The organism is Shinella zoogloeoides (genome assembly GCF_020883495.1).
Lineage (GTDB): Bacteria > Pseudomonadota > Alphaproteobacteria > Rhizobiales > Rhizobiaceae > Shinella > Shinella zoogloeoides.
Genome location: NZ_CP086611.1, coordinates 226,918 through 342,260, shown reverse-complemented (window position 1 = coordinate 342,260; position 115,343 = coordinate 226,918). Strand labels below are relative to the sequence as shown.

Here is a 115,343-nt window from a genome sequence, read left to right as displayed (position 1 = left end):
CCGGTCGGCTCCTCGCATCAGCGCAACGTCATGCTGACCGCCGTCACATCGGACATCGTGGTCTTCTTCGACGACGACTTCCTGCCGGCCGCCGACTACCTAGCGCAAGTCGAAGCCCTCTTTGCAAACGACCCCACGATCATGATCGCCACAGGCCGCGTCATCGCGGATGGCGCGCGCGGACCGGGATTCGACTTCGAGGAAGGACTCAAGCTGCTGGACGCAGATGTCCCCGGCGGCACGCCTTCTATCGAGCCGACCTTCAACGGCTATGGCTGCAACATGGCGATCCGCATGGCGCCGGTGCGCGCCCGCACCGTTCGCTTCGACGAGAACCTGCCCTTCTATGCCTGGCTGGAGGACGCGGACTTCTCACGCCAGTTGGCGAATGACGGCAGGATCGTCTGGGCGGGGCAAATGCGCGGCGTGCATCTCGGCACCAAGAAGGCGGGGCGTAGCCCGGGCAAGCGGCTCGGCTATTCGCAGGTCGCCAATCGCATCTATATCCACCGCAAGGGCCATATGCCGCTTGGTCAGGTCCTCAGCGGCATTCTCCGCAATGTCGCATCCAATCTCGTCGGAAGCCTGAAACCCGAACCTTGGGTCGATCGTTCCGGCCGCCTGCACGGCAACATGCTCGCGCTGCGCGATCTTCTCACGGGCCGCATCGACCCGAGAAACATCATCGATATGTGAGCACGGCCGGATGTATCCGGCCCTTCCAGTAAGCGGCAGGCCAAAGGCCGGGCCTATCGGCGAACGAAACGGGCAAGCATGCCGGCAAGACTGGCCTCCACACCTGCGGGCCGGCGCGCAGCCACCCAGAGAAGATAGATGGAAGCCGCATAGGTCAGGCAATACATGGCCCCGGTCAGCACGAAGCTGGAATAGAGATTGTCGTCGAAGTTCAGATATATCTCGCACAGATCCAGAACCAGCGCCGCAGGTATGACGGCCAGGAGCGGGCGCACGACCACGGAAAGCTGATCGATGATGCGGACGCCGGCAAGATCGCGGGTCAGGTAGAAGGATGAGATGCACGCTGCAAGGGTGCCGCCGAGTTTTGCCACGATAGCCCCGGGGATACCGAAGAAGATCACACCGGCGAGAGAGAGGGGAACGCGAACGCAAAGCTCCGCCAGAGACCGGACCGCAAGCGCTCTCGACCGCCCTACCAGCATGGCAAGCGAAGGCATGGGGATCGACGGCAGGGCGATCAGGGCGATCAGGGCGAACCAGGTCAGGATCGGTGCAGCTTCCCCCCATTTCGCTCCGAGCAGGACCCGGATCACCGGACCGGAAAGAAGCGCCATGAAGCACAGGATCGGCAAGAGGAGGAGAACGAGGCCCCCGCTGCTCTTGAGATAGGTTTCCCTGAGCGTCCCCTTCTCGCGCGCGTTGACGAAGGCTGCCATCAACGGCCCTGCGGCCGGCGCCGCGACAGCCTGGAATGGCAGCGAGGCAAGATCGTTGGCCGCCGTGAACCGGCCAAAGGACGCAGTATCGATGTAACGGGGCAAAAGCAGGCGGTCGATCTGCCAGTTGATGGCAGCGAGTATCTGCGAGGCGAAATTCCAGCCGACCACATCGGCGAACAAAGGCCAGTCCACCAGCGTCAGCCGCGGCAGCATCGGCGCCATGATATAGGAAACGATCATCATCACTGTCGGCGCGGTGATGGTGCTGGCGGCAATGGCCCAGTAGCTTCCCGTGGCCACGGCGATCGTGATGGCGACCGCAGCGGCAGTTGCCTTGCCGAGGAACTCGACGATACCCCGTCGGCGAAAATCCATCGTCTTTTCGAACTGCACCATGCGCGGGCTTGCCAAACCGCGCATGGCGGGCGCGAGGGCAAGGGCGCAGATCAACGGCACCAGCCGTTCGTCGCCATAGAAGCGGGCGAGCGGATAGGACAAGGCCGCCATGACGGCGGCGACCGCCATGCCACGCAGAAACCCGAGGGTGAAGGCCGTATCATAGGCACGCCGGCTGATTTCCGGCAGGCGGATCAGGGCGGAAGTGAGGGGCAATTCAAGGATCGCCTCGACGATGAAGATGATCGTCATCGCCGTCGCCACGAGACCGAAATCCGCCGGCCCGAGAAAGCGCGCCAGCACGAGCAGGGCAACCAGATCGATGACCCGGGAGGACAGGCGGGCGCCGACCGTCCAGAGGCCGGCACGGACGGTTCGCTGCGACAGAGGCACATCGGCGGAGGAGGACATTCAGGCAGGCCTTTCATGGCGGATGGCGCGGCCGGCCGTGGGTCGCGCGGGGGCGGGAGCCGGCGCGGTCCAGGCAACCGAGGCCGCCATCGCATAGATACATGCATTCATGATGCCGAAATCGGCGGAGGTCCCGGCAAGGACACCCGTGATGAAGACCGGCGGCATATAGAAGCGAACGGCGTTCAGCATGGCCGCGTCCACCGGCGCGCCAGGCCGCGCCCGACGCAGGAACGTCTGCAGCATGAAGCCATAGTAGAACAGGCCGCCGGCGATACCGCTGTTGCTGAAGACCGCAACGACGCCGTTGGAGGCGCGGGTCGCCCCCACACCGACCCCAAGGCCCCAGGTATCCCAGAGCGCCTGCAGGGACACGGCTGTCCACATGCTACGCTCCTCGAAGGAATCCGACGCGGTCTTCTTGAAGATGATCGTGTCGATCAGCTTGAGGAACGGATCGAAGACAGCAGGATAGACGAGCATCAGGACATAGATGGCGGCGAAGGCAAGAACGATTGCCCATAATTCCGCCGCCAGCCCTTCCCGCGCCCGGCTGCCCTTACCCACCATCAACAACCGCCAGAACCATTCGGCCGCCGCCACGCAGGCAAAGACGCCAAGGCCCGCATAAGCCGCGGAGGACGTGGAAAGGAGCGAGAACAGGGAAAGCAGTACGATGAGGCAGGGCGCGCCGTAGAGCCGCAGCCATGGCGAGACGATCGCACGGCGGAAGAAGTAGATCGCGGAGAGGAAGGCCACGGCCGTGGAACCATAGGCGGAGGCCTCCGGCATGAGGCCGACGATACGTTTGACGTCCGCGATCTCGACATCCGTCAGATAGCCGTACTGCGCGGTCCGGAACATGTCGAGATAGGGACCGAGGCCCACGAGATCGAGGACACCCGTCAGGATGATGACGGCCCCGCCGACACACAGGGCCGCCAGCAGATGCTGGCGCGTGGCAGCGGTGCGGAAGGCGAGGGCGCAGGCGAACACCGTCACGATCGAGATCGTCAGGTACATGAGCTGCGAGATGTTCTGCATCGTCGGGTAGAGGGGGTCGCCCGAAGTCGAACCCTCCAGCTTCATCGGAATGATCGTGACGGCCCCCGCGAAAATCCGGGGCATGAAGAGGGTAACCCAGATGGCGACGACCCAGAACAGGAACAGCAGCAGGCACTGGGACGGCCGCAGGGCGATATCCAGCATTCGCGACAGGCCGTTCGCACCGCCGGCATAGATGAGGATGATGGCGAGCGCGATGATAGGGGGCGGTGTGAAGCTCAGGCCCTGCGTGAGCTCAGGCGGGATGACAGCGAAGGAGCCGAAAGCCATGGAACCGAACAGCAGGTAGAAGATGAACGGTCCCCGGCTGAACATTCCGACAAGCAGAAGTCCCCAGAACACGATGACCGGTATCAAATCCATTTCGCTCTCTTTGCAGGCGAGGCGCGCCCGGTCCTTGCATTCTAAGCCTATCCGGAACGACCAAACCACAGCGACATGAATCTTTGCTTAAGCGGCAGCCCTATCCGGCCTTCTCCCCGCACACAGGCGGCCGGCACGTCCCAAAGTGCGACACCCGCCTGGAAAATGTGTGCCGGACCGCGGGAATCGCCAGCAATCGATAAGATTTTAACGGTTTCTTCAATCGCATCGTCATCCTTGTTTTCTATGCTGCGGACAACCTAAGGCAGAGGGAGCGGAAGCTTGGTTTTGAAACTACTCGTTGCCGGTGCCGTCGCCATGGCGGCGCGACGTGCATCCTCGGACAATTCTCCGGCGCAGGAGCGCGTGACGACCGTCTGCAAGCGGGCGCACGACCTGGAGATGCGGGATGCTCCCATCGAGCCTGACTGGATCCTCGAAGGAAACCCGGTGGCGCGCGCCGCCGAGCACGTCCGCAGCGCGGACGATTCCTCGTTCTCCGCCCTTTGGGATTGTACCGCCGGAACCTTCCGCTGGCATTTCAACTGGGACGAAACGGTCATCATCCTCGAGGGCGAAGTCCATATCACCGACGAAGACGGCAACGCCTACACGCTACGCGCCGGAGATATGGGTTATTTCGCTGCACGAAGCTGGGCGACATGGCGCATCGACAACTATGTCAAGAAAGCCGCCTTCATCCGCCGGCCGTTCCCGTCACCCATCGCCGCCCTCTACCGCCTGAGGAACGCCTTGCGCCAGCAGCAACCGACTTTCTAGCCAGAGCAGGGAGCAGCCAATGCAGGGGGGAACGCGTTCCGGTGAGGTGGACAGCCTGCGATGCTTCGCAATGCTGGCCGTTGTCGCCCAGCATTGCGGTATCCTGCCGTTCGGATGGACCGGCGTCTGGCTGTTCTATGTGATCTCCGGTTTCGTCGTCACCCTGTCCCTGATGCGCCATGGCAACGACGACAAGAGGCAATTGCTGGCCTCGTTCTATGCAAGGCGCTCCGCAAGGATCATTCCCGTCTATGCCTTCTATCTGCTGCTGGGCGTGACCGTTCTATGGGCGCTGGGCAAGACCGCCGAACCGGGCGCCCTGATATCGCTGCTGCTTTTCTACAACAACTTCGCGATGATCTTCGGGTTCGGCGAGATGCAGAGCTGGCCAGTCGGGCATCTCTGGACGATCTCCGTCGAGATGCAGTTCTACGCCCTTTACGGCTTCCTTTTCGCCTATCTGAGCGGGAAGCGGCTATTGCAGGCTCTGATGGCGATGCTGATCCTCAGCCCGGTAGCACGTGGGGTGGCCGGCATGCTGGCTCCGGAGATTCTGGGAAGCGATCTGGCCGTCGCCTACGGCATCTATGCGACCTCCTTCCTGCACTTCGATTCCTTCGCCATTGGCGCCTTGCTCGCCCTGAACTGGTCGTTCGTTCGCGACAGGGGCGGCGAGCGCCTGCTTTTTTCGATCGGAACGGCGGCCCTCGGTCTCTATGTGCTGGTCTATGCAGGCGTGAATCACTTCCTGCTCGGCCGCACCGGCGTCGATATCGTCCGCGATATCCTGTCCGGCATCATGTACGGCAACGGCAGGGAGATCTGGCTCTACTCGGCTGTCGCGCTCTTCGCCTGCGGCGTTCTTGCCTGGACAGCCGCCGGGACCGCACCCTGGCGCACCCTGACAGGCGTTCGGCTCTTTCAGCGTATCGGCGAAGTATCCTATGGAGCGTATATCTTCCACGCGCTCGCAATCACGCTCGTGTTCAACCTGGTGGGGGGCGACAGTGAGTCCTCCCCGGTCGGCCTGCGCATCGCGGTGTTCGTCGCCGCGTCGCTAATAGCGACAGGCGCGGCAATGCTGTCCTTCCGCTACATCGAGAAACCGCTGATCGGGAAGATGAACCGTGCGCTCACCAGTGCGCACGCCTGACATCCAGCGCTGGTGCGCACTGGCGCAGGATTGCAGGAGAATGCGCGCCGTCAACCACCCTGGAACGGATCGGTCGGCCCCTTCGCCGGCTCGGTGAACCAGCGCGGGCCATCCTCGGCCATGTAGATGTGATCCTCGAGGCGGATGCCGAATTTTCCGGGGAAGACGAGCATCGGCTCGTTGGAGAAACACATGCCGGCCGCAAGCGGCGTCGCATTGCCACGCACGATATAGGGTTCCTCGTGGATCTGCAGGCCGAGGCCGTGGCCGGCGCGGTGGGGCAGGCCGGGCAGGGCATAATCCGGGCCGAGGCCGTATCCGGCGAGCACCGCGCGCGCCGCGTCGTCCAGGCTGGAGCAGGGCGCGCCGAGCCGCGCCGCATCGAACACCGCCTGCTGGGCCTCGCGCTCGATCGCCCAGGCATCCTCGAAGGCGCTGTCGCCCGGTGTCAACTTGTAGGTGCGCGTCAGGTCGGAATGGTAGCCGTCGATGCGGCAGCCCGTATCCACCAGAATGACGTCGTCCTCACCCAGCACCTGATCGCCATCTGCGCCATGCGGCAGCGAGGTCGCCGCGCCGAAGGAGACGATGGCGAAGGTCGAGCCGTCATCGGCTCCAAGCTCGCGGTGCCGCCGGTCGATGAACTTGACGACCTCCGAAGCGCGCATGCCGGGCTCGATCATTGCATGGACCTCCTTGTGGAGGCCGAGCGTCAGGCTCATCGCATACTGGATCAGCGCGATCTCCGCCGGCGATTTGATGCGACGAAGCCCGTTGAGAACCGGCCCGCCATCCGCCAGCCGTTCCACGCCCAGCCGCGCGGCGAGGGCGTGGTAGAAATAGAGCGGCATGGCGTCGTCGACGGCCAGAACGCCGCCCGCTTCGAGCATGCCCGCCACCAGCCCGGCGCTGCTTTCCTCTTCCTGCCATTCGAGAATATCGGCCGCCAGATGCGGCAGGGTCTCGACGCGGCTCCGCTCGAAGCCCGGCACGATGTAGAAGAGGCCGGTCGGCGTGACCAGCGCCCCGAGGAAGCGTTCGCTTGCATGCCAGACGAGGCCGGTGAAATAGCGCAGGCTCTCGCTCGGCCCGAGCAGCATGCCCGCAAGGCCGCGGGCTTCCAGCGCCGCACGCAATCGCGCAAGGCGCGCCTGTCTCTCCTCATCGGCAATCGGGGGAACAGGGTGCTGCCACGACATTCTCGACTCTCCTCGCGTTCTGCCCGGCGAAACGCCGGACCTGACGGCGATTCCTAGCGATATTCGCCCCATCGTGTCGACAACAAAAATGCAAGACTTGCCATTGCGGGAGCCGTTACTGCGCAAGCCGCCGCTTGAGGCCCGTCACGATGCGCTCCGCAAGGGCCTCGTAATCGCCGTCGAAGTGATGCCCGCCGTCGATGGAGATGGATTCCACGCCGGAAGCCTTCAGCGTAGGGCAGGGGTCGTCGTCCTCGTCCGAGCCGTAGATGCATTGCACCCGGCCCGGCTCGATCTTCGCAATATCGTTGACCGGATCGCCCCCGGCCCCCGCGCCGGCAACGCCGAGCCAACCGCTGACGGAAATCTCGTAGTCGACCTGATGGGAGAGCGCCATCAGCGTGACCTGCGGCACGCGCGCCCTGTCGGCGGCGGCAAGGCGATTGTAGGTCGCCGGCAGAATGTCCGCACCGAAGGAATAGCCGACGAGCAGCACATGCCTGACATTCCACTCCTTGCGGAAAGCCTCGATGATACGCGCAAGGTCATCGGCCGTTTCCTGCGGCTTGCGCTCGGACCAGAAGTAACGCAGCGAATCCACGCCGACGACGGGAATGCCGCGCTCCTGCAGCGCCCCCGCCACCTGCTTGTCGATATCGCGCCAGCCACCGTCGCCGGAATAGACCACCGCCATCGTATCGAGCGCGGGCTTTGCCTTGAGAACGGTGAGCGGCAGGCCGAGGGGCGTATCGGTATCGCCGGCCGCGTCCACCCGGTCGGCGAGCGCCTGCGACAGGGCATCGGCCGCCGGCGCGGCAACGTCCCGCACGTCGATATCGCCATGCACCTGTTTGAGCGCCACCGCATGGTCGCGCCCCGCCTGCGGCGCCTTGTCGGTCAGCAGCACCGTCACGGCAGCCGGCAGCGGGCCGTCGGTGAGGCCGTAGACCGTGCGGCCGGCCACGGTGGTTTTGGTGGCGGGCGTACACAGGACCTTATCGAGGGGAATGCCGGCCTCGGGATCGACGGCGATGGCTTCGCCGATCGTCGCCGCCGGGCTTTGCGCGATCATGGCCAGCGCCAGAGCGCCGCCTTCGCCGATACCGGCGACGATGGGCGGGCTGTAACGTGTCGCCCCCGTCGCGCGCTGCACCTGCTGGGCGACCGACTCGATATCCGAGATCATGTAGACGCATTCGCCGTCGTCCGCCTGCAGGGCCTTGAGATAGGCCGGAAAATCGATGCCGATCACCGCCGCCCCCTTGTCCACCAACTCGGCCGCCTGCCGGTCTTCCTGCGCGCCCCATCCGCCGGCGTCCGAGATCAGGAAGATGTTGGCCTCGGGCGTATCCTCCGGCAGCAGGACATGGCCGCCGGGGATCATGCCCATGTCGAAGCGCGGCGCTTTGGCGGCGGCAGAGAGCGGCAAAAGGCCGGCGAGCAGCCCGGCCACGGCCATGCGATGCAACATGTTCATTTGGAAATCACCCCTTTGACGCCGCCGCCGATGAGAAAGGTCACGTCCATCAGCGCGAGCGCCGCGCCCGTGCCATTGGAGACCGCGAGGTAACGCGGCTCCCAGCGCGGGTGGAACTTCGACTTGAAGGCACGCAGGCCCTTGAAATTGTAGAAGCGCTCGCCGTGCTCGAAGAGCGCGCCGCCGACGCGGTCCCAGACCGGGGCCGCCTCGCGCCGCGCCATGCCGGACAGCGGCGCCATGCCGAGGTTGAACTGCCGGTAGCCCTGGGCCTTCAGATAATCGAGAATGCCGACGAAGAGGAAATCCATCGTGCCCTTCGGCGCGTCCGAGGCGAAGCGCATCAGGTCCACCGTCGCCTCCGCTTTCGTGTCCGTCACCATCAGCGTGGCGAAAGCGACAATCCGCCCTTCGAGCCGCACGACGGCGACGGGCTGCGAGAGCACGTATCCCTCCTCGAACGCGCCCAGCGAGAACGTCTTTTCCTTTGCGTTGTGGTGGGCGAGCCAGCCATCGGATACGGCGCGCAGATCCGCAACGATCGGCCCCAGCTCCTCCGGCCGGGCGACGGAAAAGGCAAGGCCATCGCGAAGGCCGCGGCTGGCCGATTGCCGCAGGTTGGCGAAGCGGCTGCCCTTCATGTCGAAATGCACAAGGTCGATCAGCGCGATTTCGCCGAGCTTGAAGGCCCGGAGGCCGACATCCGCACAGGCGGCCAGCAGCGCGGGCGATATCTGGTAAAAGGCGGCCCGGCCGCCGCCGGTGCGGGCCGTGGCGGCGAACTGCCAGACAAGCTCCGCGAATTCCTCCTCGATGCCGACGGGATCGGCGAGCGCGATCCATGACCGGCCATGGATGCCGTACATGATGTAGGAACGGCCGGAGGGCGAGAACAGCAGCCGCTTGTCGCCCATCCGCACCAGATTGGCATCCGCGCCGTCCTGCGCCATCGTGACGGCGACCGCCTGTTCCAGCTCGGCCGCCGCGGGAGCGTCGGTGCGGAAATGCGCGGGCCGCAGCAGGCTGGAAAGCGCGAGCGCGGAGGCGGCGATGCAGAGGCCGAGCAGCGCGCGCAGGCCGCGCGGCGCTTCCTCGGAAAACTCGAACTGCCACCACAGCTCATGGGCATATTCCGTATCGCGGTAGACAAAGAGCAGGATGACGAAGGCGGTCGCCAGCACGACGGCGATGGCCGCAAGCCAGGATGGCCCGAGCGCCTGTTTGAAGAGCGAGCTATGCCGGTCGAAGGCCCGCGCATTCACCAGCAGCGCCACGATGAGGAGCGCGAGCAGGCCCGCCTCGAAGACGGCGATGGCCTTCAGGAACGCGAAGGCGAAGGCCACCGAGGCCCCCGCGAGCGCCACCCACCAGGCGCCGTCCAGCCGCTGGCCGAGACCGCGCGCCGCCACGATCAGCAGAAGCCCGAGCAGGCTGGACAGGAAATGCGCGCCCTCGACGATGGGCAGCGGCAGATAGGTGGAGAGGAAGTCGAGATCGGAATCGGGCGAGGGCACCACGCTCGAGAAAATCAGCATGACGCCCAGCACCAGCGCGAGCGTGGCGATCAGCGCCGGAGCCAGCTTGCCGGCAAGCTGCGCCGCATCGGCGACCTGGGGTTTCAGCACGAGCTGGCGCATTTCGGTGACGAGCAGCAGCACGGTCGCCAGCAGCAGCGGCAGGACATAGTAGATCAACCGGTAGAGCACGAGGCTGCCGAGAAGCTGGTCGATGCCGATGGCGTTGGAAAGACCCGCCATGACGACCGCCTCGAAGACGCCGAGGCCCGCCGGCACATGGCTCAGCACGCCGAAGCCGATGGCCACGGCGTAGACGGCGAGGAAGGTCGGCCAGCCGACATGGGTTTCCGGCAGGAGCACGTAGAGCACGGAGGCGGCTGCGGCGATATCGAAGGCCGAGACGAGGAACTGGCGCGATGCCGTGCGACTGTCCGGCAGGCGCAGGCTGAAACCGCCGATCCCGATGACCCGCCCGTTGCGCCCCATATAGAACAGGCCGGCCAGCACGAGAAGGACAAGGGCGGCGAGGGCGCGCAGCCACAGCGGGTCCACGCCGAGGATGCCCGCAACGCGCGGGGCGACGGCAAGCGTGGCGAGCGCGCTGACGGACAGAAGGCCAAGGCCGAAGGACAGCGTGACGAAGGCGATGACGCGCGCGATCTCGCCCGGCGAAAGGCCGAGGCGCGAATAGGCGCGAAAGCGGATCGCGCCGCCGCTGAGCGGCCCGAAGCCGACCGTATTGCCCACTGCATAAGCGATGAAGGCCGTTACCGCGACGGAGGGGAAGGGCAGGCGGCGGCCGATATGATCGAGCGCGTTGGAATCGTAGAGGATCAGGGCGACGAAGCTGAGGCCGGTGAACAGCGCGGCAAGGACCATGGCGCTCCAGGGCGTATCCGCAAGCGCAGCGAGCACCTCGTCGTAACGCACCTCATCGGTCAGCCGGTAGATGCCGAATGCAACGAGCGCGAAGACGAGAAGGCTCGCCGCACCGAGGATGTAGAGCCTGTAGGTCAGGAGCAACCGGACAACATGCGAGGCCCGATCTTCGACAACCGCACTCTTCTCATCCGACATGTTCCGACCCGCGCTGAGGCAATGGCCGCATCCTAGCCCGGGATGTGGCAAATCTCGGACGCTTTTCGCCTCAATTCAAAAAATTGCCGCGCGCGGTGAAAGCGCAGGATCAGCCCTCCAGACCGAGCGGATCGGCAACGCGCGGCCACAGGTCGAGCCGCGCCTTGCGATAGGCCGTGGTGGCCGGGTCCGTCGGATAGGAGGTCGGGGCCGCGACATAGACGATCTCGGAGGAGATGGGCTGGAAACCGGCATGGAAATGGTTGGTCGACTTCACCAGCAGGAAGGCCTTTTTCGTGAAGTCCACGCCCTGGTTGGAGAAGATATCCGGCTCATAGGTCTGGGTGCGGCTGGTGATCAGCACGATATCGATGGTCGTGCCGAGCGGACGCACCACGGCCGCCGCGCCGAGCGTCACGCGGCTGTTGCGGAAGCTCTGCCAGCCGGCGTCGAAGACCGCCTGAACCGTAACGCGCAGGTCCAGCGGCTCGCCGCCTTCCGGGCCGGACTTGCCGCCGAAGCGCAGGGCCAGTTCCGCGCCTTGCCCTGCCGCATGGCAGAAGGAAACGGCGATGGGGTCCCAGATGGTGGCGACCGCGACATCCTGCAAACCGCGCTCGATCATCCGGCGCAGGATGAAGGTGGCGTCGCCCGCGACACCGCCGCCGGGATTGTCCCAGACGTCGGCGATGACGACCGGCTTGTCCGGCCGCCCGGCGCGCACCGCCGCCGCCCGGTCGAGGCCGGATTCCGTGTCGAGCATCGGCATGGCGGTCTGCCTGCGCAGACCGTAGAGTTCATGGCCCAGCTTTTCGGCCAGCGCGTCGCCCTTCGCCTTGTCGCCATCCGTGACGACCACGATACGCGTGCCCATCTCCGGCACATCGCCAGCCATGAAACCGTGGATGACGGAGACGGAAAGAATGCCGTCGCGGCCTTCCATCGCCTTCAGGCGGTCGACATAGGAGCGCATCGGCTCGCGGCTCGTCGGGTAGATGGTGATCATGCGGCAGTCGAAGGTGGAAACGACCGGCTTGATCTCCCCCTTCAGGGTGCGCAACGCCAGTTCCACCACATGCTCGCCGCGTTCCTCGAAATCCGTGTGCGGAAATTCGAGGAAGGCCGCCATGATATCGAGATTGGCGACGCGCTTGGCGGTGAGGTGGCTATGCGGGTCGAACTCGACGGCGATCAGGACCTTGGGACCGACCATTTCGCGGATACGGGCGAGGAAATCGCCCTCCGGGTCGTCATAGCCCTGCGCCACCATCGCGCCGTGCAGGCCGAGGACCACCGCATCCACGGGCAGGGCCGCCTTGAGTTCGTCGAGGATCCGGTCGCGCAGGGTCTCGTAGGTCTGGCGCTGGATGAGGCCCGCCGGTTCCGCCCAGCAGGATGTGCCCTCGATGACGGTGAACCCTTCCGCCCGGCCGCGATGGCGCAGGATCGGCACCACCGAGGAGCAGAGCGTCGGCGTATCGGGATGCTCGCCCGGGCCGGCATAGAACGCCGCCTTGAAGGAATTCATATCCGTGGGAACGGGGGAAAAGGTGTTGGTCTCGGTCGCGAGGGAAGCCGTGAAGATGCGCATGTGTCCATTCCCTATCAGGGTGCGTGCCGTATGCCGCAGCCATGTAAACGATTTTCCTGAACATGCGACAATCGCCTGAAAAGTCAACATATCGGCCATGGTCCGCCATGCGCCAGGCCGGCCGTTTTTCAGGGGCGTTTTTCCGGCAGGATTTTCATCCGGCGCAGCCCCGAATGCCGGAGATCCGAGGGAGGCATGAAAATCGGCAACCGTGCAATGGTCGGAGTTTTCACAAGCCGCACCGAAACAGGCTGTTTTACAGCGCCGACGCGCGAAAATATTTTTGATCCGACGGGAGGTCAGCCGGAAAACAAGGCGAGGGAAGCCGCCTTGCCCACGCCTCTTGATGGCTTTCCCGTCCATGATATGAAAGCCATGGAGAAATTCATTTTCACGCATATGGCCCGCGTCAAGGGCGGAGGAACCCGATGGACCTGTTTCATGCGTTGTCGGACGAGGACGGCAGGCTGTCCGGCCTCGACAGGAAGCTTGCGCAGATCGCGCTCGACGACGTGGACTTCGTGACGAACGCCTCCATCGGCGCGCTTGCCACGCGCGCCGGCGTCTCGCCGCCCACCGTCACGCGGTTCTGCCGCCGGCTGGGCTGCAAGGGATTTCCGGATTTCAAGGTGCAGCTCGCCAAGCTTGCCTATGTGGGCCTGCGTTACGTCAAGCCGGATGTGGCGGCGGAAACACCGGGCGACGTCGCCCGCGACATCGTCGCCAAGGCGCAGAACGCCCTGTTCCAGATGCACGGCCAGCTCGACCTTGCCGCGCTGGAAACGGCGGCCCGGCTGCTGGGCGGGGCCAGCTTCATCCAGGCTTTCGGGGCGAGCGGCAATTCGGCCATGATCGTCAACGAGCTGCACAACCGGCTTTTTCGGCTGGGATGCCGCATCCACGCCTCGAACGACCACAATATGAACGCGATGCTGGCGGCCGCTGTGCAGCCGGGCACGGTGGTCTTCGGTTCCTCCTTCACCGGGCGCGACCCGGCCCTCGTCCATTGCCTGGAACTGGCGCGCCGGCACGGCGCGCCGACCATCGTCGTCACCCAGGGCGGATCGCCCGTCGCAGCGGCGGCGGATGTGGTTATCGCCGTGGACCTGCCGGAGGGCTCGAACATCTTCCGCCCCACCGCGACACGCTATGCCTGTCTCGCGATCATCGACATGCTGGCGAACCTCGTCGCCTATGCCGACCGGCCGAAATCGCTGAAGACGCTGCGCGCCATCAAGGAGGAACTGGTCAGCCGCCGCGACGGCGACGACCGGCAGCTTCTGGGCGACTGACCGTCAGCGCTGGAACGCCCAGGGCACCAGTCGCCGCTCGATCTGCCGGGCGACATATTCCAGCAGGATCGCGATCAGGGCGATGACGACGATGCCGGCGATCACGATATCCGTGACGAGGAACTGCGCCGCCGACTGGATCATGAAGCCGATGCCGCTTGTCGCCGCGACCAGTTCGGCCGCCACCAGCGTCGTCCAGCCCGCGCCGAGCGCAATGCGGATGCCCGTGAGGATGGACGGCACGGCGCTCGGCAGCACGACCTCCGTGAGGACCTGTCGCTTGCTCGCGCCGAGCGAACGCGCCGCATTGACGTGATCCTTCGACACGGAGCGCACGCCGGCCGAGGTCGACAGGATGATCGACGGCAGCATGGAAAGCGCGATGACGGTGATCTTCGAGGCTTCGCCGATACCCGCCCAGATGATGACGAGCGGCAGATAGGCAAGGGGCGGCAGCGGCCGCAGGAACTCCACGATGGGATCGAGAATGCCCCGGCCGATACGGCTGGTGCCGATGGCGATGCCCGCCGGAATGCCGATCGCGACGGAGGCGATCAACGCGCCGAAGATGCGGTAGAGGCTGGCGCCGACATGCTCGGCGAGCGTCGCATCCACGAAGCCTTTGACCGCGAGATTGTAGGCGGCGATCGCCACCTGCCGCGGGGAGGGCAAGAAAACCGGCGAGACCAGCGCATAGGCCGAGGCGAGGCCCCAGAGAGCGATGATCGCCGCGACCGTGATGGCCGAGATAACGGGGACGGGAAGGGGCGTGGGAGCGCGGGCGGCCGGCTCGGTCTCGATCCGCTGCGGCAGGGCTTCGATATCGGCGGAGAACGTCATGCGGCAAGCTCCTCTTCGGCGCCGGAATGGATGAGGCCGGTCAGCCCGGCATGCATACGCTTGAAGAGCGGCGTCTCCTTCACCGCGGCAATCGACGCACCGGCCAGAATTTCCGCGCTGAAACCGGCTTCGATCTCCGCCGTCAGCCGCCCCGGATTGGGCGAGAGCACCAGAATGCGCGTGCCGAGCAGCAGCGCCTCCTCGATGCTGTGGGTGATGAGAAGCGCGCCAGCGCGGCTTTCCGCCTTGATGCGCAGCAGGAAGTCCTGCATGCGCGTGCGCGTCAGCGCATCGAGCGCGCCGAGCGGCTCGTCCAGCAGCAGGAAGCGCGGCTCGGCCGCGAGCGCCCGGGCGATACCGACCCGCTGGCGCATGCCGCCGGAAAGCTCCCAGATGCGCCGGTCGCCGGCCCCGGCAAGCCCGACCCGCTCCAGAAGCGCATCGGCGCGCGCGCGGCGCGCGGCGATGGAAAGCCCCTTCAGCTTGAGGGGAAAGGCGATGTTGTCGCGCGCATCGAGCCAGGGATAGAGCGCATCGTCCTGGAAGACGACCGCGCGGTCCGCCGCAGGCCCCTGCACGGGCGCGCCATCCACGGTGATCGCGCCCGCCGTCGGCGCGATGAAACCGGCCGCCAGATTGAGCAGGCTCGTCTTGCCCGAACCGGAGCGCCCGATGATGGTGACAAGCTCGTCCGAGGCGACCTGCAGGTCGATGCCTTCGAGAACGCGCTTTTCACGCGCGGCGCTGCGCCCCGCACCCGGCGGATAGCGCAGCGAGACGTTGCGGAATGTAAGGATGCTCATGGGGCCTCCAGGCAAATCTTGTCGTCCGGTCCGGCGACGACCCGGCAGCGCTCGCGCGCCGCCGGGCCGCCTCCGCCGCGAGGGGCGAGGTCAGTAGGCGAGCTTGCTCGCGTCGCTGACCCAGCGAGTGGAAACGTAGGGCTTGTAGTCGGACAGCGCCGCCGGGATCTTGCCCTGCTCCAGCAGGAAGGCGGAGGTGTCGGCAACCGCCTTCACCGTACCGCCGCCGAGCAGCGCCTCGCCGGCCTGCTCTTCCAGTGTCGGGAAGATGTAGCCCTTGAGGAGCGCCGGCACCTCTTCCTGCCTGGCGCCGGTCAGGCGGGCGATCTTCTCGGCCTCGGGCGAGGTGGCGCTCCATGCCTCGGGGTCGGCGCGGTAGGCCGCCGTCGCCTCGCCGGTCACCTTCACGAAGGCCGTCACGACGTCCGGGTGCTCCTCGGCGAATTTCTTGCTGACGATCCAGGCGTCGAAGGTCGGGCCGCCCCAGTCGGCGACGTCGGCGGACGTCGCCAGCACCTTGCCGTCCTTCTTCAGTTCGGCCAGAACCGGATCCCAGACATAGGCGCCGTCGATATCGCCGCGCTGCCAGGCCGCCGCGATTTCCGGCGGGCGCAGGTTGAGGATTTCGACGGACTTGGGATCGACGTTCCAGTGCTTCAGCGCCGTCAGCAGGCTGTAATGCGCGGTGGAGACGAAGGGCGTGGCGATCTTCTTGCCGGCAAGGTCTTCCGGCTTCTCGACGGATTTCACCGCAAGCGCTTCCGCCTCGCTGATGAGGCCGACGACGAAGATCGTCTCGATGGGCAGCTCACGGCTGGCGGCAGCGGCCAGCGGCGAGGAGCCGACATAGCCGATATCGAGCGAACCGGATGCAATCGCGGCGATCACATCCGCGCCGCCGTCGAATTTCTGCCAGTTGATCTTGGCCCCCGTCACCTTCTCATAGGTGCCATCGGCCTGAGGCACGCGCGACGGCTCGACGATCGGCTGGTAGCCGATATTGAGCGTCACGTCGCCGGCATGGGCTGCGCCGAACGAGGCGGCCATGGCAAGGGCGGCGGTGGCGGCCAGCAGGGTTCTGCGGGTAATGGTCATTGTCGTCTCCTCAAGTTGCCGTCGCCCGGCGATCTGCGGCGGGCCGGACTTCAAGGCTATATATTCGGTAAATTTAGTAGAGAAATATTCGCCTCAATTCCGCAGGCCGGCAGCGATTGGTTTTGCGTTTTGCAGGAGGAGCGTGAAACGGGCCGCCCGGCAGGTTGCACGGCGCGGATTCGTCGCCTTGAGCGGCTACGAACGCAAATCCCGTGACAAAAATGCTGCCATCCGCAAGGAATACTTGCTTTTCGGCATGAAAAGACGACGAAAGCCGGCCAATTTCCTTGCAGTCGTAAGCTCAAAGTAATTATACTGTTTTTATATGTTTTTTCGCACTTCGTTGCCTCGAATCAATCGGCAGCGCCCGACAGGGCAAGCCGCCCGATCTTCCCGAAGACGATGGTGAGAATTGCCGGGCGCAACCGCGTCCATGCCGCCGCACACGCCTATGGAAAGCAGACCGGAATGCTGACGAAAAAGGGAAAATACGGACTGAAGGCCCTCGTGGACCTCGCGCGCCTCGCCCCGGGTGAAACGGCCTTCGTCAGCGAAATCGCGCTGCGCAACAATATTCCGAAGAAATTCCTCGACACGATCCTTCTCGAGCTGCGCAATGCCGGCATGCTGCGCTCGAAGAAGGGGCCGGGCGGCGGCTATTCGCTGTCGCATCCCGCCTCCGAGATCCGCATCGGCCACGCCATCCGCGTGCTCGACGGGCCGCTTGCGCCGATCCGCTGCGCAAGCCGCACGGCCTACGAGGCCTGCGAGGACTGCGCCGATCCGGAAGGCTGTCAGGTCCGCCGGGCGATGACCGAGGTGCGCGACGCCATCGCCTCGATCCTCGACACAATGACGCTCGAACAGTTCGTCGCCGTGCCCGGGGCATCCGCCATGATCGAGGACGAGGCGCTGGAACAGCGCGCCGGCTGAGGCGAATGACCTGCCGCGCGGCAGGCCAACCTCACACCTGCACGGGAATCGCCTTCTGCCCCTCGATGCCGAAGACGCGGCGATAGCGTTCGATTTCCGCCGGCGCGCCGGTCGCCTTCAGGGGATTATCCGAGAGCTTGACGGCCGGGCGGCCATTGGCGCTCGTCACCTTGCAGACCAGCGAGATCGGATCGAGGCGCGTCCCGCCATCCGGGTCGCAGCCGCGGAAATCGTTGGTAAGATTGGTGCCCCAGCCGAAGCTCATGCGCACGCGGCCATGGAAATGCCGGTAGGTCTCCTCGATCGTGTCGACATCCATGCCATCGGAAAAGATCAGCAGTTTTTCACGCGGATCGCGCCCCTTGCCGCGCCACCACGCGATGATCTGTTCGCCGCCGGCAATCGGCGGCGCGCTGTCCGGGCGAAAGCCGGTCCAGTCCGCCACCCAGTCCGGCGCTTGGGCGAGGAAAGCGGTGGTGCCGAAAGCATCGGGCAGGGCAATCAGCAGGTTGCCGTTATAGTGCTGCCGCCACTCCTCCAGCACCTGATAGGGCGCGCGCGCCAGCGCCTCGTCGCCGTCCGCGAGCGCAGCGGCGACCATTGGCAGTTCATGCGCATTAGTGCCGATCGCCTCGAGATCGGCATCCATGGCGAGCAGCACGTTGGAGGTGCCGATAAAGCGCTCTCCAAGCCCCTCCTTCAGCGCCTCCACGCACCAGCGCTGCCAGAGGAAGCCATGCCGCCGCCGCGTGCCGAAGTCGGAAATGACCAGATCGGGCAACTGCCGCAACCGCTCCACCTTCTCCCAGAGCCGCGCCTTGGCGCGGGCATAGAGCACATCGAGCGCAAAACGCCCCCGGTCGCGCATCGCCGCGCGCGACTTCATTTCGTTGATGATCGCAAGCGCCGGAATCTCCCACATGGACGTATGCGTCCACGGTCCGTCGAAATGCAGCTCATACTGCCCATCCACCTTGCGCAGGTCGTATTCCGGTAGCTGGAAGGCCGCGAGCCAGGCGATGAAATCCGGGCCGAACATGCGCGCGCGGCCATAGAAGCTGTTGCCGGCAAGCCAGATTAATTCCTTCTTGGTGAAACGCACGCTGCGGGCATGGTCGAGCTGCGCACGCAGCTCCCCCTCGTCGATGATATCGGCCAGCCGCACGCTCTTCGTGCGGTTGATCAGCGAAAAGGTAGCGTTCACATCGGGATGAAGCTGCCGGATCATCTGGAGCATCAGCAGCTTGTAGAAATCCGTGTCGAGCAGGCTGCGCACGATCGGGTCGAGCCGGAAATTGTGGTCGTAGGTACGGGTCGCGATATCGTTGACGGCCATGCCTGCTCCTGCTTCGATGCTGTCCTTCAGCCTTTCCCGCCCGCAAGCGGCCGGCAGGCCCGCAGCCTCGTTGATCGAAACGCCGATTGCAAGCCGAATGGGCCATCCATGCCCCCGACAGGATAGGTCGAACTTCCGGCAGGCGGTCAGCCATGATAGAAGCCCCGTGATTTTCGAAGAGCAGGGCCGCCATGAGCAGGCCGCAGAACTTTCACCGTCTCGCAATGCCACGGAGGACGCCTTGAACGACAACAATGTTCTGAAATTCGAGCCACGGAAGCCGAAGCAGGAAAACAAGCCTGCCGCGTCGGGTCCGAAAAAAAGGCTACTCTGGCTCGCCGTCGCCGCGGTGATCGTGCTCGCCTGGGCCTACTATCAGTTCATCGCACCGCAGACGTTGTAATGATAGGCGGCAGGAATGCCGCATGGCAAAGGTGATGCCGTATCGATGATTGTGTCACCAGGTCCAGTCCTTCCGGCGAACGGTTTATAGAAGCGTGTCACCGCTTATCGGGAAGCACTAGGAGATACTACGTCCACGCTAAGCGAGCGGCAACGGCACATCAACCGGGTCCTGGCGTTGAAAAGGACCTAATGCGCTTCACGCCACTTGGCAGCCGCAGGTTTCGCCTATCGTCAATTGGCCCTGCAGCGGTTCGTGCCGCCGGTCAGTCGAGCCGCAATCCTCTATGGCGTTGAAAACCTCGACCGCGAGCCGGCGCAGGGGAAGGGCGATGGTCGTTATGCGGGGTCTGCCCTGAAGCGCCTCGGCTATGCCGTCGAACCCAACCAGCGCGACATCGCCCGGGATGCTTTTACCTGCCTCGGCCGCTGCCCTGAGCACCGACAGAGCCTGTTCGTCGCTTGTCGAGAAAATCGCTCGCGGACAACGGTCGCCCATCATCAGGTCACGAATCTGCCTTGCCGCCTCCAATCGGGACGCGGCGACATAGTGTACGCGCCCCTTTGTCGACAGGCCGGCCTCGCTCATCGCCGCCTCCCAGCCGCGCCGGCGATGTCCGAACGGGCCGAAGTCGCTTGGCCCCGCCAGACAATGGATATCTTCGTAGCCATGAGCGATCAGATGCCGCGTGGCCGTAATCCCCCCGCCGAAATCGTCGAACAGCGCCGCGGTCAGCCGGCTCTTGGCCGGGGCAGAATGAACGTAGATGATCGGGCAACCATCGACCACGAATTCGTGCTCGTTCACGCTGGCTACGAAAACGGCCCGGACCCGCCAGTCCGCAAGGGCGCGCACATAATCCAGCTCGATCGAGGCGTCATGCGATGTGTTGCCCAGCATCGTCAGATAACCCCGAGCACGCCCTTCTCTTTCAAATTCACCGGCAAGTTCGGCAAAGAAAGGGTTGGACTGGTCCGGCACCAGAAGCCCGACGAGGTTCGAACGCCCCGCCGTCAACGCGCTCGCAACAGGATTGCGCCGGTAATTCAACTTCTCCATCGCCTGTTCGACGGCTATCCGCGTGGTTTCCGATACATTGCGCGGCCCGCCGTTGAGAACATAGCTGACGACGGCCGTCGAAACCCCGGCCTCCGCGGCAACGTCGGACAACGTCGCCCGCCGTGCGATGCCGCGCGCCTTTCCGCCAGTTCTTTCCTTACCTGCAACCAAGGGTGAACCTACGCCTTCCATCCGCCGTTGTCATTCGCTCGCGTGAAGCCGTGAGCGCTGTTCTCTTAAAGCAGGCCCATTGTGCCTGCCGCAAAATTCATCACGTCTAGATAGCATGGAACGCCGGTGCGAACAGCGCCTCGACCATTTCCACGCCTGCCATCCGAAGAGCAGAAACCGTCACCGGCCGGTGTCAACGGCGGAGTAAAAACCGGCCACGGGGCGGAGCAAAAGTCGGCCACTGTGGCGCCGGCCTGAGACGGCCGGGAGGGCGTAGCCCGAGCGGGGGTCTCAGGCCGGCGCGGCGATTTTTTGAGAGTAGTTTTAGCCGGCCTTTCGGGCTCGACTTTGAGCGAGGCGATAGCTGTCGCCGTTCATCTCGAGGATGTTGACGTGGTGGGTAACGCGATCGAGCAGAGCGCCGGTCAATCGTTCGGACCCCAGGGTTTCCGTCCATTCGTCAAATGGAAGATTGCTGGTGATCAGGGTGGCCCCGCGCTCGTAGCGTTGCGAGATCAGCTCGAACAGCAATTCCGCGCCGGTCTTTGACAGCGGCACAAAGCCCAGCTCGTCGATGATGAGCAGCTTGTAGCCGGCCATCTGTTTCTGGAACCGAAGAAGACGCCGTTCGTCGCGGGCCTCCATCATCTCGCTGACCAGGGCGGCCGCTGTCGTGAACCCGACGGACAGGCCTTTCTGGCACGCGGCCAGGCCGAGACCGAGCGCGACATGCGTCTTACCCGTGCCGCTCGGGCCCAGCGCAATGACGTTCTCCCGGCGCTCGATCCATTCACAGCGGGCCAGTTCCAGCACCTGCATCTTGTTCAGCTTGGGGATGGCTGTGAAGTCGAAGCTGTCGAGGCTTTTGACGATCGGGAATTTAGCCGCCTTGATCCGACGTTCGACCTTGCGGCGGTCCCGTTCGATCATCTCCCGTTCGGCAAGCCGGAACAGGTATCCGACATGATCGACGCCTTCGGTGGCGCATAACCGGGCCAGCTTCTGGTGCTCGCGCTGGAAGGTCGGCAGCTTCAGGGTCTTGAGATAGTGGGCGAGCAGGATGTCGGGTGCTTCGGTGCTCATGCCGCCTCTCCCGCATCAGACGACAGGAGGCGCATATACGCTTTCGCTGAGGTCTTCTCGACCGTCGCCCGCGGCAGGTAGGGATAGATCGACAGATCCAACCGCGGTGGCCGGCGCTCGACCCGGCACAGGATCAGATGCTTGACCGCATCGAAGCCGATCGCACCGAGCTGTATCGCCTGCTTCACGGCCGCATGCAGGTCCGCAAGGTCGAAGCTCTCCAGCAGGCGCAGAACCTGCACGTATTCCCGTCGGCCATGCTTTGCCATGCGGCCTTCCATCAGGCGGCGCAGCGTCGCGAACTCGTCCGGCAGGTTCCAGCCCTGGAGTGGAGCCGCCTGATCCAGCGCATTGATCTTCTGCTCGATCAGCGGCAGATAATGAACGGGATCGAAGACGACGTCTTCCCGTTCCCAGCATCGCGGATGACGGGCAATGATCTCGCCGCGGCAGCCGATCACCACCTCATTGACATAGCCCCGGACCCAGACGTCCTGATGGCCATAGGCGACCGGTACGGAATAGTCGTTGGTCTTGTAGCGCACCAGCGACTGGGCTGTCACCCTGGCGCTGGCCTGGTCGCAGGCATCGAAGGGAGACGCCGGTAACGGACGCATGGCCGCCAGATCACGCTGTAGCCGCTCCCCGATTGTCTCACTCTCACCGCGCAGCTTGTCGCGCTGGCGTTTGCGGCACTGCTCTTCCAGAAAGGCGTTGAACGCATCCCATGTCGCAAACTGCGGGATCGGCACCATAAAATTACGTCGGGCATAACCGACGAGTCCCTCGACATTCCCTTTATCGTTGCCCTTTCCCGGACGGCCATAGCGATCCCGGATCAGGTAGTGGGACAGGAAGCCGCTGAACAACGCCGCCCGCTTGCGTGTGCCGTCGGGCAGGATCTTGGCCACCAGGCAACGGTCATTGTCATAGACGATCGACTGCGGCACGGCCCCGAAGAAGGCGAATGCATGGATGTGGCCGTCGACCCAGGCCTCGGCCACCGCCGCAGGATAGGCCCGCACGTAGCAGCCGTCGCTATGCGGCAGATCCAGCACGAAGAAACGCGCCTTTTGCTCGACGCCGCCGATCACCACCGTCGCCTCGCCAAAGTCGGCCTGCGCATGGCCGGGCGGATGCGACAACGGCACGAACACCTCCTGCCGACGCTGATCCCGCTCGCGTATGTAGTCCTTGATGATCGTGTAGCCGCCGGTGAAACCGCACTCATCACGCAGGCGGTCGAACACACGCTTGGCAGTATGGCGTTGCTTTAGCGGCATCTTCAGATCTTCGTCGAGCCAATGCTCGATCGTCGAAACAAACGCATCCAGCTTCGGACGCCGGATCGGTGATCGACGCTGATAGCCGGGTGGTGTCGAATAGGCCAACATCTTGGCCACGGTCTCTCGCGAGATGTTGAAATGCTTCGCGGCCTGACGCTGCTTCATCCCTTCCGAAACAGCCAGGCGAACCCTCAAATAAAGTTCCACGGTGTAGATCCCCTGTCCCTCCTGCGATCATTGCAGAAAGGAAATAGGTGGCCGGATTTTACTCCGCCCGCAGCAGCATTATGCCGCCGCTACCGTGGCCGACTTTTGCACCGCCGCTCTCACAGGCCATGTCATGCGCGGTCACGCAATGATAGCCGCTCAGTTCCGGCCATTCCTTGTCGATGTAAACGTTGCGCCGGACCTCACGGAAAATCGTCGAGCGATGGCGTCCAAGCTTCTCCGCGATGGTGTCAATACTCAGACCAGCATGACGCCAGCGGGCGATCCTGCGGCGTTCATTTAGGTCTATGTGGGAGTAGGTGCGTTTCATGGCAGCGTCCTTGCGGTTGATAACCCATTGGCATCATTCGCAAGTCGCACTTCAAACTTGAACCCACCCGGCTACACCGATGGATCGCATAAGCTAAATTATGGAACCAACTGAACCGCCCCGGCTTTACCGGAGACCGTTTGGCTTAAGTTATGCGGCCATGGCTGGTGCGTCCAGCATGGCGTAGTATCGTTCTTCGGCCTCGGCTGGCGGTATGTTGCCGATGGGCTCCAGAAGGCGGCGGTTGTTGAACCAATCGACCCATTCGAGCGTGGCGAACTCCACGGCTTCGAAGTTGCGCCATGGTCCTCGCCGATGGATGACCTCGGCCTTGTAAAGACCGTTGATCGTTTCGGCGAGAGCATTGTCGTAACTATCACCAACGCTTCCGACAGACGGCTCGATGCCTGCCTCCGCCAGCCGTTCGGAATAGCGAATGGATACGTATTGCGAGCCGCGGTCGGAATGATGAACCAGCCCACTGCGTTTGACGGGCCGCCGATCATGAAGCGCCTGGTCGAGGGCATCAAGCAAAAAGCCCGCATGGGCCGCCCGGCTTGCCCGCCAACCCACGATACGGCGAGCGAAGGCATCAATGACGAAGGCCACGTAAACGAAGCCCTGCCAAGTCGCGACATAGGTGAAATCGGATAACCACAGCATGTTCGGCGCGGGAGCGAAGAACTGTCGGTTCACCCGGTCTAGCGGGCATGGAGCGGACTTGTCCGACACGGTGGTTTTGACTGGCTTGCCGCGAATGACGCCTTGAAGCCCCATCATTCTCATAAGCCGAGCGACGGTGCAGCGGGCAACGTCGTAACCTTCTCGCTGCAACTGCCGCCAGACTTTGCGCACGCCATAGACCTGGAAGTTCTCGTTGAACACCCGGCGTATCTCGATCTTCAGGGCCATGTCGCGTCGGGTGCGGGCCGATAGGCGGTCCACGTCCGTGCGTTTGGCAACGACCTCATAGTAGGTGGACGGGGCAATCGGCAGCAGCCTGCAGATCGGCTCGACCCCGAGCACCGAGCGGTGTGCATCGATGAAGGAAATCATCGCTTCAGTGGGCGGTCGAGCTCCGCCTGGGCAAAATACGCAGAGGCCTTGCGTAAAATCTCATTCGCCTGACGAAGCTCCCGGTTCTCCCGCTCCAAAGCCTTTATCTTCTCCGCCACGTCACTCGGCAAACCTGCACGCTTGCCGCTGTCGACCTCGGCCTTCTTCACCCATTCATTGAGCGTATGCGCCGAGCAACCGATCTTGGCCGCTATGGAAGATACAGCCGCCCACCGGGAAGGATGTTCGGCTTCATGATCGGCCACCATTCGAACGGCGCGGGCGCGGACTTCAGAAGAAAATTTGTTCGTCGTCTTGCTTGTCATAGACCCTACTTCTCACGAGTTGGGGTCTCCGGCAAAGCCGGGGCGGTTCACAACCACCGTTTTACCCTCCCATGAAGTGGGCCGCTTCAATTCGCCAACGAGAAGTCACGCTCGTCAGTCCGTCTGAAATGTAACGGTTCTGGTCAACGATCTGGATCGACGTGTGTAAGTCCACGCTTGAGCCGTCGGCACTCAAGCAGATCATCATCCCTGTCGTCCGCTTGCAACCGTTGGATCGGACCATGCTCCACATCGCGCCAAGCTCATGGGACAGAGCTCATCATCCTTGACGGCGATCTTATCAGCAAGATTGTTGCAGCCTCCCCACAATTCTTAGATCGCCATCATACATTGAGACTCTAGGGGTGAGCATGACCACTCTCATACATTGCAAATTTACTCCATCAAGCTACGATACACAACCAAACGAGGTACAGACTCGCGCTCACCACATCGGAATAAACTGCAAAATTAGGTAGTTCAGAGGAGGGGATATGGCCGAAACTCGAGACGATCTTCGTGCGGAATACGCGATACTGCAGACAAATTACGAAGCTATCGACGGCCGTATCATCTCAATGAAAGGTTGGCTTGTACCGCTTCTCTCGGCGGGGCTAGGCTTGGGGATCAGGGACCAGTCCATCGGTCTACTGCTCGCCACGGGGCTTGCATGTCTTTGCGTTTGGGTATTGGAGGGAATTTGGAAGAATTTCCAATGGTGCTATTCTGATCGCATCCGTCTGCTAGAAGGTGTCTTCCGCGGTGAAGCGGATTCCAGCACGATAGCGCCCTTTCAAGTCCACAGCAGTTGGGGCAGAAAATACACTGAGTATCAAGCTGACGCGAAGTTGTGGCAAACAATGAAACGACCGTTTGTTTGCATCCCTTATCTGCCGGTTTTAGCGGCTTGTATTGCTGCGGTCATTTGGGTGCTGCTCACACCATAGCTAGCCAACGCTGACCTTCGACGTAAATTCCTGAACGCAACATGGGTCTTGCGAACATCTGCAACAACAGCACCAGGCGTAATAAATCCCGCTGAGCAACACAGAGGCAAATAGCGGCTGCGCAACAGCCCCGGCCGCGCTCTCTCGAGTTATTTGGCAGCTATCTGTCGCGCGTAGGCGGATGGCCGCGCTGTCGTGCTTGCTCATCCACCACGGGCGAGATATGCGCCTGTGTCACGCCCAACGCTATCCCCCGAAGAGCCGCCCCATGACCGTCGTCGCTTCCTACATCTACCGTGACGGCAAACGTGCCGAAGAGGTTGCGCTTGCGGATGAACCCTTCGCCGCCGAGGAAAACGCCTTCGCCTGGATCGGCCTGACGGAGCCGACCGAGGAGGAGATGGGCAAGCTCAAGGCGATGTTCGGCCTGCATCCGCTCGCTGTGGAGGATGCGCTGCGGGGCCGGCAGGTGCCGAAGGTCGAGGTTTACGGCGAAGAACTCTTCGTCGTCGTGAAGACGGCGCATCTTGAGGCCGACAAGATCGTTTATGGCGAAACTTGCATCTTCGTCGGCCGGCATCATATCGTCACGGTCCGCCATGGCTCGGCGCGCACGCATACGGAACTGCGCCGCCTGCTGGAGCAATCGCCGCAGATGCTGCGGCACGGACCGGACTATGTCCTGCACGCCATCATCGACTTCATCGTCGACGGCTACCTGCCGATGGTCGAGAAGATCGAGGACAGCGTTCTTGCGCTCGAAAAACACATGCTGATCTCCTTCCTCGAGCGCGAGCAGATCCGCCGCATCTTCCGCATGCGCCGCCAGGTGATCCTGTTCCAGCGCGTGCTCGGGCCGATGGCGGAGGTGGCCGGGCGGCTCACCCATCTGGACCTGCCCTGCATCGACGAGAACGCCCGCCCCTATTTCCGCGACGTGCTCGACCATGTCAAACGGGTGGAGACGATGATTGCCGGCCTGCGCGACGTCATCACATCCGTCTTCGAGGCGAGCAACCTGCTCGAACAGCAGCGCCAGGGCGTCATCACCCGCCAGCTTGCCGCCTGGGCCGCCATCTTGGCGGTTCCGACGGCGATCGCGGGCCTCTACGGCATGAACTTCCGCAACATGCCCGAACTGGAAACCCGCTACGGCTATTTCATCGTGCTCGGCGTCATCGCCGCCCTCTGCGGCATTCTCTTCGCCCGCTTCAAGCGGGCCGGCTGGCTTTGACCGCCAGAAGGTCGGCGATCAGGCCGAGGGGATGACGGACGTCCCGTTCCGCCAGACGCTCGCTCTGGCAACGGCAGGAAAAGCCCGTCGCCACCACCGTCTTGCCGTCCTTCACATGACCGGCCCACGAAAGCGCAAAAAGGCTCTTCGAAATGGCCTGATGGCGCTTCTGGTGGCCGAAGAGGCCCGCCATGCCGCAGCAGCCGGTCTCGGGCGCGGCAAGCTCCACGCCGAGCGCGGCAAAGACCGCCTGCCAGCCGGCGCGCGCGCCCGCATCCCCCGTCGTTTCGGTGCAATGGCTGAGCAGCGTGACGGCCTCAGCGCCGGACGCCGCCCTCGGCATTGCCCTGCCCGCCGCAATCTCGCGGGCCAGGAACGCTTGCGGCAGAAGCACCTCCGGCAGGCGGATGCCGGCCTTCGCATAGTCCTGCCGCAGCATCATGACGAAGGCCGGGTCGAGGCCGATCATCGGCACGCCGGAGCGCGCCGCCTGCGCCAGCGCCGCGGCAAGCCGCCCCGCCATGGCGCGAAAGCCCGGCATGTCCCCGAGATTAAGCGCGGCCTTGCCGGCCGGCAGCATCTCCACGAAGAGCGGGCGATAGCCGAGCGCACGCAGCCCGGCCGCCACATCCCGCTGCACCGCCGCGTCGAAGAGCGACGTGAACCAGTCCTGCCAGACGAGAACCGTGCCTTCCGGCAGGGGGCCGCCGAGATCGGCGATCGCGATGCGCTCCAGCCCCGGCACGGAACCGGCAAGCCGCTCCGGCAGGTCGACCGCCGCCATCAGGCCCGCTGCGACGCGGCGCAGCAGCGGCCAGAGCGGCCCCAGCACGCCCGCCAGCTTCACCTGAAACAGGCTCATCCTCTCGGCAAGCAGCGTCAGCCGGTCGGCCAGCGGACGCGCATTGCGTGCATAGTAATCTGAGTAAAAGGCGGAGCGCATCTGCGGGATATCCACCTGTACGGGACAGGTCGAGGCGCAGGCCTTGCAGCCGAGGCAGGTGTCCAGCACACCCAGCAGGTCGGCTTCATCGACACCCTCCCCGCCCGCCGTCTTCGCCGTCTTCCAGGCGCGCAGCGCATCGGCGCGGCCTTTCGGCGAATGGCGCAGGTCCGCGCTCGCCTTGAAGGAGGGGCACATCGGCGTCGTCGCCTGATAGCTCAGGCATTGCGCATTGCCATTGCAGCGGAAGGCCTTTTCCAGCGCGTCGCCCTCGGGCGCATTGAAGGGCCGGAAGGGCGTGGTGGCGATCCCCATCACCGCGCCCTCGCCGCCCACCAGCTTGCCGGGGTTGAAGCGCGCCTTGGGATCGAACGCCGCCTTGACGCCCTGAAGGGCTGCATAGGCCTCCGGGCCGATCCACTCGCGCAGATAGGCGCCGCGCACACCCTTGCCGTGCTCGCCCCAGAAGATACCGCCATGCTTGCGCGTCAGCGCGAAGACGCCATCCGAGACGGCGACAAGCTTCTCCCGGTCGGCGTCCGCATCGATATCGAGCGCGGGACGGATATGCAGGCAGCCGACGTCCACATGGCCATAGATGCCGAAGCCAAGACCGTGCGAGGCGATGAGGGCGAGGAAATCGTCCACGAAGGCCGGCAGGTTCTCCGGCGGCACCACGCAGTCCTCCACGAAGGCGACCGGCCGCGCCCGGCCATCCACCTTGCCGAGCAGCCCGACGCCCGCCGAGCGGATCGCCCAGAGCGCGCGGATTTCCGCCTTGTCCGCGGCCACATGCACGGCGCCCGCGCCGTCCAGCGTGGCAAGCCGGGCGCGGCAGGCAGCAAGCCGCGCCTCGAGAAGCCCGGCATCCGACCCGTTGAATTCCACGAAGACATAGGCGACGCGCGCATCGCCCTTCGGGCGCAGCCCTTCCGGCAGACGCTGGAGAATGCCGGCCTCCTGCGCGAGCTGCTGCACACGTTCGTCCATGACCTCGATGGCCGTCGGCTCGTCCTGCATCAGGGGCGTTGCGGCCGCCAGCGCCTGGCGGAAACTGTCGAAGCCGACGACGATCAGCCGCTTTTCCGGCTCGATGGGAAGGAGCTTCACGCGGATGCGCGTGATCGGGCCGAGCGTGCCCTCGGAGCCGGGAAACAGCCGCCACCATTCGAAGCCGCCTTCCGGCGGACAGGCCCGCTCGAGGTCGTAGCCGGTGAAGCGGCGGTTGAGCTTCGGTGTATTGGCGACAAAAGCCTCCCGCCCGGCGCGGGCCGCGGCCTCGGCGGCCGCCAGCATCGGCCGCGCCCAGTCCGGCGTCGGCTCGAACGAGGCGAGACAGCCCGCCCCGCGCGCGATCTCCACCCCGGCAAGATTGTCCGAGGTCTTGCCATAGACGCGCGATCCCTTGCCGGAGGCGTCGGTCGAGACCATGCCACCGACGGTGCAGCGCGTCGACGTCGAGGTCTCGGGCGCGAAGAACAGGCCATGTGGCCGGAGCCTGTCATTGAGGTCGTCGAGCACGATGCCCGGCTCCACCTCCGCCCACCGCTCCGCGACATCGACGGCGACAAGCCGGTTCATGTGCCGGCGGAAATCGATCACGACGCCGCTGTTGAGGCTCTGGCCGTTGGTGCCGGTGCCGCCGCCGCGGGCGGTCAGCGCTATGGCGTCGAAGGCCGGCTCCTCCAGCACACGCATCAGACACACGACATCCCCGGCATGGCGCGGCGCGACGATCAGGTCCGGCACGATGCGGTAGACCGAATTGTCGGTGGACATGGCGGCGCGCAGCGCACTGTCCGTCTCGATCTCGCCGCTGAAACCGCCGGCGCGCAGGGCAGCCGCAAGATCGTCGATACGGTTCTTCGCCGGAAATTGCATGAGGGTTCCTCTCAAAGGCTCGCGTCCCCTTGAACCATGGAAGTCATGTTCGTAGAATTAGAAAATCATGAAGATAAATTCTGATAATTCGAACATAAACCTTCGGCATCTGCGGGCCATCCACGCCATCTGGCAGGAAGGCTCCTTCGTACGGGCGGCCGAAACGCTCGGCGTTGTGCCCTCGGCTCTCACGGAAGCCGTGCGGCAACTGGAGGAGAATGCCGGCCACGCGCTCTTCGACCGGCGCCTGCGCCCGCCGCAGCCGACGGCGCTCGGCCTGCAATTCCTGGAGGAGACCCGGCCGCTGGTGGAGGGGCTGGACCGGGCGATGCAGCGTCTTCGCGGCGGGGCGCGGCTGGCGCATGGCTCGCTCGCCATCGGTGCGTCGCCCTCGGCGATCTCGGGGCGGGTCGCCCCTGCCCTCGCGGCGTTCCGCAAGGCGCATCCGGCCGTGGCCGTCACGCTTTACGACGATATCGCCGAACGGCTCGCCACCCTCGTTTCCGATGGCGTGCTCGACCTTGCGATTGCCGGCCGGGCGGGAACTTCGCCGGATCTCGCCCAGGTCGAAATCGGCCGCGACCCGTTCGGCCTCGCCTGCCGGGCAGATCATCCGCTGGCGCTTCGCGGGGGAGCCATCCGCCTTGCGGATATCGATCCGCAGGACCTCATCCAGCTCGACGGCGACACCGGGACCCAGCGCCTGCTCGCCGGCCATGCCGGCCTGCCGGAAGCCTTCCTCGCCGGCAATCTCAGCGCCCGCTCCACCGTCGCCCAGCTTGCCCTGGTGCGCGCCGGCGTCGGCGTCGCACTCCTGCCGCGCGAAGCTGTGCTGCTCTTCGCCGATCCGGCGCTCGCCTTCGTGGCCGTCGCCGACCTCGACCTCACGCGCAGCCTCTATCTGCTCCAGCCGGCCCGGCGGCCCGCCTCACCGGCGGCCGAACGCTTTCTCGCCCTGCTCTAGAAAGGCGCGCAGCGCTTACGACGGCCGGCGGGCGGGAACCGGCACGTCCACGGCCTTGTCGTCGGCCCAGGTGCTGATCGCATGGACGCCGCCCGGCAACTGATCCTGCAGGTAGGTCTCGTGCCCCGGCAGGCCCATCGGGTAGAGCGCGTCGCGGCTGGCCTCGTATTCGGCGCTCTTGTCCGTACACAGGCGGATACGCATGTCCTCGGGCGCGACGTCACGCCGGTTCGCGACATTCTCCACGCTGCCGCCACCGGCGGGCAGCTTGCCGTCGAAGGCCTGCGTCAGGAATTGTGCGGAGCGCTCGTTGCGCTCCCGCTCCGTCGTCGCGCCCAGCACGACGACCATCACGCGCCGCTCGTTGCGCTCGGCAAGACCCACGAAGTTTCGCCCCGATGCGCAGAGGAAGCCGGTCTTCATGCCGACCGTGCCGTTGAAGCGGGTCAGCAGTTGGTTGTTGGACTTGATCTCCTTGCCGTCGATCGTCACCGCCGAGGCCTGGAAGAAACGGCGGTATTCGGGGAACGCCCGGTCCACCTCCATGCCGAGCAGCGCCAGGTCGCGCGCGGTCGTGTAGTTCTGCTTGTCGAACAGCCCATTGGGATTGGTGAAGCGGGTGCCGTTGAGGCCAAGGCGGGTGGCGGCATCGTTCATGCGCTGCACGAAGGCCTTCTCATCCGGCGCGACAGCCTCCGCGAGCGCCACGGCGACATCATTTGCCGAGGCCGTGAGCATGGCGAAAAGCGCATCTTCCAGCGTCATCACCCGCCCGAAGGTCAGGCCGGATTCCAGAAAGGCCTGTTTCGTGGCGTTGCGCGTCATGGTGACGGGCGTCTTCAGGGTCACTTCACCGGCGCGCAGCGCCTCGAACACGACGAAGGCCGACATCAGCTTGGTCGTGGAGGCCGGATACCACGGCACGCCGGCATCTTCCTGATAGAGCACCTGATGGCTGTCGGCATCCACCACCAGCACGGGGGTCGCCTGCGCCGCCGTTGCCGAGGCCAAAAGGGATGCGATGAACGCCAGTTGCTTCCATGGCCGTCCGGCCATCGTGTCTTTGGTCATGTGCCATTCTCCGGAGGAAGACGTCCTAATGGCACGATGTACCCGGCAAATTCAAGCATTCGCCCCCGCGCCAAACGGCGCAGGCGGCCACGAGGGCCGCCTGCAAGTCCGGTCTCTTCCAGCTTCCGCCGCCGAAACGGCGGAGCTGCAGACAGGGCGAACCCTTTTATCTCAAAGGGTTGCGCCGACTTCGCGCAGTTCTTTCAGAACCGGCGCCTTGGGCAGCCAGATCGCATCATAGGCGCTGATGATTTCCGCGGTGTTCTCCAGGTTCACATCGACGATCTTGATGCCGGTGTCCTTGAAGTTCTGCAGGAGCGTGGCTTCCTTGGCGACGGTCGCGTCGATCTGCTTGTCGAGTTCTTCGCGGGTCAGGCGGGCGATCAGCTCGCGGTCGGCCTCCGGAACGCCCTTCCAGACACGGCCGGAAGCGAGCGCCACGCAGGGCATGAAGATGGCGTTCATGCGCAGCATGGTCTTGGCGACCTTGTCGTAGCGCTGGTTCCAGGACAGGTCGAGGTCGGCTTCGAGGCCATCGACCTGGCCGTTGGACATTGCGTCGAACACCTGCGGCGTCGGGATCGGCGTCGGGGCGGCGCCGAGGAGCTGGTAGAAGTCGCGGTAGGCCGGCGTCGTATTGATGCGCAGCTTCATGCCTTTGATGTCTTCGATGCCGCTGGTCTCCTTGCCGGTGAAGACGACGCGCAGCGTGGTGATGCCGTAGCCGAGGCCGATGGTGCCCGTCTGGGCCGGCAGGACGTCGAGCAGCTTCATCGCGACCGGATGACGAACGAGCGCGGCGACCTTGTCCGTGCTCTTGACCAGCCAGGGCGCGTTGATGGCGGCGATCTGCGGAATACGCGAGCCGAGTTCGGCGGTCATGATCCAGCCGAGATCGAGCGCGCCGGACTGCATCTGCTGCAGCATCGCGCCTTCGTTGCCGAGCTGGTTCGACGGGAAGACCTGGATGGAGAGGCGACCGCCGGTCTCTTCGGCAAGGCGCTTGCCAACGGATTCGGCTGCCAGGTTCCACGGATGGCCCGGAGGCGTGGTGATGCCGAGGCGATAGACCTTGGCTTCCTGCGCACGCAGGATCGACGGCGCGGAGACGGCCATCGCTGCACCGAGCGAGACGCTTTTCATCAGGGTACGACGGGTAATGTTCATGGCAGGTTCCCTCTGTTTTGAGTTGGTGATCAGGCGAAGTAGGTCGACAGCGCCGGGAAGATCGACAGCAGCACCAGAATGATGCAGCAGATGATGAAGAACGGCAGCGTGACGATGAACATCTTGCCGGGCTTGGCTCCGGTCACCGCGGCGGCGATGAAGAAGTTCAGGCCGACCGGCGGGGACAGGAAGCCGAGCACGAGGTTGATCACGGCGACGACGCCGAAATGCACGGGATCGATGCCATAGACGTCGGTGGCGATCGGCAGCAGGATCGGGACCGTCATGATCAGGCCGGGCGCGCCGTCGATCACCGTGCCGATGACGAGCAGGATCACGTTGACCAGCAGCATGAAGGTGATCGGATCCTTGGCGATGGTCTGGATCCATTCCGCCACGCGCTGAGGCACCATGCCGTAGACGAGAACCCACGAGAACACGGCCGCCGCGGCGATCAGGAACAGGATGCCGGCCGACAGGACCCCGGCCTTGACGAACATGGCGGGAAGCTGCTTCAGGCTGAGATCGCCGGTCACGTAGCGCCCGACGATGACGGCGGCGACGACGCCCATGGCGGCCGCCTCGGTCGGGTTGGCAAGCCCGGTCACGATGGAGCCGACGATGATCAGCGGGATGATGAGGGTCGGCAGGGCCTTCAGCGTGATCGACACGCGCTCGCGCATCGGCAGGCTCGCGCCGCGCGGATAGTTGTAGACATAGCCCATCAGTGCGATCACCACGCAGAAGGCGACGGTGAGGATGATGCCCGGAATGATGCCGGCGGCCAGCATGGTGCCGACGGGCACCTGCGCGATGACGCTGTAGACGACGAACATGATGGAGGGCGGAATGATCGGCCCGAGCATGCCCGCATAGGCGGTGAGGCCGGCGGCGAAGGTCTTGTCGTAACCCTTCTTCACCATTTCCGGCACGATCATCTGCGACATCAGCGCGACCTGCGCCGCGGCCGAGCCGAGGATGGAGGCCACGAACATGTTGGCCAGCAGGTTCACATAGGCAAGGCCGCCCTTCATCGCGCCGACGAAGGCCATCGCCATGTCGATGATGCGCCGCGTGATGCCGCCGCCATTCATGATCTCACCGATCAGGATGAAGAGCGGAATGGCGATCAGGCCATAGCTGTCCAGCCCCATGAACATCTGGGTGGGATAGGAGGCGAAGAGGACCGTGTTGTCGCTCTGCCAGATATAGGCGGCGGCCGTCAGGCAGAGCACGATGGAAATCGGCAGGCCCACGAGCATGAGGACGACGAATGCGCCGAAGGTGAACATCAGGCGGCTCCTTCCGCGCTCGTCAGCGAAACCTGCTCGCGCTTGCGCGCAAGGCCGAGGTCTTCAAGCAGGTTGGCGGCATTGTGGACGATCAGCGTCAGGGCGAAGATCGGCAGGATGAGATTGACGACCCAGGTCGGCCATTCCAGCGTCTGGGTCCGTTCCGTGTAGAGGAAGTTGAACGTCTCGGCGGCATAGGCCTGGGCGTCGAAGCCATGCGAGGCGATGCCCACCGGGTCCAGCCAAAGCCAGCACACGACCGCAAAACCCACCGCGAAGGCCAGCGAAATGGCCGTGGCGAGCGCGCGCAGCCGGGCGACCCATTTGGGCGAAAGCTGGTCCGCAAGCAGGGTAACGGCAAAATCGATGCGCAGCCGCGTCATGACCGACGCGCCGATGAAGCCGAGCCAGATCATCGCGAAGATCGAGGCCTCGTCGATCCAGTAGATCGGCACGCGGGCAAAGCGGGTCACGACATTCACCAGGATCAGCACAAGCAGCACCGTCATGAAAAACCCGGCAAGGGCCTTTTCACCGCGCAGGATAACCTGGGATAGCTGCGTGACCCCGTCCGCCCATGTGGAGCGATCCGTCGGCGCATTCTTTGTCGACATATTGCATCCCTCTAAAATTCTTTTTGTATTTAAAATGTATACAGAGAGATCGGCTGTCAACCGTTTTCCGTGCAAATGTCAAGAAACCCGGCAATCCCCGCACCCCTGCGGCCATCGCCGCAGGCGGCCGCAGGCCTTAACCGGCTGCAAGCAATTTTAAATGTATATTAATGCAACTTTAATGATGCGCCGCCGCTTGCCGACATTTCCCTTGGTGTTTCAGCGCTTTGCCCGCAGGTTTTCATGCACCGGATCGTGAAGGTCGCCGTCCGGGCATGCTGCGAACGCCTGGGCAGGTCGGAAATGATCGCATTCATCATGCGGCTGAAGAGCCGCGCGCATTTCACCGTCGGGCCGCAGCCCGGCCTTCGCGACGCGACCTTCATCGGCACCAATGCGCGCCGCCGCAAACAGGCGCGCCAGCGCCTCGCCATCCTCATCGGCCTCTTCCTCGTCGCCTATCTCGCGCTCGGCGCGCGCCTTCTCCAGTACGGCCTCACCGAGCCGCTGCAATCGGCCGCGATCGATGCAAGCGCCCATGCCGTCGCCTCCCGCCCCGACCTCACCGACCGCAACGGCCTGCTGCTGGCGACCGATCTCAACACGGTCTCGCTCTATGCCGAGCCGCGCCGCATCCTCGACGCCGACGAGGTGGTGGAGAAGCTGGCGCTGGTCGTGCCCAACCTCGACTGGCGCGAAACGCATCGCAAGCTGCGCTCGGACAGCGCCTTCCAATGGCTGCGCCGCCAGCTCACGCCCAAGCAGCAGGCCGATATTCTCGCGCTCGGCCTGCCGGGCATCGGCTTCCGGCCGGAAAAGCGGCGCTTCTATCCGGGCGGCGCCACCGCCGCCCATATCGTCGGCCATGTCAACGTCGACAACCAGGGCCTCGCCGGCATGGAGCGCTATCTCGACCAGCAGGGCCTAGCGGACCTGCGCGCCGCCGGCCTCACCAACGACACGCGGCTCGAGCCGGTGAAGCTGTCCATCGACCTGCGCGTCCAGAACATCGTGCGCGAGGTCGTCGCCAAGGCCATGGTCGACTACGGGGCGGAAGCGGCCGGCGCGGTGATCCTCGACGTGGAAACCGGGGAAGTGCTCGCCATGGCCTCGGTTCCCGACTACGATCCGAACGAACCCTCCCGCCGCCTCGCCGATGGCAGCATCGACAAGGACTACGAGAAAGGCTGGTTCAACCGCATCAGCAACGCGACCTTCGAGATGGGTTCGACCTTCAAGAGCTTCACGCTCGCCATGGGGCTGGACGAAGGCAAGATCACGCTGAACTCCGTCGTCGACGCCTCGCGCCCGATCCGCATGGGCGGCTTCACCATCCGCGATTTCAAGGGCAAGAACCGGCCCCTGTCCATTCCCGAAGTGTTCCAGTATTCCTCGAATATCGGCACCGCCGCCGTGGCCGACATGGTCGGCGTCGATAACCACCGGCAGTTCTTCACGCAGCTCGGCCTGCTCTCCAGGCTGGAGACGGAAATGCCCGGCGTCGCGACGCCAACCCAGCCGCGCAACTGGAAGAAGATCAATTCCGTCACGATCTCCTTCGGCCACGGCGTCTCGACGACACCCTTGCAGACCGCTGCCGCAGCCGCCGCGCTGATGAATGGCGGCCACCTCATCCCGCCGACCTTCCTGCCGCGCTCGCGGGATGCCGCCCAGTCGCTCGCCACGCGCGTCCTCAAGGACACGACCAGCGCCGACATGCGCGCGCTCTACGACCGGAACGGCCAGATCGGCTCCGGCCGGCATGCGCAGGTCGAGGGCTTCCTTGTCGGCGGCAAGACCGGGACGGCCGAGAAGGTCATCAACGGTCGCTATTCCAAGACCAGCAATTTCAACTCCTTCCTCGCCGCCTTCCCCATGGACAAGCCACGCTACATCGTCCTGTCGATCATCGACGCCCCGCGCACCGGCGAGAACGGCGGGCGAACCGCCGCCTCCAACGCCGCGCCGATGATCAAGGCGATCATCCAGCGCGCCGCGCCTCTGCTCGGCGTCCAGCCGCGCTTCGCCGACGCCTCGTCCGACAGACGGCTGATCGACTACTAGATACGCATCGCGCAAACATTGTTATGCAGATGTATAACAATCCGCTTGTTCCCGGATGCAATCCCGATATCCTGCGGCCATAGACAGAGCAGCACCGGCCCTTTCAGGATGGCAAGACATGGTTCGTGATCCCCGCTTCGACATTCTCTTCGAACCCGTCCGGATCGGGCCGGTCACGGCGCCCAACCGCTTCTACCAGGTGCCGCACTGTTCCGGCATGGGCTACCGCTATCCCAATGCGGAAGCCCGGCTGCGCGGCATGAAGGCGGAAGGCGGCTGGGGTGTCGTCTCCACCCAGGAGGCGGAAATCCACCCGACCTCGGACCTGACCCCGGCCAACGAGGCGCGCCTTTGGGACGACGGGGACCTTCCGGCCCTTTCCGCCGTCACGCAGAGCATCCACGCCCATGGCAGCCTCGCCGCCATCCAGCTCGTGCACAACGGCCTGCATGTCGCCAACCGCTTCAGCCGGATGATCCCGCTCGCCCCCTCCCATGTCATCAGCGACTGTCTCGATCCCGTCCAGGCGCGCGCCATGGACAAGACCGACATCGCCGATATGCGCCGCTGGTATCGCAACGCCGCGCTACGCGCGAAAAAGGCCGGCTTCGACATCGTCTATCTCTATGCCGGGCACGACATGAGCGTGCTTCAGCACTTCCTGTCCCGCCGCCACAACAACCGCTCCGACGAATATGGCGGCTCCTTCGAGAACCGGCTGCGGCTCTTCCGCGAGATCATCGACGACACGCGCGATGCCGTGGGCGATCGCTGCGCGCTCGCCATCCGCCTTGCGGTGGACGAACTGCTCGGTCCGGCCGGCATCACCTGCGAGGGCGAAGGCAAGGATATCGTGACGGCGCTCGCCGAATTGCCCGACCTCTGGGACGTCAACCTTTCCGGCTGGTCGAACGACAGCCAGACGGCTCGCTTCTCCGAGGAGGGCTTCCAGGAGCCCTATATCCGCTTCGTCAAGTCCGTCACGACGAAGCCGGTGGTCGGCGTCGGGCGCTATACCTCACCGGACAGCATGGTGCGGGCGATCCGCCAGGGCATTCTCGATTTCATCGGCGCCGCCCGCCCCTCCATCGCCGATCCCTACCTGCCGAAAAAGATCGAGGAGGGCCGCATCGACGATATCCGCGAATGCATCGGCTGCAACATCTGCACCTCCGGGGACAATACCAACGTGCCGATGCGCTGCACGCAGAACCCGACCATCGGCGAGGAATGGCGCAAGGGCTGGCACCCGGAGATCATCGCGACCGCCGAAGCGCCCGAGCCGGCCCTCGTCATCGGCGGCGGACCGGCGGGGCTGGAGGCGGCGCGGGCGCTCGCCCAGCGCGGCGTCGATGTCGTGCTGGCCGAAGGCGGCGGCGAATGGGGCGGCCGCGTCGCGCGCGAATGCCGCCTGCCCGGCCTTGCCACCTGGGGCCGCGTGCGCGACTGGCGCGTCGGCCAGCTGAATGTGCGCCCCAATGCCGAACTCTACCTGCACAGCCCGCTTTCCGCCGACGACGTGCTGCAATACGGCATACCCCATGTCGCCATCGCCACGGGCGCGCGCTGGCGCAGCGACGGCGCGGGCCGCACCCACCGCCAGCCCCTCGCCTTCCTGACGGAAGGCGCCGTCGTCTCACCCGACGCCATCCTTTCTGCCGGAGCGGACGCGGTCAGCGCCGACGGTCCCGTCGTGGTCTTCGACGACGACGGTTACTACATGGGCAGCGTCCTTGCGGAACTGCTTGCCAAGGCCGGCCATACGGTGACTTTCGTCACGCCGGAATCCCAGGTCTCCCCCTGGAGCCAGCACACGCTGGAACAGGGCCGCGTGCAGAAGCGCCTCATCGAGGTCGGCGTCCGCATCGTCACGGCCAAGGCGCTGGCCGGCCGCACGAAGGACCGGCTGGATCTCGCCTGCATCTACAGCGACCGGATCGAGACCGTCGACTGCGCCACGCTCGTGCCGGTCACCGCCCGCCTGCCGGACGAAACCCTCTGGCTGGAGCTGAAGGCGCGCGAAGCGGAATGGGCCGATGCCGGCATCCGCACGGTAACCCGCCTCGGCGACTGTCTCGCCCCCGGCATCATCGCCGCCGCCGTCTATTCCGGCCACCAATACGCCCGCACCTACATGGAGCCGGCCGACCGCGACCGCGTGCCGTTCCGGCGCGAGGATATCGCCCGGCTCTACTGAGCCGGCCCATCAACGAAAACAGCGCCGCGGCATGAACCGCGGCGCTGTGCGTTCAGGCGTTCAACCGCGACCGCTCAGGCGAGCGCCGGCAGCAACTGGTCGATGCTCTTCTTCGCATCGCCGTAGAACATGCGGGTGTTGTCCTTGTAGAACAGCGGATTCTCGATGCCGGAATAGCCGGTGCCCTGCCCGCGCTTGGACACGAACACCTGCTTGGCCTTCCACACTTCGAGCACCGGCATGCCGGCGATGGGCGAATTCGGATCTTCCTGCGCCGCCGGATTGACGATGTCGTTCGAGCCGATGACGATCACGACATCCGTGTTCGGGAAATCGTCGTTGATCTCGTCCATTTCCAGAACGATGTCGTAGGGCACCTTGGCTTCGGCGAGCAACACGTTCATGTGGCCCGGCAGGCGGCCGGCGACGGGGTGGATGGCGAAGCGCACGGTCTTGCCGGCCGCGCGCAGCTTGCGCGTCAGCTCGGAAACCGACTGCTGCGCCTGCGCCACCGCCATGCCGTAACCCGGCACGATGACGATCGAATCGGCATCGTTGAGCGCGGTGACCACACCCTCGGCGTCAATGGCGATCTGCTCGCCGGTGATCTCCATCTGCGGACCCGTCGTCGTGCCGAAGCCGCCGAGGATGACCGAGATAAAGGAGCGGTTCATCGCCTTGCACATGATGTAGGAAAGGATCGCACCCGAGGAGCCGACCAGCGCGCCGGTGACGATCAGCAGGTCGTTGCCCAGCGTGAAGCCGATGGCCGCCGCCGCCCAGCCCGAATAGCTGTTCAGCATCGACACGACGACCGGCATGTCCGCGCCGCCGATCCCCATGATCAGATGGTAGCCGATGAAGAAGGCGGCGAGCGTCATGAGCACGAGCGTCCAGGCGCCCGCACCGTTGACATAGAGGACCAGCAGGAGAAGCGAGAGCAGCGCCGCGCCGGCATTGAGCAGGTGCCCGCCGGGCAGCTTCTTCGCCTTCCCGTCCACCTTGCCGGCCAGCTTGCCGAAAGCGATGATCGAGCCGGTGAAGGTGACCGCGCCGATGAAGACGCCGAGGAAGACCTCGACCTTCATGATCGTGAGCTCCACCGGCTCCTTGTGGGCGAGGATCGCGGCAAAGCCGGTCAGCCCCGAGCGGGCGGCCTCATCGAGGCCGGCGACATTCGCCGCTTCGATATGGGCGTTGAAGCCGATGAAGACGGCGGCGAGGCCGACGAAGGAGTGAAGCGCCGCAACGAGCTGCGGCATCTCGGTCATCTGCACGCGCGAGGCGACGTAATGGCCGAGCACCGCGCCGCCGGCGATCATAAGCACGATGACGAACCAGTTGCCGACGCCCGGCCCGAAGACCGTGGCGACGACCGCAAGGCCCATGCCGACGATGCCGTACCAGACGGCGCGCTTGGCGCTTTCCTGCCCGGAAAGACCGCCGAGCGAGAGGATGAAGAGAACTGCCGCCGCGATATAGGCGGCCGAAACGATACCGATGGTCATGTCAGCTTCCCCCGATCACGACTTCTGGAACATGGCGAGCATGCGCCGGGTGACGAGGAAACCGCCGACGATGTTGATCGTGGCGATCAGGACGGAGAGCGCCGAAAGCAGCACCACCAGCCAGTTGCCGGAACCGATCTGCAACAGCGCGCCGAGGATGACAATGCCCGAAACGGCGTTGGTGACGGCCATCAGCGGCGTGTGCAGCGAGTGCGAGACATTCCAGATGACCTGGAAGCCGACGAAGCAGGCAAGCACGAAGACGATGAAGTGGCTCATGAAGGCGGAGGGCGTATAGGCCCCGACGATCAGGAGCAGCGCCGTGCCGACGGCGAGCAGCGTGAGCTGGCTCTTCGTCTCGGCCTTGAAGGCCGCGGTTTCCGCAGCGCGCTTTTCCTCCGGCGTCGGCTCCTTCACCTTTTCCTTCGGCTTTTGCACGGCGATGGCCGCGATCCTCGGCGGCGGCGGCGGATAGGTGATCGCGCCCTCGAAGGCGACCGTCGCCCCGCGGATCACGTCGTCCTCCATGTTGTGGACCACCTTGCCGTCCTTGCCGGGCGTCAGGTCCGTCAGCATGTGGCGGATATTGGTCGAATAGAGCGCCGAGGACTGGGCGGCCATGCGGCTCGGGAAGTCCGTATAGCCGATGACGGTGACGCCGTTGTCGGACACGACCTTCTGGTCGGCGACCGTCAGGTCGCAGTTGCCGCCGCGTTCGGCGGCAAGGTCGACGACAACCGAGCCGGGCTTCATCGCGGCCACCATGTCGGCAAGCCACAGCTTCGGCGCGTCACGGCCGGGGATCAGCGCCGTGGTGATGACGATGTCCACCTGCGGGGCAAGCTCGCGGAACTTGGCAAGCTGCTTCTCGCGGAACTCCGGCGAGGACGGGGCGGCATAGCCGCCCGTCGCCGCGCCGTCCTGCACGCCGCCGTCAAAGTCGAGATAGACGAATTCCGCGCCCATCGATTCGATCTGCTCGGCCACTTCCGGCCGCACGTCGAAGGCATAGGTCTGCGCGCCGAGCGAGACGGCGACGCCGATGGCCGCAAGGCCCGCGACGCCCGCGCCGATGACCAGCACCTTGGCCGGCGGCACCTTGCCGGCGGCGGTGATCTGCCCGGTGAAGAAGCGGCCGAAATTGTTGCCGGCCTCGATCACCGCACGGTAGCCGGCGATATTAGCCATGGAGGACAGGGCGTCCATCTTCTGCGCGCGCGAGATGCGCGGCACCATATCCATGGCGATGACATTGGCGCCCTTGGCGCGGGCCTGCTCCAGCAGTTCGCCATTCTGGCCGGGATAGAAGAAGGAGATCAGCGTCTTGCCCGGAGACAGGAGATCGATTTCGCCCGTCGTCGGCGGGCGCACCTTGACGACGACGTCCGACGCCGCGGCCAGCGCCGCCGCATCCTCGACCACCGTCACGCCGGCCGCGCGGTAGGCGTCGTCCGATATGCCGGCGCCGAGCCCCGCGCCCGCCTCGACAACGCAGCCATAGCCGAGCTTGGCAAGCTGGCCCGCGCTTTCCGGCGTCATCGCGACACGCGCTTCCCCCGTCGCTCTCTCCCTGAGAGCTCCAATCTTCGCATTCATTCCAGATATGCCCCCACTTCCATCGGCGTTGCGGCATCGCGCAGCGCCTCAACACAAACCGAACACCGCAAGACGGCGCTCCTCCACTTTCCTGCCTAGTGCATAGACGCGCGCATTTCTACCCATCTTCGACGCCGGAAGCGACAATTCCTGCATCGTGGACGACACCCCGGCAATCGGGATTTCCATGAAACTGTTTCAGCGCCGCGCCGGCGCGATCCCATGCCCCCGACATCGAGAGAATGAGAGGCCGTCACACATCTTGCCGTAACGGGAGCCGGCGGCGCAGAAATGCAAAACCGAGCACGAGGACGAGCGGCGAAAGCGCCGCGATCAGGCTCGGGCGATGCTCCACGAGCTTTTCCCAATGGGGCGTAAGGAAATCGCCGGTATAGAAGGGGTCCGCCGAATATTCGCACTGGATGAGCGCGCTGCCGCGCCGCACCATCTCGGCGTCGATGACGGAGACCATGTCATTCGCCTCGGCGCTGATGCTCGGCATGTCCCGCATGTGCAGCAGCAGCATCCGGGCGGCGGAGAGATAGGCGTGCGAACACTCGTTGAACGGGCTTGCCTCGTCCTCGATCGCACGCGGGGCAAAGCCCCAGAGACAGTAATAGTTCTGGATACGGGCGTGGTTGCGGAGCTTGCGGAAGACCGGATCGGATTCCTTCGCGCGGTCGGCAAGGCGCAGGATCGCGGCGTAGTGATCGTCCAGCACCAGCAAAGCGCCGTGCGACATGCTGGGAATGGCAAGGCCCGTGGCATTGGCGGAGGAGGCCCGACGGCCGTGCGCCTCGGCCTGCCCGGCCATCAGCGCGAGGCCGACGAGGAGAAAGAGCAAGCGCAACGCGGTTCTCCTGCGGGAAAGGGAATGCCGCGCGGCCGCGGCATTCCGGATCGTCGCGTCAGACGCCGGCGCGAGCCGTGCGATAATTGCCCGACCGCACGAGGCTCTTTTCGGCGAGATAGCCGAAGACCAGCGAGAGAACCGTCCACAGCGTCAACTGCAGGCCGACCGTCGCCAGACGGAAATCGTAGAGCGCCGTTGCCGGGAAGTTTTCCGGCACTTCGTTGATCGCCGGAAGCAGGCGGAAAACGATCGCCAGGAACACGACATAGGCAAGACCGGCGACGATAGCGCCGTTCCAGCGGCCGAGCTGCTCGGCCAGACGCCGGGCGAAGGCAACCGCCAGCGCCAGGGCGAAGATCGAGGCGGCCAGCACCACGAAGAACAGGCCTGTGCGCGCGCCGATCGTCTCGGGATCGCCGACGGCCGGCGGGTTCGGCGGGTATTTCAGGTCGGGAACCGCGACGAGCGCCACGAAGGCGGCCGCGCCGAGCACGAGGGCGAGCGCACGCGGACTAAGGCTCCCGACACGGCCGTAGAGGCCGGCAAAGACGAGCGAGAAGATGCCGCCCATGGCGACGCCATAGGCGAGAACGCCGGTCAGAAGACCGATGCCCGCCTGCGTCTCGCGGCTCACGGCCTCCGGCTCCTCGATGGCGCCCGCGGCCGGCGCTTCCGCCGCCGCCATCAGCTCCTCGAAGGCGATGGCCCGTTCGACCTGGGGTTCGCCATAGACACGGGCGAAGCCGAATGCCACAAGCCCTGCGATGAGGCCTGCCAGCATGCCCCGCAGCAAAAGATGACCAGACATGTCCGTCCCCTTAGTGGCAGGGGAAGCCGAGCAGGTGACGGCCGTCGTGCACGAATTCGTGAACTTCCAGGCCGGACAGAAGCTGGGCGGCGCCCTCTTCCGTGCTGACGAAGTAAAGCGCCAGCAGCATCAGCAGGCCGCCGAAAAGCGCCCAGGGAAAGAGTTGAGCGGCCGGAATCGGCGTGACGGCGACGCCGTGATTCAAAGTGATGTCAGACATGGTTTCCTCTTAGAATGCGCGTTCGTTACGAGATCTGTGTAATGGCACCCGAGGTCTGGCTTTCGCAAAGTGCGAATACAGTGGCGCGACCGCTCCAGAATTTCACTGGATTCCCAAGGTGACATCGATATCTATCAGCCGTGTTTCCGGCCTGTCAACGCAGGCGCGACGGCTGCTTGCGCTTTTACGGCATGGACGGGAGAGCCGGGGAGCGATGGCGCACCCCGGCCTGCCCTCAAAAGTCCCAATCGTCGTCTTCTGTGGCGACGGCTTTGCCGATGACGTATGAGGATCCTGAGCCTGAGAAGAAGTCGTGGTTCTCGTCGGCATTGGGCGAGAGGGCCGACAGGATGGCGGGGTTGACCTTGCACGCCTCGGGCGGGAACAGCGCCTCGTAGCCGAGGTTCATCAGCGCCTTGTTGGCGTTGTAATGCAGGAACTTCTTCACGTCCTCGGTGAGGCCCACCCCGTCGTAGAGCTCCTCGGTATATTTCGCCTCGTTGTCGTAAAGCTCCAGAAGCAGGTCGAAGGCGAAATCCTTGATCTCCTGGCGGCGTTCTTCCGACAGACGCTCGAGGCCACGCTGGAACTTGTAGCCGATATAATAGCCATGCACCGCCTCGTCGCGGATGATCAGGCGGATGAGGTCGGCCGTGTTCGTCAGCTTCGCCCGGCTCGACCAGTACATCGGCAGATAGAAGCCGGAATAGAACAGGAAGCTTTCCAGGAAGACCGACGCCACCTTCTTCTTCAAGGGGTCGCCCGAGGCGTATTGCTCCATGATCAGCGCCGACTTCCTCTGCAGGAACTCGTTCTCCTCCGACCAGCGATAGGCGTCGTCCACGTCCGGCGTCAGGCACAGCGTCGAGAAGATCGACGAATAGGACCGCGCATGCACCGCCTCCATGAACGAGACGTTCGACAGCACCGCCTCCTCATGCGGCGTCACGCTGTCTTCCATCAGCTTCACCGAGCCGACCCCGTTCTGGATCGTGTCCAGCAGCGTCAGGCCCGTGAACACACGGATCGTCAACTGCTGTTCCTGCGGCTTCAGCGTCGCCCAGGACGGGATGTCGTTCGACAGCGGCACCTTCTCCGGAAGCCAGAAGTTCCCCGTCAGGCGGTTCCACACTTCCAGGTCCTTGTCGTCCTCGACACGGTTCCAGTTGATCGCGCGCACCGCGCTCGCCGCCTTCGCGGTCTTCGTCTTCACATGGCTGTTCATGGTCTCACCAGAAGGTCAGGTCACAGGGCGCACGAAACGCAGCCCTGCACTTCCGTGCCGGACAGCGCCATCTGGCGCAGGCGGATATAGTAGATCGTCTTGATGCCCTTCTTCCAGGCATAGATCTGCGCCCGGTTGATGTCGCGCGTCGTCGCCGTGTCGCGGAAGAACAGCGTCAGCGAAAGACCCTGGTCGACATGCTGCGTGGCCGCCGCATAGGTGTCGATGATCTTCTCCGGGCCGATCTCGTAGGCATCCTGGTAGTAGTCCAGGTTGTCGTTCGTCATGAACGCCGCCGGATAGTAGACGCGGCCGATCTTGCCTTCCTTGCGGATCTCGATCTTCGAGACGATCGGATGGATCGAGGAGGTCGAGTGGTTGATGTAGGAGATCGAGCCCGTCGGCGGAACCGCCTGGAGGTTCTGGTTGTAGAGCCCCCCCTTCATCACCTCGGCCTTCAGCGCCAGCCAGTCTTCCTGCGTCGGGATAGGAATGCCGGCCTCCTCGAAGAGACCCTTCACCTTCTCCGTCGCCGGCAGCCATTCGGCCTCGGTATATTTGTCGAAATATTCGCCGGAGGCATACTTCGAGTTCTCGAAGCCCTTGAAGCTCTCACCCTTCTCCACCGCGATCCGGTTCGACGCGCGGATGGCGTGGTAGGTCACCGTGTAGAAGTAGATATTGGTGAAGTCGACGCCTTCTTCCGAGCCGTAATAGATGCGCTCGCGGGCGAGATAGCCGTGCAGGTTCATCTGGCCGAGGCCGATGGCGTGGCTGTCGTCGTTGCCCTTCTCGATCGAGGGGACCGAGGAGATGTGGCTCATCTCGGAGACCGCCGTCAGCGCGCGGATCGAGGTGGCGATCGTCTGGCCGAAGTCGGGGCTGTCCATGGCGGCCGCGATGTTCAGCGAGCCGAGATTGCACGAGATATCCTTGCCCATCTTCGAATAGGACAGGTCCTCGTTGAACTCGCTCGCCTCGCTGACCTGCAGGATCTCCGAGCACAGGTTGCTCATGGTGATGCGCCCGGCGATCGGGTTCGCCCGGTTCACCGTGTCCTCGAACATGATGTAGGGATAACCGCTCTCGAACTGGATCTCGGCGATGATCTGGAAGAAGTCGCGCGCCTTGATCTTCTTCTTCTTGATCCGGCCGTCCTCGACCATCTCGCGGTACTTCTCCGTCACCGAGATCTCGGTGAACGGCACGCCGTAGACCCGCTCCACGTCATGCGGCGAGAACAGGTACATGTCCTCGTTGTTCTTCGCCAGCTCGAAGGTGATGTCCGGGATGACCACGCCGAGCGACAGCGTCTTGATGCGGATCTTCTCGTCGGCATTCTCGCGCTTGGTGTCGAGGAAGCGCATGATGTCGGGATGGTGCGCATTGAGGTAGACCGCGCCCGCGCCCTGGCGCGCGCCGAGCTGGTTGGCGTAGGAGAACGAATCCTCCAGCAGCTTCATGACGGGAATGACGCCCGACGACTGGTTCTCGATCTGCTTGATCGGCGCGCCCATCTCGCGCAGGTTCGTCAGCGACAGCGCCACGCCCCCGCCGCGCTTGGAAAGCTGCAAGGCCGAATTGATCGACCTGCCGATGCTCTCCATGTTATCCTCGACCCGCAGCAGGAAGCACGAGACGAGCTCGCCGCGCTGCTTCTTGCCGGCATTGAGGAAGGTCGGCGTTGCCGGCTGGAAGCGGCCCGAGATGATCTCGTCCATCAGGTCGCGCGCAAGCTGCTCGTTGCCCCGCGCCAGCGTCAGCGCCACCATGCAGACCCGGTCCTCGTAGCGCTCCAGATAGCGCTTTCCGTCGAAGGTCTTCAGCGTATAGGACGTGTAGTACTTGAACGCCCCCAGGAACGTCGGGAAGCGGAACTTGCGGTCATAGGCCGCGTCGAACAGGTCGCGCACGAAGTTGAACGCGTACTGGTCCAGCACTTCCTGCTCGTAGTACCCCTCCGTCACCAGGTAATCCAGCTTCTCCCGAAGATTATGGAAGAACACCGTGTTCTGGTTGACGTGCTGCAGGAAATACTGCTTGGCAGCCTGCCGGTCCTTGTCGAGCTGGATCTGACCGGCATCGTCGTAAAGGTTCAGCATCGCGTTCAACGCGTGGTAATCAACCGCCGTAATCTCAGGCGTCTTCAATACCTTATCAACCGTCATCGTGTCCAATCGAGCCTCCTGCGATCACGAAAGCGCGCTGATCATGTCCGGGCGGAAACCGGCCCAGTGCTGTTCGCCGGCGATCACCACCGGAACCTGGCGGTAGCCGAGGCCCTGCACCAGCGCGAACGCATCCGCGTCCTGCGAAATGTCGACGACGCTGTAATCGATACCCTGGCGATCGAGCGCGCGCGTCGTCGCGGTGCACTGGACGCAGGCAGGCTTCGAATAAACGGTGATGGACATGGCTTTCCTCGTGTTTGGCAATTGGGCGCAGAAAATCGTCCGGTCATCCGCCGATGGCCGTTCGATCAGGTCGGAAGGATATGGAGACCGCCTTGCGGACGGCCGGATACGGGGGCGCCGCTTACTCGCGCGGAGGAACTGGAATCGAAACCGGCATGACTTCACCCCGAGGCATTTCTGCGGGACATCAGGGAAATCGCAGGGCCGCTCTCAACGCCCCTCGCTCGCCTGCCGGACACCCCGCCCGTGGACTTCGCGTACGAGGCGGGCTTCCGGCTCGCGGCATCCGTCCGCCTTCCATGGCATTTACGCCGCGGTGGCTCGTCGAACGGATGATGCCGCTTACAGTCAGGCGCAAACCCGGGTCGCCGCGGCCGTCATGGCCACACCGGGGGTCGCACCTCAGCCTCCGACCCGTTACGAATCGAAGGCACCTCGAACACAAGATATAGTAGACGAGGTAAAATTTGCGTCAATGACTATGACGCACCATCAACAGGTTCCTCGCCCTGCGACAGCGGCGCAGGGCGAGGCGCCGTTCAGCCGCGCCGGGCCGCATCGATGGCGGCGACGTCGATCTTCCGCATGGTCATCATGGCCGCGAAGGCGCGCTTGGCCTCGCTCCCGCCGGCGGAAAGCGCCTCCATCAGCGTGCGCGGCGTGATCTGCCAGGAAATACCCCATCTGTCCTTGCACCAGCCGCATTCGCTTTCCTGCCCGCCATTACCGACGATGGCGTTCCAGTAACGGTCGGTCTCCGCCTGATCCTCGGTGGAAATCTGGAAGGAGAAGGCTTCCGAATGCTTGAACACCGGCCCACCGTTGAGGCCGAGGCAGGGGATGCCCGCGACCGTGAACTCCACCGTGAGCACGTCGCCCTGCTTGCCGGAGGGATAATCGCCCGGCGCGCGATGCACCCCCGTCACCGCGCTGTCGGGAAAGACCTCCGTATAGAAGCGGGCGGCGGCCTCGGCGTCCTTGTCGTACCAGATGCAGATCGTGTTCTTCGCCATCATCCTGTTCCTTATCTACGGGTTCGTCGCCATCCTTTGCCTGAAGACATAGGCGGATGGCCGGATTTCTCCACTCCGGGCCTGCCTCTTGCAGCCGGATTGCCCGAAGGACGTACGGGGCCAGCGCGTTCCGACAGGTCCGCGAAGAAAAAATCGCAGGCTGGAAAAGCAATAGGGCGCTCGACCCTTGCGGGGAGCGCCCTATCGAACCCGGACGACGCGCGCAGCAGATGGTGCTGGTGCGGCAGGCGTCATCGATACGGGTGGTAGACGATAGATAGGGTGCGCCCCGGCCGTTTCAAGGGCATTTCACGGCTCTGTCGCCATCGACTGCAAGTGCATTGCGAACACGGCCCTTCATCTATAGGTTCTGCGCGCGGCAATTCGCTGTAAGAGCATTTAAGGATCAGGACATGGCCACGGGCACAGTTAAATTTTTCAACGGGGACAAGGGTTACGGCTTCATCACGCCGGAAAACGGCGCGAGCGATGTTTTCGTGCACGTTTCGGCCCTGCAGGGCGGTACGCTGAGCGAGGGACAGCGCGTCAGCTACGACATCGGCCAGGATCGCAAGACCGGCAAGTCCAAGGCTGAGAACGTCCGCGTCCTCTAATCTGCCTTCGGGATCGGCGGCGACAGCCCGCCGATCCTCCCATGGCGGGCGCGCCATCGCGCGCCGCATTCCGTCGCCCGGCGCGGGCGCGGGACCGGACGACATTCCCCGAATCACGCCCGGCGCATGGACACGGGCGACAGGCAGGCTGACCCGTGCAGGACGAGACGACCGCGGCCGACACGCCGACCCCGCGCATGTTCTCCTGGGCGCGCAATTCCACGATCTACCGCCTCGAACGGCGCATGCACACGGAAAAGCAGCTCTTCGACGCCATCGCGCGCAAGGCCCGCGAGAAATTCGAGGGCATCGGCGAGACGCAGGTGCGCATGCTGGCCGAAGCCGCCGTCAAATTCGCCTATGACATCAAGGCCCTCGACGACGAGGCCTATGCCGAGGCCGGCAGCCGCGCGGGCATGCGCAGCGGCCGCTCCCGCAGGGCCGTCGCCCTCAAGCTGACCCGCAAGGGCATCGACCGGGAAACGGCCGCGGCCGCCGTCGCCGGGATCGACGATCTCTTCGCCGCCCTCGTCCTCGCCCGAAAACGGGCCTTCGGACCGTTCCGCAAGGTGGACCTCGACGACAAGCGCAAGGCGAAGGAGCTTGCCGCCTTCGCCCGGGCCGGCTTCGCTTTCGAGATAAGCCGGACGGTGCTCGCCATGGCGCAAGAGGAAGCCGAAACGATCCTCGGCGCCGGCTCCCCCTTCTGAAACCTTTGGCGCTCCCGCGATACAAGGCTCTTCCATTTCGTTATATTTGATGAAATATAACGAAATGGAAGAGCGAGCGACCAGCGAAAGAGCCAAGCCCATGCCCACCCTGCCCCGCCTCAAATCCCATGGCGCTCCCCTTCCCCCGATGGCCATCCCCTTCACAGGGGCCGGCGAGGGGGCGGCGCGAACCACATCCCAGCGACTGCGGCTCTGCGATATTCCGTCCACCTTCCATTGCTCCATCGTCGGCACATGCCTGACGACGGGTGAACTCCGCCAGATCCTGATCAAGGCCGGGCTGGAGGATGCGCGCACCGCGACGGACCATGCGCTGCACGGCCGGGGCGTGCGCCTTGCCGGCCAGCGCGATCAGGCCGGCCGACTCCTCAACAAGGCGCTCGACAAGCGCCACGAGGCCAGCATCAAGCGCCTCCCCCGCAATGCGGACGAGGAAGAGCTTCGCGCCATCTGGCGCGACTGCTTCGACCGCGGCGACATCGCCGGCCCCTACTGGGCGCTGATGAGCCACCCGGCAAGCCCGGCCGCCCTGCTGCGCGACATCTTCGGCGAGGTGCATATGCTCTCGCACCTCGTCGGCAGCGCAAGCCGCCTCGACCTAGCCCGCCTGACCCGGCTGGAACGGCAGCTCGAACAGGAAAAGGCGCGCAGCGCGCGGCAGGAAATGCGCCTCAAGGCCGCGGCCGGCGAACGCGCCGCCTTCCAGCGCAGCGCCCGGCAGATGGAAGAGCGGCTCATCCACGCCGAGGCCCTTGCCGCCGCGCTCGCCCGCCCGGCCCGAACGGAAGACGCCTTGCCCGGACAGCGGGAAACGGAGGCGAGCCGCCTCGACGCGCTGTCCAGACGGCTGGCCGAGGCGGAAGAACGGGGCCGCGCCCTGCAGCGCGAGGTCGAGCAACTGCGCGACCTCAACGACGCGATCCTGCGGGAAAACGAGGCGCTGGAGACGGCCATCGCGACCCACCTCCAGCATGGCGTGGAAACGGCCCGGCCCGCCGGCCCGGTCCTCTATGTCGGCGGACGGCGCAATCTCTTCGAGCATCTGCGCGCCTATGCGGCGAGCCGTGACGTCACCCTCCTGCTGCACGACGGCGGCATGGAGGACAGCACCACGCTGCTGCCGGCCCTCGTCGGGCAGGCCGCGACGATCCTCTTTCCCGTCGACCATATCAGCCATTCGGCCGTCGGCCTCGTGAAGCGGCTGTGCCGCGATCAGGGCAAGCCCTACCTGCCGCTGCGCTCGGCCGGCCTTGCCAGCTTCCTCGCCGCCATCACCGGCGCGGGCGGCGCCTACGGACGGATCTGACGCTCCACGCATCGGCCGCAAGACCTTTACTGACGCCCGCGCTTGACCGCGAAGCGCGCGGGATGGGCGCGCCTGCGCCCGCTCCGCGCATGGCCTTTCTCCCCTTCCATCACCCGAAGATTCGCAAGCTATTCCTTTTGAACGAAAATCGTGCTTATATTGAATGAACGTTCAGCAAAATATGGGGAACGACATGAATGAGGTGATCCGCGATATCAGCGTTCCGAACGACTGGGACCGGAGCGGACTGCCGGGCTGGTGCTATCACAGCCCTGCTTTGCTCGAGCTGGAAAAGCAGCATGTCTTTCGCGAGCACTGGCAGATCGCCTGTCATGTCTGCGACATTCCCGAGGCCGGCAATTATCTTGCCCTCGACGTCTTCGGCGAGCGCGCGCTCATCCTACGCGGGCAGGACGGCGCGGTGCGCGCCTTCCACAATATCTGTCGCCACCGCGGCTCGCGGCTGGTGGCGGACGAGAAGGGCGCGTGTCGCAATGCGATCGTCTGTCCTTTCCACGGCTGGGTCTACAATCTCGACGGCACCTTGCGCGGCGCGGCGCGCCCGCGCAGCTTCCCACCGCTCGACAAGGACGAATTCGCGCTGAAGACGCTGGAATGCGAGGTCTGGCAGGGCTTCGTCTTCATCCGCTTCGCCCCCGGCCCGCAACCTTCCGTCGCCGAACAGATGCGCCCCTTCGAGGAGGAGCTTTCGCATTACCGCGCCGAGGAGATGGTGCCGGCCGGCGGCATCTGGACCCAGGAAAGCCCGGTCAACTGGAAATCCGTGCGCGACGTCGACAACGAGGGCTACCACGTCGCCATGGCGCATCCGGCGCTGCAGGACCTCTACGGCTCCACCTACTACGACGAGCCCTTCGTCGACGGTCTCTGCCGTTCCTTCGCCACCTACAATCCCCATGCCGGCCGGCGCTGGAGCGTGCGCAACTATGTGAATATCTCGCCGGAAAATGCGCGCCTGCCGGAACGGCTGCGCAAGGCCTGGATCTATTTCGGCCTCTTCCCGAACTGCGTCATCGCCGTGACGCCGGAAAGCGTGCAGTTCTACCAGGAATTCCCGCTTTCCCTCGGCAAGACGCTGCTGCGCGGCGGCATCTATCGCTACCGTGAGGAAGACCGTGCGCAGCGCCTCGCCCGCTATCTCGCCGCCCGCATCGACCGCGACACCCAGGCCGAGGACGTGCAACTCACCGTCTGGTCCAACGAGGCCATGACCTCCAACGCCTTCGCCGGCTTCTACCTGTCCGACCTCGAATACGGCGTACGCACCCACCACGACCATCTGCGCCGCGTGCTGCCGGTGGTGAACCTGAAGGATGCGCCGGAGGAAAATGCGATGGCGGCGGTCAATGCAGGACTGAAGGAATAGGCACGCACGAAGCCGGAGATTGCGCCCCATCCGCCCTTCTCATACCATCGCCGCCGCGCACCGGAGGCTGGCATGAGAACCGACTGGAACCTGATCAGGGCCATGATGAATGCCGCGATCGACGCCTGTGAGCGCATCGAGGCGTCAGGCTGCAAGGAGACCGACCGCGACGCGATGATCGAGGTCGGCGGTCGGCCGGTCAGCGTCCATGACCTGCTTGTCAGCGCCTGGACCTATCCCGAGAACATCCGCTACCGGATCATCCGCGACCGGCATGCCCGGGGAGCCGACCTGCCTTACGTGCCGGAAAGCGCCCGTATCCTGATCGCAATGGCGCAAGCGAGCGCGGAGCTGGTCGGGACGGGTGACGCCACGCCCGCCGGCACCGATATCCGGCGGATGATCGGCTGGTTCGAAGACCATCTCCCAACCGGGGTCGAGGCCGCCGTCGCCGCCAGAAGGAAGGCATAAAGCTCCTCCGGCACAAAAGGAGGCCCGCTTTCGCGGGCCTCAAACGTTTGGAGCAGGGAATGTGCGCTCCAAACAGGGTTCAGCCGTTCCACAGCTCTTCGCGGGTGAGGTCGTCCATCGTCAGTTCTATGCCGCGGCGCAGGATCGCTGCCATGTCGTCGATCTGGGCTTTCGTGATCGTCAGCGGCGGCGACATCACGCACATATGGATCAGCGGGCGCACGAGAAGGCCAAGTTCCTGGCAATGCCGGTCGATGCGCTTGCCGACTTCGAGGTCGAGCGTCAGCGGGTTGTTGCTGGTGCGATCGGCGACGCACTCGACGCAGGCCATCAACCCGAGGCCGCGCACCTCGCCGACCAGCGGCAGGTCCTCCAGCGCCTTCAGGCTCGCCTGGAAGTGATCCGACACCGCGCGCGTATGCTCCAGCAATCCGCCTTCGAGGATATCGAGGTTCTTCAGCGCCACGGCGCAGCCGACGGGGTGACTAGAATAGGTGAGGCCATGGGCGAACATCGCTTCGGAATGGTTCGAGCGTCGCAGCTCCTCGAAGAGCCGGCCGGCGATCATCACCCCGCCGAGCGGGAAATAGCCCGACGTCACGCCCTTGGCGAAGGTGATCATGTCCGGCTCGATATCGAAGACGTCCTTCGCCGCGAAGACATGGCCGAGGCGGCCGAAGGCCGTCACCACCTCGTCGGCGATGAAGAGGATATCGTTCTGCCGGCACAGCGCATGCATGCGCGCAAGATAGCCCGGCGGCGGCACGATGACGCCGCCGGATGCCATGACCGGCTCGGCGATGAAGGCGCCGATATTCTCCGCCCCCCGCGCCTCGATGACCGCGCGGAACTCCTCGACGAGAAAGTCGCAGAAGGCCTCGACGCTCATGCCTTCCGGCCGGCGGAAGGGATTGGGGCAGGAGAGCTTCACCACGAGGTCGGCGGCGCTGTCCATCCAGTCATGGTCGCGCGGCCGGCCGTTGAGCGAGGCGGAAAGATAGGTCGAGCCGTGATAGCCGCCTTGCCGCGAGACGATCAGCTTCTTCTCCGGCCGGCCCTTCACATTGTTGGCGAACTGCATGAAGCGCAGCGCCGTCTCGACGGCGGAGGAGCCGCCGGTCGTGTAGAAAACGTGGTCGACGCCCTCGGGCGCATGGCCCGCCAGCCGCGCGGACAGCACCGCCGAGGGCGCGTTCGTCGTGTACCAGGGCGAATTATAGGAAAGCTCCATGGCCTGCGCGGCCATGACATCTGCAAGCTCCCGGTTGCGATGGCCGGCATTGACGCACCACATGCCCGCGGGCCCGTCGATCAGCTTGCGGCCGGCCGCGTCCGTCACATAGATGCCCTCGCCCGCCTCGATGCGCCCGCGCGCCTCCGCGCCGATGGAGCCGGAAACCGGCCAGGGCTGCACCAGATGCCGCTCGGCGAGCCGGGTGAGATCGTCGACCGCCGCTTCATCGGCAAGCCCGCCGCCATTCGCCGTCTTCGCAATCGCCGCCATGCCCGTCTCCATCGGCTATTCAAGAAAGAGATTCTGGAACAACAATATGAAAGATCACTATTTTCTCATTCATATTGAATGTTCGTTCAATCAATATTGCAGAAACAGGGGTTGATTTCAACGGGGATTCGGGCGCATGCTGCATTCGGGAACACAAGCGCGCGCCGCAAGGAGCCGCACAAGCCGAAAAGGCGCAAGGATGGATATGGAAAACCGCACGCTCCGCGAGAGTTGTCGCCACGGGAACGCCCTGCGATGACGGCGGCGGCGCTTGGCCCTGCCGCAGACACGCCCTCTCCCGCCAGGCGCAGAGCCTGGATGCGGAGCGAAGAGGCCCGCGGCCTCGCCATGATCTCGCCGACCTTCCTCTACGCGCTGGCGGTGCTCTTTCTCCCGGTCCTCATCGTCATCGCCTACAGCTTCTGGACCCAGAACTATCTCGATATCGACCGCACCTTCACGCTGGAGAACTACCGGCAGGCCCTGACGGAGCCGATCTACCGCGACCTCTTCGTCCGCTCCTTGTGGATTTCGCTCACCGTCAGCGTCGTCACCGTCGCCTTCTCCTATCCCGTCGCCTGGTTCATCTCCTTCCACGGCGGCATACACAAGAACCTCTGGCTCTTCCTCATCACCGTACCCTGCTGGACGAGCTACCTGCTGCGCGTCATGTCGTGGAAGGTCATCCTCGGGTACGGCGGGGTCATGAACACCGGCCTCATCTCCATCGGCATCATCGACAAGCCGCTGACCTCGCTGCTCTACAATTCCAACGCCGTCGTCATCACGCTGGTGCATAGCTGGGCGGCCTTTGCCATCCTGCCGATCTACGTTTCGCTGCAGAAGATCGACCGCACGCTGATCGAGGCGGCGCGCGACCTTGGCGACAGCCGTCTCAAGGCCTTCTTCCGCGTCACGCTGCCGCTCTCGCTGCCCGGCGTCATCTCCGCCTTCCTGATCGTGATGATCCCCACCGTGGGCGACTACGTGACGCCGCGCCTCGTCGGCGGCAAGGACGGCGTGATGATCGCGACCGCCATCCAGGCGCAATTCGGCAAGGCGGCCAACTGGCCGCTCGGCGCGGCCCTTTCGGTGACGACCATGGTGCTCGTCTCGCTTGCCGCCGCCGCCGTGGTGCTGGCGCTGAAATTCACCGTGCGGAGGATCCGATGAGCCTTCTCACCAAGCGCCTGCGCCTCTTTCCCGTCCTGCCGGCCTATGTCGCCGTCTATTTCCTGTTCCTGTACCTGCCGATCCTGCTGCTGCCCGTCTTCTCCTTCAACAACGCGGCGACCACCACCTTCCCGCTCGCCGGCTTCACGACGAAGTGGTACGCCTCGCTCGCCGGCAACACGGTCATGCTGGAAGCGGCCTGGAACAGCCTCGTCGTCGGCATCTCCGTCTCGCTGCTTTCGACCGTGCTCGGCATCTGCGCGGCCCGCGCCATCACCCGCTACCGCTTCCGCGGCCAGAAGGCCGCCGCCGGCCTCATCATGGCCCCGCTCTTCCTGCCGGAGATCATCGTCGCCGTCTCGCTTTTGATGATCGTGCTGGCACTCGGGGTGGAACTGTCGCTTTTCACCGTCATCCTCGGCCAGACGGTGTTCTGCATCCCCTATGCCATGTCGGTGCTGGTCTCCGGCTTCGAGGGCTTCGACCGCAGCCTGGAGGAAGCCTCCTACGACCTCGGCGAAACCGCCCTCGGCACCTTCCGCCGCGTGACGCTGCCGGTGGTCGCGCCGGCCATCGTGTCGAGCCTGCTCGTCACCTTCACCATCTCGCTCGACGAATTCATCCTCGCCTTCTTCCTTTCCGGCACCGAGCCGACGCTGCCGGTCTATATCTGGGGCCAGCTTCGCTTCGCCGCCAAACTGCCCGGCGTGCTGGCGCTCGGCACGATCATGATCGTCGTCTCCATTGTCCTGCTCACCTTCGCCGAAACCCTGCGCCGCCGTGCCGAACGCCGCACGCAGATGGCCCATGCCCTGCCCTAGAGTTTACCAGGTTCATTCTGAACCTGGTAAACTCCAGATTCCCTTGTTTTCGTTTGTCTTATCGGGAAAACCGGGTCCCATTTTTCCCTGACAAACTCTAGGAGCCCCCCATGCCCGACCGCGCGATGATCCAGATCGAAAACGTGTCGAAGTTCTACGGCATCTACAAGGCGCTGGACGATATCTCGCTCACCATCGGCGAGGGCGAGTTCTTCTCCCTGCTTGGCCCCTCCGGCTGCGGCAAGACCACGCTGCTGCGCTCCATCGCCGGCTTCGAAACGCCGACGGCGGGTGAGATCTATATCGACGGCGCACCCTCCCTCGCCCTGCCGCCGAACCGGCGGCCGACCAACATGGTCTTCCAGAGCTACGCCATCTTCCCCCATCTCGACGTCTCGGAAAACGTCGCCTACGGGCTGAAGCGGCTAAAACTCTCGCCGCAGGAGGAAAGGAAGCGCGTTGCCGACGCGCTCGATCAGGTTCGCCTTTCCGGCCTCGGCCAGCGCAAGGCGCACGAGCTTTCCGGCGGCCAGCGCCAGCGCGTGGCGCTCGCCCGCGCGCTGGTGATGCGCCCGAAGGTGCTGCTGCTCGACGAGCCGCTTTCGGCCCTCGACAAGAAGCTGCGCGAGGAAATGCAGGTGGAGCTGCGCAGCCTGCAGAAGGCGGTCGGCATCACCTTCGTCCTCGTCACGCACGACCAATACGAGGCGCTGGCCCTCTCCGACCGCATCGCCGTCATGTTCGGCGGGCGCATCGCGCAGGTCGCCAGCCCCAAGGAGTTTTACCAGCGCCCGCGCACCCGCAAGGTTGCCGATTTCCTCGGCGGCATGAATTTCCTCAAGGCGAAGGTGCTGGGCGAGCAGGGCAACACAGTCTCGCTCGACGCCGCCCGCTTCGGCGCCGTCAGCCTCGACAAGCCGCAGGGCTTTGCCGCCACCGACGGCCACGTCACCGTCGGCATCCGCCCGGAGCGCCTGCGGCTCCTCTGGGACGACGACCGCGCCCCGCACGAGCTTTCCGGCCGCGTCGAGAACCGCGCCTATTTCGGCGAGGTGACGCACCTCACCGTGGGCGTCGACGGACTGGAACAGCCGCTTTCCATGGTCGAGACCAACAATTACGGCGCGGACGACCTGCCGATCGGCGCGGAAATCCGCCTGGCCTACGATCCGGAGGCGTTCGTGCTGCTGGCGGACGACGAGGCGGTGCGGCGGGTGTAGGCAGTAGGCAGTAGGCAGTAGGCAGTAGGCAGTAGGCAGTAGGCAGTAGGCAGTAGGCAGTAGGCAGTAGGCAGTAGGCAGTAGGCAGTAGGCAGTAGGCAGTAGGCAGTAGGCAGTGATGCTGTCCGAAGCCGCCAAGGCGTCAATCCCTATTGGCTACTGCCTACTGCCTAACTCCCCTCACCCTCAATACCCCGATTTGATCTTCTCGAATTCCGCGATCATCTTCTGCCGCAGTTCCGTCGGCATGGGCGACTGGAAGAGCGTGTTGGCGACGAAGGCGTCGACATCGGCATAGCCCTTGTCGGCAAGGACCTTCGGGTCGACCGCTGCCATGCCCTTGGCATTCGAATGGCCGTAACCCCAACTCTCGACCATATAGGCGGCAACGGCCGGGTCGGTGACGGCATTGAGATAGTCATAGGCAAGGTCCGGATTGGCCTCCGCGCCCTTCAGCCGCACATAGCCGCAGACCCAGGTGGAAAGCCCTTCCTTGGTGTCCTTGCGAATGGCAATGGGCTGGCCCTCGGCCAGAAGGGTGGTCGCCGTCTCGTTCCACGCCCAGGCGAGATCGACCTCGCCGCTCGCCATGGCCTGGCTGAGATCGGTATTGTCGGTCCAGTAGAGCCGCACGTTCTTGTGGACCTCGCGCAGGAAGGCGGAGGCCTCCTGGAACTGCGCATCGGTCATCGTCGTCCAGTCCTTGACGCCGATGGCGAGGCTCGCCAGCGCATAGGCGTCGTCGACATTGTCGCCGATGGAGACCCGATCCTTGAACTTCGGATCGGCAAAGGCCTTCAGCGAAGCCACCTCTTCCGGCTTCACCGTGTCCGTGCGGTAGGTCAGCACGGTATTGCCCCACTCGAAGGGGATGAACCAGGCCGTTCCGTCCGCAGAGGTCATCAGGTTCTTCATCGCCTTGAAGTTCGGCAATATGTCGTTCCAGGCGGCCAGCTTGCTCGTGTCGAGCGGCTCCAGCAGGCCAGCCTCGCGCCACTTCACGACGCTCTGCGAACAGGGATGCGCCACATCCGCCTTGAAGCCGGACCGCAGCTTCTGGAAGGCCTCCTCCTCGTCGCCGAAGAAGGAGAAGTCCGGCTCGCCGCCGTGCTTTGTCGCATAGGCGGGATGGAAGGCCGGGTCCTCGTAGCCCGACCAGTCGAAGACGGTCAGGCTATCGGCGGCAATGGCGGGAAGCGCGGTTCCGAAGGCGAGGAGCGCGGCAAGCGCCGCGATGGTATGGGTCCTGGCCGTGTTTGCAGTCGTCATGCCGTACTCCTCCCGTTTCGGGTTCCTATCGTGGTTTCGGTCCTTGCAAGGTGAGATGCGCCGGAAAGGCCGTGACGACGAAGGCGACGGCCGCCTCCAGCGCCTTTTCCCGCGTCGTGCCGTCGCCCATCATCAGGCGCAGCCAAAGCCCTTCCAGCATGGCGCAGAGCGAAAGCGCCATCGGCTCGGCCTCATAGGCATAGCCGCCTTCCGCCTTCAGCCCGGCGCAAAGCTGGATCACCGTTTCCTGATACTTCACGTCGCGCGCGCCGCAGAGCGCCTGATAGGTCGGCCGCGACTTCGCCTCGCCCCAGAAGGCGCACCAGGCGGCAAGCTTGCGCTTGGTGCAGATCTTGCGGTCGAAATCGGCATGCACGATGGCCCAGATACGGCTGGCAAGGCTCGGCCCGGCCCGTTCCAGGGCCGTGTTCCAGTGGTCGCCATATTCCTCCGACATATATTGCAGAGTGGCGACCAGCAGGTTTTCCTTGCTCTCGAAATGAAAGTTGACGATGCCGCGCGAAAGGCCCGCGCCATCGGCGACGTCCGCAAGCGTGGTGTCGGAATAGCCGCGCTTGGCGAGCGAATCGATCGTCGCCTCGATGAGCTGCTGCCGCCGCGTTTCCTTGGAGGCCTTGCGCCCCCGCTTCTCGCCTTCACCCTGCTCAGCCACGCCTGCCCGCATCTTCACCGCCGCCCTGTCCCTGGCATTGCCCGCAGCCTCACTCACGGGCGAACACCCGCGACCGGCCTGCCGCCGCGCTGATGAGCGGGACAATGCGCTCCGCTGTCAAGAACCTTCCGCATGGCGCTCCCGTCGTCATCGCCGCTTTCCTTCATGGATGGAAATTCTAGCGCATTATCAGGCGATTGCAACATCCTTGCTGAATATTCATTCAGAATATCTGGACAACATTTTGCTTTTGATGCAGCTTTTAGAAACAAGGGAGGCATCAAGAATGCGAAAGTACGATGCTTTGATCGTCGGGGGCGGCCATAACGGGCTGGTCACGGCCTGCTATCTCCAGCGCGCCGGCCTCGACGTGCTCGTGGTGGAAAAGAACGGCTGGGTCGGCGGGGCGGCGACGAGCCGCGAGCTGACGCCCGGCTTCCTCTATTCCAACTGTTCCTATGTCTGCTCCCTCTTCCGGCCGGAGATCATGCGCGATCTCGAACTGCCGAAACACGGCCTGCAGGTCATCTCCTACGAGGGCGGCGCCGTCTTCACCCGCGACGGCGACTATCTCGCCTCCTACCGCGACCATGACAGCCACCGCCGCGAATTCGCCCGTTATTCGAAGCGCGATGCGGAGGCTTATGAGCGCTATGCCCGCGACGTGACGCGCCAGTGCCGCTTCATCCAGCCGCTGTTGATGCGCACCGCCCCCGACCCGTTCGGCTTCCGCCCGCGCGACATTTCCGAACTGCTCTATCTCGCGAAGAAATTCGGCGAGTTCAGCCCGCATGAAATGACCGAGACGCTGCGCTTCTGGACCATGTCGATCTCCGATTTCCTCGACGAATATTTCGAGACCGACGTGATCAAGGCCTATCTCGCGCTCTCCGGCATCATCGGCACCGCCCTCGGCCCGATGTCGCCCGGCACGGCCTATGTGCTGCTGCACCACTATATGGGCGAAGTGGACGGCTCGGTCGGAGCCTGGGGCTATGCACGCGGCGGCATGGGCGCGGTAACGCAAGCCCTCTCCCGCTCCTTCCTCGCCTCGGGCGGCACGATCCGCACCGATGCCGAGGTCTCGAAGATTTTGACGCGCGGCGGCCGCACCAGCGGCGTGGTACTCGCGAACGGCGACGAAATCCGCGCCGGCCTCGTCGTCTCCAATGCGGACGTGAAGCGCACCTTCCTCAAGCTTGTCGACGAGGACACGCTGCCCGGCGAATTCGTCCATCGCGTAAAACACTTCAAGATGCGCGGTTCCTCCGGCAAGGTGAACATCGCGCTCGACAGCCTGCCGGAATTCCCCGCTCTGCCGCAAGGCTCGACCTGTATTCGCGGCGACATGCACTTCACCGATTCCATCGAGCGCATGGAGCGCGGCTATGACGACTGGAAGGCCGGACGCTGGTCGGCCGATCCCTTCCTCGACATGATGATCCCCACCCTGCTCGATCCGACCATGACCTCGCCGGGCAAGCATTTCATGAGCTGCTTCGTGCAATATTGCCCACCCAAGGTGGAGGGCCGCGACTGGACGGATGCGGACCGCGACGCCTTCGCCGAAACCGTCATCAGCCAGATCGCCGACTATTCCCCCGGCTTCCGCGACCGCATCGTGCATATGGAAGTGCGCACGCCGCGCGAGATCGAGAACGAGGTGGGCCTGACCGAAGGCAACATCTTCCAGGGCGAACTCACCTTCGACCAGCTTCTCTTCAACCGGCCGGTGCCCGGCTATGCGCAATATCGCAGCCCGATTTCCGGGCTTTATATGTGCGGCTCCTCCACCCATCCGGGCGGCGGGGTGATGGGCGCGCCCGGCCGCAACGCCGCCGCCGAAATCCTGCGCGACCTCAAGCGCGCGCCCGAACAGATGAGCAAAGCCCATGACGTCATATGATGCCATCGTCATCGGCGCGGGCCACAACGGCCTCGCCGCCGCCACGCGCCTTGCCAAGGGCGGCCGCCGCGTCCTCGTTCTGGAAGCGGCGAACGAACCGGGCGGCGCGATGCGCGGCCGGGAATTTTCCCCCGGCTTCCGTTCGGCGGGCCTTGCCCATCTCGTCAACCGGCTGGACAGCGAGGTCGCCCGCGACCTTGGCCTCGACCTCGCTGGCGACGACCGACTGCTGCCGACCAGTGTTCTCGACGGCTCCGGCCGGGCCGTCACGCTCCACGGTGCCTATGGCGAAAGCATCGACGGCGTCTCCACCGAAGAGGAGGCCGCCTTCGCGGCGATGCGCAAGAAGCTCGTCTTCCAGGCCGGCCTTCTGAAGCGGTTCCTGCGCCGCCCGCCGCCGCAGATCGGCGCAATCTCGCTGGGCGATCTTTCCACCTTCGCAGCGACCGGCTTCAGCCTGATCCGCAAGGGCCGCAGCGAGGGCCGCGATTTCCTGCGCATGCTGCTGATGAACGTCGCCGACGTTTCGGACGAATACCTGACCGACGATTGCCTGAAGGGCCTCCTTGCCTTCGATGCGACGCTCGGCATCCATCTCGGCCCGCGCTCGCCCACCTCCCTGCTCGGCCTCTACTACCGGCTGACCGGCGACGTCGCCGGCCGGACCGGCGGCCAGTTCGTGCCGAAGGGCGGCATGGCGAGCATCGCCCCCGCCTTCCTCAAGGCGGCGGAGAAGGCCGGCGTCACCATCCGCTGCGGCGCGCCCGTCGGCCGCATCCTTGCCGATCGCGGCCGGGCGAGCGGTGTCGTCACCCGCGACGGCGCGGAGATCACCGCGCCCGTCATCGTCTCGGCCATCCATCCACAGACGACCTTCCTCCACCTCGTCGACCCGGCCGAAAGCGGCACCGGCTTCGTGCGCTCGGTGAAGAATGTGCGCAGCCACGGCAATGTCGCCAAGCTGGACCTTGCGTTGGACACCATTCCGAATTTAGAAGGTCTTTCAGCCGACGCCCGAAGCGGACGCATCGTGCTGGTGCGCTCGATGGAGCAGGTCGAAACGGCCTTCAATCCGGCGAAATACGGCGAATTCTCCCCCGATCCGGTGATGGAGATCACCCTGCCGAGCCTTGCCGATCCCCCGCTCGCGCCTTCCGGCGGCTGCACGCTGTCGGCCCTCGTGCAATACGCGCCCTATCGCCTCAAGGCGGGCTGGGAGGCGGGCAAGCCGGCCTTCCTCAAGATCGTGCTGGAGACGCTGGAACAGCATGCCCCCGGCATCGGCAAGTCCATCGTCGCCGCCGACCTGATGACGCCCGTCGATATCGAGGCGGAATACAACCTGCCCGGCGGCCATTGGCATCATGGCGAGTTGCAGGCCGACCAGCTTCTCGTCAACCGGCCGACAGGGGCTGCATCCGGCTACAGCACGCCCATAGAGGGGCTTTATCTTGCCAGCGCCGGGGCGCATCCGGGCGGCGGCATTTCCGGCCTGCCGGGCTGGAACGCGGCCCGCCATATCCTTTCGGGAGCCAGGGCATGAACGCCATGACAAAATCCGCCTCGGACCTGCGCCGCGCCGCACGCGACCATATTCGCACCCCGCGTCTCGAAACGCCCTTCCACGAACGGCTGATGGCGCTGAGCGAGGTCAACGACTGGTACGACTGGGCCGGCTACAAGGCCCCCCATTCCCTTTTCGACGCGGAACTGGAATATTTCGCCATCCGCTCCACCGCCGCGCTCTTCGATATCTCGCCCATGGTGAAGTACCGCATCACCGGCCCGGATGCCGAACGCTACCTCAACCGCCTGACCCTGCGCGATGTGCGCAAACTCGCCGTCAACCGCGTGCACTACACCGCCTGGTGCGACGATCACGGCCATGTGCTCGACGACGGTACGCTTTTCCGTCTCGGCGAACAGGAATTCCGCCTCTGCTGCCAGGAACGCCACCTGCCCTGGCTGCTCGACAGCGCTTTCGGCTTCACCGTCGATCTCCACGAGGAAACCGAGGAAATCGCCGGCCTCGCCCTGCAAGGCCCGACCAGCTATGCCGTGTTGCGCGACGCCGGCTTTGCCGGCGTGGAGCGGCTGAAGCCCTTCGACATCGCCGCCTTCCCACATGACGGCGGCGAGGTGACGATCTCGCGCACGGGCTTTACCGGCGACCTCGGCTACGAACTCTTCTTGCCCCGCGCCAAGGCGCTTTCCCTGTGGGATCGTCTCTGGACTGCCGGCCAGCCGCACGCCATCCGCGCCATCGGCTACGGCGCGCTCAACCAGACGCGCATCGAGACCGGCTTCATCGTCGCCAATGCGGATTTCGTGACCGCCGAAGCCGCCTTGCGCTCCGACAGGGTGCGCATGCCCGACGAAATCGGCCTCGACTGGCTGGTCGACCCCGACAAGCCCAACTTCAACGGACGCCGGGCGATCCTCGACGCACGGCGCAACGGAACGCTCAAGCATATCCTTGTCGGCCTCGAGATCGAGGGCAACGTCCCCGCCGAGCACGCCATCGTCTACTATCGGAAAAAACACGAGGCCGGCCTCGTCACCGCCGCGATCTGGTCGCCGACGGCCAAGCGGAATATCGCCATCGCCAGCCTCGAACGGCCCTACGGCTCGAAATTCACCGAGGACCTCTGGGTGGAAATCTATGCGCTGCGCGAACTGAAATACCAGAAGTTGATGAAGCGCGCGAAGATCGTTCCACGCCCCTTCGTCAAGCTAGCGCGCCGCACGGCGACCCCGCCGGGCCTTCGCTGATGGACGAGGAAACCCGCCGCAACTGGGAGATCGTCTCCCTGCCGCCCGGTGCCGAATGGTCCGGGCGGGCGCGTTATGCGGCGGCCATGTTTTTCTGCCAGCGCGGCGAGATGACGCCCGAGGTGCTGGAGGTCTACCGCATCTGTTCGCGGCTCGACGCGGAAGACCCCGTCTCCGTGCTGAAGCGCTGGCGGATCGGCGCCGACTGGATCGAGAAGCTGGCGGCCCACCGGGCCGCCGGCTAGCTCAGAGGTCCTTGGCGAGCCGCAGCGCGTCGTAAATCGCCGCGTGGGTATTGCGGGCCGCAACGGCATCGCCGATGCGGAAGAGTTGATAGGCCCCACCGGGATTGCGCTCGACGGTCTGCGGCGCACCGGACAACAGTTCGTCGTAGGAGACCTCGCCGAGATTCTTCGAACCGGGCTTCAGCTCGAAATAGAGATCGTCCAGCGGCACGGTGCCGTGATTGACGACGATCTGGTCGACGACGCGCTCCTTCGAAACGCCGCCGTAATCGCTGCCGACATGGGCGACAAGCTGGTTGCCGCGCCGTTCCGCCGCCTCCAGCCGGTAGGTGACGGTGAAAGCCGCGTCGAGCTTCTGCAGCGCGCGCATATAGGGCACGAGGTTCATCGCCATGACCTCCGGCGCGAAGGCGCGGTCCGGCGTCATGATTTCCACCTTCGCTCCGGTCTTCGCGATGACCTCGGCCGCCTGCAGCGCCGCATGGTCGCCGGCATCGTCATAGACGAGCACGTTCGTTCCCGGCTTCACATCGCCGGAAATGATATCCCAGGAGGAGACGACCAGTTCGTTGCCCTTGGCCAGCACCTCGGTATGCGGCAGACCACCCGTCGCGACGATCACGACGTCGGGCTTTTCCGCAAGCACCGTATCGGCCTCCGCCCAGGTGTTGAAATGGAAAGTAACGCCGAGCTTTTCGCACTGGCTCATGCGCCAGTCGACGATGCCGATCATCTCACGCCGCCGCTCGCTCTGCGCCGTCAGACGAATCTGCCCGCCGGGATTGCTCGCCGCCTCGAAGACCACGACCTCATGCCCGCGCTCGGCGCAAACGCGCGCCGCCTCCAGCCCCGCCGGCCCCGCGCCGACGATCACGATCTTCCTACGCACATCAGCCTTCGCGACGACATGGGGCATCGTTTCCTCGCGGCCGGTCGCCGCATTGTGGATGCAGAAGGCAAGACCGCCCTGGTAGATGCGGTCGAGACAGTAATTCGCGCCGACGCAGGGGCGGATATCGTCCTCGCGTTTCTCGATGATCTTGCGCACGATATGCGGGTCGGTCATGTGCGCGCGCGTCATGCCGATCATGTCGACCTTGCCGGCGGCAATCGCGTGACGGGCGGTCGCGACATCCTGAATCTTGGCGGCATGGAAGGTCGGGAAATCGGTGGCGGCGCGCACCTCGCCGGCGAAATCGAGGTGCGGCGCGCTCGCCATGCCCTGAATGGGAATGACGTCGGTGAGGCCCGGATCGGTGTCGATATGGCCGCGGATCACGTTGAGATAGTCGATGAGGCCGCTTTCCTTGAGGCGGCGCGAGATTTCAAGGCCCTCGGCCTTGCCCGTGCCGCCGGGAAGACATTCGTCGGCCGTGTAGCGCACGCCGAGGATGAAGTCGTCGCCCACCCGTTTGCGCATCGCCCGGAACACGTCGAAACAGAAGCGCATGCGGTTATCGAGCGAGCCGCCATAGGGGCCGTCGAGTTCGTTGGTGAGCGGGGAAATGAACTGGTCGATGAGATGGCCGTAGGCCTCAAGCTCGACGCCGTCCATGCCGCCCGCCTTCATGCGCTCGGCGGCGTCGGCGAAGTCCTTGACGATGCGCTCGATATCCCAGTCTTCCAGCTTCTTCGGAAAGGCGCGGTGCGCGGCCTCGCGCTGGTGCGAGGGGGCAAGCACCGGCAGCCAGTCGCCCTTGTCCCAGCGCGTGCGGCGGCCGAGATGGGTGAGCTGGATCATGATGGCGGACCCCGCCTCATGCACGGCGTCGGTCATCTGGCGGACCCACGGCACGATCTCGTCCTTGTAGGCGAGCAGGTTGTTGAAGACGGGCGGGCTGTCCTTCGATACGGCCGCCGAGCCGGCCGTCATCGTCAGCGCCACGCCGCCCTTCGCCCGCTCCACCGTATAGGCCCGATAGCGCTCCTTCGGCATGCCGTCCTCGGGATAGGCCGGTTCGTGCGAGGTGACGATGATGCGGTTGCGCAGGGTCAAGTGCTTCAGGCGATAGGGCTGAAGGAGGGGATCGTTCGACATGCGAATGGCTCCGGCTGGGGTGATGCCGCAACGCTAAGACAAAATGTACACTTATGTCAATATTAAGAACATCGATGTACAGTCCCTTGTGACCGGGCGGCCGATTTGCTACGAGCAGGCATGGAACAGGCGACGAACGACAGCGGCTGGCGCGGCTCCCACGAGGGATGGCTGGAGGCCGCCTATGACGCCCTGCTGGAATCCGGCGTCGAGGCCGTAAAAATCCTGCCGCTCGCCAAGCGGCTCAATCTTTCCCGCACGAGCTTCTACTGGTTCTTCAAGGACCGGGAGGAGCTGCTGGCCGCGCTCGTGGCACGCTGGCGGGAGAAGAACACCGGCAACATGGTCAGGCGCTCCGAGGCCTATGCCGAGACCATCGCCGAGGCGATGCTGAACGTCTTCGACTGCTGGCTGGACAAGGACCTGTTCGACGCGCAGTTCGAATTCGCGGTGCGAAGCTGGGCGCTGCAATCGGAGGATATTCTGGAAGAGGTCCGGCAGGCGGATCAGGCGCGGCTGGAGGCGCTGAGCCGCATGTTCATGCGTTTCGGCTTTACGGAAACGGCCGCCGACGTGCGCGCCCGCACGACCTATCTGGTGCAGATCGGCTATATCTCCATGCAGTCCCGCGAGGATATCGCCACCCGCATGAAGCGCATTCCCGACTATATCGCGATCTATACCGGCGAGATGCCGCAGCCACGCGAACTCGACCGCTTCTTCGCCCGTCACGGTTACAGGCCGGACTGAGGAAGGCACCATGGCAGAACGACGCTACGGCGAACCCGCGCCACCGATCACCGAGACTATCGCCGGGGCGGACTGGTACGGCAGGGAGTTGGAGCGCGAGCACCATGAAAGCACGCTCTTTTCCGACCTCGATTTCACGGACGGGCGCAATGTCGGCAGCGTCTTCAATGCCTGTACCTTCCGGCGCGTGCGCTTCAGTGCCTCCGTGCATGAAAGCGCGGCCTTCGTGAACTGCACCTTCATTTCGTGCAATTTCTTCGACAGCATCCTCACCGAATGCAAGTTCGTCGGCAGCATGTTCGACCGCTGCGCGTTCGACAACATGAAGGTCGTCAACGGGGACTGGTCCTTCACGGGCCTGCCCGGTGCGGACCTGCGCCGCGCGACATTCAGCGGCACCCGCCTGCGGGAGACGGACCTGACGGGCGCGATCTGCGAGGGCGGCTCGATCCGGGATGCGGACCTCTCCGGCGCCTGGCTGCACGGCGCCGATTTCTCGCGCTGCGACCTGCGCGGCAGCGACCTGACGGCGATCGAGCCGGAAAACGTCAAGCTCAAGGAAGCGATCATCACGATCGATCAGACGATCGTCATCGCCGAAGCTCTCGGCTTCGATGTGCGCCGGAAATAATCCCGGCGCGGCGGAGCCGCCTTACTTCCACTCGTAGGCTTTGGCGCCGCGGCAGGGCCGTTCCATCACGAAGGCGGACCTGTCTTCCGCCGCGGACACATATTGCAACGCGTCCGCCTCGTCGTTGAAGCCGACGAAGACCATAAGCATGGACCGCGCGCTCGGCTGGCCCTTCTTGCGATAGGAGAAATTGACGGCGCAATGCGGATACCCGGCGTCCAGCGCGCGCGCCTCGCCCTCGCCCGAAAGCGCAACGAACTGCCCCAGCGAGAAGAACCGGTCGAGCGCTGCGAAGGCCGAAGCCTGCGAAAGCTGGCGGTTGTCGCCGCTCTCCGTCGAGCGGCCATAATACAGGCTGTCCGTCTGCCCCTTGCGCCGCTTCGTCTCGTAGACGACCAGCCCGCCCGCCGCCGCCAGTTCCAGACGCACATCGAAGGTCTGGAAGAGATCGGGCCGACGATCCAGTTCGCCGAACAGGGTTCTCAGATCCGCAACGTAATCGGCATAGAGCGCAGCCATCATGGGTTCCGTGCTGGTGGAAGACGCGTTTCCTTACACGGATGGACGGGCATGGCGCAACGGCTCGCCCGCCTTGCGGACAGGCTCTTTTTTGCAGGTTGCGGCATCGTCCCCACCATGCAAGTATCCCTGCGTCAGTTCATCTCAAATCACGCGCACCGGATGCAGCGGCGGACAGGTATGGCCGCCGATGGCGGTCCCGTGCCGTCCGTGCTGCAGGGAGGCCACCGTGACCGTTCTCAACGCCATCATCGATTTCCTGAACACCATCTTCTGGGGCTATGTCCTCATCTATGGATTGATCGCGGTCGGCATCTACTTCACCCTGCGCCTCGGCTTCATCCAGTTCCGGCATTTCCCCGAACTCTTCCGCTCCGTGATGAAGGCCCCGGCCAGCGACGCCAGCGGCATCACGCCGTTCCAGGCGCTCTGCACCAGCCTCGCCTCGCGCGTGGGCACGGGCAATCTTGCCGGCGTCGCCGTCGCCCTCTTCCTCGGCGGGCCGGGCGCGCTGTTCTGGATGTGGGTGGTCGCGGCCGTCGGCATGGCGACAGCCTATTCCGAAAGCGCGCTCGCGCAGCTCTACAAGATCACCGATCATGACGGCCAGTATCGCGGCGGGCCGGCCTTCTACATTTCCCGCGGGCTGAACGCGCCATGGGCCGGCGTCATCTTCTCCGTCTGCCTCATCATCGCCTTCGGCCTCGTCTTCAACGCCGTACAGGCCAATTCCATCGCCGACGCCATGCAGGGCGCCTTCGGCATCGACAAGCTGTGGGTCGGCGTCGCGCTCGCCGTGCTGACGGCGGTGGTGATCTTCGGCGGCATCCGGCAGATCGCCCAGGTCGCCGAATATGTCGTGCCCTTCATGGCCGTCGCCTATCTCGGCATGGCGATCTATGTCGTGCTGGCGAACATCACCGAAGTACCAGGCGTCATCGCCCTCATCGTCAAGAGCGCCTTCGGCATCGAGCAGGCAGCCGGCGGGGTGGCGGGCGCCATGCTGAATGGCGTCAAGCGCGGCCTCTTCTCCAACGAGGCCGGCATGGGTTCCGCGCCCAATATCGCCGCCGTCGCCACGCCCTCGCCGCACCATCCGGCCAGCCAGGGCTTCGTGCAGGCGCTTGGCGTGTTCATCGACACGATCCTGATCTGCACGGCCACAGGCATCATGATCCTGCTCTCCGGCGTCATGACGCCCGGCTCCGAACTCACCGGCACGCCGCTGACGCAGGAGGCCATGGTCGCCCATATCGGCGAGGCCGGCCGCTACTTCATCGCCATCGCCATCTTCTTCTTCGCCTTCACCTCGATCATCGGCAACTACGCCTATTCGGAGAATGCGATGGTCTTCCTGAAGCTCGACAACAAGGGAACCATCGCCGCGCTCCGGGTCTGCGTCCTCCTCATGGTCATCTGGGGCGCCTATACGACGGTGGCCGTCGTCTTCAACATGGCGGATGCAGCCATGGGCCTGATGGCCTCGGTCAATCTCGTCGCCATCGTACTGCTTTCCGGCACCGTGGCGAAGCTGACGAAGGATTACTTCGACCAGAAGAGGGTCGGCGAGCCGCGTTTCGATCCCGAAGCCTATCCGGAACTGAAGGGCAAGATCGAGCACGCCATCTGGGCGCGAAAGTAACCGTTGGAAAGCCGCCCGCCGGCACGCAAGGGCGCCGGCGGACGTATCATCCTATCGCTCCCGGAAGGCCCGGGCGAACTGGTCGGCCAGCGGCTTGACGAAGTAGGAAAGCGCCGTCCTGCGCTCCGTGGAGATGAAGACTTCCACGGGCATGCCGGGCAGCAGCCGGGCGGCGCCGAGCTTGTCCAGTTCCTGCGGCGTCACGTCGATCCGGGCGAGATAGTAGGTCTCGCCCGTCGCCGGGTCGCGGCTGGTCGCGGGCGATATCTGGGCGACGGTTCCCGCCAGCTCCGGCGTGGTGCGCTGGTTGAAAGCGGAGAAACGCAGGCGCGCGGCATGGCCGGCGGCGACCTGATCGATGGACGCGGGCGAGATGCGCGCCTCGATGGTAAGCCGCGCATTGTCCGGCACGATGGTCACCAGCACCTCCGCGGGGCTGACGACACCGCCGACCGTATAGACCTTCAATTCATTGACGACGCCCGAGATGGAGGCGCGCAGGTCCGTGCGCGACAGGCGGTCCTCGATGGCCGTCCGCCTGTCCTGAAGCTCTGAAAGCTTGGTCACCACGAGGCCGAGTTCGCGCTGCGCCTCGGTCCGCGCCTGCTCGTCGACCGTGCTGATCTGGATGCGGATCTCGTTCTTGCGGGTCCCGGCGCGCGCAATGGCGGCCGTTATCTCGCCGCGCTCGCCGGCAAGGCGCGCCTGGTCGCGCCCCACGGTGTAGAGGCGGCCCTGCTCCACGAGCTGCTTGCGAACGAGGCGCTGCATCTTCTCGTGCTCGGCGGAGATCAGCGTGATCTCGTCGCTCTTGGAAACACGCTGGGCCTCCAGGCCTGCCATCTCGTCGTCGATCTGGGCTATGCCGAGGTCGAGCTGCTGCTTCTGGCTGCGGCGATGTTCAAGATTGCCCTCGAAGAGCCGCGTTTCGCCCGCCATGGCAATGTCCGCCTCAGGCCCCTCGGCCATCAGACCCTGCGGAAAATCGATGCGGGAAAGGCCGTCGCGCTCGGCAAGGAGCCGGGCCTTGCGCGCGCCGAGATCGATCATCTGCGAGCGGACGATGGACAATTCCGCCTTGGTCTGCGCGTCCTCCAGCGAAAGCAGCACCTGCCCCTCCTCCACGAAATCGCCCTCGCGCACGGCGATCGCGCTGACGATCCCGCCGTCGCGGTGCTGCACGGATTTCAGCTTCTGGTCGACGGCGACGGAGCCGGAGGCGATGACCGCCCCGGTCAGCTCGGCAGTCGCCGCCCAGCCGCCGATACCGGCCAGAAGCAGGACGGCGAGCGAGAGACCCGCCGCCATATGCCGGCCGAAACGGAACGGCCGCTCGTCCTCCTCTTCTTCGAGCGGAGCGGGATGGATGCTGTTGGGCTTCATCATCATGGCCATGTCCCCTTGCTATGCTGCGTCGATCCCTGCGGCGTTCAGGCGATGGCCTCCACGATGACCAGCGCATAGCGTCCGTTGAGCAGGATGGTGGTTTCGTAGGTGTCGTCGCGGTCGAAGTCGGCCTCGATGACGGTGTGGTCGGTCGCCGCCGTCTCGTTGTATTCATTGCGGTAGCGGATGCGCACGTCGTCCTCGTCGACATGATCGCCATAGATCTTGGCGAACTCGTTCTCGAACTCCTCGAAGACCTTTTCGAAGATGTCGTATTTCTTCATCCTTACCTTGTCGCCCGCCTTGAAATCGGCGATCTCGCAGACCGCGACCGCGGCGACCGGCTCCTGGGTGAATTCGAAGATGTTCCGGCCGAGCCCGCCTTCGAGAAGCGCGGGCGCTTGCGCGCCGGCCAGAAAGTGATCGTCGCCCGCCCCGCCGATGGCAGCCTCGAAGCCCGAAATCGTATCCTCACCAATCTCGATGCCGGAGGCCGTGCCGTTGACGAGGTCGATGAAGACATCCTCGATGGCGGCGGAGTAGTCGAGCGTATCGCTCCCCTCGCCGCCGTCGTAGATGTCCGCCACCGCGTCGAGAGCGGCCACGACGCGGTCGTCGCCGGCGCCGGCCTGCACGACATCCATACCGGTCCCGTCGTGGATCACGTCGCTGCCCGCGCCGCCGAGAAGGACGTCGTCGCCAGCATCGCCATGAAGCTCGTCATCGCCGGCCTCGCCGTCGACCCGGTCGTTGCCGGCATCGCCCCGGGCGATATCGTTTCCTTCGCCGCCCATGACGATATCGTCGCCCGCACCGCCGGAAAGAACGTCGTCGCCGGCATCGCCGAAGAGAATGTCGTCGCCGTCCTCCCCGAACATCCGGTCATTGCCCTCGCCACCGGAGAGCCGGTCGTTGCCGGCCCCGCCGAAGACGATGTCATGGCCGAGGCCGGCAAAGACCGTGTCGTGCCCCTCTCCCGCCACGATATGGTCGTCGCCCGCGCCGCCGAAGATGGTGTCGTCACCGCTGCGCGCGTCGATATTGTCGTTGCCGTCGCGGCCGTCGATCGTATCGCGGCAGACCGAGCCGAGAATCCGGTCGTCGGCATCCGTGCCGATGACCACGTTTTCCGACACGACCTTGAAAATCGCCCGCTGGGTGACCGAGAGCGCCCCGTCGGTCACCTGATAGGTGATCGTGACGAGACCTTCCATCTGCGCCGCCGCCTGGAAGACCCATCCTCCTCCCGCCGACGCGGTGAGGCTGCCCGAGGAGACCTGAAGATTGCGGATCGCCAGCGTATCGCCGTCGGGGTCGGAGGCGTTGCGCAGAAAGTCCGACAACGAGATCGCCAGCGCAATGCAGCCGGTGACGTCCATGAGATAGACCGGCCCTGTCACGCGCGGCGCGCGATTGGTCGGATCGTCGTCGTCATCGTCATCCTCCTCGTCCACGACGCGCGGCGGCGGATCGTCATCGTCGTCGATGTCCGGGATCGTGCCTCCACCCGGAGCGCCGCCGCTCCGCCTGTTGTCGTTCGCCGAATCCGTCGGAACGAAGGGGAGCGAGGGGTCACGCCACGCCAACGGCTTTTCCGGCGCCAGGAAATCCGAAAGCGACACACCCGGCGGCACGGGGGCCGAACCGCCGAACAGCTCGATGATCTGCGCGCTGGCCGAACCCACGGTGCCGTTCGACAGGATGGAGCCGGTCGTCATCTCATCGTCCGGCTCCTCCGCCGGCCGCGCGGCGGCGAGCGGTTCGATTTCCTCCATCGGCTCCTCCGCCTCGCCCGCCGGCGTCCTGTCGTCGACAGGCTCGAACTTTTCGGCGCGCGGCTCGGTCAGCCAGACCGGCAGCATGGATTTCAGGTAGAGGACGAGGCCTATGAGGAAGAGGAGAACCACCTTCGGGCCATGGGACTGCCGGTCCATGCTCTTCAGGAGGTAGCGACTTGCCGAGGGCACCTGCTTCGGCTCCGTCTGGGTGCCTTTCGCTTCGATGATCATGCCAGCAACCGCGCGGAAACCTGTGCGCGCCTTTCCTTCTTGCCATCGGGATCGACGGAGGGGTCCATGCGGCGCTGCTCGCCGCCGAGAATGCTCTCCTTCGGGCCGAAGGCGGTCAATTTTCCATTCTGCACCACGGCGACGAGATCGACGGCCGCAAGCGCGCTGGGACGATGGGCGATCACCACGACGATGCCGCCGCGTGCCCGCACGCCCTGGATGGCGGCGGCGAGCGCCGCCTCCCCTTCGCCGTCGAGATTGGAATTCGGCTCGTCCAGGATCAAAAGGAAGGGGCTGCCATAGAGTGCCCGGGCAAGCCCGATGCGCTGGCGCTGGCCGCCGGACAGCGCCGCGCCCAGCGGGCCGATGCGGCTGAGATAACCTTCCGGCATGCGCACGATCATCTCGTGTACGCCCGCAGCCTGGGCGGCCTCGACGACATGGCGCGAGTCGGCCTCGGCATTCAGCCGCGAGATATTCTCCTCGACCGTCGCATCCATCAGGGACACGTCCTGCGGCAGGTAACCGATATAGTTGCCCCGCGCCTCGTCGCACCATTGCTCGAGCTCCGCATCGTCGAGCCGCACGCTGCCGCGCAGCACCGGCCAGACGCCGGTCAGCGCCTTGACCAGCGTCGTCTTGCCGCCGCCGCTCGGCCCGATGATGCCGACCGCCTGCCCGGCCTTCAGCTCGAAGCTGACATCGGCCAGCAGCACGCGCCCGGACGAGGGAGCGGCCACGGTGATGTTCTCCACCTTGAGCGAGCGGACCGGCACCGGCAGGGGCATGGGCCGGCGCGCCTGCGAAAGCGCCACCACCGTCTCCTTGAGCCGGTTGTAGGCGGCCCGCGCGGAAACGAAATTCTTCCAATTGGCGATTGCCAGATCGATGGGGGCGAGCGCCCGGGCGGAGGCGACGGAGGCGGCGATGATCGCCCCGGCCGACAGTTCCCCGCGAATGGTCAGGTAGGCGCCGAGGCCGAGAACGGCCGATTGCAGGATCATGCGCAGGACCCGCGAGATCGCGCCGAAGGTGCCGCTGATGTCGTTGGTGCGGGTCTGCAGCCGCAGATGCGCATCGTTGGCCTTGTCGAAGCGCCGCACCGCCCGGCGCGCAATGCCCATGGCCTTGAGGATATCGGCGTTGCGCGCATTGGAATCGGCGATGGTGTTGCGGTTGATCACCGCCTCGTGCAGCGCCTTGGTGGAGCGGCGCGTCATCAGCTCGGTCACGACCGTCAGGATGGCGAGCACGAAGGCGCCGCCGATCGTCAGCGCGCCGAGGAAGGGGTGCAGGATATAGACGAAGGCGAGGAACAGCGGCATCCACGGCAGGTCGAAGAGCGCGACGGGACCCTGGCTGCCGAGGAAGCCGCGAACCGTATCGACATCGCGGCCGCGCTCCAGCGCCTCGGCGGTGGAAAAGCCGAAGCGCGGCATGTCGACCGCGACTTCGTGGGCGAGCGGCGCGATCTTGCGGTCGAGCTTTGCGCCGACGCGCACGAGGACCTGGGAGCGGATGATGTCGAACAGGCCCTGGAAGAAGTAGAGGCCGACGGCAAGCAGGGAAATGGCGAGCAGCGTCGCCACGGAGCCACTTGCCAGCGCCCGGTCATAGACCTGCAGCATGTAGATGGAGCCGGTCAGCGCCAGCATGTTGATGATGCCGGAAGTGGTGAAGAGAAAGAGGAAGACACCGCGAAATCCCCGGGTGAGCTGTTCGGCTCCCTTGCCCAGCGATGCGGCCCTGGCGTCCTTGGCGTGCATGTCGATATCCCCTGAACCGTCCTTGTGTTGCTGGACGGGACCGCCGAACGAGATACTTATCGGCGGCCCCGCGGCTCTGGTCTCTGCGGATCAGAGGTTGAAGTCGCTCTGCGCGAGGTTATGGGTTCCCTTGATGCTGATCTTGAAATCGGCATCGGCATTGCCCGTGGTGTTGCCGGAAACCACGGTGTAGTCGCCGTCTGCGCGGGTCTCGTAGGTCACCAGCAACTGGCCCCGGTCGGTGAAGGCGCCGGTGACCAGCGTGAAGGCCTGGTTGCCGTTCGTCGTACCGTTGGCGTCCATGCCCGACAGGTCGAGCCGGTCGCCGGGCTGGAAGCCGAGGATCGTGTCGCCGTTGGCGTCGGCCGCCGAGAGGAAGCGGAAGGTGTCGTTGCCGGCCCCGCCGTCCATGATGTTGACCGCCGCGCTCGCCGTGATCGTGTCGTTGCCGGAGCCGGTGACGATGTTCTCGACGTTCCAGAGCGTGTCCGTGCCCGTCTGGGCGGAGGAGACGCTGCCACGCGTCATGTAGCCCGTACCGAGATCGGCCGTGATCGCCGCGGTGATCGCCGCCATGTCCAGCGTGTCGACGCCGCCGCCGCCATTCATGTCGTCGCCGTAGTAGGTGTCGTTGCCGTCACCCGCTTCCGCGACGAAGAGGTCGTTGCCCTCGCCACCGAACACCGTGTCGTTGCCGGCGCCGGCATTCACCAGGTCGTCGCCGCCCTGGGCGAGAATGCGGTCGTCCCCGGCCTCGCCATAGACCATGTCGGCATCCGCACCGGCGAAGACATCGTCATTGCCGGCACCCGCGAAGATGACGTCGCGGCCATCGCCGCCGTCGGCGAAGTCGTCGCCCGCCCCGCCGCGGATGATATCCGCGCCACCGGCGCCGGTCAGGACGTCGTCGCCCTCATGGCCGATGATGGTGTCCGCACCGGCAGCGCCCGTCAGGACATCCGCACCCGGCGTTCCGACGCGGACCGAAGGAGATGCCGGCGGCACGACGACGCCGTCATCGTCATCGTCCGGCGTGTCGTCATCGTCGTCGTCCTCGTCATCGCCGCCACCGGGGGTGTCGTCGTCCTCATCGTCGTCGCCATCATCATCGTCATCTTCGTCGCCGTCATCCTCCTCATCATCGTCGTCTTCGCCGCCGTCATCATCCTCGTCCGGCTGGTCGTCGTCCTCGCCGTCATCGGGATTGCCGCCGTCGTCCTCATCTTCATCATCCTCGCCGTCGTCGCCGCCGTTGTCGGGCGTGTCGTCCTCATCGTCGACATTGCCGAGGATGTCGTCATCGTCGCTGTCGCCCGCATTCGAACCGTCGGTGTCGAAGACGTTTTCCGGCAATCCGGTGAGGCCCGTGTTGCGCTCGATGATCTCGGCGAAGGTGACGTTGTTCTCGCCGGTGAACATGGAGTCGTCGAAGATCTCCAGATAGTAGAGCTTGTCGCCGTGCTGCAGGCGGTTGAGCTGCTCCAGGAAGATATAGCCGAAGGTCGAGCCGAGCTGGCCGGCCACCGGTTTTTCCATGAGACCGCCGACCCACAGGTCCATCGTCTCGAACCCTTCGGGATAGGCCTGCTGAAGCTTGGCCAGCATGGCGACGGAGATGCCGTTGCGCTGGGCGAAGTCGGCCCAGCCCGTATAGGGGCGCAGCGCCGTCAGATGGGTCTTGTCGTAGAGTTCGGCGCGCACCGTATTGAACGGTGCGATCCCCATGTCCCGCCCACGGAAGATGTTGAGGGCGGCAAGGTCCAGCGGACGGCCGACGAGCTGGTTGCGCAGCGCGTTGACCACATCCACGTCGATGGCCTGATGCGGCACCTCGACCGAGCCGGCAATCAGCGCGTCGATGCCGAGGCTCGACAACTGGCCGGGGTTCAGGAAGGCCTGGACCAGCGAAATCTGCTGGAGCTGGCCGTTTCCGTCCACATAGCTGACCGTCTCGTTGAGCATCGAGTGGCCGAAGCGGTAGGCCGCCTGGGAGAACTCGACGGAGATGGAGGCGTCGACATCCGGGTCGTAGCCCTCGAAGCCGTGCTCGTCGTCGCCATCGAAGCCGCCGGCCATGGCGGTCGCGAATTCGGTGAAGACCACGCGCTGGTATTCGGCGATGTTCATCATCCGGGCCGCTTCGAAATATTCGGCCTCGGTCCATGCGCCGTCGGTCTGCTCCTTGATCTGGTCGACCCAGTAATTGTGGTTCCTGGCCCAGATCGTGTGCATGGACGTCAGCATCACGTTCTCGTTGGCCCGGCCGTCACCGGCGATGAAGTAGTGGCCGATGGCGTCGAGATCGAGCTGACCCGGGCTGGAATAGACCGGGATGAAGTCGATCAGCAGGGGCTGGCCGGAGCCGTCGAAGTTGGAAATATCCTCCGAGGTCAGTTCGCCGCCGCCGGTCATCACGCGGTAGTTGTCGCGCAGGTGGCTGAGGGTGGGCAGCAGGGCCCGCCCCGTGGCGTCCACGTCGCCCGCCAGCAGGTAGGCCGTCTGCACGGCCTCGCCATTGCTGCCGACCTCCCATTTGCGCAGGACATCCGTGATCGCATTGTTCGAGCCGTAGGCCTGGTTCTGGTCGACATAGGGCGAGGTGTTGTTGATGTACTCGGCCGGAATGCCGTTGACGCCCGTGCCGGGCACGATGTTGGAGCGCGGCGCGTCTATCGGGAACGAAGAGGAGCCGATGGCGACATAACCCGGCTGCCCCTTGGCCACGAAGTCGAGGCCATGGTCAAAATACTGGCCGAAGAAGGTGAGCAGGCTCGTTCCGCCGAAGCTGTTCGGAATGCTCTCCTCGACGCCGTTGCCGTCATTGTCCTGATTGGACAGGATGTCGGAGATTTCCCGCGGGGTGAGCGCCGTCTGGCGGATTCCCGAGGCGCCGTCCGTATAGTGCGCCTCCGTCAGCCGGATGAACGGATTGCCGCCAGCGCCCCAGTGGGGATGTTCGGCATTGTTGCCGTAACCGGAGGAATCCCGGTCGAAGGCGGGATCGCGCACCATGTCGAGCAGGTCTTCCAGATCCTCGTCGTCGAGAGCCGTTCCGCCGGTCGACGGACCATTCTGGAACTGCGGCGGCACCGTGCCCGTGAAGGTGATCGAATGCGTGCCGTTCGAGAAGGTCTGCGTGCCGTTGCCGTTGCTGGTCAGCGTATAGCCGGAAATGTCCTCGCCCGGCGCAAGCTGGATGACATCCTGCGGGCGCACATTGCCGATGACCGTATCGTTGCCGCCATTGGAATGGAAGACGATGCGGTGGGCCGAGGACAGGCCCGAGAGGTTCACGACGTCGTCGCCGCTGCCGCCGTTCAGCGTGATCGTGCTGGTCAGGAGGCTGGTCCCGCCGAAATTGCCGACCTGGTTGAACGTGTCGCCGCCGCCCATGCCGTCGATGACGATTTCCTCGATATTGTCGAGCTCGGCGACGATCGCGGCATTGTTGGTGCCGCCGCGGGCGATGATGATTTCGGTGTTGACGTTGAGTTGCGCGGCCGTGTTGCCGGCAAGCGCGAGCCAGGCGGCGCGCGTGTAGATATTGTAGGTTTCCGCGGTCGCATTGCCGATGACGCGCATGGTGTCGACATTGCCGCCGCCGTCGACGATATCCCGGCCATCGCCCGCGTTCCAGACGATGAGGTCGTCCCCAGCGCCGCCAGCGATGATATCGTTGCCGCCGCCAGCCATGATGATGTCGTTGCCGCCGTTGCCGTTGAAGGTGGTTCCGGCCGCGTCGCCGAGCAGGATTTCAGCACCGTTGCCACCATTGGTGGGGGTCGCGTCTATCTCCACGCTTACATTGGCGGTATCCGTCGCAGCACCGTCCGAGACCGTGTAGGTGAATTGCCGGTCGGCGGTCGTCGTGCGCGTCACATTGACCATGCCGGCCGCGAGGGCGACGGCAAACTGTGTCTGGTTGTCGGTCACAGCCGTGACGTTCAGCGCCTGCCCGTCGGCATCGGTGTCGTTGGCCAGAAGCATCCAGACCGGAACGCTGAAATTGCCGGAAAAATTAGTCAGGATGGTGTCGTTGCCCGCATTGGGCAGGTCATTGACCGGAACCACATTGATCGTCGTGGTCGCGATATTGCTGTCGAGGAACCCGTCGTTGACGGTGACCTGGATGACCCGCGGGACGCTGCTCGGGGTCTGCGAATTGTTGCGGAACTCGATTGCCTGAAGGGCGGCCTGCCAGTTGGCGATGTTCGGTTCGTTACCCGTGAGGGTCACGACGATCTGCCCGCTGACGGTCTGCACGCTGCTGTTGATATTGCCCGGCAGATTGCCGGGAATATCGAAGCTGTCGCCGGCCTGCGCATTGGTCAGGACGACCCGCGCCGAAACGATCCGGTCGTTCTCGACGATCAGCGGATTGCTGGCGATGGGGACATCGGCCCCGGTCGCGGTTCCATTGCCTTCCGTGAAGGTTGCCTGATAGTGCACGTTCTGCGCGGTGACGCCGACAATGCTGAGATTGTCGACCCAGGCGACCTCGTTGGCATCGTTGTCCATGGCCGAAACCGTGAACCGGATGAACGCACCGGCCGTGAACGGGCCGGTCAGGGCCAGCGTGCCGGTGGAGGTGTTGGTCCCGGATGCGCTTGTGATGGTTGCAAGGGTCTGCATGTTGGCCGGGTTCCCATCCCGGGAGAACTGAACCAAGACCGTCTCACCGGCCTCGATGTTCTCGCCATAGTCGAAGGAGACGGTGGCCGAGACCGCGCCGGCCAGCCCGGCGACACCGCGCTGGATGACCGCGCCGTCACCGACGCCCTGGCTAGCGCCGTCGAATTCAAGCCGGCCGTTGCTGATGCGGATCTGGCCATTGTCCGAGGTCGCGCTTCCATCGTCGCCGCTCTCGGCCCAGTCATCGTTCCAGATGCCATCATTGTCGGTGTAGCTCTGCGAGCCGAAGGTTTCCGAGCGCGTCGCCATCACACGCTGCAGGGAGAGCTGCGGCGGGGTGAACAGAACCACCTGATCGCGGAATTCCAGCCGCTCGATGTTGCGCAGCGTATCGGTGCCGTCCGAAATCAGCGGACGACCGGTCACGGCATCGTCGATGTTGCTGACATTCACATGCGTGACCGTCACGGTGCCGTCGCCATTGGCCGTGATCGTGTAGTTGAAGCTGCCGTCGGCGTTCTGCAGGTTGTCGTTGAACACGGCAGTATCCATATCGGCCGCGTCACCGTCATTGGCGATGATTTCACGCACGATATGCATCTGGCTGGGGGCTATCTCGCGCGCGGCGAGCAATTCGAACATCGTCTTGCCGATCCAGGCGGTCGGAACGAAGGCGCCCTCGGTGCCGGTGAAGGTGTGCTTCAGCGAGTAGATCGTGGCGATCTCGTTGTCGGCGTCGTTCTCCTCGCCGGCACCGACGATGCGGATGCGGACATTGAGGCGCGCATTGCCGTCGATGAAGTCGTCGCCGCCGTTGCCCTGCAGGTGGTCGCTGCCGCCGCCGCCGAGCAGGATATTGCCGCCGGTGAAGGCCACGATGCTCTCGCTGTTGCCCTCTGGCACATCCGCCACCAGCTCGCCGAGCAGCGCGCGAAGGCCCTCGATACGCGAGAGGCCGGCCTGGCTGAGTTCGTCCTTGAAGAACAGCGTCTCGGTGTTGTTGACGGTCGGCACCGCCGGCAGGTCGCCGGCCGCCCGGTCGTCGCCGCGCAGGTTGTCGTTGCCGTCGCCGCCCGAGAGCGCCTCGACCTTGTCGAAGCGGTTGCGCAGGATATCCTGTTCCTCGGTCGTGAAAATGCGGATGCGCATGTCGGCGTCCGCATCGAACTGCGCGCCCTGATAGCTCGCCCAATCGAAGCCGAACATGCCCTCATTGCGCATGACGCTCTCGCCCTGGACCATAATGTCGTCGCCCGATTCCGCATCGAAATCGTGCTCATCAGAGCCGGCGAACATCACGTCATGGCCGAGAATGGTCGAGTTGAAGAACAGTTCGGAATTGTCGCCGGCCGTGGTGTCGAAGCCGCCGCCGGCTTCCAGCCAGTCGTCGCCCTCGTTGCCGAGCAGGAAGTCCGCGCCGTCGCCGCCGAGCAGGAAGTCGTCGCCCTCGCCGGCGAAGATTTCCGTGCTGTCCACGCCGGCGAAGACGACGTCCTTGCCCTCGCCGCCCGTCAGGATGTCGAGGCCGCTGGAGCTGGAGATAACGTCGTCGCCGGCGTCGCCCTTGATGAAGTCGCCGTCGTCGCCCTCGTCGAGGATCACGTCGTCCCCGGCACCGCCCATGATGAGATCGACGCCCTGGCCGCCTTCGATATAGTCGTTGCCGGCATCGCCCCAGATGGCATCGTCGCCGACATCGCCGATCAGCACGTCGCGGCCAGCCGAGCCGCCGAGCACGACATGCTCGCCGCCGAAGAAGCGCAGATAGTTCTGGTAATAGCCCTGGAAGGCGGTCGGCATGTCGCGTTCCACCTTGGTAAGGCCGAGCGCTTCGAGCACCGCATCGTTGCCCAGCGGGTCCTTGCCGGCCTCGGCACCGTTATAGTCCTGCTGATACTGGACGTTGACCTCGAGGACATGGTCGTACTTGGTGAAGGAATCGATGCCGATATGGTGGCGCACCTCGTCGTCCGCCGTGCCGCGAATGCCGTCGGCGCCGGGCATGGTGATGTCCGTATTGGCCATGATCATCTTCGAGAAGGCGTTGTTTTCCAGCGCATCGACAAAATTCAGGCCCTGGGTGCGGGTCAGGTAGTAGAAGCGGTCGGCATCCTGCAGCGCCTCGAGCTGCGCTTCGAAGATCGCCGTGAAGGTGGAGCCGAGCATGCCGCCGAAGAGAAGGATCTTCTCGGCAAGGCCGCCGATCCACAGGTCGACATTGTCGAGACCGCCCTTGTCGCCGGCATACTGGCCTGCGCCATTGATGAAATCGAGCCGGTCGGCGATATCGGACGCCGTGACGCCGTCCGCTTCCACCCCGAACACCAGTTCCCAGGCGACGGCGCGCTTGTCGGCAAGCGTCTGCGCGGCGGCAATCTCGGCATGGGTGCCGTAGGCCGCGATGAAATTGACCACGGAGAGCGGGTTCTTCAGGCCGACGGCGAACTCGGTCCAGTTCGCATAGGGCTTCAGGAAGCTGTGGCCGGTCGCGGCGAAAAGCTGCTCGCGGGCCTGGTTGAGCGAAGGCATGCCGGTGTCCCGGCCGCGGGCGATGTTCATCGCGGCAAGGTCGAGCGGCAGGCCGAGCAGGTTGTTGCGCAGGGCATCGACGACGAACTCGTCGATGGCGTTGCCGCGCACGTTGGTCATCCCGCGCACGATGGCCCCGGCAGCCTCCTCATGCGAGACGCCGCCGTCGCGGTCGAAGTCCACCGGGTCGAGGAAGGCCTTGATCAGGCCCTCGTCGACGACGTCGAGATGGTTCGTCGCAGCATCGGCGGAGAAGAACGCCCGCGGCAGGCTGTCCGTGAGCATGGAATGGCCGAAGCGGTACACGACATTGGCGAATTCGGCGAAGATCGCCGGATTGATGTCGGTCACCGAATTGAACACGAAGGGATCGATGGCCGGCTGGATCTTGCGGGCGAACTCCTCGAAGACGAGATGCTGGTACTGCATCTCCGTCGCAAAGCGCGCGGCCTGGAAGATGCGCTCGCCATCCCAGACCAGAGCACTGTTCTCGATATAGGCGTTCTTGTCGATCGGGCCTTGCAGGCTGGCCTTGATCGACGCCAGCGTGGCCGCGTCGATATCGACCGCCAGCCATTCATTGACGAAGGCAAGGTCACCCTCTTCCAGAATGGTCAGCTTCTGGATCACCGTCTGGCGATTATGCTCGGAGTGGAAGATGTGGTGGACGGCGGTGAGGCCGAAATTCTCGTTGCCGCGCCCGTCGCCGGTGATGAAGTGGCGGCCGAGCAGCTCGTCGTCGTACTGGCCGGCGGGCAGCGGGGTTTCAGTTCCCGTGATCTGGCCGTCGGCATTGAGGTCGTTCACGACATTGTCCGCATCGGCCGTCTTCAACGTGCCCGTCTGGCTGTTGAACGGATTGGCGGTATGCGCGATGTCGTCGAGGAAGGCGTGGCCGATGCGCAGGGCCCCGGCCGCGAACGTGTTGACCGGGGTCGCCAGGCTGGCTGCTGCCAGACCGGACGGCGTGCCGTCCGGGTTGATTCCGGTGACGATCTGCGGCAGGCCATTGGCGCCGCGGATGAATTCGCCATAGGCGTCCGTGTGGATGAGCGGGATGTTGAGCACATCGCCGTCGGTCAGTTCGATGCCCAGAAGGGTTCTTGCCTGCTCCTTCACGTCGGCCCATGTGGCAAGCCCGCCGTCCTGTCCGCCCAGCAGCCGCCCCGTGGCGACGGGTCCGTTCGGCCCCATGACATATTCGCGCAGGAAGACCTGATGGGAGGCATGCGAGGTATAGGTCTGGTTCTGGTCGACGAAGGGCGTTGTCGTGTTGCGCTGGGTCGGCACGCCGTTCTCGTCGAGAACGGTCTCCGAGCGCGTCAGCACCATGAAGCGCATGGAGGCGGGCAGGTCGTCGGCAGTGTTGAAGACCCCGTCTGCCCCGGCGATCAGCGGATCGTCGGCTTTCAGCGGAATGAAGATCGAGCCGTTGCCGCCCTTGCTGATGAGGTCGAGGCCATGGTCGAAGAACTGGCCGAAGAAGGTCATCCAGGCGTTGAACGGCGCGGAGATGCCTTCGTCGGGCGCAACGTTCGGGATGACGAGCGAGCCGTTCTGGATGACCAGCCCCTTGTCCTCGGCGAGCGCGAGGAAGCCCGCATTCGGGTCCGCGGCCAGAGCATTGGCGTGGTCGAGTGCAAGACCGCTCTCGGCCAGATCCGTGGCCGCATCCTGTATGGCGTCGATGAGGCCGGCTATCGCAGCCGGGTCCGCGTTGGCCGCATAGGCGGCCGTCGCACCGTTCAGCGCCGTCATCGCGGCATCGAAGGCTGTCTGGGCGGCTACGACCATGGCGGCGGCCTGCGCCTGCGTGACGCGTGCGGCCATCAGTTCCGCCAGGTCCGCATAGGGATCGGCGGATTCCGCGAAGACGAGCGCCGCATAGAGGGCTGCCGGATTGTTCGCACTCATGTCCGCAACGAGGTTGGAGATGACGCGCGGGTCGCTATCCACGACATTGCCGGTATGGCCGCCATTCAGGCCGCTACCGGGGAAAGTGGCCACACCATCGACGCCGTAATCGGTGTTCGTGACCGGGCCAAGCGGGCCGGGGCCGAAAGAGAACGGCGTTTCCGCGCCGCCATCGATGTAGTTCGGGTCGAGGTAGCGCGGCATCGGCTGGTCGGCCGCTCCCCACAGTTCACGCCCTTCCAGGAGGTTGTTGTAGCTGCCGTCGACCGTCCGCAGGCCGAAGGGCGTCTTGGCATCGGGAACGGCGCGCGGGGCCGTCGCGTCGAAGAGATCCTCATCGGTGTACCAGGCGCGGTCCGTGATGGGGACGCCCTGGGCATCCAGCCGGATCTCGGTGAGCGGCGTACCGTTGGAGTGGGCTTCGGCGATCTGGATCTGCTTCAGGATGAAAGCGAGATCGTGCTGGTTGAGATGAATGGCCATGATACGCTCCCTGCCCCCTCGGCCTGCAAACGGGCCGCGGGCGCATCAGGCGCAAACGGCCGGTTGAAACGACGCGCACCGTCCGCAAGAGGACGGTGTAAATTCCTGAAGACTGGTGTAGAATCGCCCGAAATACGCGTCGCGGTAGCGGCGTGGCTTGCCCCGGCAGATCCCCTTCCAGTTCGATGTTTGCAGCTTGATCCCATCGAGGACTGGCCGGCAGGGGAGAAGGTCCAAGCACGGACTGGACCTTCGGCGATGTCATCACCGGATACTTTAGGCCCATCTGATATGCGACTTTGGTCTGATATGCAGTCCTGGCAGAAGCGTCTCGGAGAAACCCTCCGCGTCAGCGTCTATGCGCGTTTCCTGTTGATTTCCGGGACGATCGTGCTCGGGATGATGACCATTCTGGCGCTCTTCGTCAGTTCCCATGTGAAGGCGGTGAGCATCAGCTCCACGGCGCAGACCGACGCCTTCTACATGACCGCCTTCGTGGCCCCGCTCGTGCAGGATATTTCGGACGACACGCTGCTGCCCGCCGACACCATCGCCCAGCTCGACAGGCTGATGCATATCGCCACCGTGGACAACGACGTCGAGATGGCCCGCATCTGGCGGCGCGACGGAACGATCCTCTACAGCACGGACAAGGCCAGCATCGGCACCAAGGCGGACCTCTCCGGCGCCGAGATCGCCTTTCGCGGGGACGTGATCGGCCATGTCGAGCACGTGTCGGACGATGTGGGCCGGCATTTCGGCGCAAGAGGCATGCCCCTGTTCGAGGTCTACGCCCCCCTGCACAGCCTGGAGACCGGCGCGGTCATCGCCGTCGGCGAATTCTACAAGAACGCCCAGCCGCTGCTCGATCAGATATCCTCAGCCAACACGACCATCTGGTCGACGACCGCTTCCGTCTCGGTGATGATGATGGGCATGCTGTTTCTGCTCGCGCGGCGCAGCAACCGCATCATCGTCGAGCAGCGGGACCGGCTGAAGCGGCGCGCGGCCAAGGCAAGCGCGCTCGCCCGCCAGAACGAGAAGCTCCGGGGCCAGTCCGACCTCGCCAAGCTGCAGGCGATCAAGGCGAACGAGGATCTTCTGACCGATATCGGCTCGACCCTGCATGACGGGCCGATCCAGTCGCTCGCGCTGCTGGTGTTGAAGCTGAGCACCGTGGGCACAGATAAGCGGCGCATCGTGGAGGATTGCGCGGACTCGGTCAGGCTGGCGAGCGGGGTGGTGCATGACCTGCGCGACATGGCCACCGGCCTCGTCCTGCCGGAACTTGAAGACCTTGCCGTGGACGAGGTGGTGCGCCTTGCCGTCGACCGGCACGAGACGCTGACCGGCACGGGCGCGACGCTCGACATCGGCCCCCTGCCCGCCCAGCTTCCCTCCGCCTACAAGATCTGCATCTTCCGCGTCATCCAGGAAAGCCTCAACAACGCCTTTCAGCATGCGGGCGGCGCGGAGCGGCAGGTCTCGGCCGACTGGAGCGACGAGGGCATCTCCATCGTCATCAGCAACGGCCCGGCACGCGGCGTGCCGCGCGAACACGCGCCTCCGCGGCAGGCCCCCGGCCTCGGCGTGACGGGACTGCGACGCAGGCTGCGCGCCCTCGGCGGCAGCCTTTCGGTCGCCACGGTGCCCGGCAGCGGAACGGTGGTAACCGCCACGCTGCCGGTCGATCCGCGTATGATGGAGTCAGTTCCGGCGCATTTCGGGCGAAATACCGAAGTCCGGGTTCAGCCGCTGGGCCGCCAGGACAACCTCGATCCGGTTCCGGGCGCTTAGCTTCTGCATCAGAATGCTCATGTAATGCTTGACTGTCTTTTCGCTGATCTGCAGGCGCGTCGCGATCTCCTTGTTGGTCTTGCCGCGCAGGAGAAGGCGCACGATCTGTTCTTCCCGGATACTGAGGCGGATCGCCTGGGCCGCGGCCCGGCGCAGGGTCGCATCGCGCAGGGCGCTGATCACCTTTGTGGCGAAGCTCTGCGTGATGAAGGTCTCCCCGCGCAAGACGGCGTGGATGGCGCTGTAAAGTTCCTCGGCGGTGCTGCCCTTGATGACATAACCGCTGGCGCCGGCATCGAGCGCCCGAACCGCAGTATCCACCCCGACGGAGGCCGTGAAGGCGATCGTCTTCGTATCAGGTCTTTCAAGACAGATGGTCGCGATGGCGTCGAAGACGTCACCGGGCATGGCGAGGTCGAGAACGATCACATCCAGTTGCCGGGTCATGGCGGCCCTTACCGCATCGGCAGCAGATGCACCTCTCTCGACGATGGCGAAGTCATTGAACCTTGAGAAGATATTCACCAATCCTTCTAGCAGGATCGGATGATCGTCGAAAAAACCGATTGAGACTTTACTCATATGAACTCCCCACAGTCGTCCTTGATCGGCAACGCGAAGGGTAATCCGTCTCTATAATTTCGTAAATCAAAATATTAAGGAATAGTTACTTTCTGCGCCCGGCTCTTTTCTTGAGTTCGCTAGGGCACAATTGAATCGATACGAAGGCATTCAAGAAAAGCGATTTCAACCAATTGAAATCACTATATTATAACGGTTTTCTGAATTGCGACAGATATGGCGCAAAACTATAACTTGGCCTTCGTGGAACGGGGCGTCGACAGGAGCAGGCTGGTCTCGCTTCCGGTAATGCCGGGCACGAGGCGGATCTTGCGCAGAACGGCGTCGAATTCCGCGAGGCTCGCGGCGCTCAATTCAACCAAAAGGTCCCACCGGCCGTTCGTCGTGTGGATCTGCGCGATCTCGGGAAAACCGCCGAGCGTGCGGATCACCCGGTCCGTCACATGGCCTTCGATCTCGATCATCATGACGCCGCGCACGACATCCTCCAGCGCGTCGGCGCGCAGCATCACCGTATAGCCGAGAATGGTGCCGTCCTGCTCCATGCGTTCGATGCGCCCACGCACGGTGGCCCGCGAGGCGCCGGTTTCAAGCGCGAGGTCCGAAACGCTCCGGCGACCGTTGCCGCGCAACAGGGTCACGATCTTGCGGTCGAGGTCGTCCATGCCAGATTGGTCTCCAGGCTTTCCATTTTGGTCAATATGGCATTCCGAGATGCCAAAATTCAATATTCAATCTGCCATACGGCGTCTCTAGAGTGGGGGAAACGACACGGGAGCACACCATGGATTGCACGCTGATCGGCGCCCCCCTGCAAATCGGGGCAGGACAACTCGGTTGCGAGATGGGGCCGAGCGCCCTTCGCATCGCCGGCCTTCGCACGGCGCTGGAGGAACTGGGCCACACGGTCAAGGATATCGGCAATCTCAGCCCCCGCGCCTTCGATGCGATGCCGCACCCGAACAAGGCCGTGCATCATCTCGGCGAGACGGTCGCCTGGGTCGAGGCGCTGTCGGCGGCGGCCTATGACAACAGCAAGAACGGCATGCCGATCTTCCTTGGCGGCGACCACGCAATCTCCGCCGGCACCGTTCCGGGCTTGGCGCGCCGCGCCGCCGAATTCGGCCGTCCGCTCTTCGTGCTCTGGCTCGACGCCCATACCGACTTCCACAGCCTGGACACGACCGCCAGCGGCAACCTGCACGGCACGCCGGTCGCCTATTACACGGGCCAGCCGGGCTTTGCCGGCTACTTCCCGGAACTCGCCCATGCCGTTCCCACGGAAAACGTCTGCATGATCGGCATCCGCAGCGTCGACACCGCCGAGCAGGCCGCCATCCGCAAGACCGGCATCACGGTGCATGACATGCGCGTGATCGACGAACACGGCGTCGCCGTCCTCGTGCGCACCTTCATCGAGAAGGTCCGGGCCGCAAACGGCCTCCTGCATGTCAGCTTCGACGTCGACTTCCTGGAGCCGGATATCGCACCGGCCGTCGGCACCACCGTGCCGGGCGGGGCGACGTTCCGCGAGGCGCACCTGATCATGGAAATGCTGCATGACAGCGGCTTCGTCTCGAGCCTCGACATCGTCGAGCTGAACCCCTTCCTCGACGAGCGCGGCAAGACCGCCAAGCTGCTTGTCGATCTCGTTGCCAGCCTGATGGGCAAGCGGGTGATGGATCGCCCGACCGTCGCAGGCTGAATTCTGCCGTTCTTACTGGAGGAAACATGACCACCGAACCGAAACTGAACGTCGTTCCGTTCGTCAGCGTCGACGACATGATGAAGCTGGTCCTGAAGGTCGGCATCGACAGGTTCCTGACGGAACTGGCCGCCGTCATCGAGGAGGATTTCCGCCGCTGGCCGGTCTTCGACAAGACCCCGCGCGTCGCCTCCCATTCGCAGGAAGGCGTCATCGAACTGATGCCGACCAGCGACGGCACGCTCTACGGCTTCAAATATGTCAACGGCCACCCGAAGAACACGCGTGACGGCCGCCAGACCGTGACGGCCTTCGGCGTCCTTTCCGACGTCGGCAACGGCTATCCGATGCTGCTGACCGAAATGACGATCCTGACCGCGCTGCGCACCGCGGCGACTTCGGCCGTCGCGGCCAAGTATCTCGCCCGCCCGAACGCCCGCACCATGGCCATCATCGGCAACGGCGCGCAGAGCGAATTCCAGGCCCGCGCCTTCAAGTCGCTGCTCGGCGTCGACACGCTGCGCCTCTACGACATCGACGCCTCGGCGACGAAGAAGTGCGCCCGCAACCTCGCCGGCCTCGGCTTCACCATCGTCGAATGCTCCTCGGTCGAGGAGGCCGTCGAGGGCGCCGATATCGTCACCACCGTCACCGCCGACAAGCAGTACGCGACGATCCTTTCGGACAACCATGTCGGTCCGGGCGTGCATATCAACGCGGTCGGCGGCGACTGCCCCGGCAAGACCGAACTCAGCAAGGATATCCTGCTGCGCTCGGACATCTTCGTCGAATATCCGCCGCAGACGCGCATCGAAGGCGAGATCCAGCAGCTTGCGGCCGGCCATCCGGTCATCGAGCTGTGGCAGGTCATGACCGGCGAGGTCGAGGGCCGCCGGAGCGCGGACCAGATCACGCTGTTCGACAGCGTCGGCTTCGCCATCGAGGATTTTTCCGCGCTCCGCTACGTGCGCGACAAGATTTCCGAACATGGCATGTTCGCCGAACTCGACCTGCTCGCCGACCCGGACGAGCCGCGTGACCTCTACGGCATGCTGCTGCGCTGCGAGAAGAAGCTGAGCGCCGCATAAGACTGGCATCGCGGACGCCGCATGGCGTCCGCGACCACGCCTCAATTCTCGAAAAGCACGAAGGCGGCCCAGACGAGCGGGTCGCGCGCCGTCGGGATTTTTCCCTCGATGGCGTCCCGCCGTGTGGTGCTGAGCGCGGCCGCATAGGTCCGCCCCTGCTTCAGGTGCTCGTAGAACCGCACCATGAAATCGGCAGTGCCATCGTCGGCAACGGGCCAGAGGGTGAGCAGCGCGCGTTTCGCGCCGGCAAGGCTCGCCGCGGTCGGCAGGCCCCGCACGCCGCCGACGAAGGCCTCGTCGCCACGCCCCGTCTCGCAGGCGGACAGCACGAGGAGGTCGAGACCGGAGAGGTCCCAGCCCATCAGCTCGAAAGCATAGAGCCGGCCGTCGGTCTCGTTCCGGCGCATGGCGCGCGTCTCACCGGAATGGGCCAGGATCACCTCGCTCTGCCACAGCGTATCGACATTGCTCGCGCCGCCGTTCTTCGGGCTGCCATAGGCGCCGTGCGTGGCAAGATGCGCCACCGCCGCCCCGGCCATGCGCGCGCGCAGCGCCGGCTCGCTTGCCGCTCCCCCCGTCAGGGTCTCCACCTTGACGCCCGGGCCGGCCAGCACCTTGTTTATCGCCTCGACCTCGCGCAACGTGCCCGGCAGGGGCGTCGCGCCCTCCTCGCCATCCTTCGCATAGTCGATGCCGCCGGCAAGGACCACACGGCCCTGCGCCGGCAGTGCGCCGCCCTTCACCGCCCGGTAGAGCGCCTCCGGTTCCGTCAGGAGCCGCAGGGTGAAGCGCTCCTCCAGCAGCCTGCCTTGCGTGTCTTCCAGCAGGGAGAAGGGCAAGGCGTAAAGCCGCCCGTCCGGCACGATGAAAAGCGTCTCAGCGCCCGCGAGCGCATTCTCCACCGGCGCAACGAGCCGGGCATGCAGCCGGGCGAAGGCCCGCTCGCCGACATCGATCAGCAAGCCACGGTTCCCGCCGCTCCGCTCGCGCGTCTGGAGCGCGGCGACGAGCTGCGCATCGCTCGCCAGAAGATCGCGCGGATCGCCGAGCGCGCGCAGGACCGGGGCCACCCCCCTACGCCAGACGATGGCATAGAGCCGCATGTCGGCGATGGGGTCGGCCGCATCCCGGTCGGCGCGCCACTTGCGGGTGGTGAAATACTGGACGAGCGCCTGATCCTCGCCGAGCAGATCGCGCGGCGTCGGCAGCACGGTGGCCAGCACCTTGTCCCGGTCGAGATCGTACCGCGAGACGAGGCGCTCGTTGAGTTCGCCTTCCAGGCGCTTCGTCTCGGTGAGGTAGCTATAGGCCAGATCCTGCTCGACATCCGCCGCGAAGGTTTCGCGGGTAATGCGCGACAGGCGGTCGATGCGGTCGAGCAGGCCGGCGGTCTGCGTATCCTTCGGGTCGATCATGCGGGAAAGCTTCAGCACGTTGTCGGCGTCGGCGGTCGCCAGCGAAGGCCAGCGCCGGGCTGCGTCGGCAAAGGCGGGAACGGCCTCGGGATAGCGCTCGGCAAGTCGCGCATAGTCGTAGAGCATGTCGTCGGCCATGGCGCGCACGGCCTCGCCCACTTCCCGGCCACCGGCGACCGAGACCTGCAGGTAGACCCAGGAGAGCATATCGCGGTCGATGCCGGAAAACGCCTCCGCTGCAAGCTTCGGATCGGTTTCCGCCCTGGCGTTCGCGATGGCGATGCGGCCCGCGAACGAGAGCGGATGGCCGGTGCTCATTTCCCCCGCGGCGATGCTATAGGCCTGCTGCAGATGCTTGAGCCGGCGCGCCGCATCGCCTTCCCGCGCGAAATGGTCCGCCAGCAGATAGGCCGCCTTCATGCTGAGGATGGCCGGATAGTTCGAATCCGTGATGAGGGCATTCATGCGCTGGACGGCGGGCGCGTCGAGCGGCCGGGCGCCGGAGGCGAGATCGGTATAGTCGACCCAGGCCTCCATGCCGGCAATCGTCACCGGATCGCCGAGAGCCTTTGAAATATCGAGGCAAAGCGCGAAGTAGCGGCGCGCATTCGCATAGTCGCCGAGGTCGAGATAGTTCTGCGCCGTGTTGTTGGCGCTGACCAGCGTGTTGAAGTGGTTCTGGCCGTAGTGGCGGGTCCGGTTTTCCAGAACCTCCAGATCGTATTGCAGGGCGCGCGAGGGCGAGCCGAGGCCGCGCAGCATGTCCGCCAGATTGTTGGCGATGCGCCAGGTGATCGTGTTGTCCCCGCCGAGCGAGGACTGCGCGATCTCGTAATTGCGCCGTTCGAGGTCGATGGCCGTGCCATATTGCCCGACCTCGGACAGCGCCGTCGCAAGCTTGTCGTTCGCATGGATGAGCTGTTCGGATTCATGGCCGTAGAAGCGGGCATAGAGATTGGTCGCCATGGTATAGAGCGGTACGAAATGCTGCTGCGCATCCGGCACCGCCGTGCGGAACTCGGCATAGGCGAGATAGAAATCGGCCAGTTCCTTGACATCCGCGCTGGCCGCCGGCGTCGTCTCCGCCTCCTTGAACAGCGCCGCCGCATCCTCGTTGAGGCCGCTCTTGTGGAAACTGCGGGCCGCGTCCGCATAGTGCCGCAGCGTCACGGCATGAAGCCCGGTCTTCGCCGAGGCGGCGAGCGCCGCGCGCAGCCGCTTGCGGCCATCGTCCAGGCGGCCGCTTTCAAGCACGCTGTAAGCGGTGCGCACCCGCGCCTCGATATCCGGCTCGCTTCCCGCGCCATGCGCCTTGCGGATACGCTTTTCATAGAACGCCGCCAGCTCGTCCTGCCTGCGGCTCTGCTTCAGGCGGCCCTTGGCATCCATCAGCGTCTCGACCAGCAGGTTGGCCCGCGTCTCCTCCACCGGGTCGAGGATCGCCAGAAGCGACCGCATGCGGGGAAAATAGGTCTTGTCCACATAGGCGGCATCGCCCATGCGCAACGCATAGCCGACGGCAGAGACGGCATAGCTCGCGGAAAGCCAGGCCTCGCCTTCCTTCCTGAAGCGCGCGCTCGCCGCCTCCGCCACACGCAGCGCGCCCTGTGCGTCCCCCTTGTCGGCAAGCGCCAGCATCTCGGCCGCAATGGCATCGGAACGGCGGACCGCCTCCTCGGTGGGAGCCTGCGCGAAGGCCGTCGAGGTTGCGAGCGCGAGGAGGAAAGCGAAAAGGATAGGGATGGAGCGGAAAGACGAGGGCATGAATGCGGCTTCTTGAATGGATCGAATAACGGCGCGGCGGAGACGGACCTGTCTCCATACAGACGGTCAACAGACAGGGATTATTTCCGGCGCGACGCCAGAGGTGCATTTTCCCCACGCTTGCGCAAGGCGGCGGCCCGGTCTTCGGCAAACGAAGCGATCGCCCCTTCCGCAAACCCGCCAAGGCACTATGATGGGGCATGGCAACGATCCGGGACTTTTCATGACAGAGCAAAACCAGAGCCGGCTGCGGGAGCGGATGACGATCCTCGGCGAACTCGACTCGGAGACCTTCGTGCCGTGGATCCGGCGTCATGCCGCCAGGCTCGGGCTTTTCGAGACCATATCCCATACCGGCCCCGACCGGATCGAGCTGGACGTGGCCGGCCCGCCCGAACTCATCGACATGATGGAAGTCGGCTGTTCGCTCGGCCCCATAGAGGTATGGGTCGAAACGATAAGCCGCAGGCCCATCGACAACGGCTGTGAATAGAAGCGCCCCGCCCGCCCGGCTGCCGTTCAATCATTCTTGCCAAGGCGAAACGGGTGTGCAAACGTGCAGGGAGCGGCCGTGCGAGCGTGTGGAAACACGCAATGCAACCACTGGTCAAGTAATTGATGTAATTTGGAAAATATAACGATGCACTCCGATACGGCAGGCTCCTGGGTGCCGGTCGCCCTCTCCTCGGATTTGCTGGCGGCAACCGTCATTCCAGCCCATATCCCGACAGGTCCCCTGGCCCTCTGGCGCAGCCAGTCCGGCCGTGTCTCGGCCTCTGCCGACCGATGTCCGCATCGCGGCATGAGCCTGTCGCACGGCTTCGTGCGCGGCGAGGCGCTGTCCTGCATCTATCACGGCTGGAGCTACGGCCCGGCCGGCAACTGTCTGCGCATTCCCGCCCATCCCGGGCTGACGCCGCCCGAGGCGATCCGCACCGTCACCCATCCGGTCACGGAGGCGGACGGCGTGGTCTGGGTCGCCGTCGGCGCGCCGGCCGGGCAGCCTCCGGCCCTTGCCGGCCGCGTGCCGCTGCGCTCGCTCACCGCCTTTGCGGATATCGCCGCGCTCGAGGCCGCCGCCGGTGCGCAAGCGAATGCCGATGGCCTCGTGGAAACGCAAACCGCAAGCCTCCTGCTGTCATCCACGAAGCCGGGCGAAACGCTCATCCATGTGCTGGTCGCGGCCGATGCCGGGCCTGCCACGCGCATCGCCGCCGCGCGCGCCGCCGAGGGGCTGCGCCGCAAGGCCGAGGATCTCCAGAAGAAGGGAGCCGCGTCATGACGATAGGCGCCATGCTCGATGAATGGTATCCGGTCGGCATCTTCGGCCAGCTCGGGCCGGAAGGCCGCAGCACGCAATTGATGGGCGAGCCGATCGCGGTCGCCGCCGACGGCAATGGCGGTGCCAGGGTGACCGACAGCACCGGGCGCACCCTGCCGGTGCGCGTGCGCTACGGCCATGTCTGGACGTCGCTGGGCGAACCGAAGAAGGAGCTTTTCGCCATTCCCGAGGCCGACCAGCCGGGCCGGCGCTTCGTCGATGTCGGCGTGGTGCGCGTGCGCTGCTCGCCGCTGCGCGCCGTCGAGAATTTTCTCGACATCGCCCATTTCCCCTTCGTGCATACCGATATCCTCGGCGCCGAGCCGCATACGGAAGTGCAGGCCTACAAGGTGGAAATCCGCGAGGACGTGGACGAGGTCTGGGCGACGCAGGTGGAATTCTACCAGCCGCAGGCGGCCAAGTCGGCCAGCGGCGGCATCACCACGCAATACATGTACCGCGTGGCCGCCCCCACCGCCACGATCCTCTACAAGACCTGCCCGCCCCGGCCGAGCGAATGGGACGTCATCACGCTCTTCGTGCAGCCGCTTGCCGAGGACCTTTGCGACGTCTGGCCGTGGATGGCGCTCTTCGACGACGACACGCCGATGACCGACCTCATCCACTTCCAGCAGACGATCTTCCTGCAGGACCGCTCGATCCTTGAAAACCAGGTGCCGCGGCTGCTGCCGCTCGATCCCGGCATGGAAATGCCGACCCGCGCGGACCTGACCTCCGTCGCCTACCGGCGCTGGCTGAAACGCCACAACTATACCTACGGCGCGCAACTGGTGGCGCAATGATGAAGCTCTACGACTACATTCTCTCGCCGAGCTGCTACAAGGTGCGGCTGATGGCGGCGCTGACCGGCGTCACGCTCGAATTGCGCGCCGTCGATTTTCATCCCGGTCTGGAGCATCGCGGCCCGGAACTGCTGGCGCTCAACCCGGCCGGTTCCATCCCCATCCTTGAGGACGGCGACCTGCTGCTCACCGAATCCTCGGCCATGCTCGTGCATCTGGCGGCGGAAGCCGCGCCGGGCTGGCTTGCCGGCGACGCCCCGCGCGAGGCTGCCCGCGTGCAGCAATGGCTGTCCTTCTCCGGCCGCCTCACCGCCAGCCTCGGCGGCGCGCGGCTGCACGAGATGCTGCTGCGGCCCGGCGATATCGGCGCGCTCCAGGCGCAGGGCATCGCCGCCCTTCGCGAACTGGAACTCGGCCTTATCGAGCAGGCCGAGCGCGGCCAACGTTTCCTTGCCGCCGACCGGCCGACCGTGGCCGACATCGCCTGCTTCCCCTATGTGGCGCTCGCGCCGGACGGCGGCGTGCCGCTCGATCCCTATCCGGCGATCCGCCTGTGGTCCCGCCGGCTGCGCTCCCTGCCCGGCTTCATCGAGATGCCCGGTATCCACCGGCTGCACGACCTGAAGCCGGAGCCGCAGCACGAAGCGAGCGAGGGCTGAATGGCCGGCCATCTCCTGAAGAACTGCGCCGCCGTGATCGTCGACGAGGGCAACGGCCCCACGGTGCGCCGCAATGTAGACCTGCTGACCGACGGCCCGGCGATCAGGGCCATCGGCGAAAACCTTTCCGCCGCCCCGCTTCCCGCCGGCACCACGGTTCAGGACGCCGACGGCTGGTTCGTCTATCCCGGCCTCGTCAACACGCACCATCACTTCTTCCAGTGCTTCGTGCGCAACCGGGCCGATCTCGACTGGACGAAGCTCTCGGTCATCGAGTGGCTGGACCGCATCTACCCGATCTTCTCGCAGCTTACCGAGGACTGCTTCTACCATTCCTCCGTCACCGCCATGGCCGAGCTGATCAAGCACGGCTGCACCACGGCCTTCGACCACCAGTACAATTTCCCGCGCCATGCCGGAAAGCGGCTGGTCGACCGGCAGTTCGAGGCGGCCGACCTGCTCGGCATGCGCTTCCATGCCGGCCGGGGCGGCAACACGCTGCCGAAATCGGAAGGCTCGACCATTCCCGACGCCATGCTGGAGACGACGGACGAGTTCATCGCCGACTGCGCCCGACTGATCGACGCCTATCACGACGCCGGCCCCTTCAGCATGCGCCAGGTCGTCGTCGCGCCCTGCCAACCGGTCAACTGCTACCGTGAGACCTTCGTGGAATCCGTGGCGCTGGCGCGCGATCGCGGCGTTTTCCTGCACACCCATGTCGGCGAGGGTGAAAGCCCGGTCATCGCAGCGCGCCACGGCAAGCGCACGGTGGACTATCTGGAGGAGCTGGGTTTTGCCGGCCCGGACGCCTTCTACGCCCATTGCTGGGAACTGACCCATGACGAGCTGAGGACCATGGCGGCGAGCGGCACGGGCGTTTCCCATTGCCCCGAGCCGGTCTATCTCGTCGGGGCCGAGGTGACGGACATTCCCGCCATGGCCGCTTTCGGCCTGCGCGTCGGCATCGGCTGCGACGGCGCGGCCTCCAACGACAATTCCAACCTGATGCACTGCCTGCACTCGGCCTATATGCTGCAATGCCTCGTCGCCTCGACGCGCAAGCATCCCGTGCCGGCCCCGGCCGATTTCCTGGGCTACGGCACGACGGGCGGCGCGAGCCTGCTCGGCCGGGCCGATATCGGCCGTCTCGCGCCCGGCATGGCCGCCGACCTCTTCGCCATCGATACGCGGCGGACCGATTATGTCGGCACCCGGCACGATCCGCTGAGCCTTCTGCCGCGCGTCGGCATCGGCATGGCGACGGACATGACGATGATCAACGGCCGCATCGTCTGGCAGGACGGCGCGTTTCCGGGCCTCGACGAGGCAAAGCTTGCCGCCGACGCGGAAGCCGCGCTCGCCACCGTACAATTCTGAAAGAACCAGCAGAGGGAACGATCATGACCAACCTGACCCGCAGAACCCTGATGAAGGCGGCCGCGGCCACCGGCCTTGCCGGCGCGCTCGGCAGCCGCCTCGCCTTCGCCGCCGACGAGCCGCTCGGCATCACGCTCGTCGTGCCCTCGCCCATCGGCGATGTGGGCTGGGGCCATGCCCTGTCCGCAAGCCTGGAGCCGGTGAAAGCCGCCTACGGCGACAAGGTGAAGGTCACCGTGCTGGAAAACATCATGGAAGGCCCCGACGCCGACCGCATCATGACCAAGGCCGTCGCCGACGGGAACAAGTTCCTGATCGCCGGCTCCTTCGGCTACCAGAACGGCGCGCTGCAAATCGCCCGCCGCGACCCGAGCGTCACCGTGCTGCACGCTTCCGGCTATCAGGTCGCGCCGAACTTCTCGCCCTTCGCCGCGAAGTATTTCCAGGGCACCTACCTGCTCGGCATGGCTTCCGCCGCCCTTTCCAAGACCGGCAAGCTCGGCTCCGTCTCGGCCTTCGCCATTCCCGAACTGATCACCTCGATCAACGCCTTCGCGCTCGGCGCGCAGGCCGTGAACCCGAATATCGAGGTCTCCGTCGTCTGGGTGAACTCCTGGTTCGACCCGGCCAAGGAGCAGGAAGCCGCCAAGGCCCTGATCGCGCAGGGCTGCGACGTCATCTTCTCCAACGCGCAGGACACGCCCTCGGTCGTGGCCGCCTGCGAGGAGGCCGGCGTCTTCTCCTTCAACCTCAATTCCTCGATGAAGCAATATGCCGAGAAGACCTATCTCGGCTGCGTGGCCACCGACTGGTCGCCCTTCTTCAAGGCCTCGGTCGACGCGCATCTCGCCGGCACCTTCAAGGGCGCGAACGCATTCCTCGGCGTTGCCGACAAGGTCGTGCAGGTCGTCGACTGGAACCCGGCCGTGCCGGCCGACATGATGGCGAAGATCAAGGAGACCGAGGCGAAGATCGCCGATGGCAGCTTCTCGCCCTTCACCGGCCCGCTCACCAAGGCGGACGGCAGCGAGGGCGTGGCGGCCGGCGTCGTCATGACCGACGCCGAGATCGTCGCCATGGACTGGCACGTCAAGGGCGTCACCACGCCGCTGCCGAAGTAAGCCCCATGTCGCAGCCCCTCCTGTCGCTTCGCGGCATCTCGAAGAGCTACGGACCGATCAAGGCCAACCAGGAGATCGACCTGGACGTGGCCGACCGGTCGATCCATGCGATCCTCGGAGAGAACGGGGCGGGCAAGTCGACGCTGATGAAGCTCATCTACGGCGTCGAGCAACCGGACGAAGGCAACGTCCTCTGGCAGGGCGAGACGCTCGCCCTCGCCTCCCCCGCCGAGGCGCGGCGGCGCGGCATCGGCATGGTCTTCCAGCATTTCTCGCTGTTCGAGACCCTGACGGTGGTGGAGAACATCCAGCTCGTCATGCCGGGCCGCAAGGCCGACCTCGTCGAGCGCATTCGTGCGCTCGGCCAGGATTTCGGGCTTGAGGTCGATCCGCTCGCCCATGTGCATGCGCTGTCGGTCGGCGAACGGCAGCGGGTGGAGATCATCCGTTGCCTGATGACCGATCCGAAGCTGCTGATCCTCGACGAGCCGACCTCGGTGCTGCCGCCGCAGCTCGTCGACAAGCTGTTCGACACCCTGCGGCGCCTGCGCGACGGCGGGGTGTCCATCCTGTTCATCTCGCACAAGCTGGAGGAAATCCGGGCGATCTGCGACCGGGCGACGATCCTGCGCGCCGGCCGCGTCACCGGCAATATCGACCCGCGCGAGCACGACGCCCACGACCTCGCCCGCATGATGATCGGCCGCGACATGCCCGAGCCGATGCCTGCCGAGCCGATGGCCGGCGGGGCGAAGCAGCTCGAGATCGACCGCCTCAGCCACACGCCGGACGATCCCTTCGCCGTGACCCTTTCCGATATCAGCCTCACGGTGCGCGCGGGCGAAATCCTCGGCATCGCCGGCGTTTCCGGCAACGGCCAGAGCGAGCTTGCCGCGCTGATTTCCGGCGAGACCCGGCTGGCGCGTTCCGAGGCCGGCCGCGTGCGCATGATGGGCGAGAATGTCGGCGCGCTCGATCCGGCCGCCCGCCGGGAGCGCGGCTTCGCCTTCGTGCCCGAGGACCGGCTCGGCCGTGGCGCGGTGCCCGAAATGTCGCTGGTGCTGAACGGCCTCCTCACCGCCCACCCGCTGAAGCTCGTCAGGCGCGGTCTCGTGGACCGGGCGCAGGCCACGGCCTTCGCCAATGCCTGCATCCGCGACTACGACGTGCGCACGCCCGGCCCCGAGGCCGAGGCCGGCTCGCTTTCCGGCGGCAACCTGCAGAAATTCATCGTCGGCCGCGAGATCATGCTGGCTCCGAAGCTGCTCTTCGTCGCGCAGCCGACCTGGGGCGTCGATATCGGCGCGGCCTCGGCCATCCGCCGCCGGCTGGTGGCGCTGCGCAATGCCGGCATGGCGATCCTCGTCATTTCCGAGGAACTGGAAGAATTGTTCGAACTCGCCGATACCATCCAGGTTCTCTATCACGGACGCCTCAGCCCGCCGCTGGTGAAGCGCGACACGAAGGTGGAAGAGATCGGCCGCTACATGATCGGCGCAAGGCCGGAAAAGGCGATTGCATGAGCCCGCGCTTCCTGCCCACCCTCGTGCGCCGCCAGCGCGCCTCGCTGAAGGCGACGCTGCTTGCGCCGCCGCTGGCGCTCGCCGTCGCCATCGTGCTCAATCTCGGCCTCTACATGCTGATGGGCCGAGACCCCGTCGCCGTCGTCCACGCCATGCTGCTGGAACCCTTCCTGTCCTGGTCGTCGTTCTCGGAAGTGCTGCTGAAGACCGGGCCGCTGCTGCTGATCGCGCAGGGCCTCGCCATCGGCTTCCGCGCCAAGGTGTTCAACATCGGCGCGGAAGGCCAGTTCATTCTCGGCGCGATCTTCGCCTCCGCCATTCCCGTCTGGTTCCCGCAGGCGACGGGCGGCTGGATCTGGCCGTCCATGCTGCTGCTCGGCGCGCTCGGCGGCGCGCTCTGGGCCTCGATCACCGCCTTCTGGCGCGTCCGGCTCAACGCCAACGAAATCCTCGTCTCGCTCATGCTGAGCCTGGTCGCCGCGCAGCTTCTCTATTACCTGCTGCTCGGCCCGTGGAAGGACCCCGCCGGCTTCAACTTCCCGCAGTCGGTGATGTTCCAGTACGACGCCATCGTGCCGACGCTCTTCCCCGGCACGCGGGTCAATGTCTCGCTGCTCATCGCGCTCGCCCTATCGCTCGCCGCCTGGGTGTTCATGCAGAAGAGCTTCATGGGCTACAAGCTGCAGGTGGGCGGGCTTGCCCCACGCGCGGCCGGCTATGCCGGCTTCAGCGAGGGCCGCGCGATCTGGCTGTCGCTGTTGATCGGCGGCTTTGCGGCGGGCCTTGCCGGCGCGGCGGAAGTCGCAGGCCCCCTCGGCCAGCTCCAGCGCTCCATCTCCACCGGCTACGGCTATGCGGCGATCATCGTCGCCTATCTCGGCGGCCTGCATCCCATCGGCATCATCGTCTCCTCGCTGGTCATGGCGGCGATCTATATCGGCGGCGACAACGCCATGGTCTCGGCCAACCTGCCGATCGCCGCCGTCCGCGTCTTCCAGGGCAGTCTGCTGCTCGCCTATCTGGTGGCCGTGGCCTTCGTGCGCTATCGCCTCGAATGGCCGCACGCCGCGGCGCGGAGCACCCCATGAGCGCCGTCGAATTCATCCTGGCCGGCATGCTGGCGGCCGCCACGCCCTTCCTGCTCGCCGCGCTCGGCGAACTGGTGGTGGAGCGCGCCGGCGTGCTCAATCTCGGCGTCGAGGGGCTGATGGCGCTCGGCGCGGTCGTCGCCTTCGTCATCGTCTATCACGGCGGCGGCCATATCCTCGGCTTCATCGCGGCCGGCGTCAGCGGCGCGCTGCTGGCGCTGGTCTTCGCCTTCATCGCGCTCGGCTTCCGCGCCAATCAGGTGGCGACGGGCCTTGCCATCGGCATTCTCGGCCAGGGCCTCGCCGCCCTCTTCGGCAAGAGCTACGAAAGCCTGACGATCAAGGGCATCGGCAAGATCGCCATTCCGGGCCTTGTCGACCTGCCGGTCGTCGGCGGCCTCTTCGTGCAGGATATCGTCGTCTGGCTGTCGCTGCTGGCCACGCTCGCCGTCTGGGCCACCTTCGCCTTCACCCGCACCGGCCTCGTCATCCGCGCCGTCGGGGAAAATCCGAAGGCCGCCCATGCGGTCGGCTATCCGGTGATCGCCGTGCGCGTCGCCGCCGTCGCCTTCGGCGGCATGATGGCGGGCTTTGCCGGCGCCTATGCCGCCTCGGTCTACACACCGATGTGGGCCGACGGCATGATCGCCGGCCGGGGCTGGATCGCCATCGCGCTCGTCGTCTTCGGCACCTGGATGACCGGGCGCGTCTTCCTCGGCGCCTGCCTTTTCGGCGCGGTGTCGCTGATGAGCCTTGCCGCGCAGGCCGCCGGCCTGAACCTGCCCTCGCAGCTTCTTTCCAGCCTGCCCTATCTCGTGACGATCCTGGTGCTCGGCATCATCTCCGCCGACCGCCGCCTCCTGAAGCTCAACGGCGTCGCCTCGCTGGGGGAACCCTTCGAACGCTGAGGCGATGTCTCCCGGGCGCGCATGCATGTGCCATTCCCGGACACGACCCGCCCAACCGGGAAAACCGCTCTAACGTTTTGTTCAGCGACCGCACCTAGATTTCATGCAGGAATCACCCTGAGGACATGACGTCTTGGCTGCTACCGAAATGACGCTGCAACTGGCCCGGCTGATGGAACATGCCGGCAACCTTGTGGCGGTCTTCGACCCCGAAGATCGCCTGCGATTTGCCAACCGGGCCTTTCGCGCCGCCTGGTTCATCTCGGATGGGGAGGACCTGCTCTGGTCCGAACTCATGCGTCGCAACTACCACGCACGCCAGGGCACGGTCATTGCGGCGGCGGATTTCGAGGTCTGGCTGCGCTCGACGCAGGCGCGCCGCGGCAAGAGCGGCTACCGCGCCTTCGAGACCGACTTGCACGACGGCCGCTGGCTCTGGATGACCGAGACGATGCAGCCGGACGGCTGGATGCTCTGCGTCGCCAGCGACATAAGCTCCATCCGGGCGGACGAGCGATCGCTCCGGCAGGATCGCGACTTCGCGATCAAGGCCTCGCAGACGGACGAGCTGACCGGGCTTCCCAGCCGCCGCTACGTGATGGGCAAGCTCGGCGAATTCGTCGGCTCCTCGGGCGAAGTCGACGAGGATGTCGGTTGCCTTGCGGTCCTCGACATCGACAATTTCAAATATATCAACGACCGCTTCGGCCACGGCGTCGGCGATGCCGTGCTGAAGGACTTCGCCATCACCATTCAGCGCCATGTGCGCAAGACGGACACACTCGGCCGCGTCGGCGGCGAGGAGTTCATGCTCATCCTGCCGAACACGACCATGGCGGATGCGGAAACCATCGTGCAGCGCATGCTGGTAGCCGTGCGCCATTCCCGGCCGGTTTCCGAGCAGGCGAGCTTCCGCTACACCTTTTCCGCCGGCCTCGCCTGGATTGCGCGCAGCGACGATCCGAGCGACGTCTACCGCCGGGCGGACCTTGCGCTCTATGCCGCCAAGATGCGCGGGCGCGATCAGCTCAGCATCGAGATCCAGCCCCACCGCAGCCTCGGCGCGACCGCCGCCGCCTCCTCGGAATAGCGCAGCGGCGCAATCCCCGGCGGCGGGGGCCGACCCCGAACCGCTCAGGCGGCGTCCCTGTGGCGCAGCCTGAGCTTGTCGAACTTCGCGAGCAGGCGGTTGATTTCGTCCATCATGTACCCCTCTTCATAGAGAGTGGCCCGGCCGCGGCCGTCCTGCTTGGCGTAATAGAGCGCCTTGTCCGCCCGGCTCAGATACTCGTCCGCGTCGATATCCGCCGTGGCGATGAAGGTGATGCCGATGCTGGTGCCGATATCGATGGCGTGGCCGTCGATTTCGTAGGGCGCGCCGATCACCTCGACCAGCCGGTGCGCAAGCGTCGCGGCGGCTTCCGGCTGCGCCGCGCCGGTCTGGATGATGGCGAATTCATCGCCGCCGATACGCGCAACCAGATCGCCTTCCCGGATCGTGGCGCGCAGCCGCTCGGCAACGGCGCACAGCAGCGCGTCGCCGACGGGATGGCCCAATGTGTCGTTGACCTGCTTGAATCGGTCGAGGTCCATGCTGAGGATGGCGCTGACCTGCCCCGAGGCAGCCTCCTCGATCGCCTGCTCCAGACGGGCGCGCAGCAGGATGCGGTTGCCGAGGCCGGTCAGGGCGTCGTGATGTGCCATATGCGCGATCTGCGCCTCGCCCTGCTTCCTCGCGTCGATATCCTCGAGAACACCCGCCCACTGGAGCACCTTGCCGCTGTCGTCGCAGACCGGGCCGCCCCTGCCGCGCACCCACAGCCAGCGGCCGCCATCCACGAACACCCGGAACTCGACATCGATCAGCGCCCGTTTCTGCACCTGCCCACCCGCGACATCGCGCACGCGCCGGCGGTCGTCGGCATGCACGCGGTCCAGCCAGCCGCCCCGGAGGGCTTCGCCATCGGGCATGCCGGTCAGCTTCTCCCAGCCTTCGACCCAGATGAGGCCGTCGCCTTCGGTCCAGCGCCACAGCATCAGCGCGCCGGCCTGCGCCACGGTGCGGATAAGCCGGTCCTCCTCCCGCATCGTTCTTTCCGCCGCCTCTACGCTCAGGCGCAGGGTCTCGAATTCCCGGACGGACGAGGACGGGATCGCGGAGAGGCCGACGGGCCGCTGCCCTTCCGCAATCGCCATGCTGTGCGCCGCAAGCGCACGCACGGGGCGCAGGATCAACCGGCCGATCAGGATGGCCGCGACGGTCGCAAGGCCGACCGCGAACAGCGCGCCGAGGGTGAGGCCAAGAAGCGGATCCTGCCAGCGGGCATTGAAAACATCGAGCGGCTCCCCGACGACCAGGGTCCAGCCCGGCGTGCTCTGAAGCTTCTCGAAGGCAAGGATGATGCGCTGCCCTTCGGTCGTTTTCGCCTCGAACCAGCCGCTGTTGACGCCCAGCGCCTCCAGCTTCTCCCAGTCGGGCGCCCGCTTGCCGATAACGCGCTCGGGTTCGTGGGAGCGCGCGACGATCCGTCCGTTGCCATCCGTCACGGCGACGAGAATGCTGCCGAGCGCCTCGTTTCGCTGCTGGAGCGTGCGGATCAATTGGGTGGGGGTAATCGCCAGAACCACCGCGCGCTGCCGGCCGTCGCCCTCGGGCAGCGCGAGGAAAATCCGGTGTTCGGCGGCGGTGCGGCCGGGCACGAGATTCGATATCGCCGGCCTGTCCCGGCCGATCGCCTGCATCGCCACGTCGAGCACCGGCGCGCTATGCGCGCCTTGCGGCATGCCATAGTCCAATTCGACGATCTCGACCTCGCCATCGAGGCCGATACCCTCGAAGCGACTCGATTGCAGGACGATCTCGCCCGTCTGCGTCGTCAGCGGCCAGAGCGCGGCGAAGGTGCTGAGAGCCGTGTATCGCCCCTCGATATCGGCCTCGATGGCGCTGGCGAGTGTCAGGGCGGTATCGCTGAGGCGCGTGGCGGCCGTGCTCTTGTAGGCCGCGCCGGTGCGCCAGGCGGCGAACCCGGAGACAGCGACCACCGGAACGAGGCAGGCGAGCGCCAGCGCCAGCAGATAAATATTCAGCCCTACACGCCTTCCGGCGTCGATCCGCGACGACACGTTGCAAGGCCCCTCCACGATGGACGACTCCGCCTTCTATATCCAAAAATACTTAAAGAAAGCGCGGCGTGCCGGAGGCAATTCCAAGGCACGGCATTCAGGATTTGTTGACCTTTCCGTCGCCACCCGGCCAAGGGACATTGCCCGGAGCGGCGATGGCTGCGCTGTCGCGCATCCGCATGAAAAAGGCCCGGCATATGCCGGGCCTCTCCAGATCCCGTTCGCTTGCGCCGTTACTTGGCGATCGGCGCGTAGGTGCCGTTGCTCCAACGGTTGATGTCGTAGCTGGCGTTCTTCAGGTCGCCCTTCTCGTCGAAGGTGACCGTGCCGACCACGGTATCGATGGGCTTGCCGTCCTTCAGCGCCTTGGCGACTTCGGTCGGGTCGTCCGAGCCGGCGCGCTCGACGCCCTGGGCGAAGGCCTGGATCACGGCATAGGAGAAGAGCGTGAAGCCTTCCGGCTTGAAGCCGCCGGCGGAGATCTTCTCGACCGCTTCCTTCGCCTCGGGCTTGGCCTGCGGGTCGGAGGGGAAGACGAACAGCGTGCCTTCGCCGGCCGGGCCGGCGACCTGCCAGAATTCCGGCGAGGCGATGGAGTCGGGCATGATGAGCTGGAACTTGTAGCCCTGTTCGGTCGCCTGACGCAGGATGAGACCGGCTTCCGGGTGATAGCCGCCGAAATAGACGACATCGACCTTGGCGTCCTTCAGCTTCGTCACGAGCGCGTTGTAGTCCTTCTCACCGGCATTGATGCCTTCGGCGAGCACTTCCTTGAGGCCGCTGGCGTTCATGGTGGTGCGCACGGCGTCGGCCACGCCCTGGCCATAGGCCGTCTTGTCATGCAGGACGGCGACGTTCTTGCCGGCATATTCCTTGGCGATCCACGGGCCGATGAAGGCGCCCTGCGCATCGTCGCGGGTATAGAGGCGCATGATGTTCGTCCAGCCCTTGGCGGCCGCGTCGTCCGTCATGACCGGGTTCGAGGAGGCCGGGCTCATCATCAGCGTGCCGTTCTCGGCATAGACCGCCGAGGCCGGAATGCTCGAACCGGAGCAGGCATGGCCATCGACGAACTTGATGCCGGCGGCGGCGATACGGTTGGCGACCGACACCGCCTGCTTGGGATCGCACTGGTCGTCCTCGAACTGCAGCTTGATCTGGCGGCCCATCACGCCGCCCTTGGCGTTGATGGCGTCGGCAGCAGCCTGCGCGCCCTGCTTGAACTGGTCGCCGATCGTGGCGAGCGGCCCCGTCAGCGGACCGGCGACGGCGAAGGTCAGGTCCTCCGCGCGGGCCGCCGTGCCCATGAGCAGGCCAAGCGCCGTGCCGATGATCAGAATGCGTCTCATATCCTCAACTCCCTTTTGTGCCCGCAACAGCGCGGGTCGCTCCTTCCAGAATGAATTCCTACCCCTGCGCAAGGAGTGGCTGGCATTCGAACCACTCCCACAGATAGCTGGCAAGCCCCCTGTCGACATGAATGCGCAAGGTCCCGGCATCGCCGTGCCGATAGACCACGGCCATCACGCCGCCGAACGGCATGGCGGCGCACGGTCCCGGATGGTCCGGATCGACCGTCACCGCCCGCGCCAGGAGGTCGCGGACACCCGCGCCGCTGGCCTCGAAGACATGCAGGGCCGCGCCGACAGTCGAGACCGCGCAGCCTTCGTCGTGCCATCCGTCGGGCAGTTCGTCGGCGGAAAGCCCGACCGTCAGCAGACGGTCGCGCGCGACGCGCACCGCATAACGATCCCCGAGGGCCAGCCCCAGCGCGCCGATGTCCCGGCCCAGATCGTGGCGGGCGAGGAAGCCCTCCACATCTCCGCTGACGAGGCGCTGTCCGACACGTCCCAGCGCGCGGACCTGCAAGTTGGGGCCGGTAAGGCGGGCCTCGGCCCAATCCGGCTCGGGCTGCCATTTGCGGGCAAGGTCAAACATGAAGGCGACTCCCGCTCTCATCGAAGGCGCAGGAAGGGACGATGCGCGCGCGCCTGGTCTCCCGCAGATGCTGCAACTCGACGATATCGCCCATGCGGGCAAGGCCCCGCTCGATCAACCCCAGCGCAATCGGCTTCTGCAGAACGGGGCTGAAATAACTCGATGTGACGTAGCCGGTGCTGCGCTGCTTGCCAGCCTCCCGCTCCACGCCATGCGCGCCCGTCGGCAGCAGCCCGAGACCGTCGACCGCCTCCAGCCCGACGAACTGGCGGCGATCCGGCCGCGCGGCGTCCTCCGTGACCAGCGAACGGCGACCGAGGAATTCCACCTTCTTGCGCTCCAGCGGCGCGGTAAGGCCGAAATCCATGGGTCGGCTCGTGCCATCGGTATCCTTGCCGACGACGATATAGCCCTTTTCCGCCCGCAGGATCATCAGCGCCTCAAGACCGAGCAGGCTCGCGCCGAAGGCCTTACCGGCCTGCCGCAGCCGCGCCCAGACCGCGGCGGCACGGTCGGCCGGCACGGAAATCTCATAGGACCGATCCCCCGTGAAGCTGACACGGGCGATCCGCACCGCCATGCCGTCGAACAGGCCGGAGACCACGGCCATGTGCGGCAAGGAGGCATCGTCGAGGGGAAGATCGAGGCCGAGCGCCTCCATGAGGTCCCTTGCGCGCGGGCCGGTCACGGTCAGCGTCGCCATTTCGGCGGTCGCGTTATGGATGAAGACCCGCCGCTTGTCGAAACGATCCTGCCGCCATTCCTCCAGCAGGCCATGCACGCCCGCCACATGCGAGGACGAGCAGGAGACGACGAAACGGTTCTCGTCGAGCCGGACCAGCACGCCGTCATCGTAGACGACGCCCCCTTCCGTGAGGATGAAGCCATAGCGGCAGCGGCCGGGCGCCAGCGTCGACATGGTGTTGTAGTAGATGAAATCGAGGAACCGGGCGGCATCCGGCCCGATGACCTCGATCTTGCCGAGCGGCGAACCGTCGAAGAGCGCAACGCCCTCGCGTGCGGCCTTCGCCTCCGCCTGGATGCACTCGTCGGGTTCGCCGGGACCGTAGAAAGCCGGCCGCAGCCAGCCGCCATAGGCGCGGAACACGGCGCCATCGGCGCGATGCTCCCGTTCGAGCGGCAGGCGGCGCAGCGGGTTCATGCGCGTGCCGGACCGCGCGCCGGCGAAGGTGGCGAAGGGAACCGGCGTGAAGGGCGGTCGATAGGTCGTCGTGCCGACGGCGGGGATACGCCGGCCCGTCAGCTCGGCCATCAGGGCGAGGCCGTTGACATTGGAAGTCTTGCCCTGATCCGTCGCCATGCCGAGCGTGGTGTAGCGCTTCAGGTGCTCGACGGAGACGAAATTCTCCCGCACCGCAAGCTCCACATCCTTGGCCGTGACATCGTTCTGCAGGTCGATCCAGACGCGCTCGCGCGCGCCCGGCTTCGGCCAGGCCGCAACGATGCCGAGGTCCTGCGCCGCATCGCCGGCAAGCGCCGCTGGCAGAGCGAACCGCCCGGCCGCCGCGCCCACCACCTCGACGCCCTCGACGGGGCGGCCGGGAACGAAGGCGAGGATATCGTCGCGCCAGTCCAGCTTGCCCTGCGCCTGGCAGAAGAGATGCACGGTCGGCGTGAAGCCGCCCGAGGCGAGGACCGCATCCGCTTCCATCACCGTGCCGTCGGAAAGCCTGACGCCGGTCACCGTGCCACGGCCGAGCGCGGCCGCGACGGTCACGCCCTTCAGCACCCGCAGCCCGGCAGGCACGGGGGCATCGGCGCGATAATCGACGACCGTCACCTCCGCACCGGCCGCCGCAAGCGCCAGCGCGGTCTCGTAGGCGAGGCCATTGTTTGTAGCGACGACGATCCTGCGGCCCGAAACGACGCCGAAGCGACGGAGGTAGACCAATGCGGCTTCCGTGGACATGACACCCGGGAGGTCGTTGTCACCGAAGGGCAACGGCCGCTCGATGGCGCCCGTGGCAAGCACGATCGACGCCGCGCGGACACGCCACAACCGATCCGACGCTCCCTCCGCCACCTTCTGGCTAAGGCCGACGAGGCGGTGATCGTAGATGCCGAAGGCCGTCGTGCCGGTCAGCACCAGCGCGCCGGCCTGCTCCAGTTCCGCCGCCACGTCCCGCGCCCATTCGGCGCCGGGGCGGCCTTCGATGGTCGCTTCGCGGAAAAGCAGGCTGCCGCCGGCCTCACGGCCATCGTCGCAGAGCACGACCCGTTTTCCCGCGCGCGCCGCCGTGCGGGCGGCAAGAAGGCCCGAAGGCCCCGCGCCAACCACCAGCACGTCGCAATGACGGTTTACCTGCTCGGCGAAGGCAGGGGCGTCCACTGCCGCATCCACCGTCCCGAGACCCGCCATCTGCCGGATGCGCGGCTCGAAGAGATGCCAGTCGGGGAACATGAAGGTCTTGTAGTAGAAGGCGGCCGGGATGAAGCGCGAGAACGCATCGAGGAAAGCGTGGCGATCCTTCTGCGCGCTCGGCTCGGCATTCACGCTGCGCACGGTCATGCCATGGGCGGCGAGCGCCAGCGTGGCACGCGTGTTCGGCATGCCGCCGGCGATGTCGACCAGCGCGTTCGGTTCCTCGACGCCCGCGCCCCAGAGACCGCGCGGGCGGTGATACTTGAAGCTGCGGCCGAGCACGCGAACGCCCCCGGCCAGAAGCGCCGAGGCGAGCGTGTCGCCGGCAAAGCCCTCGACCGTGCGGCCGTCGAAGGTGAAGGAAAGCGGCCGCGACCTGTCGAGCGCGGTGCCGCCTTCAGTGCGCCATGCCGTCATCGCCGCCTCCCTGTCCGAGTGCGAAGGCCTCTGCCACGCGATGGTTCACGGTGTCCCGCTCCATGCGGAACACCTCGCCACAGGCCATGTGCATCCAGATCTCGTTTGCCGCCCCGCGCAGGTTGTCGCGCTCGTAGAGATAGGCCGCCCAGGCGCCATCCGTCACGGCGCGAAAACCTTCCGGGCGATGATTGCCGGCATCGCCGCCGAAATGGAATTCGCTCTCGCTTCTCGGTCCGCAGAAGGGGCATGGGAAAAGCTGCATGGACGCCTCCTAGTGCGCGATGCCGGAGCCGGCCGCCTCGTCGATCAACCGGCCGCGGGCGAAACGGTCTAGATCGAAGGGGCGGCTGACATCGTGGTGTTTTCCTGTCGCCAGCAGGTGGGCGAGCAGCGTGCCGCCGGCCGGGATGGCCTTGAAGCCGCCGGTTCCCCAGCCGCAGTTGAGGAAGAGGCCCGGCAGCGGGCTTTCCCCGAGGATGGGCGAGGAATCCGGCGTCACATCGACGATGCCGGCCCATTGCCGCATCAGCCGGAGCTGGCGGAAGCTCGGGAACATTTCAAGCAGGCCGGCGACGACCTCCTCCAGCACCGGCAGGTTGCCGCGCTGGCCATAGGAAGGCACACGGTCGAGCGCGCCGCCGAGCACCAGTTCGCCCTTGTCCGACTGGCTGGCATAGGTGCCGGTGCCGGGGGACAGGACGACGGTGTCCAGCACGGGCTTCACCGGCTCGGAAACGCAGGCCTGCAGGGCATAGGACGTGATGGGCAGGCGGAAGCCGGCCTTCGCCGCGAGATTCGAGGAATGGCCCGCAACGACCATACCCGTCCGCTCGGCGCGGATCTCGCCCCGGCTGGTTTTCACGCCGCGGCATCGCCCGCCCTCGACAATGAATTCCTCCACCTCGCAGGACTGGATGATATCGACGCCCAGCCGGTCGGCCGCGCGGGCATAGCCCCAGGCGACCGCATCGTGCCGCGCCGTGCCGGCCCTGCCCTGCCAGACGCCGCCGAACACCGGATAGCGCGCGCCAGGCGAAACGTTCAGCAACGGCAGCACCCGCCGCACGTCCTCGATGCCGAACAGTTCGGCGTCCGTGCCGTTGATCTGCATGGCGTTGACGGTGCGCGCCGCCATTTCCATCTCGGCCTCCGAATGGGCCAGCGTGACGATGCCGCGCTGCGACAGCATGATGTTGTAGTTGAGGTCGCGGCCGAGCGTCTCGTAGAGACGCAGCGCCATATCGTAGAGCGCCGTGCTTTCCGGGAAGAAGTAGTTCGAGCGCACGACGGTCGTGTTGCGCCCGGTATTGCCGCCGCCGAGCCAACCCTTCTCGATGATCGCGACGTTGCGGATATTGTGCGTGCGGGCAAGGTAATAGGCCGTCGCCAGACCATGTCCGCCGCCGCCGATGATCAGAACATCGTAGCGCGGCTTCGGCTCGGGCGAGCGCCAGGCCTGCTGCCAGCCCTTCTGGCCGGAAAGCCCCTCCTTGAGGAGCGAGAAGGCGGAATAATGCCGCGTCATCGCAGGATGCCCCTCGCCGCGCGGGACGGCGGACGGCGGTGGAACGGCGCGGCCAAGTGCTGCTTCATGCGCTACCCCGGGAATGAAGGAAGATGCCATGCATCCGGTCTGCGGCTATCGTTAGCGCTTCTGGACACTTATGTCCAGAAGATTGCGGCAGGGGCTTCCCGCCGACGGCAGCCGGCGCGTTCCGGGCCATGCCGGCGAAACGGAAAGCGACGTCAGTCGCCGGGCTGAACGCGCCGCATCAGCGCCGCGAAGGCCTCGACCTCGTCGTCCGAGGCCTGTCGCCCGGTGAAACTGAGAAGATAGGCGCGCAGGAGGCGCAGGCGCATTTCGCGGTCGTCGCGCATGCCGAGCGTGTAGTGGCCGATCTGCGTGAAATAGAGAACCCGCGCCCGGATGAAAGCCTCCTCGGCGGCATAGCCATAGCGCGAGAACATATGCGTCAGCGCCTCGACCCGCTGATCGTCCGCCTGATCGACGGCCTGGCGTATCGCCGCGTCCACCTGCCCCCAGGAGCGCACGGCCGCATCGAGGCGTGGATCGAAAAGCGCCGGGTCCACCCAGCATTCGAAGATATGGCACACGGCCCCCGTCACGGTGGATGCCGGGCGAAGGGCGCGCTCGAGGATGGGACTCGTGTTCTTGCAAAGCCAGTGGGCGAGCAGTTCCTTCTGCAGGTCCTGCAAATCCGCGAAGAACCAGTAGAAGCTGGAGCGGGAAACGGCCAGCCTCCTGGCGATGGTCTGGATCTTCACATTGGCGATGCCCTCCTCGACAAGCGCCGCAACGCCCGCCTCGACCCAAGCCTCCCGCGTCATCCGCCCGGCCGCCTGCGCGGCGACGGCGCGCTTCCCTTTTCCCGATCCAGCGCCCACCGCCCCTCCTTCGAACGAACCCGTCGCCATCCCCTGGCCTACCGGCCATCTTGCTGAAAGCAGGGGCAATATCAAGTTTGCCGCCATCTCATGCCGCCCGGCCCTCGAAGCAACCGACGATATTGTCTCCGAGACGGTTTCAATGCCTCGTCCCGATTGCAGGCGGGCGGCTGGTCTCCTATTGCTTCGTCAATGACGCCTCATCGGGAGGACACCGCTTGGCCCTGTCGCACACCCTCATCCGCCGCCTGAAGAACCCCGAACTGTTCGAGGCGATCGCCGATCCCGCCTGGCTCGGCCTTGCCGCCGGCACACCCACCTTCGCGGTCGTCAATCCCGCCACCGGCGAGCATCTGGCCGACATTCCCGACATGGGCGTGGACGGCGCCCGGGCCGCCATCGACAAGGCCGGCGAAGCGCAGGCCGAATGGGCCGGCCTGACGGCGCGCGAGCGCTCCGACACGCTCTGGCGCTGGCACCAGTTGATCGTCCGCCATACGGACGACCTCGCGGCCATCCTGACCGCCGAGATGGGCAAGCCGCTCGCCGAGGCGAAATCCGAGGTCTCGCACGCCGCCGCCTATCTGCAATGGTATGCCGAGGAGGCGAACCGCGTCTACGGCGAGACGATCCCGGCCCCCTCGCGCGACCGGCGCATGATCGTCATCAAGCAGCCGATCGGCGTCGTCGGCGCCATTACGCCCTGGAATTTCCCGGCCTCGATGGTCGCGCGAAAAATCTCGCCGGCACTGGCAGCCGGCTGCACCGTGGTGCTGAAGCCAGCGGAGCAGACGCCGCTGGTGGCGGGCGCGATGGTGGCGCTCGCCGACAAGGCCGGTTTTCCGGCCGGCGTGGTCAACCTCGTCTATGCGGCCGAGGGGGACGGCGTCGGGCGCGAACTCTGCTTCAATCCGCAGGTGCGCAAGATCAGCTTCACCGGCTCGACGGAAGTGGGCCGCCTCCTGATGCGGCAATGCGCCGACCAGGTGAAGAAGCTCAGCCTGGAACTCGGCGGCAACGCCCCCTTCATCGTCTTCGACGACGCCGATGTCGACGCGGCCGTGGACGGCGCGATCCAGGCAAAGTTCCGCAATGCCGGGCAGACCTGCGTTTCGGCGAACCGGCTCTATGTGCAGGCCGGCGTCCACGACGAATTCGCCGAGAAATTCACCGCCCGCGTCGGCACGCTCGCCGTCGGCGACGGCTTTGCGCCGGACACCGCCATCGGCCCGCTGATCGACGGGCGGGCGCTCGCCAAAATCGAGGCCCATGTCGCCGACGCCGTGGAAAAGGGCGGGCGCATCCGCTGCGGCGGCAATCGCATCGCGGGTGCGGGCACCTTCTTCGCGCCGACCGTGCTCACCGGCATCTCCCGCGACATGCGCATCGCGCAGGAGGAGACCTTCGGCCCGCTCGCCCCCATCATCCGCTTCACGGATGCCGATCAGGTGGTGCGCGAGGCCAATGACACGATCTACGGCCTCGCCGCCTATTTCTACGCCTCCAATCTCAGCCGCGTCTGGCGCGTCGCCGAGGCCCTGGAATACGGCATGGTCGGCATCAATACCGGGCGCATGTCCTCCGAGGCCGCCCCCTTCGGCGGCGTCAAGCAGTCCGGCATGGGCCGCGAAGGCTCCCGCCACGGGCTGGAGGACTATCTGGAGATGAAATATCTCTGCATGGGCGGCATCTGATACGCCGCCCGCAACGGCTTACAGCCTTTCGACCGCCACGGCAGTCGCCTCGCCGCCGCCGATGCACAGCGTCGCCATGCCGCGTTTCAGGCCGTGACGCTCGAGCGCGGCCAGCAGCGTGACGAGCACGCGAGCGCCCGATGCGCCGATGGGGTGGCCGAGCGCGCAGGCCCCGCCATGGACGTTGACCTTGTCGTGCGGCAGGTCGAGGTCGCGCATCGCCGCCATCGCGACGACAGCAAAGGCCTCGTTGATCTCGAAGAGGTCGACATCCCCGAGTTTCCAGCCGGCGCGCTCGCCAAGCCTTCGCAGCGCACCGACCGGCGCGGTCGCGAAGAGATGGGGTGCCTGCGCATGACTCGCATGGCCGACGATAGTGGCAAGCGGGGCAAGGCCCTCCCGCTCGGCCCGGGAGCGGCGCATCAGCACCAGCGCGGCCGCGCCGTCGGAAATCGAGGAAGCGTTCGCCGCGGTCACCGTGCCGCCCTCGCGGAAGGCCGGCTTCAGCGTTGCGATCTTCTCCAGCTTCGCCTTGCCGGGCTGCTCGTCCTGACTGACGACAGCCTCCGCACGCCCGGCCTTCACGATGACAGGCACAATCTCGGCATCGAAAGCGCCCGTCTCGATAGCCCGGCGGGCGCGAGTCAGGGAGGCGATGGCGTAGTCGTCCTGCGCCGCGCGGGTAAACTGGTAGGCCTCGGCGCAGTCCTCGGCGAAGGTGCCCATGAGGCGACCCTTGTCATAGGCGTCTTCCAGCCCGTCGAGGAACATGTGGTCGAGGATGCGGCCATGCCCGATACGGTAGCCGCCGCGGGCGCGGTCGAGCAGATAGGGCGCGTTCGTCATGCTCTCCATGCCGCCGGCGACAGCGAACGAGGTGCTGCCGGCGGCGATGAGATCATGCGCTAGCATGACTGCCTTCATGCCCGAGCCGCACATCTTGTTGACGGTGGTCGCGCCGGCAGAAAACGGCAGGCCCGCGCCGAGCGCCGCCTGACGGGCCGGCGCCTGCCCCTGACCGGCCGGCAGCACGCAGCCGAACACGACCTCCTCCACGGCCTCCGCCGCAAGGCCGCTGCGCGCCAGCGCGGCGCGGATCGCGGCCGCCCCGAGTTCCGGCGCGGCGACGCTCCCGAGATCGCCCTGAAATCCGCC

89 protein-coding genes, 1 pseudogene, 1 riboswitch and 1 other annotated feature (2 of these 92 only partly in view) are annotated in these 115,343 nt (G+C 65.3%); of the genes and pseudogenes, 41 read left to right on the top strand and 49 right to left on the bottom strand.

Annotated features, from left to right (window positions below; translation table 11 throughout):
• Positions 1-696 carry the 3' portion of a glycosyltransferase family 2 protein gene (locus tag K8M09_RS21100; RefSeq protein ID WP_160785893.1) on the top strand. Its footprint begins 201 nt before the window's first position, so the window shows 696 of its 897 coding nt (coding positions 202-897); its start codon lies off the left edge, out of view; it ends in the stop codon at positions 694-696.
• 53 nt (positions 697-749) lie between these two features.
• Here the strand turns inward: K8M09_RS21100 and K8M09_RS21095 are convergent, their stop codons facing one another.
• Positions 750-2,225: an oligosaccharide flippase family protein gene (locus K8M09_RS21095; protein WP_160785894.1), complete on the bottom strand. Its 1,476-nt coding sequence runs from the start codon at positions 2,223-2,225 to the stop codon at positions 750-752.
• Positions 2,226-3,653 (bottom strand): hypothetical protein, encoded by a 1,428-nt coding sequence (locus K8M09_RS21090; RefSeq protein ID WP_160785895.1) that lies wholly within the window; start codon positions 3,651-3,653, stop codon positions 2,226-2,228.
• 282 nt (positions 3,654-3,935) lie between these two features.
• Between K8M09_RS21090 and K8M09_RS21085 the strand changes: the two genes are divergently transcribed.
• Entirely contained in the window at positions 3,936-4,433 is a 498-nt protein-coding gene (locus K8M09_RS21085; protein ID WP_160785896.1) for a cupin domain-containing protein, read from the top strand.
• Between the two features lie 19 nt (positions 4,434-4,452).
• On the top strand, positions 4,453-5,586 hold the full coding sequence (locus K8M09_RS21080; RefSeq protein ID WP_160785897.1) for an acyltransferase family protein: 1,134 nt from the start codon (positions 4,453-4,455) through the stop codon (positions 5,584-5,586).
• A 50-nt stretch (positions 5,587-5,636) separates the two neighbouring features.
• Here K8M09_RS21080 and K8M09_RS21075 read toward each other — a convergent pair whose 3' ends face one another.
• The 4 genes from K8M09_RS21075 to K8M09_RS21060 form a co-directional block, all read right to left on the bottom strand.
• Positions 5,637-6,785 carry a M24 family metallopeptidase gene (locus K8M09_RS21075; RefSeq protein WP_160785898.1) on the bottom strand — a complete coding sequence of 383 codons (1,149 nt, stop codon included), beginning with the start codon at positions 6,783-6,785 and terminating at the stop codon, positions 5,637-5,639.
• Between the two features lie 115 nt (positions 6,786-6,900).
• Positions 6,901-8,256, bottom strand: a complete 1,356-nt coding sequence (locus K8M09_RS21070; protein WP_380734756.1) for a virulence factor family protein — start codon at positions 8,254-8,256, stop codon at positions 6,901-6,903.
• A 2-nt stretch (positions 8,257-8,258) separates the two neighbouring features.
• Positions 8,259-10,856, bottom strand: a complete 2,598-nt coding sequence (mprF, locus tag K8M09_RS21065; protein ID WP_160785900.1) for a bifunctional lysylphosphatidylglycerol flippase/synthetase MprF — start codon at positions 10,854-10,856, stop codon at positions 8,259-8,261.
• Between the two features lie 109 nt (positions 10,857-10,965).
• Positions 10,966-12,447, bottom strand: a complete 1,482-nt coding sequence (locus K8M09_RS21060) for a M81 family metallopeptidase (protein ID WP_160785901.1) — start codon at positions 12,445-12,447, stop codon at positions 10,966-10,968.
• A gap of 428 nt (positions 12,448-12,875) precedes the next feature.
• Between K8M09_RS21060 and K8M09_RS21055 the strand changes: the two genes are divergently transcribed.
• Entirely contained in the window at positions 12,876-13,739 is an 864-nt protein-coding gene (locus K8M09_RS21055) for a MurR/RpiR family transcriptional regulator (protein ID WP_160785902.1), read from the top strand.
• A gap of 3 nt (positions 13,740-13,742) precedes the next feature.
• Here K8M09_RS21055 and K8M09_RS21050 read toward each other — a convergent pair whose 3' ends face one another.
• From K8M09_RS21050 to tauA, 3 genes are all read right to left on the bottom strand, one after another.
• Positions 13,743-14,579, bottom strand: a complete 837-nt coding sequence (locus tag K8M09_RS21050; protein WP_160785903.1) for an ABC transporter permease subunit — start codon at positions 14,577-14,579, stop codon at positions 13,743-13,745.
• Positions 14,576-15,382: a taurine ABC transporter ATP-binding protein gene (locus K8M09_RS21045; protein ID WP_160785904.1), complete on the bottom strand. Its 807-nt coding sequence runs from the start codon at positions 15,380-15,382 to the stop codon at positions 14,576-14,578. Before K8M09_RS21045 ends, K8M09_RS21050 begins: the two co-directional genes overlap by 4 nt.
• A 90-nt stretch (positions 15,383-15,472) precedes the next feature.
• Positions 15,473-16,477, bottom strand: a complete 1,005-nt coding sequence (gene tauA, locus K8M09_RS21040; RefSeq protein ID WP_160785905.1) for a taurine ABC transporter substrate-binding protein — start codon at positions 16,475-16,477, stop codon at positions 15,473-15,475.
• Between tauA and K8M09_RS21035 the strand changes: the two genes are divergently transcribed.
• Positions 16,470-16,787: a hypothetical protein gene (locus tag K8M09_RS21035; protein ID WP_160785906.1), complete on the top strand. Its 318-nt coding sequence runs from the start codon at positions 16,470-16,472 to the stop codon at positions 16,785-16,787. The genes tauA and K8M09_RS21035 overlap by 8 nt on opposite strands.
• A 158-nt stretch (positions 16,788-16,945) precedes the next feature.
• Complete coding sequence (locus tag K8M09_RS21030) at positions 16,946-17,410, top strand: RrF2 family transcriptional regulator (protein WP_160785907.1); 465 nt, start codon at positions 16,946-16,948, stop codon at positions 17,408-17,410.
• A gap of 31 nt (positions 17,411-17,441) precedes the next feature.
• Here the strand turns inward: K8M09_RS21030 and pncB are convergent, their stop codons facing one another.
• Positions 17,442-18,746, bottom strand: a complete 1,305-nt coding sequence (gene pncB, locus K8M09_RS21025) for a nicotinate phosphoribosyltransferase (protein WP_160785908.1) — start codon at positions 18,744-18,746, stop codon at positions 17,442-17,444.
• Between the two features lie 166 nt (positions 18,747-18,912).
• Here pncB and K8M09_RS21020 point away from each other — a divergent pair, with 166 nt between their 5' ends.
• Positions 18,913-19,149 (top strand): hypothetical protein, encoded by a 237-nt coding sequence (locus K8M09_RS21020; RefSeq protein ID WP_170299469.1) that lies wholly within the window; start codon positions 18,913-18,915, stop codon positions 19,147-19,149.
• A gap of 198 nt (positions 19,150-19,347) precedes the next feature.
• On the opposite strand, the gene K8M09_RS21015 is transcribed toward K8M09_RS21020, so the two are convergent.
• The 5 genes and pseudogenes from K8M09_RS21015 to K8M09_RS20995 all read right to left on the bottom strand — a co-directional run bounded on the left by K8M09_RS21015 (position 19,348) and on the right by K8M09_RS20995 (position 24,668).
• Positions 19,348-20,400, bottom strand: coding sequence for a LacI family DNA-binding transcriptional regulator (locus tag K8M09_RS21015; protein ID WP_160785909.1), 1,053 nt, complete (start codon positions 20,398-20,400; stop codon positions 19,348-19,350).
• Positions 20,401-20,703: 303 nt separating this feature from the next.
• A complete protein-coding gene (gene istB, locus K8M09_RS21010; protein WP_229341919.1) occupies positions 20,704-21,462 on the bottom strand; it encodes an IS21-like element helper ATPase IstB in 759 nt (252 codons plus the stop codon).
• On the bottom strand, positions 21,459-22,955 hold the full coding sequence (gene istA, locus K8M09_RS21005; RefSeq protein WP_382379779.1) for an IS21 family transposase: 1,497 nt from the start codon (positions 22,953-22,955) through the stop codon (positions 21,459-21,461). The genes istB and istA overlap by 4 nt, the downstream gene beginning before the upstream one ends.
• A gap of 118 nt (positions 22,956-23,073) precedes the next feature.
• Positions 23,074-23,286 (bottom strand): annotated as a pseudogene (locus K8M09_RS21000) (helix-turn-helix domain-containing protein); the annotation flags it as partial.
• A gap of 150 nt (positions 23,287-23,436) precedes the next feature.
• Positions 23,437-24,668, bottom strand: a protein-coding gene (locus tag K8M09_RS20995; protein ID WP_160788269.1) for an IS3 family transposase whose coding sequence is annotated in 2 segments (ribosomal slippage) — positions 23,437-24,377 and positions 24,377-24,668 — 1,233 coding nt in all. Because the reading frame shifts where the segments join, the coding sequence is not laid out codon by codon here.
• Positions 24,268-24,384, bottom strand: a sequence feature (AL1L pseudoknot). Its footprint overlaps the gene before it by 117 nt.
• Positions 24,669-25,162: 494 nt before the next feature.
• Between K8M09_RS20995 and K8M09_RS20990 the strand changes: the two genes are divergently transcribed.
• Both K8M09_RS20990 and corA read left to right on the top strand, forming a co-directional pair.
• Positions 25,163-25,615 (top strand): hypothetical protein, encoded by a 453-nt coding sequence (locus K8M09_RS20990; protein WP_160788143.1) that lies wholly within the window; start codon positions 25,163-25,165, stop codon positions 25,613-25,615.
• Between the two features lie 268 nt (positions 25,616-25,883).
• Positions 25,884-26,849: a magnesium/cobalt transporter CorA gene (gene corA, locus K8M09_RS20985; protein ID WP_160788142.1), complete on the top strand. Its 966-nt coding sequence runs from the start codon at positions 25,884-25,886 to the stop codon at positions 26,847-26,849.
• Here corA and K8M09_RS20980 read toward each other — a convergent pair.
• Positions 26,827-29,673 (bottom strand): FAD-binding and (Fe-S)-binding domain-containing protein, encoded by a 2,847-nt coding sequence (locus K8M09_RS20980; protein WP_160788141.1) that lies wholly within the window; start codon positions 29,671-29,673, stop codon positions 26,827-26,829. The two genes, corA and K8M09_RS20980, sit on opposite strands and share 23 nt — an antisense overlap.
• Positions 29,674-29,740: 67 nt before the next feature.
• Between K8M09_RS20980 and K8M09_RS20975 the strand changes: the two genes are divergently transcribed.
• The gene (locus tag K8M09_RS20975) at positions 29,741-30,637 is read left to right on the top strand and encodes a LysR family transcriptional regulator (RefSeq protein ID WP_160788140.1); all 897 of its coding nucleotides are present in this window, start codon (positions 29,741-29,743) and stop codon (positions 30,635-30,637) included.
• 15 nt (positions 30,638-30,652) lie between these two features.
• Here the strand turns inward: K8M09_RS20975 and K8M09_RS20970 are convergent, their stop codons facing one another.
• The 4 genes from K8M09_RS20970 to K8M09_RS20955 form a co-directional block, all read right to left on the bottom strand.
• The gene (locus tag K8M09_RS20970; RefSeq protein WP_160788139.1) at positions 30,653-31,708 is read right to left on the bottom strand and encodes a D-alanyl-D-alanine carboxypeptidase family protein; all 1,056 of its coding nucleotides are present in this window, start codon (positions 31,706-31,708) and stop codon (positions 30,653-30,655) included.
• A 171-nt stretch (positions 31,709-31,879) separates the two neighbouring features.
• A complete protein-coding gene (locus K8M09_RS20965; RefSeq protein WP_160788138.1) occupies positions 31,880-32,875 on the bottom strand; it encodes a TRAP transporter substrate-binding protein in 996 nt (331 codons plus the stop codon).
• A gap of 29 nt (positions 32,876-32,904) precedes the next feature.
• Positions 32,905-34,167 carry a TRAP transporter large permease gene (locus K8M09_RS20960; protein ID WP_160788137.1) on the bottom strand — a complete coding sequence of 421 codons (1,263 nt, stop codon included), beginning with the start codon at positions 34,165-34,167 and terminating at the stop codon, positions 32,905-32,907.
• The gene (locus K8M09_RS20955; RefSeq protein ID WP_160788136.1) at positions 34,167-34,781 is read right to left on the bottom strand and encodes a TRAP transporter small permease; all 615 of its coding nucleotides are present in this window, start codon (positions 34,779-34,781) and stop codon (positions 34,167-34,169) included. Before K8M09_RS20955 ends, K8M09_RS20960 begins: the two co-directional genes overlap by 1 nt.
• Positions 34,782-35,084: 303 nt before the next feature.
• Here K8M09_RS20955 and K8M09_RS20950 point away from each other — a divergent pair, with 303 nt between their 5' ends.
• Both K8M09_RS20950 and K8M09_RS20945 read left to right on the top strand, forming a co-directional pair.
• The gene (locus K8M09_RS20950) at positions 35,085-36,845 is read left to right on the top strand and encodes a peptidoglycan D,D-transpeptidase FtsI family protein (RefSeq protein ID WP_160788135.1); all 1,761 of its coding nucleotides are present in this window, start codon (positions 35,085-35,087) and stop codon (positions 36,843-36,845) included.
• 118 nt (positions 36,846-36,963) lie between these two features.
• Positions 36,964-39,042, top strand: a complete 2,079-nt coding sequence (locus tag K8M09_RS20945; protein WP_160788134.1) for an oxidoreductase — start codon at positions 36,964-36,966, stop codon at positions 39,040-39,042.
• 74 nt (positions 39,043-39,116) lie between these two features.
• Here K8M09_RS20945 and K8M09_RS20940 read toward each other — a convergent pair whose 3' ends face one another.
• From K8M09_RS20940 to K8M09_RS20900, 9 genes are all read right to left on the bottom strand, one after another.
• On the bottom strand, positions 39,117-40,550 hold the full coding sequence (locus tag K8M09_RS20940) for an NAD(P)(+) transhydrogenase (Re/Si-specific) subunit beta (protein ID WP_160788133.1): 1,434 nt from the start codon (positions 40,548-40,550) through the stop codon (positions 39,117-39,119).
• 15 nt (positions 40,551-40,565) lie between these two features.
• The gene (locus tag K8M09_RS20935) at positions 40,566-42,146 is read right to left on the bottom strand and encodes a Re/Si-specific NAD(P)(+) transhydrogenase subunit alpha (RefSeq protein WP_160788132.1); all 1,581 of its coding nucleotides are present in this window, start codon (positions 42,144-42,146) and stop codon (positions 40,566-40,568) included.
• Positions 42,147-42,399: 253 nt separating this feature from the next.
• Positions 42,400-42,996 carry a hypothetical protein gene (locus tag K8M09_RS20930; RefSeq protein WP_160788131.1) on the bottom strand — a complete coding sequence of 199 codons (597 nt, stop codon included), beginning with the start codon at positions 42,994-42,996 and terminating at the stop codon, positions 42,400-42,402.
• Positions 42,997-43,054: 58 nt separating this feature from the next.
• Complete coding sequence (locus K8M09_RS20925; RefSeq protein WP_160788130.1) at positions 43,055-43,807, bottom strand: CbtA family protein; 753 nt, start codon at positions 43,805-43,807, stop codon at positions 43,055-43,057.
• Positions 43,808-43,817: 10 nt separating this feature from the next.
• Positions 43,818-44,027 (bottom strand): CbtB domain-containing protein, encoded by a 210-nt coding sequence (locus K8M09_RS20920; protein ID WP_160788129.1) that lies wholly within the window; start codon positions 44,025-44,027, stop codon positions 43,818-43,820.
• Positions 44,028-44,262: 235 nt separating this feature from the next.
• Positions 44,263-45,252 (bottom strand): class 1b ribonucleoside-diphosphate reductase subunit beta, encoded by a 990-nt coding sequence (gene nrdF, locus K8M09_RS20915; protein ID WP_229342486.1) that lies wholly within the window; start codon positions 45,250-45,252, stop codon positions 44,263-44,265.
• Between the two features lie 20 nt (positions 45,253-45,272).
• On the bottom strand, positions 45,273-47,420 hold the full coding sequence (nrdE, locus tag K8M09_RS20910; protein WP_229342475.1) for a class 1b ribonucleoside-diphosphate reductase subunit alpha: 2,148 nt from the start codon (positions 47,418-47,420) through the stop codon (positions 45,273-45,275).
• Positions 47,421-47,444: 24 nt separating this feature from the next.
• Complete coding sequence (gene nrdH / locus K8M09_RS20905; protein WP_160787485.1) at positions 47,445-47,666, bottom strand: glutaredoxin-like protein NrdH; 222 nt, start codon at positions 47,664-47,666, stop codon at positions 47,445-47,447.
• A 246-nt stretch (positions 47,667-47,912) separates the two neighbouring features.
• Positions 47,913-48,119: riboswitch (cobalamin riboswitch) on the bottom strand.
• A gap of 86 nt (positions 48,120-48,205) precedes the next feature.
• The gene (locus K8M09_RS20900) at positions 48,206-48,679 is read right to left on the bottom strand and encodes a VOC family protein (protein WP_160787484.1); all 474 of its coding nucleotides are present in this window, start codon (positions 48,677-48,679) and stop codon (positions 48,206-48,208) included.
• 413 nt (positions 48,680-49,092) lie between these two features.
• Here K8M09_RS20900 and K8M09_RS20895 point away from each other — a divergent pair, with 413 nt between their 5' ends.
• The 5 genes from K8M09_RS20895 (at position 49,093) to K8M09_RS20875 (ending at position 53,188) form a co-directional block, all read left to right on the top strand.
• A complete protein-coding gene (locus K8M09_RS20895) occupies positions 49,093-49,293 on the top strand; it encodes a cold-shock protein (RefSeq protein WP_160787483.1) in 201 nt (66 codons plus the stop codon).
• A 155-nt stretch (positions 49,294-49,448) separates the two neighbouring features.
• Positions 49,449-50,003 carry a recombination regulator RecX gene (gene recX, locus K8M09_RS20890; RefSeq protein WP_160787482.1) on the top strand — a complete coding sequence of 185 codons (555 nt, stop codon included), beginning with the start codon at positions 49,449-49,451 and terminating at the stop codon, positions 50,001-50,003.
• A 100-nt stretch (positions 50,004-50,103) separates the two neighbouring features.
• Positions 50,104-51,330, top strand: a complete 1,227-nt coding sequence (locus K8M09_RS20885; protein ID WP_160787481.1) for a DUF2325 domain-containing protein — start codon at positions 50,104-50,106, stop codon at positions 51,328-51,330.
• Between the two features lie 193 nt (positions 51,331-51,523).
• The gene (locus tag K8M09_RS20880; RefSeq protein ID WP_160787480.1) at positions 51,524-52,717 is read left to right on the top strand and encodes an aromatic ring-hydroxylating oxygenase subunit alpha; all 1,194 of its coding nucleotides are present in this window, start codon (positions 51,524-51,526) and stop codon (positions 52,715-52,717) included.
• Positions 52,718-52,789: 72 nt separating this feature from the next.
• Positions 52,790-53,188, top strand: a complete 399-nt coding sequence (locus K8M09_RS20875) for a hypothetical protein (protein WP_160787479.1) — start codon at positions 52,790-52,792, stop codon at positions 53,186-53,188.
• 79 nt (positions 53,189-53,267) lie between these two features.
• On the opposite strand, the gene K8M09_RS20870 is transcribed toward K8M09_RS20875, so the two are convergent.
• Positions 53,268-54,692, bottom strand: coding sequence for an aminotransferase (locus K8M09_RS20870; RefSeq protein WP_160787478.1), 1,425 nt, complete (start codon positions 54,690-54,692; stop codon positions 53,268-53,270).
• 255 nt (positions 54,693-54,947) lie between these two features.
• Here K8M09_RS20870 and K8M09_RS20865 point away from each other — a divergent pair, with 255 nt between their 5' ends.
• From K8M09_RS20865 to K8M09_RS20855, 3 genes are all read left to right on the top strand, one after another.
• Entirely contained in the window at positions 54,948-55,865 is a 918-nt protein-coding gene (locus tag K8M09_RS20865; protein WP_160787477.1) for an ABC transporter permease, read from the top strand.
• Positions 55,862-56,686: an ABC transporter permease gene (locus tag K8M09_RS20860; protein WP_160787476.1), complete on the top strand. Its 825-nt coding sequence runs from the start codon at positions 55,862-55,864 to the stop codon at positions 56,684-56,686. The genes K8M09_RS20865 and K8M09_RS20860 overlap by 4 nt, the downstream gene beginning before the upstream one ends.
• Before the next feature lie 125 nt (positions 56,687-56,811).
• A complete protein-coding gene (locus K8M09_RS20855) occupies positions 56,812-57,906 on the top strand; it encodes an ABC transporter ATP-binding protein (RefSeq protein ID WP_160787492.1) in 1,095 nt (364 codons plus the stop codon).
• Positions 57,907-58,092: 186 nt separating this feature from the next.
• On the opposite strand, the gene K8M09_RS20850 is transcribed toward K8M09_RS20855, so the two are convergent.
• Entirely contained in the window at positions 58,093-59,175 is a 1,083-nt protein-coding gene (locus tag K8M09_RS20850) for an ABC transporter substrate-binding protein (protein ID WP_160787475.1), read from the bottom strand.
• A gap of 25 nt (positions 59,176-59,200) precedes the next feature.
• Entirely contained in the window at positions 59,201-59,860 is a 660-nt protein-coding gene (locus K8M09_RS20845) for a TetR family transcriptional regulator C-terminal domain-containing protein (protein ID WP_160787491.1), read from the bottom strand.
• Positions 59,861-60,134: 274 nt separating this feature from the next.
• Between K8M09_RS20845 and K8M09_RS20840 the strand changes: the two genes are divergently transcribed.
• The 4 genes from K8M09_RS20840 to K8M09_RS20825 are packed head-to-tail and all read left to right on the top strand — an operon-like array spanning position 60,135 to position 64,771.
• Positions 60,135-61,754 carry a phytoene desaturase family protein gene (locus K8M09_RS20840; protein ID WP_160787474.1) on the top strand — a complete coding sequence of 540 codons (1,620 nt, stop codon included), beginning with the start codon at positions 60,135-60,137 and terminating at the stop codon, positions 61,752-61,754.
• On the top strand, positions 61,741-63,297 hold the full coding sequence (locus K8M09_RS20835; RefSeq protein ID WP_160787473.1) for a phytoene desaturase family protein: 1,557 nt from the start codon (positions 61,741-61,743) through the stop codon (positions 63,295-63,297). Before K8M09_RS20840 ends, K8M09_RS20835 begins: the two co-directional genes overlap by 14 nt.
• Positions 63,294-64,526, top strand: coding sequence for an aminomethyltransferase family protein (locus K8M09_RS20830; protein ID WP_160787472.1), 1,233 nt, complete (start codon positions 63,294-63,296; stop codon positions 64,524-64,526). Before K8M09_RS20835 ends, K8M09_RS20830 begins: the two co-directional genes overlap by 4 nt.
• On the top strand, positions 64,526-64,771 hold the full coding sequence (locus tag K8M09_RS20825; protein WP_160787471.1) for a hypothetical protein: 246 nt from the start codon (positions 64,526-64,528) through the stop codon (positions 64,769-64,771). The genes K8M09_RS20830 and K8M09_RS20825 overlap by 1 nt, the downstream gene beginning before the upstream one ends.
• A 1-nt stretch (position 64,772) precedes the next feature.
• On the opposite strand, the gene K8M09_RS20820 is transcribed toward K8M09_RS20825, so the two are convergent.
• Positions 64,773-66,809, bottom strand: a complete 2,037-nt coding sequence (locus K8M09_RS20820; RefSeq protein WP_160787470.1) for an NADH:flavin oxidoreductase — start codon at positions 66,807-66,809, stop codon at positions 64,773-64,775.
• Positions 66,810-66,929: 120 nt separating this feature from the next.
• Here K8M09_RS20820 and K8M09_RS20815 point away from each other — a divergent pair, with 120 nt between their 5' ends.
• Positions 66,930-67,559 carry a TetR/AcrR family transcriptional regulator gene (locus K8M09_RS20815; RefSeq protein WP_160787469.1) on the top strand — a complete coding sequence of 210 codons (630 nt, stop codon included), beginning with the start codon at positions 66,930-66,932 and terminating at the stop codon, positions 67,557-67,559.
• Between the two features lie 10 nt (positions 67,560-67,569).
• The gene (locus K8M09_RS20810) at positions 67,570-68,190 is read left to right on the top strand and encodes a pentapeptide repeat-containing protein (RefSeq protein WP_160787468.1); all 621 of its coding nucleotides are present in this window, start codon (positions 67,570-67,572) and stop codon (positions 68,188-68,190) included.
• Between the two features lie 21 nt (positions 68,191-68,211).
• Here K8M09_RS20810 and K8M09_RS20805 read toward each other — a convergent pair whose 3' ends face one another.
• Positions 68,212-68,712, bottom strand: coding sequence for a hypothetical protein (locus tag K8M09_RS20805; protein WP_229342485.1), 501 nt, complete (start codon positions 68,710-68,712; stop codon positions 68,212-68,214).
• A 226-nt stretch (positions 68,713-68,938) separates the two neighbouring features.
• Between K8M09_RS20805 and K8M09_RS20800 the strand changes: the two genes are divergently transcribed.
• Positions 68,939-70,351, top strand: a complete 1,413-nt coding sequence (locus tag K8M09_RS20800) for an alanine/glycine:cation symporter family protein (RefSeq protein ID WP_229342484.1) — start codon at positions 68,939-68,941, stop codon at positions 70,349-70,351.
• 51 nt (positions 70,352-70,402) lie between these two features.
• On the opposite strand, the gene K8M09_RS20795 is transcribed toward K8M09_RS20800, so the two are convergent.
• The 4 genes from K8M09_RS20795 to K8M09_RS20780 all read right to left on the bottom strand — a co-directional run bounded on the left by K8M09_RS20795 (position 70,403) and on the right by K8M09_RS20780 (position 85,070).
• Positions 70,403-71,734, bottom strand: a complete 1,332-nt coding sequence (locus tag K8M09_RS20795) for an HlyD family type I secretion periplasmic adaptor subunit (RefSeq protein WP_407697096.1) — start codon at positions 71,732-71,734, stop codon at positions 70,403-70,405.
• A gap of 47 nt (positions 71,735-71,781) precedes the next feature.
• Positions 71,782-73,746, bottom strand: a complete 1,965-nt coding sequence (locus K8M09_RS20790; protein ID WP_206366693.1) for a calcium-binding protein — start codon at positions 73,744-73,746, stop codon at positions 71,782-71,784.
• Complete coding sequence (locus tag K8M09_RS20785) at positions 73,743-75,512, bottom strand: type I secretion system permease/ATPase (RefSeq protein WP_160787465.1); 1,770 nt, start codon at positions 75,510-75,512, stop codon at positions 73,743-73,745. Before K8M09_RS20785 ends, K8M09_RS20790 begins: the two co-directional genes overlap by 4 nt.
• Before the next feature lie 90 nt (positions 75,513-75,602).
• Positions 75,603-85,070, bottom strand: a complete 9,468-nt coding sequence (locus tag K8M09_RS20780) for a peroxidase family protein (protein WP_229342483.1) — start codon at positions 85,068-85,070, stop codon at positions 75,603-75,605.
• A 291-nt stretch (positions 85,071-85,361) separates the two neighbouring features.
• Between K8M09_RS20780 and K8M09_RS20775 the strand changes: the two genes are divergently transcribed.
• Positions 85,362-86,867 (top strand): sensor histidine kinase, encoded by a 1,506-nt coding sequence (locus K8M09_RS20775; protein ID WP_160787464.1) that lies wholly within the window; start codon positions 85,362-85,364, stop codon positions 86,865-86,867.
• On the opposite strand, the gene K8M09_RS20770 is transcribed toward K8M09_RS20775, so the two are convergent.
• Complete coding sequence (locus tag K8M09_RS20770) at positions 86,778-87,449, bottom strand: LuxR C-terminal-related transcriptional regulator (RefSeq protein WP_160787463.1); 672 nt, start codon at positions 87,447-87,449, stop codon at positions 86,778-86,780. The genes K8M09_RS20775 and K8M09_RS20770 overlap by 90 nt on opposite strands.
• 227 nt (positions 87,450-87,676) lie before the next feature.
• Positions 87,677-88,114: an Lrp/AsnC family transcriptional regulator gene (locus tag K8M09_RS20765; protein ID WP_160787462.1), complete on the bottom strand. Its 438-nt coding sequence runs from the start codon at positions 88,112-88,114 to the stop codon at positions 87,677-87,679.
• A gap of 119 nt (positions 88,115-88,233) precedes the next feature.
• On the opposite strand from K8M09_RS20765, the gene rocF reads away from it, so the two are divergent.
• Together rocF and K8M09_RS20755 are read left to right on the top strand one after the other, a co-directional pair.
• Positions 88,234-89,154: an arginase gene (rocF, locus tag K8M09_RS20760; protein ID WP_160787461.1), complete on the top strand. Its 921-nt coding sequence runs from the start codon at positions 88,234-88,236 to the stop codon at positions 89,152-89,154.
• A gap of 26 nt (positions 89,155-89,180) precedes the next feature.
• Complete coding sequence (locus K8M09_RS20755) at positions 89,181-90,242, top strand: ornithine cyclodeaminase (protein WP_160787460.1); 1,062 nt, start codon at positions 89,181-89,183, stop codon at positions 90,240-90,242.
• A 41-nt stretch (positions 90,243-90,283) separates the two neighbouring features.
• Here K8M09_RS20755 and K8M09_RS20750 read toward each other — a convergent pair whose 3' ends face one another.
• Complete coding sequence (locus K8M09_RS20750; protein ID WP_160787459.1) at positions 90,284-93,421, bottom strand: CHAT domain-containing protein; 3,138 nt, start codon at positions 93,419-93,421, stop codon at positions 90,284-90,286.
• Between the two features lie 223 nt (positions 93,422-93,644).
• Here K8M09_RS20750 and K8M09_RS20745 point away from each other — a divergent pair, with 223 nt between their 5' ends.
• From K8M09_RS20745 to K8M09_RS20700, 10 genes are all read left to right on the top strand, one after another.
• On the top strand, positions 93,645-93,914 hold the full coding sequence (locus tag K8M09_RS20745; protein WP_160787458.1) for an acylphosphatase: 270 nt from the start codon (positions 93,645-93,647) through the stop codon (positions 93,912-93,914).
• A 147-nt stretch (positions 93,915-94,061) separates the two neighbouring features.
• A complete protein-coding gene (locus K8M09_RS20740) occupies positions 94,062-94,703 on the top strand; it encodes a Rieske 2Fe-2S domain-containing protein (protein ID WP_160787457.1) in 642 nt (213 codons plus the stop codon).
• A complete protein-coding gene (locus tag K8M09_RS20735) occupies positions 94,700-95,545 on the top strand; it encodes an aromatic ring-hydroxylating oxygenase subunit alpha (protein ID WP_160787456.1) in 846 nt (281 codons plus the stop codon). The genes K8M09_RS20740 and K8M09_RS20735 overlap by 4 nt, the downstream gene beginning before the upstream one ends.
• The gene (locus K8M09_RS20730) at positions 95,545-96,204 is read left to right on the top strand and encodes a glutathione S-transferase family protein (protein WP_160787488.1); all 660 of its coding nucleotides are present in this window, start codon (positions 95,545-95,547) and stop codon (positions 96,202-96,204) included. The genes K8M09_RS20735 and K8M09_RS20730 overlap by 1 nt, the downstream gene beginning before the upstream one ends.
• Positions 96,205-97,584 (top strand): amidohydrolase, encoded by a 1,380-nt coding sequence (locus K8M09_RS20725; protein ID WP_160787455.1) that lies wholly within the window; start codon positions 96,205-96,207, stop codon positions 97,582-97,584.
• 23 nt (positions 97,585-97,607) lie between these two features.
• The gene (locus tag K8M09_RS20720) at positions 97,608-98,705 is read left to right on the top strand and encodes a BMP family ABC transporter substrate-binding protein (RefSeq protein WP_160787454.1); all 1,098 of its coding nucleotides are present in this window, start codon (positions 97,608-97,610) and stop codon (positions 98,703-98,705) included.
• Between the two features lie 5 nt (positions 98,706-98,710).
• Positions 98,711-100,228: an ABC transporter ATP-binding protein gene (locus K8M09_RS20715; protein ID WP_160787453.1), complete on the top strand. Its 1,518-nt coding sequence runs from the start codon at positions 98,711-98,713 to the stop codon at positions 100,226-100,228.
• Positions 100,225-101,316 carry an ABC transporter permease gene (locus tag K8M09_RS20710; protein WP_160787452.1) on the top strand — a complete coding sequence of 364 codons (1,092 nt, stop codon included), beginning with the start codon at positions 100,225-100,227 and terminating at the stop codon, positions 101,314-101,316. The genes K8M09_RS20715 and K8M09_RS20710 overlap by 4 nt, the downstream gene beginning before the upstream one ends.
• Positions 101,313-102,224, top strand: a complete 912-nt coding sequence (locus K8M09_RS20705; protein WP_160787451.1) for an ABC transporter permease — start codon at positions 101,313-101,315, stop codon at positions 102,222-102,224. The genes K8M09_RS20710 and K8M09_RS20705 overlap by 4 nt, the downstream gene beginning before the upstream one ends.
• A gap of 148 nt (positions 102,225-102,372) precedes the next feature.
• Positions 102,373-103,314 carry a GGDEF domain-containing protein gene (locus K8M09_RS20700; protein ID WP_160787487.1) on the top strand — a complete coding sequence of 314 codons (942 nt, stop codon included), beginning with the start codon at positions 102,373-102,375 and terminating at the stop codon, positions 103,312-103,314.
• A 44-nt stretch (positions 103,315-103,358) separates the two neighbouring features.
• Here the strand turns inward: K8M09_RS20700 and K8M09_RS20695 are convergent, their stop codons facing one another.
• From K8M09_RS20695 to K8M09_RS20665, 7 genes are all read right to left on the bottom strand, one after another.
• Complete coding sequence (locus K8M09_RS20695; protein ID WP_160787450.1) at positions 103,359-105,347, bottom strand: diguanylate cyclase domain-containing protein; 1,989 nt, start codon at positions 105,345-105,347, stop codon at positions 103,359-103,361.
• Positions 105,348-105,580: 233 nt separating this feature from the next.
• Entirely contained in the window at positions 105,581-106,696 is a 1,116-nt protein-coding gene (locus K8M09_RS20690) for a branched-chain amino acid ABC transporter substrate-binding protein (protein ID WP_160787449.1), read from the bottom strand.
• Between the two features lie 58 nt (positions 106,697-106,754).
• Positions 106,755-107,306 carry a sarcosine oxidase subunit gamma family protein gene (locus K8M09_RS20685; RefSeq protein ID WP_229342482.1) on the bottom strand — a complete coding sequence of 184 codons (552 nt, stop codon included), beginning with the start codon at positions 107,304-107,306 and terminating at the stop codon, positions 106,755-106,757.
• A complete protein-coding gene (locus K8M09_RS20680; protein WP_160787448.1) occupies positions 107,278-110,085 on the bottom strand; it encodes a sarcosine oxidase subunit alpha family protein in 2,808 nt (935 codons plus the stop codon). The genes K8M09_RS20685 and K8M09_RS20680 overlap by 29 nt, the downstream gene beginning before the upstream one ends.
• Positions 110,066-110,350, bottom strand: coding sequence for a sarcosine oxidase subunit delta (locus K8M09_RS20675; RefSeq protein ID WP_160787447.1), 285 nt, complete (start codon positions 110,348-110,350; stop codon positions 110,066-110,068). Before K8M09_RS20675 ends, K8M09_RS20680 begins: the two co-directional genes overlap by 20 nt.
• 9 nt (positions 110,351-110,359) lie before the next feature.
• Positions 110,360-111,613 carry a sarcosine oxidase subunit beta family protein gene (locus tag K8M09_RS20670; RefSeq protein ID WP_160787446.1) on the bottom strand — a complete coding sequence of 418 codons (1,254 nt, stop codon included), beginning with the start codon at positions 111,611-111,613 and terminating at the stop codon, positions 110,360-110,362.
• A gap of 221 nt (positions 111,614-111,834) precedes the next feature.
• Positions 111,835-112,494, bottom strand: a complete 660-nt coding sequence (locus K8M09_RS20665; protein WP_229342481.1) for a TetR/AcrR family transcriptional regulator — start codon at positions 112,492-112,494, stop codon at positions 111,835-111,837.
• A gap of 218 nt (positions 112,495-112,712) precedes the next feature.
• Here K8M09_RS20665 and K8M09_RS20660 point away from each other — a divergent pair, with 218 nt between their 5' ends.
• Positions 112,713-114,188, top strand: coding sequence for an NAD-dependent succinate-semialdehyde dehydrogenase (locus K8M09_RS20660; protein WP_160787444.1), 1,476 nt, complete (start codon positions 112,713-112,715; stop codon positions 114,186-114,188).
• Between the two features lie 18 nt (positions 114,189-114,206).
• Here K8M09_RS20660 and K8M09_RS20655 read toward each other — a convergent pair whose 3' ends face one another.
• Positions 114,207-115,343: the 3' portion of an acetyl-CoA C-acyltransferase gene (locus K8M09_RS20655; RefSeq protein ID WP_160787443.1), read on the bottom strand. It continues 51 nt past the right edge of the window; the window shows 1,137 of its 1,188 coding nt (coding positions 52-1,188); its start codon lies off the right edge, out of view; its stop codon occupies positions 114,207-114,209.

Coding starts and splice junctions, on each gene's coding strand:
- K8M09_RS21095 (WP_160785894.1), bottom strand. CDS start 2,225: ATGTCCTCCTCCGCCGATGTGCCTCTGTCGCAGCGAACCGTCCGTGCC.
- K8M09_RS21090 (WP_160785895.1), bottom strand. CDS start 3,653: ATGGATTTGATACCGGTCATCGTGTTCTGGGGACTTCTGCTTGTCGGA.
- K8M09_RS21080 (WP_160785897.1), top strand. CDS start 4,453: ATGCAGGGGGGAACGCGTTCCGGTGAGGTGGACAGCCTGCGATGCTTC.
- K8M09_RS21075 (WP_160785898.1), bottom strand. CDS start 6,785: ATGTCGTGGCAGCACCCTGTTCCCCCGATTGCCGATGAGGAGAGACAG.
- K8M09_RS21070 (WP_380734756.1), bottom strand. CDS start 8,256: ATGTTGCATCGCATGGCCGTGGCCGGGCTGCTCGCCGGCCTTTTGCCG.
- mprF (WP_160785900.1), bottom strand. CDS start 10,856: ATGTCGGATGAGAAGAGTGCGGTTGTCGAAGATCGGGCCTCGCATGTT.
- K8M09_RS21060 (WP_160785901.1), bottom strand. CDS start 12,447: ATGCGCATCTTCACGGCTTCCCTCGCGACCGAGACCAACACCTTTTCC.
- K8M09_RS21055 (WP_160785902.1), top strand. CDS start 12,876: ATGGACCTGTTTCATGCGTTGTCGGACGAGGACGGCAGGCTGTCCGGC.
- K8M09_RS21050 (WP_160785903.1), bottom strand. CDS start 14,579: ATGACGTTCTCCGCCGATATCGAAGCCCTGCCGCAGCGGATCGAGACC.
- K8M09_RS21045 (WP_160785904.1), bottom strand. CDS start 15,382: ATGAGCATCCTTACATTCCGCAACGTCTCGCTGCGCTATCCGCCGGGT.
- K8M09_RS21035 (WP_160785906.1), top strand. CDS start 16,470: ATGGTCATTGTCGTCTCCTCAAGTTGCCGTCGCCCGGCGATCTGCGGC.
- tauA (WP_160785905.1), bottom strand. CDS start 16,477: ATGACCATTACCCGCAGAACCCTGCTGGCCGCCACCGCCGCCCTTGCC.
- K8M09_RS21030 (WP_160785907.1), top strand. CDS start 16,946: ATGCTGACGAAAAAGGGAAAATACGGACTGAAGGCCCTCGTGGACCTC.
- pncB (WP_160785908.1), bottom strand. CDS start 18,746: ATGGCCGTCAACGATATCGCGACCCGTACCTACGACCACAATTTCCGG.
- K8M09_RS21015 (WP_160785909.1), bottom strand. CDS start 20,400: ATGGAAGGCGTAGGTTCACCCTTGGTTGCAGGTAAGGAAAGAACTGGC.
- istB (WP_229341919.1), bottom strand. CDS start 21,462: ATGAGCACCGAAGCACCCGACATCCTGCTCGCCCACTATCTCAAGACC.
- K8M09_RS20990 (WP_160788143.1), top strand. CDS start 25,163: ATGGCCGAAACTCGAGACGATCTTCGTGCGGAATACGCGATACTGCAG.
- corA (WP_160788142.1), top strand. CDS start 25,884: ATGACCGTCGTCGCTTCCTACATCTACCGTGACGGCAAACGTGCCGAA.
- K8M09_RS20980 (WP_160788141.1), bottom strand. CDS start 29,673: ATGCAATTTCCGGCGAAGAACCGTATCGACGATCTTGCGGCTGCCCTG.
- K8M09_RS20975 (WP_160788140.1), top strand. CDS start 29,741: ATGAAGATAAATTCTGATAATTCGAACATAAACCTTCGGCATCTGCGG.
- K8M09_RS20970 (WP_160788139.1), bottom strand. CDS start 31,708: ATGACCAAAGACACGATGGCCGGACGGCCATGGAAGCAACTGGCGTTC.
- K8M09_RS20965 (WP_160788138.1), bottom strand. CDS start 32,875: ATGAACATTACCCGTCGTACCCTGATGAAAAGCGTCTCGCTCGGTGCA.
- K8M09_RS20960 (WP_160788137.1), bottom strand. CDS start 34,167: ATGTTCACCTTCGGCGCATTCGTCGTCCTCATGCTCGTGGGCCTGCCG.
- K8M09_RS20955 (WP_160788136.1), bottom strand. CDS start 34,781: ATGTCGACAAAGAATGCGCCGACGGATCGCTCCACATGGGCGGACGGG.
- K8M09_RS20950 (WP_160788135.1), top strand. CDS start 35,085: ATGATCGCATTCATCATGCGGCTGAAGAGCCGCGCGCATTTCACCGTC.
- K8M09_RS20945 (WP_160788134.1), top strand. CDS start 36,964: ATGGTTCGTGATCCCCGCTTCGACATTCTCTTCGAACCCGTCCGGATC.
- K8M09_RS20940 (WP_160788133.1), bottom strand. CDS start 40,550: ATGACCATCGGTATCGTTTCGGCCGCCTATATCGCGGCGGCAGTTCTC.
- K8M09_RS20935 (WP_160788132.1), bottom strand. CDS start 42,146: ATGAATGCGAAGATTGGAGCTCTCAGGGAGAGAGCGACGGGGGAAGCG.
- K8M09_RS20925 (WP_160788130.1), bottom strand. CDS start 43,807: ATGTCTGGTCATCTTTTGCTGCGGGGCATGCTGGCAGGCCTCATCGCA.
- K8M09_RS20920 (WP_160788129.1), bottom strand. CDS start 44,027: ATGTCTGACATCACTTTGAATCACGGCGTCGCCGTCACGCCGATTCCG.
- nrdF (WP_229342486.1), bottom strand. CDS start 45,252: ATGAACAGCCATGTGAAGACGAAGACCGCGAAGGCGGCGAGCGCGGTG.
- nrdE (WP_229342475.1), bottom strand. CDS start 47,420: ATGACGGTTGATAAGGTATTGAAGACGCCTGAGATTACGGCGGTTGAT.
- nrdH (WP_160787485.1), bottom strand. CDS start 47,666: ATGTCCATCACCGTTTATTCGAAGCCTGCCTGCGTCCAGTGCACCGCG.
- K8M09_RS20900 (WP_160787484.1), bottom strand. CDS start 48,679: ATGGCGAAGAACACGATCTGCATCTGGTACGACAAGGACGCCGAGGCC.
- K8M09_RS20895 (WP_160787483.1), top strand. CDS start 49,093: ATGGCCACGGGCACAGTTAAATTTTTCAACGGGGACAAGGGTTACGGC.
- K8M09_RS20885 (WP_160787481.1), top strand. CDS start 50,104: ATGCCCACCCTGCCCCGCCTCAAATCCCATGGCGCTCCCCTTCCCCCG.
- K8M09_RS20880 (WP_160787480.1), top strand. CDS start 51,524: ATGAATGAGGTGATCCGCGATATCAGCGTTCCGAACGACTGGGACCGG.
- K8M09_RS20875 (WP_160787479.1), top strand. CDS start 52,790: ATGAGAACCGACTGGAACCTGATCAGGGCCATGATGAATGCCGCGATC.
- K8M09_RS20870 (WP_160787478.1), bottom strand. CDS start 54,692: ATGGCGGCGATTGCGAAGACGGCGAATGGCGGCGGGCTTGCCGATGAA.
- K8M09_RS20865 (WP_160787477.1), top strand. CDS start 54,948: ATGACGGCGGCGGCGCTTGGCCCTGCCGCAGACACGCCCTCTCCCGCC.
- K8M09_RS20860 (WP_160787476.1), top strand. CDS start 55,862: ATGAGCCTTCTCACCAAGCGCCTGCGCCTCTTTCCCGTCCTGCCGGCC.
- K8M09_RS20855 (WP_160787492.1), top strand. CDS start 56,812: ATGATCCAGATCGAAAACGTGTCGAAGTTCTACGGCATCTACAAGGCG.
- K8M09_RS20850 (WP_160787475.1), bottom strand. CDS start 59,175: ATGACGACTGCAAACACGGCCAGGACCCATACCATCGCGGCGCTTGCC.
- K8M09_RS20845 (WP_160787491.1), bottom strand. CDS start 59,860: ATGCGGGCAGGCGTGGCTGAGCAGGGTGAAGGCGAGAAGCGGGGGCGC.
- K8M09_RS20840 (WP_160787474.1), top strand. CDS start 60,135: ATGCGAAAGTACGATGCTTTGATCGTCGGGGGCGGCCATAACGGGCTG.
- K8M09_RS20835 (WP_160787473.1), top strand. CDS start 61,741: ATGACGTCATATGATGCCATCGTCATCGGCGCGGGCCACAACGGCCTC.
- K8M09_RS20830 (WP_160787472.1), top strand. CDS start 63,294: ATGAACGCCATGACAAAATCCGCCTCGGACCTGCGCCGCGCCGCACGC.
- K8M09_RS20825 (WP_160787471.1), top strand. CDS start 64,526: ATGGACGAGGAAACCCGCCGCAACTGGGAGATCGTCTCCCTGCCGCCC.
- K8M09_RS20820 (WP_160787470.1), bottom strand. CDS start 66,809: ATGTCGAACGATCCCCTCCTTCAGCCCTATCGCCTGAAGCACTTGACC.
- K8M09_RS20815 (WP_160787469.1), top strand. CDS start 66,930: ATGGAACAGGCGACGAACGACAGCGGCTGGCGCGGCTCCCACGAGGGA.
- K8M09_RS20810 (WP_160787468.1), top strand. CDS start 67,570: ATGGCAGAACGACGCTACGGCGAACCCGCGCCACCGATCACCGAGACT.
- K8M09_RS20805 (WP_229342485.1), bottom strand. CDS start 68,712: ATGATGGCTGCGCTCTATGCCGATTACGTTGCGGATCTGAGAACCCTG.
- K8M09_RS20795 (WP_407697096.1), bottom strand. CDS start 71,734: ATGAAGCCCAACAGCATCCATCCCGCTCCGCTCGAAGAAGAGGAGGAC.
- K8M09_RS20790 (WP_206366693.1), bottom strand. CDS start 73,746: ATGATCATCGAAGCGAAAGGCACCCAGACGGAGCCGAAGCAGGTGCCC.
- K8M09_RS20785 (WP_160787465.1), bottom strand. CDS start 75,512: ATGCACGCCAAGGACGCCAGGGCCGCATCGCTGGGCAAGGGAGCCGAA.
- K8M09_RS20780 (WP_229342483.1), bottom strand. CDS start 85,070: ATGGCCATTCATCTCAACCAGCACGATCTCGCTTTCATCCTGAAGCAG.
- K8M09_RS20775 (WP_160787464.1), top strand. CDS start 85,362: ATGCGACTTTGGTCTGATATGCAGTCCTGGCAGAAGCGTCTCGGAGAA.
- K8M09_RS20770 (WP_160787463.1), bottom strand. CDS start 87,449: ATGAGTAAAGTCTCAATCGGTTTTTTCGACGATCATCCGATCCTGCTA.
- K8M09_RS20765 (WP_160787462.1), bottom strand. CDS start 88,114: ATGGACGACCTCGACCGCAAGATCGTGACCCTGTTGCGCGGCAACGGT.
- rocF (WP_160787461.1), top strand. CDS start 88,234: ATGGATTGCACGCTGATCGGCGCCCCCCTGCAAATCGGGGCAGGACAA.
- K8M09_RS20755 (WP_160787460.1), top strand. CDS start 89,181: ATGACCACCGAACCGAAACTGAACGTCGTTCCGTTCGTCAGCGTCGAC.
- K8M09_RS20750 (WP_160787459.1), bottom strand. CDS start 93,421: ATGCCCTCGTCTTTCCGCTCCATCCCTATCCTTTTCGCTTTCCTCCTC.
- K8M09_RS20745 (WP_160787458.1), top strand. CDS start 93,645: ATGACAGAGCAAAACCAGAGCCGGCTGCGGGAGCGGATGACGATCCTC.
- K8M09_RS20740 (WP_160787457.1), top strand. CDS start 94,062: ATGCACTCCGATACGGCAGGCTCCTGGGTGCCGGTCGCCCTCTCCTCG.
- K8M09_RS20735 (WP_160787456.1), top strand. CDS start 94,700: ATGACGATAGGCGCCATGCTCGATGAATGGTATCCGGTCGGCATCTTC.
- K8M09_RS20730 (WP_160787488.1), top strand. CDS start 95,545: ATGAAGCTCTACGACTACATTCTCTCGCCGAGCTGCTACAAGGTGCGG.
- K8M09_RS20725 (WP_160787455.1), top strand. CDS start 96,205: ATGGCCGGCCATCTCCTGAAGAACTGCGCCGCCGTGATCGTCGACGAG.
- K8M09_RS20720 (WP_160787454.1), top strand. CDS start 97,608: ATGACCAACCTGACCCGCAGAACCCTGATGAAGGCGGCCGCGGCCACC.
- K8M09_RS20715 (WP_160787453.1), top strand. CDS start 98,711: ATGTCGCAGCCCCTCCTGTCGCTTCGCGGCATCTCGAAGAGCTACGGA.
- K8M09_RS20710 (WP_160787452.1), top strand. CDS start 100,225: ATGAGCCCGCGCTTCCTGCCCACCCTCGTGCGCCGCCAGCGCGCCTCG.
- K8M09_RS20705 (WP_160787451.1), top strand. CDS start 101,313: ATGAGCGCCGTCGAATTCATCCTGGCCGGCATGCTGGCGGCCGCCACG.
- K8M09_RS20700 (WP_160787487.1), top strand. CDS start 102,373: ATGACGCTGCAACTGGCCCGGCTGATGGAACATGCCGGCAACCTTGTG.
- K8M09_RS20690 (WP_160787449.1), bottom strand. CDS start 106,696: ATGAGACGCATTCTGATCATCGGCACGGCGCTTGGCCTGCTCATGGGC.
- K8M09_RS20685 (WP_229342482.1), bottom strand. CDS start 107,306: ATGAGAGCGGGAGTCGCCTTCATGTTTGACCTTGCCCGCAAATGGCAG.
- K8M09_RS20680 (WP_160787448.1), bottom strand. CDS start 110,085: ATGACGGCATGGCGCACTGAAGGCGGCACCGCGCTCGACAGGTCGCGG.
- K8M09_RS20675 (WP_160787447.1), bottom strand. CDS start 110,350: ATGCAGCTTTTCCCATGCCCCTTCTGCGGACCGAGAAGCGAGAGCGAA.
- K8M09_RS20670 (WP_160787446.1), bottom strand. CDS start 111,613: ATGACGCGGCATTATTCCGCCTTCTCGCTCCTCAAGGAGGGGCTTTCC.